Origin of the sequence: Clostridioides sp. ES-S-0006-03 (assembly GCF_020662275.1) — a bacterium.
Classification (GTDB): domain Bacteria; phylum Bacillota; class Clostridia; order Peptostreptococcales; family Peptostreptococcaceae; genus Clostridioides.
Map to the genome: position 1 here is coordinate 1 of NZ_JADGMM010000011.1, position 115,343 is coordinate 115,343.

The 115,343-nt window shown below is 29.3% G+C and carries 100 protein-coding genes, 1 rRNA gene, 2 pseudogenes and 2 riboswitches (1 of these 105 running past the window's edge); of the genes and pseudogenes, 80 read left to right on the forward strand and 23 right to left on the reverse strand.

From position 1 onward, the window contains the following. From rrf to IR151_RS14335, 11 genes are all read left to right on the forward strand, one after another. A 5S ribosomal RNA gene (gene rrf, locus IR151_RS14285) occupies nt 1–116 on the forward strand; the annotation flags it as partial. Nucleotides 117–509: 393 nt separating this feature from the next. Continuing rightward, entirely contained in the window at nt 510–1,580 is a 1,071-nt protein-coding gene (locus tag IR151_RS14290) for an ABC transporter ATP-binding protein (RefSeq protein WP_227435543.1), read from the forward strand. After that, nucleotides 1,564–2,433: a carbohydrate ABC transporter permease gene (locus IR151_RS14295; RefSeq protein ID WP_227435546.1), complete on the forward strand. Its 870-nt coding sequence runs from the start codon at nt 1,564–1,566 to the stop codon at nt 2,431–2,433. Before IR151_RS14290 ends, IR151_RS14295 begins: the two co-directional genes overlap by 17 nt. 43 nt (nt 2,434–2,476) lie before the next feature. Further along, a complete protein-coding gene (locus tag IR151_RS14300) occupies nt 2,477–3,337 on the forward strand; it encodes a carbohydrate ABC transporter permease (RefSeq protein WP_227435548.1) in 861 nt (286 codons plus the stop codon). Nucleotides 3,338–3,367: 30 nt separating this feature from the next. Next, nucleotides 3,368–4,663, forward strand: coding sequence for an ABC transporter substrate-binding protein (locus IR151_RS14305; protein WP_227435550.1), 1,296 nt, complete (start codon nt 3,368–3,370; stop codon nt 4,661–4,663). A 103-nt stretch (nt 4,664–4,766) separates the two neighbouring features. Then, nucleotides 4,767–6,029, forward strand: a complete 1,263-nt coding sequence (locus tag IR151_RS14310) for an alkaline phosphatase family protein (RefSeq protein WP_227435553.1) — start codon at nt 4,767–4,769, stop codon at nt 6,027–6,029. Nucleotides 6,030–6,216: 187 nt separating this feature from the next. Next, a complete protein-coding gene (gene uvrB / locus IR151_RS14315; protein WP_227435556.1) occupies nt 6,217–8,187 on the forward strand; it encodes an excinuclease ABC subunit UvrB in 1,971 nt (656 codons plus the stop codon). An 18-nt stretch (nt 8,188–8,205) separates the two neighbouring features. Continuing rightward, entirely contained in the window at nt 8,206–11,031 is a 2,826-nt protein-coding gene (uvrA, locus tag IR151_RS14320) for an excinuclease ABC subunit UvrA (protein WP_227435565.1), read from the forward strand. A gap of 263 nt (nt 11,032–11,294) precedes the next feature. Beyond that, nucleotides 11,295–13,112: an excinuclease ABC subunit UvrC gene (gene uvrC / locus IR151_RS14325; protein ID WP_227435569.1), complete on the forward strand. Its 1,818-nt coding sequence runs from the start codon at nt 11,295–11,297 to the stop codon at nt 13,110–13,112. Continuing rightward, complete coding sequence (gene hprK / locus IR151_RS14330; protein ID WP_227435572.1) at nt 13,112–14,041, forward strand: HPr(Ser) kinase/phosphatase; 930 nt, start codon at nt 13,112–13,114, stop codon at nt 14,039–14,041. The genes uvrC and hprK overlap by 1 nt, the downstream gene beginning before the upstream one ends. A 151-nt stretch (nt 14,042–14,192) precedes the next feature. Continuing rightward, nucleotides 14,193–15,983: a MutS-related protein gene (locus IR151_RS14335; RefSeq protein ID WP_227435574.1), complete on the forward strand. Its 1,791-nt coding sequence runs from the start codon at nt 14,193–14,195 to the stop codon at nt 15,981–15,983. A 122-nt stretch (nt 15,984–16,105) separates the two neighbouring features. On the opposite strand, the gene IR151_RS14340 is transcribed toward IR151_RS14335, so the two are convergent. The 4 genes from IR151_RS14340 to cls form a co-directional block, all read right to left on the reverse strand. Continuing rightward, nucleotides 16,106–17,887 carry an NADH-dependent [FeFe] hydrogenase, group A6 gene (locus IR151_RS14340; protein WP_227435576.1) on the reverse strand — a complete coding sequence of 594 codons (1,782 nt, stop codon included), beginning with the start codon at nt 17,885–17,887 and terminating at the stop codon, nt 16,106–16,108. A gap of 22 nt (nt 17,888–17,909) precedes the next feature. Next, complete coding sequence (locus tag IR151_RS14345) at nt 17,910–19,796, reverse strand: NADH-quinone oxidoreductase subunit NuoF (RefSeq protein ID WP_227435578.1); 1,887 nt, start codon at nt 19,794–19,796, stop codon at nt 17,910–17,912. Nucleotides 19,797–19,812: 16 nt separating this feature from the next. Next, nucleotides 19,813–20,310 (reverse strand): complex I 24 kDa subunit family protein, encoded by a 498-nt coding sequence (locus IR151_RS14350; RefSeq protein WP_227435580.1) that lies wholly within the window; start codon nt 20,308–20,310, stop codon nt 19,813–19,815. Nucleotides 20,311–20,625: 315 nt separating this feature from the next. Next, nucleotides 20,626–22,107, reverse strand: coding sequence for a cardiolipin synthase (cls, locus tag IR151_RS14355; protein WP_227435582.1), 1,482 nt, complete (start codon nt 22,105–22,107; stop codon nt 20,626–20,628). A 317-nt stretch (nt 22,108–22,424) separates the two neighbouring features. Between cls and IR151_RS14360 the strand changes: the two genes are divergently transcribed. The 13 genes from IR151_RS14360 (at nt 22,425) to IR151_RS14415 (ending at nt 37,744) form a co-directional block, all read left to right on the forward strand. Beyond that, the gene (locus tag IR151_RS14360) at nt 22,425–23,195 is read left to right on the forward strand and encodes a formate/nitrite transporter family protein (RefSeq protein WP_227435585.1); all 771 of its coding nucleotides are present in this window, start codon (nt 22,425–22,427) and stop codon (nt 23,193–23,195) included. Nucleotides 23,196–23,468: 273 nt separating this feature from the next. Beyond that, nucleotides 23,469–24,383, forward strand: a complete 915-nt coding sequence (murB, locus tag IR151_RS14365; RefSeq protein WP_227435587.1) for a UDP-N-acetylmuramate dehydrogenase — start codon at nt 23,469–23,471, stop codon at nt 24,381–24,383. 3 nt (nt 24,384–24,386) lie between these two features. After that, nucleotides 24,387–25,100, forward strand: coding sequence for a PHP domain-containing protein (locus IR151_RS14370; RefSeq protein WP_227435589.1), 714 nt, complete (start codon nt 24,387–24,389; stop codon nt 25,098–25,100). 52 nt (nt 25,101–25,152) lie between these two features. Beyond that, on the forward strand, nt 25,153–26,010 hold the full coding sequence (gene rapZ, locus IR151_RS14375; protein ID WP_227435598.1) for an RNase adapter RapZ: 858 nt from the start codon (nt 25,153–25,155) through the stop codon (nt 26,008–26,010). Between the two features lie 11 nt (nt 26,011–26,021). Further along, a complete protein-coding gene (locus tag IR151_RS14380) occupies nt 26,022–27,128 on the forward strand; it encodes a gluconeogenesis factor YvcK family protein (RefSeq protein ID WP_227435600.1) in 1,107 nt (368 codons plus the stop codon). 68 nt (nt 27,129–27,196) lie between these two features. Next, entirely contained in the window at nt 27,197–27,622 is a 426-nt protein-coding gene (locus IR151_RS14385; protein ID WP_003416968.1) for an NUDIX hydrolase, read from the forward strand. Between the two features lie 16 nt (nt 27,623–27,638). After that, on the forward strand, nt 27,639–28,589 hold the full coding sequence (gene whiA / locus IR151_RS14390) for a DNA-binding protein WhiA (RefSeq protein WP_227435601.1): 951 nt from the start codon (nt 27,639–27,641) through the stop codon (nt 28,587–28,589). A gap of 153 nt (nt 28,590–28,742) precedes the next feature. Further along, nucleotides 28,743–32,312 carry a DNA polymerase III subunit alpha gene (locus tag IR151_RS14395; RefSeq protein WP_227435603.1) on the forward strand — a complete coding sequence of 1,190 codons (3,570 nt, stop codon included), beginning with the start codon at nt 28,743–28,745 and terminating at the stop codon, nt 32,310–32,312. Nucleotides 32,313–32,520: 208 nt separating this feature from the next. Beyond that, nucleotides 32,521–33,480: a 6-phosphofructokinase gene (gene pfkA, locus IR151_RS14400; RefSeq protein WP_227435605.1), complete on the forward strand. Its 960-nt coding sequence runs from the start codon at nt 32,521–32,523 to the stop codon at nt 33,478–33,480. Nucleotides 33,481–33,531: 51 nt separating this feature from the next. Continuing rightward, entirely contained in the window at nt 33,532–35,292 is a 1,761-nt protein-coding gene (gene pyk / locus IR151_RS14405; protein WP_227435607.1) for a pyruvate kinase, read from the forward strand. Between the two features lie 174 nt (nt 35,293–35,466). Continuing rightward, nucleotides 35,467–36,825: a 23S rRNA (uracil(1939)-C(5))-methyltransferase RlmD gene (gene rlmD / locus IR151_RS14410; protein WP_227435610.1), complete on the forward strand. Its 1,359-nt coding sequence runs from the start codon at nt 35,467–35,469 to the stop codon at nt 36,823–36,825. A 444-nt stretch (nt 36,826–37,269) separates the two neighbouring features. After that, nucleotides 37,270–37,407 (forward strand): DUF6809 family protein, encoded by a 138-nt coding sequence (locus tag IR151_RS20515; protein WP_413927234.1) that lies wholly within the window; start codon nt 37,270–37,272, stop codon nt 37,405–37,407. Then, nucleotides 37,400–37,744 carry a TnpV protein gene (locus IR151_RS14415; protein WP_227435613.1) on the forward strand — a complete coding sequence of 115 codons (345 nt, stop codon included), beginning with the start codon at nt 37,400–37,402 and terminating at the stop codon, nt 37,742–37,744. The genes IR151_RS20515 and IR151_RS14415 overlap by 8 nt, the downstream gene beginning before the upstream one ends. A gap of 118 nt (nt 37,745–37,862) precedes the next feature. Here the strand turns inward: IR151_RS14415 and IR151_RS14420 are convergent, their stop codons facing one another. The 3 genes from IR151_RS14420 to IR151_RS14430 form a co-directional block, all read right to left on the reverse strand. Beyond that, nucleotides 37,863–38,777 (reverse strand): hypothetical protein, encoded by a 915-nt coding sequence (locus tag IR151_RS14420; RefSeq protein WP_227435614.1) that lies wholly within the window; start codon nt 38,775–38,777, stop codon nt 37,863–37,865. After that, entirely contained in the window at nt 38,770–39,294 is a 525-nt protein-coding gene (locus tag IR151_RS14425) for a GNAT family N-acetyltransferase (RefSeq protein ID WP_227435616.1), read from the reverse strand. The genes IR151_RS14420 and IR151_RS14425 overlap by 8 nt, the downstream gene beginning before the upstream one ends. Before the next feature lie 114 nt (nt 39,295–39,408). Further along, nucleotides 39,409–40,017, reverse strand: a complete 609-nt coding sequence (locus IR151_RS14430) for a DUF6076 domain-containing protein (protein ID WP_413927367.1) — start codon at nt 40,015–40,017, stop codon at nt 39,409–39,411. Here IR151_RS14430 and IR151_RS14435 point away from each other — a divergent pair. The 3 genes and pseudogenes from IR151_RS14435 to IR151_RS14445 all read left to right on the forward strand — a co-directional run bounded on the left by IR151_RS14435 (nt 39,997) and on the right by IR151_RS14445 (nt 41,576). Beyond that, a complete protein-coding gene (locus IR151_RS14435; protein ID WP_227435618.1) occupies nt 39,997–40,242 on the forward strand; it encodes a DUF4368 domain-containing protein in 246 nt (81 codons plus the stop codon). The two genes, IR151_RS14430 and IR151_RS14435, sit on opposite strands and share 21 nt — an antisense overlap. 210 nt (nt 40,243–40,452) lie before the next feature. After that, nucleotides 40,453–40,593, forward strand: coding sequence for a TetR family transcriptional regulator (locus tag IR151_RS14440; RefSeq protein WP_227435620.1), 141 nt, complete (start codon nt 40,453–40,455; stop codon nt 40,591–40,593). A 705-nt stretch (nt 40,594–41,298) separates the two neighbouring features. Continuing rightward, nucleotides 41,299–41,576: pseudogene (locus tag IR151_RS14445) on the forward strand (RNHCP domain-containing protein). A gap of 200 nt (nt 41,577–41,776) precedes the next feature. Here IR151_RS14445 and IR151_RS14450 read toward each other — a convergent pair. Continuing rightward, a complete protein-coding gene (locus IR151_RS14450) occupies nt 41,777–42,733 on the reverse strand; it encodes a diguanylate cyclase domain-containing protein (protein WP_227435629.1) in 957 nt (318 codons plus the stop codon). Between the two features lie 717 nt (nt 42,734–43,450). Between IR151_RS14450 and IR151_RS14455 the strand changes: the two genes are divergently transcribed. The 5 genes from IR151_RS14455 (at nt 43,451) to IR151_RS14475 (ending at nt 47,275) form a co-directional block, all read left to right on the forward strand. Then, nucleotides 43,451–44,446, forward strand: coding sequence for an ATP-binding cassette domain-containing protein (locus IR151_RS14455; protein ID WP_227435631.1), 996 nt, complete (start codon nt 43,451–43,453; stop codon nt 44,444–44,446). Continuing rightward, nucleotides 44,433–45,287 carry an ABC transporter permease gene (locus IR151_RS14460; RefSeq protein WP_227435633.1) on the forward strand — a complete coding sequence of 285 codons (855 nt, stop codon included), beginning with the start codon at nt 44,433–44,435 and terminating at the stop codon, nt 45,285–45,287. Before IR151_RS14455 ends, IR151_RS14460 begins: the two co-directional genes overlap by 14 nt. Continuing rightward, nucleotides 45,271–46,077: an ABC-2 family transporter protein gene (locus tag IR151_RS14465; protein WP_227435635.1), complete on the forward strand. Its 807-nt coding sequence runs from the start codon at nt 45,271–45,273 to the stop codon at nt 46,075–46,077. The genes IR151_RS14460 and IR151_RS14465 overlap by 17 nt, the downstream gene beginning before the upstream one ends. A gap of 28 nt (nt 46,078–46,105) precedes the next feature. After that, nucleotides 46,106–46,645 carry a CDP-alcohol phosphatidyltransferase family protein gene (locus tag IR151_RS14470; RefSeq protein WP_227435638.1) on the forward strand — a complete coding sequence of 180 codons (540 nt, stop codon included), beginning with the start codon at nt 46,106–46,108 and terminating at the stop codon, nt 46,643–46,645. Nucleotides 46,646–46,810: 165 nt separating this feature from the next. Further along, nucleotides 46,811–47,275, forward strand: coding sequence for a hypothetical protein (locus IR151_RS14475; RefSeq protein ID WP_227435640.1), 465 nt, complete (start codon nt 46,811–46,813; stop codon nt 47,273–47,275). A gap of 155 nt (nt 47,276–47,430) precedes the next feature. On the opposite strand, the gene IR151_RS14480 is transcribed toward IR151_RS14475, so the two are convergent. Then, nucleotides 47,431–48,570 (reverse strand): macrolide family glycosyltransferase, encoded by a 1,140-nt coding sequence (locus IR151_RS14480; RefSeq protein ID WP_227435642.1) that lies wholly within the window; start codon nt 48,568–48,570, stop codon nt 47,431–47,433. Nucleotides 48,571–48,696: 126 nt separating this feature from the next. Beyond that, nucleotides 48,697–48,912: a TetR/AcrR family transcriptional regulator gene (locus IR151_RS14485; RefSeq protein ID WP_227435644.1), complete on the reverse strand. Its 216-nt coding sequence runs from the start codon at nt 48,910–48,912 to the stop codon at nt 48,697–48,699. 354 nt (nt 48,913–49,266) lie between these two features. Between IR151_RS14485 and IR151_RS14490 the strand changes: the two genes are divergently transcribed. From IR151_RS14490 to IR151_RS14500, 3 genes are all read left to right on the forward strand, one after another. Further along, nucleotides 49,267–49,917, forward strand: coding sequence for a PadR family transcriptional regulator (locus tag IR151_RS14490; RefSeq protein WP_227435647.1), 651 nt, complete (start codon nt 49,267–49,269; stop codon nt 49,915–49,917). Between the two features lies 1 nt (nt 49,918). Further along, complete coding sequence (locus IR151_RS14495) at nt 49,919–50,869, forward strand: SDR family NAD(P)-dependent oxidoreductase (protein WP_227435656.1); 951 nt, start codon at nt 49,919–49,921, stop codon at nt 50,867–50,869. A gap of 263 nt (nt 50,870–51,132) precedes the next feature. Then, nucleotides 51,133–51,846 carry a response regulator transcription factor gene (locus IR151_RS14500; protein WP_227435659.1) on the forward strand — a complete coding sequence of 238 codons (714 nt, stop codon included), beginning with the start codon at nt 51,133–51,135 and terminating at the stop codon, nt 51,844–51,846. 75 nt (nt 51,847–51,921) lie between these two features. On the opposite strand, the gene IR151_RS14505 is transcribed toward IR151_RS14500, so the two are convergent. Both IR151_RS14505 and mgtA read right to left on the reverse strand, forming a co-directional pair. Continuing rightward, entirely contained in the window at nt 51,922–53,451 is a 1,530-nt protein-coding gene (locus IR151_RS14505; protein ID WP_227435661.1) for an ABC-F family ATP-binding cassette domain-containing protein, read from the reverse strand. Nucleotides 53,452–54,104: 653 nt separating this feature from the next. Continuing rightward, nucleotides 54,105–56,795 (reverse strand): magnesium-translocating P-type ATPase, encoded by a 2,691-nt coding sequence (gene mgtA / locus IR151_RS14510; RefSeq protein ID WP_227435664.1) that lies wholly within the window; start codon nt 56,793–56,795, stop codon nt 54,105–54,107. A gap of 360 nt (nt 56,796–57,155) precedes the next feature. Then, nucleotides 57,156–57,314: riboswitch (M-box (ykoK) riboswitch) on the reverse strand. 410 nt (nt 57,315–57,724) lie between these two features. Between mgtA and IR151_RS14515 the strand changes: the two genes are divergently transcribed. From IR151_RS14515 to IR151_RS14525, 3 genes are all read left to right on the forward strand, one after another. After that, nucleotides 57,725–60,604 carry an EAL domain-containing protein gene (locus IR151_RS14515; RefSeq protein WP_227435666.1) on the forward strand — a complete coding sequence of 960 codons (2,880 nt, stop codon included), beginning with the start codon at nt 57,725–57,727 and terminating at the stop codon, nt 60,602–60,604. 379 nt (nt 60,605–60,983) lie between these two features. Continuing rightward, nucleotides 60,984–61,430, forward strand: coding sequence for an Lrp/AsnC family transcriptional regulator (locus IR151_RS14520; RefSeq protein WP_413927173.1), 447 nt, complete (start codon nt 60,984–60,986; stop codon nt 61,428–61,430). Nucleotides 61,431–61,501: 71 nt separating this feature from the next. Further along, nucleotides 61,502–62,086 (forward strand): DJ-1/PfpI family protein, encoded by a 585-nt coding sequence (locus IR151_RS14525; RefSeq protein WP_227435668.1) that lies wholly within the window; start codon nt 61,502–61,504, stop codon nt 62,084–62,086. Between the two features lie 4 nt (nt 62,087–62,090). On the opposite strand, the gene IR151_RS14530 is transcribed toward IR151_RS14525, so the two are convergent. Beyond that, nucleotides 62,091–62,414 carry a winged helix-turn-helix transcriptional regulator gene (locus IR151_RS14530; protein WP_227435669.1) on the reverse strand — a complete coding sequence of 108 codons (324 nt, stop codon included), beginning with the start codon at nt 62,412–62,414 and terminating at the stop codon, nt 62,091–62,093. Nucleotides 62,415–62,568: 154 nt separating this feature from the next. Between IR151_RS14530 and IR151_RS14535 the strand changes: the two genes are divergently transcribed. Further along, entirely contained in the window at nt 62,569–63,087 is a 519-nt protein-coding gene (locus IR151_RS14535; protein ID WP_227435671.1) for a nitroreductase family protein, read from the forward strand. Between the two features lie 223 nt (nt 63,088–63,310). On the opposite strand, the gene IR151_RS14540 is transcribed toward IR151_RS14535, so the two are convergent. Continuing rightward, nucleotides 63,311–63,979 (reverse strand): phenylalanine--tRNA ligase beta subunit-related protein, encoded by a 669-nt coding sequence (locus IR151_RS14540; RefSeq protein ID WP_227435673.1) that lies wholly within the window; start codon nt 63,977–63,979, stop codon nt 63,311–63,313. Nucleotides 63,980–64,093: 114 nt separating this feature from the next. On the opposite strand from IR151_RS14540, the gene IR151_RS14545 reads away from it, so the two are divergent. From IR151_RS14545 to clpP (IR151_RS14575), 7 genes are all read left to right on the forward strand, one after another. Further along, nucleotides 64,094–65,500, forward strand: a complete 1,407-nt coding sequence (locus IR151_RS14545; RefSeq protein WP_227435676.1) for a PLP-dependent aminotransferase family protein — start codon at nt 64,094–64,096, stop codon at nt 65,498–65,500. A gap of 168 nt (nt 65,501–65,668) precedes the next feature. Then, complete coding sequence (locus IR151_RS14550; protein ID WP_227435679.1) at nt 65,669–66,412, forward strand: ABC transporter ATP-binding protein; 744 nt, start codon at nt 65,669–65,671, stop codon at nt 66,410–66,412. Next, on the forward strand, nt 66,405–67,262 hold the full coding sequence (locus IR151_RS14555) for an ABC transporter permease (protein ID WP_227435682.1): 858 nt from the start codon (nt 66,405–66,407) through the stop codon (nt 67,260–67,262). The genes IR151_RS14550 and IR151_RS14555 overlap by 8 nt, the downstream gene beginning before the upstream one ends. Before the next feature lie 57 nt (nt 67,263–67,319). Then, nucleotides 67,320–67,757, forward strand: coding sequence for a LytTR family DNA-binding domain-containing protein (locus IR151_RS14560; protein WP_227435684.1), 438 nt, complete (start codon nt 67,320–67,322; stop codon nt 67,755–67,757). Between the two features lie 15 nt (nt 67,758–67,772). Next, a complete protein-coding gene (locus tag IR151_RS14565) occupies nt 67,773–68,216 on the forward strand; it encodes a DUF3021 family protein (RefSeq protein ID WP_227435686.1) in 444 nt (147 codons plus the stop codon). 128 nt (nt 68,217–68,344) lie between these two features. Next, complete coding sequence (locus tag IR151_RS14570) at nt 68,345–68,833, forward strand: helix-turn-helix domain-containing protein (protein WP_227435689.1); 489 nt, start codon at nt 68,345–68,347, stop codon at nt 68,831–68,833. Continuing rightward, nucleotides 68,830–69,414 (forward strand): ATP-dependent Clp endopeptidase proteolytic subunit ClpP, encoded by a 585-nt coding sequence (clpP, locus tag IR151_RS14575; protein WP_227435691.1) that lies wholly within the window; start codon nt 68,830–68,832, stop codon nt 69,412–69,414. Before IR151_RS14570 ends, clpP (IR151_RS14575) begins: the two co-directional genes overlap by 4 nt. Before the next feature lie 377 nt (nt 69,415–69,791). Here the strand turns inward: clpP (IR151_RS14575) and IR151_RS14580 are convergent, their stop codons facing one another. Next, nucleotides 69,792–70,283 carry a DUF2284 domain-containing protein gene (locus tag IR151_RS14580; protein ID WP_227435693.1) on the reverse strand — a complete coding sequence of 164 codons (492 nt, stop codon included), beginning with the start codon at nt 70,281–70,283 and terminating at the stop codon, nt 69,792–69,794. 279 nt (nt 70,284–70,562) lie between these two features. On the opposite strand from IR151_RS14580, the gene IR151_RS14585 reads away from it, so the two are divergent. The 5 genes from IR151_RS14585 to IR151_RS14605 all read left to right on the forward strand — a co-directional run bounded on the left by IR151_RS14585 (nt 70,563) and on the right by IR151_RS14605 (nt 75,635). Then, nucleotides 70,563–71,639: a glycosyltransferase gene (locus IR151_RS14585; RefSeq protein ID WP_227435695.1), complete on the forward strand. Its 1,077-nt coding sequence runs from the start codon at nt 70,563–70,565 to the stop codon at nt 71,637–71,639. A gap of 78 nt (nt 71,640–71,717) precedes the next feature. Further along, a complete protein-coding gene (locus IR151_RS14590; RefSeq protein ID WP_227435697.1) occupies nt 71,718–73,328 on the forward strand; it encodes an exosporium glycoprotein BclB-related protein in 1,611 nt (536 codons plus the stop codon). A gap of 145 nt (nt 73,329–73,473) precedes the next feature. Beyond that, complete coding sequence (locus IR151_RS14595; RefSeq protein WP_227435699.1) at nt 73,474–74,235, forward strand: epoxyqueuosine reductase; 762 nt, start codon at nt 73,474–73,476, stop codon at nt 74,233–74,235. Between the two features lie 262 nt (nt 74,236–74,497). Beyond that, a complete protein-coding gene (locus IR151_RS14600) occupies nt 74,498–74,776 on the forward strand; it encodes a CD3324 family protein (RefSeq protein ID WP_227435701.1) in 279 nt (92 codons plus the stop codon). A 295-nt stretch (nt 74,777–75,071) separates the two neighbouring features. Beyond that, nucleotides 75,072–75,635 (forward strand): DUF1062 domain-containing protein, encoded by a 564-nt coding sequence (locus IR151_RS14605; protein WP_227435703.1) that lies wholly within the window; start codon nt 75,072–75,074, stop codon nt 75,633–75,635. A 280-nt stretch (nt 75,636–75,915) separates the two neighbouring features. Here IR151_RS14605 and IR151_RS14610 read toward each other — a convergent pair whose 3' ends face one another. Beyond that, complete coding sequence (locus IR151_RS14610; protein ID WP_227435704.1) at nt 75,916–76,545, reverse strand: DUF3786 domain-containing protein; 630 nt, start codon at nt 76,543–76,545, stop codon at nt 75,916–75,918. 318 nt (nt 76,546–76,863) lie between these two features. On the opposite strand from IR151_RS14610, the gene IR151_RS14615 reads away from it, so the two are divergent. The 8 genes from IR151_RS14615 to IR151_RS14650 all read left to right on the forward strand — a co-directional run bounded on the left by IR151_RS14615 (nt 76,864) and on the right by IR151_RS14650 (nt 84,741). Continuing rightward, on the forward strand, nt 76,864–77,523 hold the full coding sequence (locus IR151_RS14615) for a response regulator transcription factor (RefSeq protein ID WP_227435708.1): 660 nt from the start codon (nt 76,864–76,866) through the stop codon (nt 77,521–77,523). A gap of 204 nt (nt 77,524–77,727) precedes the next feature. Then, nucleotides 77,728–78,786, forward strand: coding sequence for a lysylphosphatidylglycerol synthase transmembrane domain-containing protein (locus IR151_RS14620; RefSeq protein ID WP_227435711.1), 1,059 nt, complete (start codon nt 77,728–77,730; stop codon nt 78,784–78,786). 244 nt (nt 78,787–79,030) lie between these two features. Next, nucleotides 79,031–81,175 carry a formate dehydrogenase subunit alpha gene (fdhF, locus tag IR151_RS14625; protein WP_227435714.1) on the forward strand — a complete coding sequence of 715 codons (2,145 nt, stop codon included), beginning with the start codon at nt 79,031–79,033 and terminating at the stop codon, nt 81,173–81,175. 47 nt (nt 81,176–81,222) lie between these two features. Further along, complete coding sequence (gene fdhD, locus IR151_RS14630) at nt 81,223–82,056, forward strand: formate dehydrogenase accessory sulfurtransferase FdhD (RefSeq protein ID WP_227435717.1); 834 nt, start codon at nt 81,223–81,225, stop codon at nt 82,054–82,056. 11 nt (nt 82,057–82,067) lie between these two features. After that, a complete protein-coding gene (locus tag IR151_RS14635; RefSeq protein WP_227435728.1) occupies nt 82,068–82,241 on the forward strand; it encodes a hypothetical protein in 174 nt (57 codons plus the stop codon). 36 nt (nt 82,242–82,277) lie between these two features. Continuing rightward, nucleotides 82,278–82,829, forward strand: coding sequence for a 4Fe-4S dicluster domain-containing protein (locus IR151_RS14640; protein WP_227435731.1), 552 nt, complete (start codon nt 82,278–82,280; stop codon nt 82,827–82,829). A 20-nt stretch (nt 82,830–82,849) separates the two neighbouring features. Then, nucleotides 82,850–84,226, forward strand: a complete 1,377-nt coding sequence (locus IR151_RS14645; protein ID WP_227435734.1) for a [FeFe] hydrogenase, group A — start codon at nt 82,850–82,852, stop codon at nt 84,224–84,226. Beyond that, nucleotides 84,226–84,741: a 4Fe-4S dicluster domain-containing protein gene (locus tag IR151_RS14650; RefSeq protein WP_227435736.1), complete on the forward strand. Its 516-nt coding sequence runs from the start codon at nt 84,226–84,228 to the stop codon at nt 84,739–84,741. The genes IR151_RS14645 and IR151_RS14650 overlap by 1 nt, the downstream gene beginning before the upstream one ends. 83 nt (nt 84,742–84,824) lie before the next feature. On the opposite strand, the gene IR151_RS14655 is transcribed toward IR151_RS14650, so the two are convergent. After that, nucleotides 84,825–86,108 carry a conjugated bile salt MFS transporter gene (locus IR151_RS14655; RefSeq protein WP_227435738.1) on the reverse strand — a complete coding sequence of 428 codons (1,284 nt, stop codon included), beginning with the start codon at nt 86,106–86,108 and terminating at the stop codon, nt 84,825–84,827. A gap of 253 nt (nt 86,109–86,361) precedes the next feature. On the opposite strand from IR151_RS14655, the gene IR151_RS14660 reads away from it, so the two are divergent. The 8 genes from IR151_RS14660 (at nt 86,362) to clpX (ending at nt 95,443) form a co-directional block, all read left to right on the forward strand. Continuing rightward, on the forward strand, nt 86,362–86,724 hold the full coding sequence (locus IR151_RS14660) for a DUF3783 domain-containing protein (protein WP_227435740.1): 363 nt from the start codon (nt 86,362–86,364) through the stop codon (nt 86,722–86,724). Between the two features lie 107 nt (nt 86,725–86,831). Beyond that, nucleotides 86,832–87,770, forward strand: coding sequence for a phosphoglycerate dehydrogenase (locus IR151_RS14665; RefSeq protein WP_227435742.1), 939 nt, complete (start codon nt 86,832–86,834; stop codon nt 87,768–87,770). 186 nt (nt 87,771–87,956) lie between these two features. Continuing rightward, a complete protein-coding gene (gene ligA, locus IR151_RS14670; protein ID WP_227435743.1) occupies nt 87,957–89,981 on the forward strand; it encodes an NAD-dependent DNA ligase LigA in 2,025 nt (674 codons plus the stop codon). Between the two features lie 158 nt (nt 89,982–90,139). Then, the gene (gene rph, locus IR151_RS14675; protein WP_227435745.1) at nt 90,140–91,489 is read left to right on the forward strand and encodes a ribonuclease PH; all 1,350 of its coding nucleotides are present in this window, start codon (nt 90,140–90,142) and stop codon (nt 91,487–91,489) included. Next, nucleotides 91,489–91,959, forward strand: a complete 471-nt coding sequence (locus IR151_RS14680; RefSeq protein ID WP_227435747.1) for a metallophosphoesterase family protein — start codon at nt 91,489–91,491, stop codon at nt 91,957–91,959. Before rph ends, IR151_RS14680 begins: the two co-directional genes overlap by 1 nt. 193 nt (nt 91,960–92,152) lie before the next feature. After that, nucleotides 92,153–93,439, forward strand: a complete 1,287-nt coding sequence (gene tig / locus IR151_RS14685; RefSeq protein ID WP_227435749.1) for a trigger factor — start codon at nt 92,153–92,155, stop codon at nt 93,437–93,439. A 150-nt stretch (nt 93,440–93,589) separates the two neighbouring features. Continuing rightward, entirely contained in the window at nt 93,590–94,174 is a 585-nt protein-coding gene (gene clpP, locus IR151_RS14690; RefSeq protein WP_227435751.1) for an ATP-dependent Clp endopeptidase proteolytic subunit ClpP, read from the forward strand. Nucleotides 94,175–94,192: 18 nt separating this feature from the next. Next, nucleotides 94,193–95,443 (forward strand): ATP-dependent Clp protease ATP-binding subunit ClpX, encoded by a 1,251-nt coding sequence (gene clpX, locus IR151_RS14695; protein WP_227435752.1) that lies wholly within the window; start codon nt 94,193–94,195, stop codon nt 95,441–95,443. A 60-nt stretch (nt 95,444–95,503) separates the two neighbouring features. On the opposite strand, the gene IR151_RS14700 is transcribed toward clpX, so the two are convergent. Together IR151_RS14700 and IR151_RS14705 are read right to left on the reverse strand one after the other, a co-directional pair. Further along, on the reverse strand, nt 95,504–96,034 hold the full coding sequence (locus tag IR151_RS14700; protein WP_227435754.1) for a chromate transporter: 531 nt from the start codon (nt 96,032–96,034) through the stop codon (nt 95,504–95,506). Beyond that, nucleotides 96,022–96,534, reverse strand: coding sequence for a chromate transporter (locus tag IR151_RS14705; protein WP_227435756.1), 513 nt, complete (start codon nt 96,532–96,534; stop codon nt 96,022–96,024). Before IR151_RS14705 ends, IR151_RS14700 begins: the two co-directional genes overlap by 13 nt. Before the next feature lie 171 nt (nt 96,535–96,705). Between IR151_RS14705 and lon the strand changes: the two genes are divergently transcribed. Both lon and yihA read left to right on the forward strand, forming a co-directional pair. Beyond that, nucleotides 96,706–99,069 (forward strand): endopeptidase La, encoded by a 2,364-nt coding sequence (gene lon, locus IR151_RS14710; protein WP_227435758.1) that lies wholly within the window; start codon nt 96,706–96,708, stop codon nt 99,067–99,069. Continuing rightward, nucleotides 99,059–99,670, forward strand: a complete 612-nt coding sequence (yihA, locus tag IR151_RS14715) for a ribosome biogenesis GTP-binding protein YihA/YsxC (RefSeq protein ID WP_227435760.1) — start codon at nt 99,059–99,061, stop codon at nt 99,668–99,670. The genes lon and yihA overlap by 11 nt, the downstream gene beginning before the upstream one ends. A 186-nt stretch (nt 99,671–99,856) precedes the next feature. On the opposite strand, the gene IR151_RS14720 is transcribed toward yihA, so the two are convergent. Next, nucleotides 99,857–101,227, reverse strand: coding sequence for an MFS transporter (locus tag IR151_RS14720; RefSeq protein ID WP_227435769.1), 1,371 nt, complete (start codon nt 101,225–101,227; stop codon nt 99,857–99,859). 186 nt (nt 101,228–101,413) lie between these two features. Further along, nucleotides 101,414–101,529, reverse strand: a riboswitch (FMN riboswitch). Nucleotides 101,530–101,805: 276 nt separating this feature from the next. Between IR151_RS14720 and IR151_RS14725 the strand changes: the two genes are divergently transcribed. The 4 genes from IR151_RS14725 (at nt 101,806) to IR151_RS14740 (ending at nt 106,044) form a co-directional block, all read left to right on the forward strand. Further along, on the forward strand, nt 101,806–102,885 hold the full coding sequence (locus tag IR151_RS14725) for an ATP-binding protein (RefSeq protein WP_227435772.1): 1,080 nt from the start codon (nt 101,806–101,808) through the stop codon (nt 102,883–102,885). A 174-nt stretch (nt 102,886–103,059) separates the two neighbouring features. Beyond that, the gene (locus IR151_RS14730; protein WP_227435774.1) at nt 103,060–103,947 is read left to right on the forward strand and encodes an AraC family transcriptional regulator; all 888 of its coding nucleotides are present in this window, start codon (nt 103,060–103,062) and stop codon (nt 103,945–103,947) included. Next, nucleotides 103,944–104,360, forward strand: a complete 417-nt coding sequence (locus IR151_RS14735; protein ID WP_227435777.1) for an SRPBCC family protein — start codon at nt 103,944–103,946, stop codon at nt 104,358–104,360. The genes IR151_RS14730 and IR151_RS14735 overlap by 4 nt, the downstream gene beginning before the upstream one ends. 310 nt (nt 104,361–104,670) lie before the next feature. Then, nucleotides 104,671–106,044 carry a metallophosphoesterase gene (locus IR151_RS14740; RefSeq protein ID WP_227435779.1) on the forward strand — a complete coding sequence of 458 codons (1,374 nt, stop codon included), beginning with the start codon at nt 104,671–104,673 and terminating at the stop codon, nt 106,042–106,044. A 233-nt stretch (nt 106,045–106,277) separates the two neighbouring features. Here IR151_RS14740 and IR151_RS14745 read toward each other — a convergent pair whose 3' ends face one another. The 3 genes from IR151_RS14745 to IR151_RS14755 are packed head-to-tail and all read right to left on the reverse strand — an operon-like array spanning nt 106,278 to nt 108,152. Further along, the gene (locus IR151_RS14745) at nt 106,278–106,922 is read right to left on the reverse strand and encodes an ABC-2 transporter permease (protein WP_227435780.1); all 645 of its coding nucleotides are present in this window, start codon (nt 106,920–106,922) and stop codon (nt 106,278–106,280) included. Continuing rightward, nucleotides 106,919–107,776, reverse strand: coding sequence for an ABC transporter ATP-binding protein (locus IR151_RS14750; RefSeq protein WP_227435782.1), 858 nt, complete (start codon nt 107,774–107,776; stop codon nt 106,919–106,921). Before IR151_RS14750 ends, IR151_RS14745 begins: the two co-directional genes overlap by 4 nt. Then, nucleotides 107,769–108,152 carry a GntR family transcriptional regulator gene (locus IR151_RS14755; RefSeq protein ID WP_227435791.1) on the reverse strand — a complete coding sequence of 128 codons (384 nt, stop codon included), beginning with the start codon at nt 108,150–108,152 and terminating at the stop codon, nt 107,769–107,771. Before IR151_RS14755 ends, IR151_RS14750 begins: the two co-directional genes overlap by 8 nt. Before the next feature lie 965 nt (nt 108,153–109,117). Here IR151_RS14755 and tnpB point away from each other — a divergent pair. From tnpB to IR151_RS14790, 7 genes and pseudogenes are all read left to right on the forward strand, one after another. Next, nucleotides 109,118–110,227 (forward strand): annotated as a pseudogene (gene tnpB / locus IR151_RS14760) (IS200/IS605 family element RNA-guided endonuclease TnpB). A 206-nt stretch (nt 110,228–110,433) separates the two neighbouring features. Then, the gene (locus IR151_RS14765) at nt 110,434–111,114 is read left to right on the forward strand and encodes a DUF881 domain-containing protein (protein ID WP_227435794.1); all 681 of its coding nucleotides are present in this window, start codon (nt 110,434–110,436) and stop codon (nt 111,112–111,114) included. Next, a complete protein-coding gene (locus tag IR151_RS14770; RefSeq protein ID WP_227435796.1) occupies nt 111,107–112,486 on the forward strand; it encodes a GspE/PulE family protein in 1,380 nt (459 codons plus the stop codon). The genes IR151_RS14765 and IR151_RS14770 overlap by 8 nt, the downstream gene beginning before the upstream one ends. A gap of 151 nt (nt 112,487–112,637) precedes the next feature. Then, nucleotides 112,638–113,723: a type II secretion system F family protein gene (locus tag IR151_RS14775; RefSeq protein ID WP_227435798.1), complete on the forward strand. Its 1,086-nt coding sequence runs from the start codon at nt 112,638–112,640 to the stop codon at nt 113,721–113,723. A 52-nt stretch (nt 113,724–113,775) separates the two neighbouring features. Further along, entirely contained in the window at nt 113,776–114,126 is a 351-nt protein-coding gene (locus IR151_RS14780; protein WP_227435800.1) for a type II secretion system protein, read from the forward strand. Between the two features lie 261 nt (nt 114,127–114,387). Next, nucleotides 114,388–115,260, forward strand: coding sequence for a pilus assembly protein PilM (locus IR151_RS14785; protein WP_227435807.1), 873 nt, complete (start codon nt 114,388–114,390; stop codon nt 115,258–115,260). Continuing rightward, a protein-coding gene (locus IR151_RS14790) for a hypothetical protein (RefSeq protein ID WP_227435809.1) crosses the window boundary here: on the forward strand, nt 115,261–115,343 show its 5' end (the start). It continues 361 nt past the right edge of the window; the window shows 83 of its 444 coding nt (coding positions 1–83); its start codon is at nt 115,261–115,263; its stop codon lies off the right edge, out of view.

Sequence of the window (115,343 nt, forward strand, 5' to 3'; positions counted from 1 at the left end):
GTGGTTACAATAGCAGAGAGGATACACCTGTTCCCATTCCGAACACAGAAGTTAAGCTCTCTAGCGCTGATGGTACTTGGTGGGAAACTGCCTGGGAGAGTAGGACGTAGCCACGTAATTTTTTTTGAGTAAATTTATAAAAAATAAAAAATTTTTATTTTTTGTGTTTAGACATGGCAAATTTGGGACATAATATAATTGTAAAACTTAATAGCAAAAATAAATTACTCAATCTCCCCCACTTAAAGGCCTCTATCCCCCATAGAGGTCTTTTTTATTATGTCTAATTTGCTATATCAGTTATTTTATTTATTTTAATTCTATCTTATTAGTCAGTATATTTATTTAAGTTTAGTATAATTTAACAGAAAATATATGTGATTTAACATCTATTTTAATAAATTTACTATATGTTCACTTTGTCTTAATATGTCCTTTACAAATAAAGAGTATTATTAATTTATAAGTAAATCGTATAACTAAACAAAGTATTTTGAGGAGGATAAAAAATGGCAGATATAAGACTAGAAAATGTCACAAAATCTTATGATAAAAAGAACACTGTTATAGAGAACTTGAACCTTACTATAGAAGATGGTTCTTTTACGGTATTGGTAGGCCCAAGTGGCTGTGGAAAATCTACTACACTAAGAATGATTGCTGGGCTTGAAGATATAACTTCAGGTAATTTAAAAATTGAAGAAAATGATGTAACAAGAACTGATGCAAGTAAGAGAGATATAGCTATGGTATTTCAGAATTATGCATTATATCCACATATGACTGTAAAAGAAAATATAGAATTTGGTTTAAAGAATAAAAAAGTTCCAAAAGAAAAAAGAGAAGAACTTATAACAGAGGTTATTGATATAGTTGGATTACAAGAATATTTAAATGTAAAGCCAGGAAATTTGTCTGGAGGACAAAGACAGAGAGTAGCATTAGCTAGAGCAATGGTTAAAAATCCAAAGGTATTTTTAATGGATGAACCATTATCAAATTTAGATGCAAAACTGAGAAATCAAATGAGGACAGAATTAATACAGTTACATCAAAAATTAAAATCTACATTTGTTTATGTAACTCATGACCAAGTCGAAGCAATGTCAATGGCGGATAAAATAGTTATAATGAACAAAGGAAAGATAATGCAAATAGGTTCTCCAAAAAAAATATATCAAGACCCTAAAAATTTGTTTGTGGCACAATTTATCGGAAATCCTTGTATGAACATATTAAATATGAAGGATAATATCAAACTTGGATTTAGGCCTGAAAAAGCTGTATTAGAAAGTATAAATATAGATATAAAAAATGATGATACTTTTAATTTGCTTGGAAAGGTTATAACTAAAGAGGTATTAGGAAACGAAACTATATACTGTTTATCTGTTCTTGACAGTGAAGTAAGGGTTAAAACAGAAAACGATATATTTGATATAGGGAAAACTTTGAAAGTAAATGTATTAGAAAAGGATTTATATTATTTTAATAAAGATGGGCAAAGAATAGATGATATAAAAGAATGTAAGAATATGTATTCTAAAATCAAAGGAGATATTTATGAAAAAGCAATTTAATAAAGCATATTTATACATAACACCTGCAATTATAGGAACTTTACTGTTTATAGTATATCCAATAATTAAGACAATATCGCTGAGTTTCAAATCAGGAAGTCTTCTTAGTTCAACTTTCGAAAATGTAGGATTAAATAATTACACAGAGCTTTTAAAAAATCCAGAGTTTATACAAACTATAACGAATACTGCAATTTATACTTTTTTTATGGTAATTATATCTATATCACTAGCTATAGTACTTGCTGTTTGGTTAAATAAAAACTCTATAATACACAATTTGACACAAAGTATAATCTTTACACCACATGTAATTTCACTAGTATCTGTAGCTGTATTGTGGCTTTGGATTATGGAGCCACAATATGGCTTTTTAAACTGGATACTGTCAACATTGCATTTACCAACATCAAAATGGCTTTCAAGTGAAAGTTCAGCTTTAATGTCATTGATTCTAATAGGAATATGGAAAACTCTTGGATACAATATTTTAATCGTGTTATCAGGTCTTAAATCGATACCAAACTATATATATGAGGCTTCTAAACTAGACAATGCAAACAAGATAACAAATTTCTTTAAGGTAACATTGCCATTATTATCGCCAACAATATTTTTTCTCATGATAACAACAACAACAGCATCATTTCAAGTATTTGACGAAATAAGCATAATGACACAAGGTGGTCCATTAGGTTCAACTAACATGTTATCTTATTATATATATGAGTCTGGATTTATATATTACGATATAGGGCAAGCAAGTGCAGCAAGTATGTTTTTATTAGCCATAGTTATGATTGCTACATATGCTAATTTCAGACTATTATCAAAAAAAGTTCATTATCAATAAATAAAAAATATATATTATAAGGCGTGTTAAAAAGGAGGACAAAATGGACATTATAAGACCTATTAAAAAAGATAAAGCTGATATAAAGAAAATAGTATCAAAATCAATAGAAGTATTAATTCTACTACTTTTATCTGCAATATTTATATTCCCTTTTATATGGATGCTGTCAACATCTTTTAAAAACCCACAAGAAATGATGCAACTACCACCTACAATAATACCAAACGATATAGTACTAGGAAATTATACTACAGCATGGAATTCAGGACCATTTTTTAGATATTTATTAAATAGTATCTTTGTGACAGGTAGTATTTTAATCATACAGTTTTTAGTGATGGTTCCTGCAGCTTATGCATTTTCTAAGATTAAATTTAGAGGTGAGAAGGTATTGTTTGGACTATTACTCATAGGACTTATGATTCCTCCACAAGTAACTTTTTTACCTGTATATATGATGATGAGTAAATTTGGATTTATAAATACATATGTGCCACTTATAATTCCATTTATGACATCTTCATTTGGTATATTTCTGCTTAGACAAAATTTTATGCAGATATCAGATGAGATTATTGAAGCAGCTAAATTAGACAATACTTCGGACTTAAAAATAATGTTTAAAATAATGGTTCCTATGGCAAAACCAGCAGTAATAACATTTATATTATTTAATTTTATATATCATTGGAATAACTATTTCTGGCCTTTAGTAATGACAAATACAGATGCAATAAGAACTTTACCAATCGGAGTAGCTCTTCTTAAATCTTCAGAAGGAATTACTGCATGGAATGTAATAATGGCAGGAAATATAATTTTAATTTTACCAATAATTCTTGTTTATATATTTGCAAATAAAAAAGTAAAAGAAGCTTTTATGTATTCAGGAATAAAATAAAAAGTCAAAAACTAAATTTGGAGGATGGAAATGAAGCTTAAAAGAAAATTAGCAACAGGATTAGCAATAACATTATTATTAGGTTCTTTAGTTGGGTGTTCAAATTCAAATACATCTAAAGGAGAAAAGACAGATAGCAATATTACAAAGATAGATTTCTGGGCACCTTTGGGTGGAACTAATGGTGAAACTGCACAAAAAATGGTTGACCAGTTTAATAGTGAACATAAAGACATACAAGTAAATATGCTAAAACAAAAAGATTACTATGAAAATGCAACAAAATTACAAGCTGCATTAACTTCTAAAGACCAACCAGATGTAACATTATTAGAAATAACTCAAACAGGTACATTTGCATCAGCAGGGGCTTTAGTAGATATGAGTAAATACTTTGATAAGGCATACCAAGAAAGATTTTTTTCTGGTCTTCTAACAAATTCATATTATGAAAATAAGTTTGTTGGTATGCCATTTAATAGAAGTACACCAATACTATACATAAATAAGGATATGGCAGTTAAAGCAGGCCTTGACCCTTCAGGACCAAAGTCATGGGAAGAACTTAAAACATATGCTAGTAAAATGACAAACAAATCAGAAGATACTTATGGATTTGAAACTCCAATAGATATTTGGTTCTATGAAGCTATGGTAATGCAAAGTGGAGGAGAAATAACTGATGGAAAAAAAGTAGCATTCAATAATGAAGCAGGTCAAGCACCAGTTAAATTCTGGCAAGATATGATGAAATCTGGAATAATGAAAATGCCACCTGGTGAAGATTATAATGCTTGGGATGTAGCAAAGCAAGATTTTGTAAATGGTAAAGTTGGTATGATATTTACATCAACAGCAGATTTAGCAGGTCTTATGCAACAAACAGACGGTAAGTTTGAAATATCAACAGCATTTTTACCAAAAAATCAAAAATATGCAACGCCTACAGGGGGAGCAAACTTAGTTATGCTTGAAGGTGGAACAGACAAAGAAAAAGATGCAAGTGCAGAATTTATGGAATGGATGACTCAAACAGATAAAATAGTTCAATTTAGTTCATCAACAGGATATCTGCCAACAACTGAAGATGCAACTAAATCAGAAAAATTACAAACATTGTATAAAGAAAAGCCACAATATAAAGTTGCAACTGACCAATTACAATATGCTGTTGCCCTTCCAATGTTAAATGGATATAAAGAAGCAACTGATAAGTTAATGGATGAGATTAAAAAAGGTCTTACTGATTTAAATGTGGCGCCAAAAGATGCAGTAAGCAAAGGAACTTCTGCAATGCAAGCAGTAATAGACAAGACTAATAAATAATTATAGACAGGTATGAAATGTTGATGAAATATCACCTGTAACATATATAGATTATAGATTGATTGAATGTATCCAATAATATATGAATGAAGAGGTAATGTAAATGACAAAAGTTATAGTATTATCAGTAGATTCTTTATTTGAAAAAGATTTAGAATTTGTAAAGAATCTACCAAATTTTAAATCTATCTTAGAAAATTGTTCTATGGTGAAAAATATAAATTGTGTATATCCAACTTTAACATATCCTTGTCATACAAGTATGGTTACAGGAGTATATCCTAAAAAACATGGAATATATCATAATGAAAAATTTGACCCCAATAAAGAAAATAAAGATTGGTATTGGTATTCAAAAGATATAAAAGTAAAGACAATTATAGATGTAGCAAAGGACAATAATCTGACTACTTCTAGTATCTTATGGCCTGTAATGGGTGCAAATCCAAATATAGATTATAATATTGCAGAGATATGGGCTCCTAATAGAGAAGATGACCCAAGAGAAATTTTTGAAAAAAGTTCAAGTAAGGTTATAATGGATAGTATTTATGATAGACATTGTCACTATATTGATTGGAAATTAGAGCCTAATATGGATTTGTTTGGAGTAAATTGTGCTATAGATGTAATAAAAGAATATAATCCAGATTTAATGTTAATACATCTAGCAACTTTGGACCATACACGACATAACCATGGTTTGTTTAATGAAAAAGTAAATGAAGCCTTGAAAATGAATGATAAATGGTTAGGAGATATAATTCAAGCTACAAAGGATGCAGGTACATATGAAGATACAAATTTTATAATACTTGGAGACCATGGTCATCTTAGAGTTGATAAAGTTGTAAATCCAAATGTTTTACTTAAATCACATGGATTTATAACAGTAGAAAATGGAGTAGTTAAGAATTTTGATGCCTATGTAAATTCGTCAGGTATATCAGCACAGATAATAGTAAATAACCAAAATAGATTAGAAGAGTTGAGAGTATTGCTTGAAGAGTTTAAAGAAGAATTATTTATAGAGAATATATTTACCAGAGAAGAAGCATCCAATCTTGGACTTGAAGGCGACTTTGAAATGGTAATTGAAGGAATTGAAGGAATTTCATTTGGAAATGATTTAGAAGGAAATATTATAAAGGATTCTGATATAAAAGATTACAAGTTTGCTGTTGCTACACATGGTCATTTACCTACTAAGGGGAATAGACCTCCGTTTATAGCTTTTGGACCTAAAATAAAAACAGGCGTAGTAGAGGAAGAAGGCGACTTAAGAGCTCATGCAGCAACTATATTAAGACTATTCGATTTGAAGCTAGACGGAGTTGAAAAAGAAGCATTTGATTTCATTATATAAACTGGATAAAGTATTTATTTTCCATTACTTATAGACTTCTATTATAAAGATAGAAGTCTTTTTTTATATTTTAGATTTAAGTAAAATTTAAATGGGTAAAATATTTAAAATAACTGAAACAATTCTAGAAAGGTATGATATAATAATACATGTTAGGAACTAATGTTCGAAAAGAAGGAGTGATACTATGGATTTTAAAATAAAGTCAGACTTCAAACCAACAGGTGACCAACCAGAAGCTATTAAATCAATAGTGGATTCTATAAATAGAAATGAAAAATTTTCGACATTGTTAGGTGTAACAGGTTCAGGAAAAACATTCACAATGGCAAATATAATACAACAAGTTAAAAAACCTACCCTAATAATGGCTCATAATAAAACACTAGCAGCACAACTTTATAGTGAGTTTAAAGAATTTTTCCCAGACAATGCAGTTGAATATTTTGTAAGTTACTATGATTACTATCAACCAGAGGCATATGTAGCTCACAGTGACACTTATATAGAAAAAGATGCAAGTATAAATGACGAAATAGATAAACTTCGACATTCTGCTACAGCATCTATTTTAGAAAGAAGAGATACTATAATAATATCTTCAGTATCTTGTATATATGGTTTGGGGGACCCAAAAGATTATAAAGAACTTATGTTATCTATAAGACCTGGTATGCAGAAGGATAGAGATGATGTAATAAAAAGGTTAATAGAGATACAATATGAAAGAAATGATATAAATTTTACAAGAGGGACTTTTAGAGTTAGAGGAGATATATTAGAAATATTTCCAGCTAGCAATGATGAAAAAGCAATAAGAATAGAGTTCTTTGGTGATGAAATAGATAGAATAACAGAAATTGATTATGTAACAGGAAAGATTGTTGGGACAAGAAATCATGTTGTTATCTTCCCCGCATCTCACTATGTAACAACACCAGAAAGAATTGAAAATGCAATTGTTCAAATTGAAGATGAACTTCAACAACAAATTGAGACTTTTAAAGAAAATGATAGGCTTTTAGAAGCACAACGGATTGAGCAAAGAACGAAGTATGACATAGAAATGTTAAAGGAGATAGGGTTTTGTCAGGGGATAGAAAACTACTCAAGGCATATTACTGGAAGAGACGAAGGAGAAAGACCATATACATTAATGGATTTCTTTCCAGATGATTATTTGATAATTGTAGATGAGGCACATGTTACTATTCCGCAAGTAAGAGGAATGTACGCAGGAGATAGATCAAGAAAAACATCTCTTATAGAAAATGGATTTAGATTACCTTCTGCACTTGATAATAGACCGTTAAATTTTCAAGAATTTGAAGGAAACATAAATCAAATATTGTTTGTAAGTGCTACACCAGGTCCTTATGAAATTCGACATTCTGAGACTATAGCTGAACAGATAATAAGACCAACAGGTCTTTTAGACCCAATTGTAGAAGTAAGACCTATAAATAATCAGATAGATAATTTAGTAGGGGAAATAACTAAAACAATAGAAAAAAATGAAAGAGTGCTTATAACCACTTTAACTAAAAAAATGAGTGAAGATTTAACTAATTACCTTAAAGAAATAGGAATAAAAGTTAAATATCTACATTCAGATATAGTTACATTAGAAAGAACAGAGATAATAAGAGACTTAAGACTGGGAAAATTTGATGTACTTGTAGGAATAAATTTACTTAGAGAAGGTCTAGATATACCAGAAGTTTCACTTATAGCAATTTTAGATGCAGACAAAGAAGGTTTCTTACGTTCCGAAACAGCATTAATACAAACTATTGGACGTGCAGCTAGAAATGAAAATGGAAGAGTTATTATGTATGCTGATAGGATAACTGATTCAATGCAAAATGCTATTGATGAGACAAAAAGAAGAAGAGCTATACAGAATTTATATAATGAAGAACACAACATAACTCCTAAGACTATACAAAAAAGTGTAAGAGATAGTATAGAAGCAACTAAGGTTGCAGAGGAAGAAGTTGTCTATGGAATAACTGATACAGATGATAAAGAAGAGATAAAAGATAATATAGAAAAATTAAAATCAGAGATGATGGAAGCTGCTCAAAACTTACAATTTGAGAGAGCGGCAGAATTAAGAGATAAGGTAAAACAGTTGGAAGAAAAATTGGAAAAATAGAAAGGTAAAAACAAGGTTATGGAAGATAAAATTATAATAAGAGGAGCAAAAGAGCATAATTTAAAAAATGTAGATTTAGAGTTACCAAGAGATAAGTTTATAGTTTTTACAGGATTGTCTGGTTCTGGAAAGTCATCTTTGGCATTTGATACGATATATGCAGAAGGCCAAAGAAGATATGTAGAGAGTTTGTCTGCTTATGCTAGACAGTTTTTAGGGCAAATGGAAAAGCCAAATGTAGAATATATTGAAGGTCTATCACCAGCTATTTCAATAGATCAGAAGACTACTTCAAAGAATCCACGTTCTACAGTTGGAACAGTAACAGAAATATATGACTATTTGAGATTGTTATTTGCAAGAGTAGGCGATGTATATTGTCCTACATGTGGTGAAAAAATAAGTCAAATGACTATTCAAGAAATAGTTGATAAAATGCTAGATTTTCCAGATAGAACTAAGTTGCAAATACTTTCGCCAATTGTTAGAGGTCAAAAAGGTACACATAAAAAGGTCTTAGATAATATTAAAAAAGAAGGATTTGTAAGAGTTAGAGTTGATGGGGAAAACTATGAAGTAAGTGATGATATTGTTTTAACTAAAAACCAAAAACACAGTATAGAAGTAGTAGTGGATAGAATAGTAGTCAAAGATGGAATAGAATCTAGACTTGCAGATTCAATTGAAACTGCGGTTAAACTATCAGATGGTCTTGTAATAGCTCAAATAATAGATGGAGAAGAGATTCTTTTCTCAACTAAATTTGCATGTCCAGAACATGGAATTGGGATAGAAGAATTATCTCCAAGAATGTTTTCATTTAATGCTCCTTTTGGAGCTTGTGATGTTTGTAATGGTCTTGGGGAAAGTAAAGAAGTTGACCCAGAACTAGTTGTACCAAATAAAGATTTATCAATAAAACAAGGTGCAGTGGCTGCTTGGGGTTCAACAGGTGTCAACGACGATACTTATTATAGCAAAATGATAAAAAGTTTAGCAGAGCATTTTAAGGTATCTCTGACAACTCCATTTAAAGATTTACCAGAAGATTTTGTTCAAGAGTTACTTTATGGTAAGGATAATATAATGGTAGAGTTTGTTTATGAATCAAAATTTGGAGGAACTAGAAATTATAAATCATATTTTGAAGGAGTAGTAGTAAACTTAGAGAGAAGATACAAAGAAACTAACTCAGAGTATATGAGAGACAAAATTGAAGAATATATGGCAGAAAGACCTTGTCCAAAATGTAAGGGATTGAGACTTAAAAAAGAGGTTTTATCTGTTTTAGTTGATGGAAAAAATATAATGGAAGTAACAAACTTATCTGTTAACGAATTGATAGATTTTATGGAAAATGTAACTCTTACAGAAAAGCAAAGATTTATAGCTCATGAAATTATAAAAGAGATAAAGGGAAGAGCTAAGTTTTTAAGAGATGTTGGTCTTGATTATTTGAATTTATCAAGAAAAGCTGGAACTCTTTCAGGAGGAGAAGCGCAACGTATAAGATTAGCAACTCAAATCGGTTCAGCATTAGTTGGAGTGTTATATGTGCTTGATGAGCCAAGTATAGGTCTTCATCAAAGAGATAATGACAGACTTATAGGCACTCTTAGGCATCTAACAGATTTAGGAAATACTTTAATTGTCGTAGAACATGATGAAGATACAATGAGAGAAGCTGATTATGTTATAGACATTGGACCTGGTGCAGGTATACATGGTGGTGAGATAGTTGCACAAGGAACTTTAGATGAAATAATAGAAAATGAAAACTCAATAACAGGTCAGTACTTAAGTGGAAAAAAACAAATATTAGTTCCTGAGACTACTAGAGAAGGAAATGGAAGTTTTATAGAAGTAATCAAAGCATCAGAAAATAACCTAAAAAATATTGATGTAAAATTGCCATTAGGTAAGTTTACATGTATAACAGGTGTTTCAGGTTCTGGGAAAAGTACACTAATAAATGACATACTTTATAAAGGTGTTGCAAGTAAAGTGAATAGACTAAAACAAAGAGCTGGTAAGCACAAAGAAATAAAAGGAATTGAAAATATAGATAAGGTTATAAATATTGACCAAAGTCCAATTGGAAGAACACCTCGTTCAAATCCAGCTACTTATACAGGGGTATTTGATTTTATAAGGGATATTTTTGCTGCTACTAATGAAGCTAAAGCAAGAGGATATAAAAAGGGAAGATTTAGTTTTAATGTAAAAGGTGGTAGATGTGAAGCTTGTAAAGGTGATGGAATAATAAAAATAGAGATGCACTTTCTACCAGATGTATATGTTCCTTGTGAGGTTTGTAAGGGTGAAAGATACAATAGGGAAACATTACAAGTAAAATACAAAGATAAAACTATATCTGATATACTAGATATGAATGTAGAAGAAGCTGTTGAGTTTTTTGAAAATATACCAAACATAAAAAGAAAGCTGGATACATTGATGGATGTAGGTCTTTCATACATTAAATTAGGACAGCCTTCAACTCAATTGTCTGGAGGAGAAGCACAACGTATAAAATTAGCATCAGAACTTAGTAAAAGACCAACAGGAAAGACTTTATATATATTAGATGAACCTACTACAGGACTTCATATGGCAGATGTAGATAAGCTAATTCACGTATTACAAAGATTAGCAGATACAGGAAATACAATTATAGTTATAGAACATAATCTAGATGTTATAAAGACTTGTGATTATGTAATAGACCTAGGCCCAGAGGGTGGAGATAAAGGTGGAACTATAGTTGCAACTGGAACACCAGAAGAAGTATCTAAAGTTGAAGGGTCTTATACAGGTCAATTCTTAAGTAAATATTTCTCTTAGGTTATATAAACTGTGTAAAATTTTAACTGTAAATATATAAAAATAAGTTGCAAATATTAGAAGTAAATAAATTAAAAATAAATTGTAGATAATTACCAAACATAAAGTCCATATTGTTCTTCGTATTTGAGATTGCTTTTAAATCAATTATAGAAGATGATATGGACTTTAACTTGTGTACAATGCTGGAAATTGAATAACTTTTTAATTTTCACATTTTAGGGTATAATTTTAATATAAAACTTAATGTTTTGGAGGGCGATATGTTTGATATACAAGACCACTTAAAAAAATTACCTTCTGAGCCTGGTGTATATTTAATGAAGGATAAATACGACCATATAATATATGTGGGAAAAGCCATATCTCTAAAAAATAGAGTAAGGCAGTATTTTCAATCTTCAAAAAACCATACATCTAAAGTAAAATCTATGGTTAAGAATATATATAAATTTGAATACATTATAACAGATTCAGAGTTGGAAGCATTAATACTTGAATGTAATTTAATAAAAAGATATAGACCAAAGTATAATGTGTTACTTAGAGATGATAAAACTTACCCATATATTAAGGTGACTACAAATGAAGATTATCCAAGGATTTTAAAGGTTAGAAGGGTTCTTAAAGATAAAGCAAAGTATTTTGGACCATATACTAATATAACTGCGGTAAATGATACTTTAGACCTTATAAACAGTACCTATCCAATAAGAAGTTGTAAAATTGACATAGAAAAAGCGATAAAAAATAAAACAAGACCTTGTTTAAACTTACACATAAATAAGTGCTTAGGACCTTGTACAGGAAATGTATCCAAAGAAGAATATGGAAAGATGATAGAAGAAATTATAATGTGTCTATCGGGGAAAGAAGAAAAGTTGATGGAGCTCTTAAAAGAAAAGATGAATGAGAGTTCTATGAATTTTAGATTTGAAGAAGCAGCTATATATAGAGATAAAATAAAGAGTCTTGAAGAAATGATACAAAAACAAAAAATAGATGCTACTGTAACCGATTTAAATCAGGATGTAGTTGCGATGGCAAGAGCTCATAATGAAGCCTGTGTACAAGTATTTTTTATTAGAAATGGTAAGATTGTTGGGAGAGAACACTTTATACTAGAAGGGGTAATGGATAGCCCAAGAGCTTCTATATTGAGTTCATTTGTAAAACAATTTTACAATGAGCAAGAATATATACCTAAAGAACTAATTATAGAAGATGAGATAGAAGACAGTTGTATATTAGAAGAATGGCTATCGTCTAAAAAAGGGCAAAAAGTAACAATAAGAGTACCACAAAAAGGAGAGAAAAAAAGCCTAGTTGAAATGGTGAGAAAAAATGCAGTAGAGTACCTTGAAAAATTTTCTGATATGAACAAAAGGAAATATGAAAAAAGTATTGGAGCATTAGAAGAATTAAAACGATTGTTAAACTTAGAAAAATTGCCAATAAGAATAGAGTCTTTTGATATATCAAATATACAAGGAGTAGATTCAATTGGTTCTATGGTAGTCTATACAAATGCTAAAAAAGATAAAAAAGAGTATAGAAGATATAAAATAAAAACAGTCATTGGACCTAATGATTATGATTCCATGGCTGAAATTGTAGATAGAAGATTGAAACATGGAAATTTACCTGATCTTATATTGTTGGATGGAGGAAAGGGACAGGTTAGCGCTGTAAAAAAAGTATTAGAACTTAATGATGTAGACATACCACTTTGGGGAATGTACAAAGACGATAAGCATAGGACTAAAGGGTTAATATGTAAAGAAAAAGAAATCGAGTTGGATAAGACAACTAGTTTATATAGATTTATTGCTAGTATACAAGAAGAAGTTCATAATTATGCAATAACATATCATAGAAGTCTAAGAAATAAAGCTTTGACAAAATCTATCTTAGATGATATACAAGGGATAGGTGAAAAAAGAAAAAAAGCACTGATGAGTCATTTTAAAGATGTAGAAGCCATAAAAGAAGCTACTTTTGAAGAACTTTTAGAAGTAGAAGGAATGAATAAAAGCATTGCAGAGAATGTTTATAATTTTTTTAGGAAGGAAGAAAATTGATGGAAACTAGCAATAAAGTATCAATAAGAGAAATAATAAAAGATTTAAAACTTAAAGTAGTATACATGCCTGATGATGTAGATTATTATGTATACTCTCAAGATATAAATAGACCAGGTTTACAATTTGCAGGATATTTTGATTACTTTGCATATGAGAGAATACAAATAGTTGGAAAAACAGAATATAATTTCTTTGGATTGATGGATAATGAAATTCGAGAAGAGGTACTAAATAGATTTTTCTCATATGAAATACCAGCTTTAATAATTTCTAGAGATTTAGAAATAAAACCAGATGTGATTGAAAAGGCTAAAAAGTATAAGAGAATACTTTTAAGTACAAACAGAAACACAACTAGACTTATAAATAGATTATCAAACTACTTAGATAATAAGTTAGCACCACATACAACGATTCATGGAGTTTTAGTTGATATTTATGGTATAGGTGTTTTGATAAAGGGAGAGAGTAGTATAGGAAAGTCAGAAACAGCATTAGAACTAATTCAGAGAGGTAATAGATTAGTTGCAGATGATGCTGTAGAAATAAGAAAATTAGATGAAAGTATGTTGATGGGTCAGTCTCCTGAATTAATAAGACATTTCCTAGAGATAAGAGGAATAGGTATAATAGACGTCAGAAGTCTATATGGTGTAGGAGCTATCAAAAATTCTAAAATGATAGATTTAGTAGTACATTTAGAAGCTTGGGATGAAAATAAGTATTATGATAGGCTTGGATTAGATAAAGAATATGAAGAAATACTTGGTGTTAATGTAGAGAAGTTAGTTGTTCCTGTAAAGCCTGGAAGAAATACTGCTATGATACTAGAAGTAGCAGCAATGAATTTTAGACAAAGAGGAATGGGGTATGATGCAGCTCAAGAATTTACTAAGAAACTATCAAAACTTATTGATACTAAGTAATAGAGAGTGCATATAAAATAAAATTGTATAGAATAGTTATAAAATATATATTATATAATTGGAGTTTAAATTAGCTTTTAAGGTTATTAGTTTAAATTTAATACTATATTTAAATTTATTATATGATAAGGAAGTTGGAGTCTTTATGGGAATGAACTATTTTAGTAAGCTTTTAGAAAGTACTACTGAAAAAGAACTGCTCTTAAATAAAAAATCAAATAATATAAGTACAGCTAGATTAATATCTTTTTTAATATTGATAGCGGGATTTGCTATTGGATTTTACAATAAAAATATAGTAGGTATTTTTGTTGGAATTGTAGCATTGATTCTATTTATTTCACTTTTAGTTATTCATAATAAAATAAAAGAGGAAGAATCGTATTTTAAGAGTAAGTGTGAAGTGCTGGATAAGTATGTTAAGAGATTTGGTGATGAGTGGAAAGAATTCAAAATAGATGGAAAAGAATATATACAAGAAGAAAATTCACAAGCAAAAGATTTAGACTTATTTGGAAGAGCATCACTATATCAGTATATTTGTATAGCTAATACATCCTATGGAAAGAAGTCTTTAGCTAAGTCCTTATGGAATGAAAATCCAAACGATAATATAATCCTAGAAAGACAAACAGCAGTAAAAGAGCTATTATCAAAACAGGATTTTTCTATCCATATTCAGACCTTGAGTAATATAATTGGTAAGGAACAAAAAACCAACTCTGATGGAAGTATAGAGTCATTTATAGAGTATGGAGAAGATAAAAAAGTATATATACCTAAGTGGATGCATGTTTTTACTTGGGGTTTGCCTACTGCAACAATACTATCTTTTATATTTTTTATATTAGGGTTTTTGCCTATGCTACCTGTTTTTTTACTTTTTGTACTTCAGCTAGGATTTGGTGGGTTTGGGAATACAAAGCTTATGCAGACTTTATCCCCATTATTCTCATTTAGTAGAAGTATACAAGTATATGAAAAGATGTTTGAAGTTTTAGAGAAAGAGACATTTGAAAGCCCATATTTAAAAGAATTACAAGCAAAACTTTCTAAAGGTAATGGTGTTTCAAAAGGTATTAAACAGCTGAACTCAATAGGTAATGCAGTAAACTTAAGATATAATCAAATAGTTTATATACTTGCTTGTGGTGTTCTTATGTGGAATTATCACTGTGCAGAATCTCTAGAAAGATGGAAAAGTGTCTATGGAAATCAAATTAGAGGATGGCTTGAATCTATTGGAGAGTTTGAAGCTTTGATAAGTTTAACTATTATTGGTCAAGTAAAAGAAAATACATGTTTTCCAATAATAAAAAGCGAAAGTATTCCAAAGTTAGAAGTTGAAGAAGTATACCATCCATTAATAGCAGAGAAAAGTGTTGTAGCAAATTCAATAAAATTAAATTCTCAAACCTGTATCATTACAGGTTCAAATATGTCAGGGAAGACGACATTTTTAAGAAGTATTGGTGTAAATTTAGTATTGGCGTATGCAGGTGCTCCAGTATGTGCTAAAAATTTTGATGCCACATGTATGTATATATTTACATCTATGAGAATACAAGATGATGTAAGCCAAGGTATATCAACTTTTTATGCTGAAATTCTCAGAATAAAATCAATGATTCAATATAGTATAAAAGAATTACCGATGTTAGTTTTAGTTGATGAGATTTTTAAAGGAACTAACTCTGCTGATAGAATTATTGGAGCAAGTGAGGCAGTAAAGAAACTATCAAAGCCATGGATTATAAGTATGGTTACAACACATGATTTTGAGTTATGTGACCTTTCAAGTGGTGGAGATGTAGAGATTGTAAACTACCATTTTTCAGAGTACTATGTTGATGATAAAATCTATTTTGACTATGCCATAAAAGATGGAAGATGTAAGACTACAAATGCAAAACAGCTTATGAAAATGGCAGGGATACTTTAAGAAAGATAAGCGTAGAAATGTAGCTTATTATGATTAAAATAGAAAGGATTGTATAAAGTACTTAAAAGCACTTTATACAATCCTTTTATTTGAGAATATTTTAGTTTTCAATTTGTTAAAATTTATTTAGCTTCTTCACAAGCACATTCTTTTGGACATTCTTCATAAATACAACTCTTATCAAAGTAATGAGTATGAAGGTATTTATGAGCTACATCGCTATTTGGATCTCCAAAGAAGTCTTTATAAATAGCTTGTAAGTCAGGATTTTCATGAGACTTACGAATAGCCTTATTTCTATCTATCTCATACAATGCATTAGCACGTCTATCAATTATATCAGTATTACCATGATGGTAAGGTTGACCAGCTCCTCCAACACATCCACCAGGGCATGCCATAACTTCTATGATATGGTATTTACATTCTCCACTTCTAACTTTATCCATCATTTTTCTAGCATTTTTAAGTGTATTTACAATACATACATTGACTGTAGTTCCATCAACATCTATACTTGCTTCTCTGATTCCCTTAAGCCCTCTAACATTAGTAAAGTTTACATTATCTAAAGTTTTGTTAGTTATCTTTTCATATGAAGTACGTAGAGCAGCTTCTAAAACTCCACCACTTGCTCCAAATATAGACGCAGCACCAGTAGATTTTCCTAATGGATTATCAAAATCCTGGTCTTGAAGATTAGGTAAATCAATAGCAGCTTCTTTTATCATCTTAGCTAGCTCTCTAGTAGTTATAGAAAGGTCAACATCTAATATTCCAGATTCACTTAATTCTTCTCTTGAAGCTTCATACTTCTTAGCTACACAAGGCATTACAGATACAACATAAAGGTCATCTGGATTAATTCCTAGTATTTTAGGTGCATAGTAATTCTTAGCTATAGAACCAAACATACCTTGAGGAGATTTACAGCTAGATGCTAGATTTAATTGGTCTGGATAATTGTGTTCTAAGAAGTTTACCCATGCAGGGCAACAGCTTGTTAATATAGGTAGATTTTCACCTTTTTGAATTCTTTCTATAAATTCAGTAGCTTCTTCCATTATAGTGAAGTCTGCACCAAAGTTTGTATCGAATACATGCTCAAACCCAAGTGCTTTTAAAGCAGCAACCATTTTTCCTGTAGATATTGAACCTGGTTCTAATCCAAACTCTTCACCAATAGCAACTCTTACAGCAGGGGCAACTTGCACTACTATAGTTTTTTCTTTTTTATTTAAAACATCCCATAGTTTAGGAACATTATCTACTTCTGTTAACGCTCCAGTTGGACAGACAGAAATACATTGGCCACAGAATGTACACTCTGTTTCAACCATATCAGCATTAAAAAATGTACTAACTAAAGTATTAAATCCACGATTAACTCCAGATAATGCTCCAACTGTTTGGATATCATTACATACAGTTTCACATCTTCTGCATAATATACATTTAGAATGGTCTTTAACTAAAGATTTAGTAGAGGTATCTTTACCTGCAAAAGACTTAGAACCTTGATATCTTATCTTTCTTACTCCTAAATCAGCAGCTATAGTTTGTAATTCACAGTCTCCATTTTTTTCACATATAAAGCAATCTTGTGGATGGTCTGATAATAGTAACTCAACAATAGTTCTACGAGCATTTAATGCTTTAGCACTATTAGTTTGAACTCTCATACCTTCCTTTATAACTGTTCCACAAGCTGGAACTAAACCTCTCTCTGTCTCAACCATACAAACACGACAAGAAGCACAAGTATCAAGCTTATCTATCTCATTCATATGTAAATGACAAAGGTTATGTATTTTTATATTTATTAGTTTTGCAGCATCTAAGATAGAAGTTCCACTAGGTGCTGAAACATGTTTGCCATTGATAGTTAAATTAACTAAACTCATTGTTATTCCTCCTCCAAATAAGTTATTTCTTGATTATAGCATTAAATGTACAATTATCTATACAAGCACCACATTTTAGACACTTAGAAGTATCTATTGTATGTTGTTCTTTAACAGAACCTGTTATACAACCAGCAGGACACACTCTAGAACATTTTGTACAACCCTTACAAGCATCTGTTATGAAGTAAGAAAGTAAGTTTTGACATTTGCCAGCAGGACATTTCTTATCTACAACATGTGCTATATACTCATCTTTGAAATATTGAAGAGTACTTAAAACAGGGTTTGGAGCAGCTTTACCAAGACCACATAATGAAGCAGTTTGTATAGTTTCAGCAAGGTTTTCTAGGTCGTCTAAATCTTGTAGAGTACCATTACCTTCTGTAATTTTAGTTAATATTTCTAATAATCTCGTAGTACCTATACGACAAGGTGTACATTTACCACAAGATTCTTCAACAGTAAACTCAAGGAAGAATTTGGCTATATCTACCATACAGTCAGATTCATCAAGAACAAGCATACCACCAGAACCCATCATTGAGCCTATAGAGCTTAATGAACCAAAATCTATAGGTATATCTAAATGTTCAGTTGGTATACATCCACCAGACGGTCCACCTGTTTGAACTGCCTTGAAGTTTTTGCCTTCAGGAATTCCTCCACCAATTTCAAATACAATATCTCTTAAAGTAGTACCCATTGCAACTTCAACAAGACCTACATTTTCTACTTTTCCACCAAGAGCAAAAACTTTAGTACCACTAGAATCATCAGTACCTAAGTTAGCAAACCAGTCTCCACCCTTAAGTATGATTGCTGGAATATTAGCAAAAGTTTCAACATTGTTTAAGCAAGTAGGAGATTTCCATAATCCACTTTTAGAAGAACTATAAGTCTTCATTCTAGGTTCACCACGTCTACCTTCAATTGAATGCATTAAAGCTGTACCTTCACCACAAACGAAAGCTCCTGCACCGTATTTTAATTCTAATTTGAAGTTAAATCCAGTACCTAAGATATTTTCACCAAGTAAGCCATGTGCTTCAGCTTGAGCTATAGCTACTTTTAGTCTTTCTATAGATTTTGGATATTCAGCTCTTATATATATGTACCCTGTATCAGAACCTATAGCATATCCACATATTGCCATAGCTTCTAGTACACTATGAGGGTCTCCTTCAAGTACAGATCTATCCATGAATGCACCAGGGTCTCCTTCATCAGCATTACAGACAACGAATTTTTTATCAGTTGGGCCAGCAGGATTCTTTGAAGCAGCTTCCCATTTAGAACCTGTAGGGAATCCAGCTCCTCCTCTACCACGAAGACCAGAAGTCTTTACTTCTGCAATAACTTCTTGAGGAGTAAGAGTCGTTAAACATTTACCTAGAGCTAAATAACCATCATTAGCAATATAATCCTCTAAACTATCTGGGTCTATAAGCCCACAATTCTTTAGAGCTATACGTAATTGTTTTTTGTAGAAAGACATTTCTTCTTGTGCTTCTACTTTTTTATTTAAAGATTCTTCTTCATATAATAATTCCTCAACAACTGTATTTCTAATTAAGTGATTTTGAACTATCTTTTCAGCATCAGATGGTTCAACTTTCACGTAGAAAACGTTATCAGGATAAACTTTTACGATAGGACCTTGAGCACAGAAACCAAAACAACCTGTTAAACGAACATCAACCTTGTCTTGTATTCCTGATTTTTTTATTTCATTTTCTAACTCACTAACTATTTCCATACTGTTTGAAGATGTACATCCAGTATCACAACAAACAAGTAATTCTCTTCTTAATACATTTTCCTTAGAATAATTTTTTCTTAGGCTAAGACTAGGTTTTAGCTCATCAGCTAAAACTTTTAATTCATCAAATGAATTTACTTTACGCATTATTTATTCACCCCTCTTAACAATTCAATTCTAATTCTCTATAAGTATCCAATATTTCGCTTACTTGATCTGGTTTTACTTTACCATAAACTTTACCATTTACAGTAACAACTGGAGCTAAACCACATGCCCCCAAACATCTTAAACCTTCTAAAGAAAATTTAAAATCACTAGTAGTTTCTCCAACTTTTATACCAAGCTGTTTTTCAAAAGCACTTAATATCTTATCAGCACCTTTTACAAAACATACAGTACCTAGACAGACACTTATTTTATACTTACCTACAGGTTCTGTAGTGAAATAAGAATAGAATGTAACAACCCCATATACCTTTGCAGGAGCTACTCCAAGTCTTTTAGCAACATGAAGTTGTACTTCTTTTGGAAGATATCCAAATATACCTTGAGCTTCATGTAGAACTTGTATCAAAGCACCTTCCTTTGTTGCAAGAGAGTCAATAAATATATCTAATTCGTCAAATAACTGCTTGTTGTGTGAAATAAAATCGCACATAACAAATCCCCCTTTTCTTTTTAAAGTTATTATTTTTCATAAAATAATTAACCATGAGTTGACACCAATATTATGTTGGTGAACAAAACCAAAACAATAAAGAAAGAATAATATACAACAATTTCTTTATTCATAAAAACAATGCAAAAAAGTTACCTATTAAAAAAAAACTATACTAGTCTATTATAATATAAAATAATTCAGAATAGTTAAAAAAAATAAAAAAAATGGACTGAATCCAATAAAAAAAAAATAATATATATAAAAAACTTTAAAAAATAAACCAAAAGGTAAAATTTTTATAAAATAAAAGATTTATAAAACTGATGATAATAGTCTAGAAATTGATTCCTTGATTTTTATATAAGTAGACCTAGAATTATATACATCTAATGTTATTTCTTTTGAATCTAAAATATCATTTTCAAATATAACTCTTTGCTCTAGTGCTTTTTTTGAAGAGTACATAAATGCATTTACTTCAAAATTAAGCTCAAAGCTTCTTATATCCATATTAGCTGTTCCTATAGAACATATAGAGTCATCTATAACTATTGTCTTAGCATGTAAAAATGCATTTTCACCATAAGTGTAGATTTTAGCTCCAAATTTTAAAAGTTCTCCAGCATATGAATATGATGCCCAGTATACAAAAGGATGGTCAGGTTTAGAAGGAATCATAATTCTTACATCAACACCAGATAAACAAGCTATTTTTAAAGTATCTATAAATGTTGAGTCAAGTATTAAATAAGGACTCTGTATGTATATATACTTTCTAGCTTTCTGAATCATTTTAAGGTAACCATATTTAATTTCATCAAGTTCTAATATATCTGGACCACTTGATACTATCTGAATCCCAATATTTTCAGAAGGACAATCAGAAGGTGTTTCACTTTCTACGAAGTACTTTTCTAAATCTAAATCTTCTTTAGTTGTATATCTCCAATCAAGGATAAACCTCATATTTAGGTCAATTACACAATCACCAGTAAGTTTAGTATGTGTATCTCTCCATAGACCAAATTTTGGATTTCTACCTAGATATTCGTCTCCAACATTGTATCCACCTACAAATCCTACTTTTCCATCAATGACAACTATTTTTCGGTGGTTTCTGTAGTTTAAGTTAAAGTTTACAATTTTTAAGAATGATGGAAAGAAACTTCCAACTTTAACACCACTTTCTTTTAATCTAGAAAGTGTACTATTTTTTAGTGTTCTACCACCAACGGCGTCAAATAAAAGTCTTACTTCTACACCTTCTTTGGCTTTATCTACTAGAATGTCAATTATTTCAGTTCCGATTTTGTCATCTTTGAAAATGTAAAACTGTATGTTTATATATTTCTTTGCTTTCTTAAGTTCTTCAAGAAGAGTGTTAAAAAATTGACTAGACTCAGCGTAAATCCACACATCGTTATTATTGGTATAATGAGCATTATTTGAATTAGCTAATGCATAAATCATATCCTTATGTTGATGTATCTCTGAATTAATTTCAGATGTAGATTGTAATTTAACTTGAGTATCTAGTATATTGCTTTTGATTATCTTATCATCCTTTTCTTTTAATCTAAACATATTGTTTTTTGAAATATTTCTGCCAAAAGCTATATAAAGTATAAATCCAAGAGCTGGTATTAATACTAATATAAGAAGCCATGTTAGAGTTGTATTTATATTTCTCTTTTCTCTAAAAATGAGATTTAGTATAACCATGAAATTAATTATATATATTGTAGTAACTGCTATTTCATATATTGACATTTCGAAAAATGATATATCAAACATAAAATTTCCTCCTTTAAATATTTATTAAAATAAGTAATTATATATAATAACACAAACATATATCTATTATATATAATACCTCAACAATAAAAAAGTAAAATAAATATTCGAAAGGTAAATTTTTCAAATTCAATATAAATTATTTCGAAATTAACAAAGTTGGTATATAATAAATAATATAATTATATGAGACAAGTATATATAAACATATAGTATATTTTTTATATTAATAAAATTTATTATATATCATATTGTTATTATATAATTATTGCCATAAAAAGACAAGGAAAAGTATAATTTTTAAGGGGGAAGGATTTATGAGTAAAGGATTCTTGACACCTGGGGAAACTGCACAAGCAACTATAAGTGCAGGCATTAAAAAAGCGAATATTTCAACACAAAATGCAATTTTATTAGGTTTACTTGGAGGAGCATTTATAGGTTTTGGGGCATTGGGTAGTATAATAATTAGTCAGACTTTTGGTAAGATAGACCCAGGAATAGCTAGTTTTTTAAGTGCTATGGTCTTTCCAGTAGGTCTTATGCTTGTAGTGGTAGCAGGGGCAGAATTATTCACTGGAAATACCTTAATGTTTATTCCACTTATGGATAAAAAAATAACATTAGGGAAAATGCTAAGAAACTGGGGATTAGTTTATTTTGCAAATCTAGTAGGTTCACTACTTTTAGTGGCACTTTTATATTATTCTTCTACATTAACAGGGGATGTAGCTACAAAAGCCATAGCTGTAGCAGAAGCTAAAGTTAATTCAACGATAGTTTCAATGTTTTTAAAAGCAATACTTTGTAACATTTTAGTAGTTTTAGCTGTATGGATGGCTACAGCATCTCAAGACATAGTATCTAAGTTAGCCTCATGTTGGACAGTAATAATGTTATTTGTGTTATGTGGATTCCAACATAGTGTTGCAAATATGTTTTTTATACCAATGGGAATGGCATTAGGAGCAGATATTACTATGGTTCAATTAATAACTAATTTGGTATTTGTAACGCTTGGAAATGTAGTTGGAGGTTCTATAATAGTTGGAGGAATTTATTATCTTTGCTATGTGAAAAATAGTTAGATAAATAATACGAATTAAATAGCCTTTTAAAGCATTGATATCAGCGATATTGATGCTTTTTTTAAATTATTTATGTTCTTTTATATGTTGTTATTTTTTTTTTTTTACTTTATTATATATTTATTGAATATAGTTTGGAATTAAAAAACTTAAAAATATGAAATCTGTATGATAAGCAAAATCATATATTATTGAATATAGTTAATACTATATATTAATATAATTTAGATAATAATGACAACTGAAGTTTAGTATAATTTGGGAGGAAATACAATGAATAATCAAGATATATATGAAAATTTATTAAATATATTAAGCAAAGATGATATAAAAATAGATGAACCTATGAAAAAACATATCTCATTTAGAGTTGGAGGGCCAGCCGATATATTGGTTAGACCTAGAACTGAAGAGCAGTTAAAAAATGTACTTCAATTAGTGAAAAAAGAGTCTATTCCATATTTAATAATTGGAAATGGCTCAAATATTCTAATTAAAGATGGTGGAATAAGAGGCATAGTAATAGAACTTGCAGACAACTTTAATTCTTATGAGATAAAGGGCACTAAAATAATTGCTCAGTCAGGAGCTTTATTATCTGTTTTAGGTAAAGCTCTTCAAAAACAAGAATTAAAAGGATTTGAGTTTGCCTCAGGTATACCTGGAACATTGGGTGGAGCATTAGCCATGAATGCAGGAGCATATGGTGGTGAAATGAAAGATATAGTAAAATCGGTAAGATTAATAGATATGGAAGGAAATATCTTTGAACTGTCAAATGAACAGATGGAATTTGGGTATAGAAAAAGTATAATAACGAAAAATGGGTATATAGCTTTATCAGCAGAAATAGATTTACAAAAAGGAAATTATGATGAAATAAAAAGTTTAATGGATGATTTAACAACAAGAAGAACAACTAAGCAACCATTAAATTTTGCTAGTGCAGGAAGTACATTTAAAAGACCAACAGGATATTTTGCAGGTAAGTTAATAGAAGAAACTGGACTAAGAGGACTTACTTTAAGAGGTGCTCAAGTATCTGAGAAGCATTGTGGATTTGTGATTAATTTAGGAGAAGCAAGTGCTAAAGATATTTTAGATTTAATATATGTTATAAAAAGTGCTGTATATGCCAAGTTTGGGGTTATGTTGGAAGAAGAAGTCAAAATACTTGGAGAGGATTAACAAATGAAAATATTGGCTGATTATCATACACATACATTATATAGTCATGGTAAGGGAACTATTGAAGATAATGTAAAGGTGGCCATTGCTAAAGGGATAAAGACAATCGGAATATCAGACCATAGTTATAAACATATTGCATATGGTGTAAAGAGGAAAGATATTCATAAAATGAGAGAAGAAATAAATTCTTTGAATGATAAATATAGTGATATAAATATACTTTTGGGTATGGAGTGTAACATATTAGATGATAAAGGTAATATAGACATGGATGAAAAATTTATAAAAGAACTTGACTATATCATGGCTGGATACCATTTTGGTTCTACTCCTACATCATTTGGAAGTTTATTAAATCATTGTAATAACTATATTTTTAAAACTGAAAAAGCAAAAGAGTATAATACAAAAGCTGTAATAAATGCTATGAATAATAATGATATTTTTGTAATTACACATCCTGGTGATAAAGGTGATGTATATATAGAAGAAATAGCAAAGGTAGCAAAAAAGACAGATACAAGGCTTGAAATAAATAGTAGTCATTCTTTTTTAAATGTAAAACAAATAAACGAAATAAAAGAAATAGGAAATAAATTTATAATAGGGTCAGATGCACATTGCCCAGAAAGAGTGGGTGATTTTAAACGAGCTATAAAAGCTGTATATGATTCAAATATGGATATATCATTAGTAGAAAATATTATAGTGTAATAATCGAAAGATAAAAGTGTAATAAACAGAAGATAAAAAGGAGGAGTTAGCAATGAAATTTGTTATAGTTACAGGTCTTTCAGGGTCTGGAAAAAGTGAAACAATGAGAGCTTTAGAGGATATGGGATTTTATTGTGTAGATAATCTACCTCCTGCTTTGATAACTAAATTTGCAGAATTATGTTATCAACCAAATTCAAGTATTGATAAAGTTGCTCTAGGTATAGATATAAGAGGAAGAAAGTTTTTTGAAGCTCTTCATGAAAGTTTAAACTACTTAGAAAAAGAAAATTATGAATATGAAATGGTGTATTTAGATTGTAATGATGATGTATTGTTAAAGAGATATAAAATGACAAGAAGAAATCACCCATTGGCGAAAGACATGCAAATTCCAGAAGGTATAAAAATGGAAAGAAAAATAATGGAGCCTTTAAAGGGATTTTCTACATGCATAATTGACACAACTAATATGAAACCAAAAGACCTTAAAGAAGAAATAAAGAAAATATATTCTTCTGGTGAAGATAATCCTAATTTAACTATATCTGTAGTATCTTTTGGATTTAAACATGGTATACTTGCGGATGCAGATTTAGTATTTGATGTAAGATTTCTTCCTAATCCATATTATGTTGAAGAATTGAGATCTAAAACTGGTGACGATAAAGAAGTTAGAGATTATGTCATGAATTCTAAAATTAGTGAGGAATTTTATGTGAAACTTTTGGATATGATTCATTTCTTAGTACCTCAATATATAGAAGAAGGAAAACAACATCTAGTAATTGGTGTTGGATGCACAGGTGGAAGACATAGGTCAGTTACTATAACAAATCTTATAGCGGAGGATTTATCTAATAAAGGATATAGAGTTGTAAAAAAACACAGAGACTCTATGTTACGATAATGGAGGCAAACATGGCTAAATTACTTATTATTGTAGGAATTTTAGGTTGGATTGCATTAATTGTATCGTTATTTATATATAAGAAAGCAAAAAATGAAAAAGTAAGGTTATTTCAGAGGTCTGTTATTGAAAATAGAGACCCCAATGTAGTAGTAATAGGTGGAGGAACTGGTCAATCAGTGTTTCTGAGGGGGCTTAAACACTCTACGCAGAATATAACTGCGATTGTTACTGTTGCTGATGATGGTGGAGGTTCAGGAGTATTAAGAGAAGACTTAGGAATGCTTCCACCAGGAGATATAAGAAATTGCCTGTTAGCACTTGCAAATATAGAACCAACTATGAATGAAGTTATGCAATATAGGTTTACAGAAGGACTTTTAAAAGGTCAAAGTTTTGGGAATCTATTTTTAGCTGCTATGAATGGATTATATGGAAACTTTGAAAAAGCTGTGTATAAATTAAGTGAGATTTTTGCTATAACAGGTAGGGTTTTGCCAGTAACACTAGAAGATGTAAACTTAGTTGCCAAATTAAAAAATGGTGAAATAGTAAATGGCGAATCTAGTATACCTGAAGAATCAAAAAATCAAAAAAGTTCTATTGATGAGATTTTTTTAAATCCTAAAGATGTTAAACCATTAGGAGATGTTATTGCATCTATTTATGATGCTGATATTATAATTATGGGTCCTGGAAGTTTATATACTAGTATAATACCAAACTTACTTGTAGATGGTGTTGTAGACGCCATTAAAGCCTCTCTAGCACCAAAAGTGTATATATCAAATATAATGACTCAACCAGGGGAAACAGAAGGATATAATGTATTAGAACATATTAATGCGATAATAAAGCATACTGACAATAATTTGATAGATTATGTGATAGCAAATAACGAAATATTGCCAGAAGGAATGCTTGATTTATATAAACAAGATGGAGCAGAACAGGTTTTACTAGATAAAAAACAAAAAGATAAGTTAAAAGAGATGGGTATAAAAACCGTAGAAAAAAATTTGATTGAAATAAAAAATAATTATATAAGACATGATGCAAAATATATATCTAACATAGTTATTGAGTTAGCCCTAAATCATAATTACAACAAAAGTTAGTAAAAAAGGATTTTAAAAAAAAGTGTAGAAATCCTTATCATTATGTTAGTTTTAAGGAGTGAACATCGATGAGAGAAGAGGTTAGTGCTGGTGGTGTAGTCCTGTTTGGCAATACGATTCTTTTACTAAGGAAGTTCAATGGAGATTGGGTGCTACCCAAAGGAAAAGTAGAAGAAGGGGAAAATAACCAAGAGGCAGCATTACGTGAAGTAAGCGAAGAAACTGGAGTAAAAGCAGATATATTGAAATATTTAGGTGAAATACACTATACATTCAAAGAAAACTGGGATGAAAATAGAGCAGTTCATAAAACAGTTTTTTGGTACTTAATGCAAGCAAAAAATATGGATACTATTCCACAAAAAGAGGAAGGCTTTATTGATGCTAAATTTATCCATCTAGATAGAGTGGTAGACCTAGCTAGGTATGATGATGAAAAGGAAATAATAAAGGTTGCCTTGCAGGAAATAAAAAAAAGGTTAAAGAAAAATTAGTTAATGGGTGATATATATGTCTTTTTCAACTGAAACCAAAAATGAACTAGCGAGAATTGTATCTGAGAATGAATGTTGTAATATAGCTGAACTGTCAGCTCTAGTTAAATCAGGGGGAAGTATACAAATTGTTGGATATAAAAAACTAAATTTAAAAATAACAACAGAATTAAACTCAATAGCCCGTAAAGTCTTTAAGTTATTAAAAAAGAATTTCAGCATAAATACTACAATTTCTGTAAATAAAAATCAAATGTTAAAGAGAAATAATAGTTATGTATTAATGGTAACAAGTGAAATGGGTTCAGAAATGTTATTAAAAAAATTAGGTGTATTGGAAGAAAAAGAGGGATTTTTTACTATAAATAGAGTTCCAGAAAGTTTGGTTAAACATGAGGGATGTAAAAGAGCTTTTATAAGAGGAGCTTTTCTTGGTGGAGGTTCTATAAGTGATCCAGAAAAAAACTATCATATGGAATTTGTAACTAACAATGAGGATTTTGCAGATTCATTAAAAGAACTTATAAATTCTTTAGGCTTTAATAGTAAAATTGTGGCTAGAAAAAATAATTATGTTGTTTATCTTAAAGAGAGTGAACAAATATCCGATTTATTAAGTATTATAGGAGGACACCACGCTCTTTTAAGTCTCCAAAATACTAAAATAGTAAAAGAAATGAGAAATAATGTAAACAGAATAGTAAATTGCGAGACAGCTAACCTTTCTAAAACAGTAAATGCAGCCGTAAGACAAGTAGAAAATATTAGACTAATACAAGAAACTATAGGGATTAGTAGCTTACCAGAAAATTTACAAGAAATAGCCAAGATTAGAATTGAGTATGAAGATATGACTCTCAAGGAGCTTGGAGAGATGTTAGACCCGCCAATAGGAAAATCTGGTGTCAATCATAGACTTAGAAAAATAGAAGAAATCGCAACAGACTTGAAAAAAAAATCATTATAATAAATTTGAGGGGACAATCTCAAAATAAGAATTAATTTCAACATATAGGGTTATAGGTGGAAGTTAATTCCTATTTTGAGATAAAAGTCTCTGTTTTTGTTTTAAGACATGTATTTGTGGTAAAATTAAATTTATAAAACAGGAGGTGATTTAATGGAAAAAGATTTTGCTCATCTTCATGTACATACCGAGTATAGTTTACTTGATGGATTTTCGAGGGTGAAAAAACTTATAAAAAGAGCTAAAGAATTAAATATGAGTTCAATTGCTATTACTGACCATGGCTGTATGTTTGGTGTTATAGATTTTTATAAAACAGCTATAAAAGAAGGAATAAAACCAATTATAGGGTGTGAAGTTTATACAGCTGCACGTGGATTAAGAGATAAAGACCCTAATTATGATAAATATCAAGGACATTTAGTTTTGTTAGCTAAGAATATGGAAGGCTATAAAAATTTGATAAAAATAGTCTCAACTTCATATGTAGAAGGCTTCTACTATAAGCCTAGAGTCGATATGGAAGAACTTAGAAAGCATTGTGAAGGGATTGTAGCACTTTCTGCATGTCTTGCAGGAGATGTTGCACGTGCTTTGATGAATAGAAATTATGAAAAAGCAAAAAAGTTTGCCATTGATTACAAAGATATATTTGGTGAAGAAAATTTCTTTTTAGAAATTCAAGACCATAATTTACCAGAACAGAGAGAAGTGAATTCTGGATTAGTGAAATTATCAAAAGAGACTGGTATTCCACTAGTTGCTACTAATGATGTTCACTATGTAAATAAAGAAGATTCAAAAATACATGATGTTCTTATGTGTATTCAAATGGGTAAAACAGTAAATGACCCAAATAGAATGAGATTTGGAAGTGATGAGTTTTATCTGAAATCAAGAGAAGAAATGGAAGAGTTATTCCCATATGCACTAGAGGCTATTGATAATACTGTAAAAATAGCTGATATGTGTAATGTAGAGTTTGATTTTAACACTATACATCTTCCTAAATATGATGTTCCAGATGGATATACGCCAGAAACTTATTTAAGAGAATTGTGTTTTAATGGATTAAAAGAAAGATATGATAATCCTGATAGTGAGATACTAGATAGATTAAACTATGAATTAGATGTAATTGAAAAAATGGGTTATGTGGAATACTTTTTAATAGTTTGGGACTTTATAAATTTCTCTAAAGAAAATAATATTATAGTAGGACCAGGTAGAGGTAGTGCGGCAGGTTCAATAGTAGCATATACACTTAAGATAACTGATATAGACCCAATAAAATATTCTCTCCTATTTGAACGTTTTCTAAATCCAGAACGTATATCTATGCCAGATATAGATATAGATTTTTGCTATGAAAGAAGAGAAGAAGTTATAGACTATGTAAAGCGAAAATATGGTGATGACCATGTTGCACAAATAATAACTTTTGGAACAATGGGTGCAAAAGCCGCAATAAGAGATGTTGGAAGAGTATTAGATATAGGCTACAATAAGGTTGATAAGATAGCTAAAGAAATACCATTTGCTTTAGGAATGACTATAGATAAGGCATTAGATACAAATCCAAACCTTAAGGATTTATATGACCAAGACCCTGAAACAAAAGAGATAATCAATATATCAAAGCAAATAGAGGGAATGTTAAGACATGCTTCCACTCATGCAGCAGGAGTTGTTATATCCAAAAATCCTGTAGATGAGTATGTACCTCTGTACAAGCATCAAGATGCAATCACAACTCAATTTACTATGACAACACTTGAAGAACTTGGTCTTTTAAAGATGGACTTTCTTGGATTAAGAACACTTACAGTTATAAGAGATGCACTTGATTTAATAGAAAAGAATAGAACAATAAAAAATTACACTGAAAATATAGATTTTTCAAAGATGGACTATGATGATCCAAAGGTATATGAAATGCTTTCATCTGGAAATACTTTAGGAGTGTTTCAGTTGGAAAGTGCTGGTATGAGAAGTTTTATGAAACAACTGAAACCAGATAATTTTGAAGATATTGTAGCGGGAATATCCCTATTTAGACCAGGTCCAATGGACTCTATACCTGCGTATATAAAAAATAAAAGTAATCCAAAAGATGTAACATACTTACATGAGAAATTAAAACCAATAATGGAAGTTACATATGGATGTTTGGTATATCAAGAACAAGTTATGCAAGTTGTTAGAGATTTAGGTGGATATAGTTATGGTCGTAGTGACTTGGTTAGAAGAGCCATGAGTAAGAAAAAAATGGATGTAATGGAAGAAGAAAGACAATATTTTATTCATGGGAAATTTGATGAAGATGGCAACATAGAAATTGCAGGGTGTGTTAGAAATGGTGTAGAAGAGGAAATAGCCAATAAAATATTTGATGACATGATAGATTTTGCTCGTTATGCATTTAATAAATCACATGCAGCTGCATATGGAGTTTTAGCATATGAGACAGCTTATTTAAAAACATATTATCCTGTTGAGTTTATGGCAGCTTTAATAACTAGTGTTATGGGAAATACTGATAAGGTAGTTGAATATATAAGAGAATGTAAAGCATTAGATATAGATGTGTTGCCACCAGACATAAATAAAAGTTTTTCAAAATTCTCGGTTGAAGGTGACAACATAAGATTTGGTCTGGCTGCTGTAAAAAATGTTGGTGTAAATATAATAAATAATATAATTGATGAGAGAGAGTCTAAGGGATTATTTATAGACTTAGTTGATTTAGTTAAGAGATTAGACCAAAAAGATACAAATAAAAGAGTAATAGAAAGCTTAATAAAATGTGGAGCTTTTGATAATATAAGTGAAAATAGAGCTAGTCTGATGGCTGGTTATGAAACTTTATTAGAAAGTGTTTCTATGGACAGAAAGAAAAATGTTCAAGGTCAAATTTCATTATTTGATGCTTTTGGAGATAGTGAAGAAGATAGTGACTTTCAACAAATATATAATTTACCTAAAAGACCAGAATATGAAGAAAGAGAGAAACTTAATCTTGAAAAAGAAGTTCTGGGAATGTATGTAAGTGGGCATCCTTTATCGCAATTTGAAAAAGAATTACAAGAAAAAACATCTATAGATAATGGAAAGTTAAATTCATTAAAAGAGGATGAAGAGTCATATATACAAATGAATGAAACTGATGCAATAATGGGTGGAATGATTGTAAATAAAACGATAAAAACCACAAAAAGAAATGAAATTATGGCATTTATTGAGTTAGAAGATTTATATGGTGCTATAGAAATAATAGTTTTTCCTCAGTTATTACAAAAATATAATGTTATTTTAAACGAAGATAATATAATTTATGTAAAAGGAACATTAAGTATAAAAGAAGGCGAAAATGCAAAACTTATAGCTAGAGAAATAAAAGATATAAAAGACAATACTGACTTTGAAGCTAAAAAATATAATTCAGTAAGAACTAAAAATGTACAAAATGTGAAGTTAGAAAGTGGAAAAAAACTGTATTTAAAAATAGATAGTATGTCTGACACAGATACAACTTACAATATTATAGAAATAGCAAAGCAATATCCAGGCAATGACAGTATATACTTATATCCTATGGATGAAAATATAAATGGTAAGCGCAAAGCATATAAAATGACAGGAGTATCCACCTTTATATGTGATGAATTTATAAACAATTTAGAAAGATTACTTCCTAAGGATAACATAAAGATAAAAGCTTAATTTTTTGGATAAAAATCTAAATATATTATAATAATATGAAAAATATTGTCCGTTTTGTGATATAATATCACAAAATGGACATTTAAGGACATTTAATTTTTTTAGTCTTGATGGGATTGAAAAATGATATAGGGACGAAAAAAGTCCATTAAGATATGATAAGAATGATTATAATAAAAATTTGACATAAAATCCAAGGAGGTAAAAAATGAAAACTATAGGATTACTAACAAGTGGAGGAGATGCTCCAGGAATGAATGCTGCAATTAGAGCGGTTGTAAGGTCAGCAATATATTATGGATGCAAAGTATATGGAATCAATAGAGGATATAAGGGATTGTTGGAAGAAGATTTAACTGAAATGAACTTATCTTCTGTTGGGGATATTATACACAGAGGAGGAACTATATTAAAATCTTCTAGATGTGAAGAATTCAAAACAGAAGAAGGTAGATTAAAGGCAGTAAAAATTCTTAAAAAGTATAAAATTGACTGCTTAGTAGTAATTGGAGGAGACGGTTCATTTACAGGAGCTCAAAAACTTAGTGACTTAGGATTTCCAGCTATAGGTATACCAGGAACTATAGATAATGACTTAGCATATACAGATTATACTATAGGATTTGACACTGCAATGAATACTATTATAGATGCTATAGGTAAAATAAGAGATACATCATCATCTCATGAAAGAGTTAATATAGTAGAAGTTATGGGAAGACACTGTGGAGATTTAGCCTTATATGCAGGTCTTGCAGGAGGAGCTGAAACTATAATAGTACCAGAAGTAGAGGTTAAAGTAGATGAAGTTGCTTTAAGATTAAAGACTACTCAAAAAAGAGGTAAGAGACATAGTATAATCGTGTTGGCAGAAGGAGTTGGAAGTGCTAGCGATTTAGAGAAGGAACTTAAAAAAGAATCAGGAGCAGATTTAAGAGTAACTGTATTAGGTCATGTTCAAAGAGGAGGAAGCCCAACTGTATTTGATAGAATACTAGCAAGCAGACTTGGTGTAAGAGCTGTAGAATTACTACTAGATGGAAAGTCAGCTAGAGTTGTCGGAATAAAAGAAAACAAAATAATTGACTTAGAAATAAGTGAAGCTTTATCTCAAAAGAAGGTTTTTGATAAAGAAGCTTATGAAATGGCAAAAATATTATCTATATAAATCTTAGTATTTAAAATAAATCTGTGAAATAATATTTCAGGAGGAGCAAATATGTTAAATAATGTAAAGAAAACAAAAATTGTTTGTACACTAGGGCCAGCATCACAAAGTGAAGAAGTTTTAACTCAACTTATGCAAAATGGTCTAAATGTGTGCAGATTTAACTTTTCCCATGGTTCACATGAAGAACACAAGGAAAGAATAGATATGGCAAAAAAAGTTAGAGAAAAACTAAATAAACCAGTTGCTATATTATTAGACACTAAAGGTCCAGAAATTAGAACAGGTAATTTTGCAGACCCAGAGGTATCTTTAGAAGAAGGACAAAAATTTACTATAACTATGAAAGATGTTGTAGGAACTAAAGAAATATGTACAGTAAGTTATAAGGGTCTTGCGGAAGATGTTAAAGTAGGAGATTCTATACTAATAGATGATGGCTTAGTTGGTTTAAGAGTAAAAGAAATAAATGGCGAAGATATAGTATGTATCGTTGAAAATTCTGGAATAGTAAAAAATCATAAAGGGGTAAATGTGCCTGGTGTAAAAATAAATTTACCAGCAATAACTCCTAAAGATATAAGCGACATAGAATTTGGAATAAGCCAAGGTATAGACTATATAGCTGCCTCATTTGTAAGGAAAGCATCTGATGTACTAGCAATAAGAGAAATTTTAGAAAATAACAATGCAACTGATATACAAATTATATCTAAGATAGAAAATCAAGAAGGTGTAGAAAACTTAGATGAAATATTAAAAGTTTCTGATGGTATAATGGTAGCTAGAGGTGATTTAGGTGTTGAAATACCTACTGAAGAAATGCCAATAGTTCAGAAAATGATGATAAAAAAATGCAATGAATTAGCAAAACCAGTTGTAACTGCTACACAAATGCTTGATTCTATGATAAGAAATCCAAGACCAACAAGAGCAGAAGTTACAGACGTAGCTAATGCTATATATGATGGAACAGATGCAATAATGTTATCTGGAGAAACTGCTGCTGGGAAATATCCTGTAGAAGCTGTAAAAATGATGGCTACAATAGCAAAAAGAACAGAAGAAACTTTGGATTATGATAGATTGTTAAAGGAAAATGGTACTAATAATGTTACAGTAACAGATGCAATAAGCCATGCTACTTGTACAACAGCTGTAGATTTAGATGCATCATCTATAATAACATCTACTTCTTCAGGTTATACTGCTAGAATGGTGTCTAAATTTAGACCAAAATCTCCAATAATAGCTACTACAAATAATGAAAAAACTATGAATAAACTAGCTCTTACATGGGGAGTTTATCCAGTTAAATCTTCTGTTGCAGGAAATACAGATGAAGTTATAGAAAAAGCAATAGAAGCAGCTAGACAAGCAGATTATATAGATAATGGAGAACTAGTGGTTATAACTGCTGGAGTACCAGTAGGAGTAAGCGGAACTACTAACTTAATAAAGGTTCATGTAATAAGTGAAGAAATTGTTCAAGGTATAGGTGTAGGTAATCAAACAGTAGAAGGTAAAGTTCGTATAATAAAAAATGGAGATACTTGTGTAGACTTCAATAAAGGAGATATATTAGTTTCTACAGCTACTGATGCTGAAATGAACAATTATATAGAGAAAGCAGGAGCTGTAGTAACTGAAAATGGTGGAATGACATCACATACAGCTATCGTAGGAATAAATTTAGATATCCCAGTTATTGTGTCTGCAAATGATATAACTAATCTAGTAAAAGATGGAGAAGTTGTAACAGTGGATGCATCAAGAGGTGTAATATATAGAGGTTCAACTAGAGTTTTATAAGAAAATAATAAATTTATTTTGTCAAGGGGCTTTATAAGCTCCTTTTTTTTTGGTAAAATAAAATATTGTAGCTTAGTAAAAAATATAGTTTAGTTAATAGCAAGATTTTAATATATATTTAAAGAAAAGAATTTGTAAGAATTTAAATTTAATATAGTGATTGGAGGGTGATTTATGCTTTCAAAAAACGAGATGTATATTGTAGATATAGTAGACATTGGACAGGCTGGAGTAGGCGTTGGAAAGTACAATGGTATTACAGTTTTTGTAGAGGGCGGATTAATACAAGATAAAGTTAAAGTTAAAATTAATAAGGTCAAGAAAAATTATGCTGTAGGAGACATTGTTGAAATAATAGAGAAGTCTCCATTTAGAGTAAAAAGAGTGTGTAGTGACAATTTTAAGGATTGTGGAGGGTGCCAAATACAAGATTTAGACTATAATAAACAACTTGAAATGAAAACAAATGAAGTTAAACAAGTGCTTACAAGAATAGGTAAGTTGGATGATGTGGTAGTTCATGATACTATAGGCATGGAGAAGCCATATAGATATAGAAATAAAGCTCAATTTCCAATACAAAAGAACAATGGAGTTCCTATTATTGGTTTTTACAAAAAGAAGACTCACGATGTAATATCGACAGAAAAATGTGTAATACAACATGAACTAAATGATAAAATTGTTAAGATAATAAAAACATATATAAGAGCTTATAAGGTAAGCATATATGATGAAAAGGCTCAGACTGGAGTAATTAGACATTTGGTGACAAAAATTGGATTTACAACTAAAGAAGTAATGGTTGTATTAGTCGCAAATGGAAACAGACTTCCATATCTTAAAGAATTAGCTTCAGTATTAAAGGAAAATATACCTGGATTTAAGACTTTAGTTGTAAATATAAATGAAAAAAATACAAATGCCATTCTTGGAAAAGAGAATATAGTTGTGTATGGAGATGGTAAAATAAATGATTATATAGGAGATTTAGTATTTGAGATTTCTCCATTGTCATTTTTCCAAGTAAATCCTATACAAACTAAGGTATTATATGATAAAGCTCTTGAATATGCAGATTTAAAGGATACTGATACTGTTTTTGATATTTATTGTGGTATAGGTACAATCTCTTTATTTTTAGCGCAAAAGGCTAAAAAAGTTTATGGAATAGAAATTATAGAAGATGCTATAAAAGATGCTAAGGTAAATGCTAGATTAAACAATATACATAATGCTGAATTCTATGTGGGTAAGGCAGAAGAGGTTGTTCCTAAGATGTATAGTGAGGGTAAGACTGCTAATGTTGTAGTTGTAGACCCACCTAGAAAGGGTTGTGACGAAAAGGTTTTAGATACAATTGTTTCAATGAATCCTGAGAGAATTGTTTATGTTTCTTGTAATCCTTCTACTTTAGCAAGGGATTTAGATTATCTAAATATGCATGGATTTAAATGTATTGAGGTACAACCTGTAGATATGTTCCCTCATTCTACACATGTGGAAACTGTAGCTAAGATAATCAAGCAATAGTAATGTATATATTAAGATTTAAATAATAAAACAGGAAAGGCTCTTTAGGCTCTCTGTGATAAGGATGTTTACAAACCAAGTAACAGCAAGGCATACAGCCAAACGGTTCCAAGTAAATTGTAAGCATCCATTTCACACAAAACCAAAAAGCCATTGAAACTATCTTTACAGACGGTTCCAATGGCTTTTTGCTGTACTATTGCCGGATAAATCACTTTAAATCGTTAAATCTTTGTCTGGGATTCCGGTCTGGACGCGCAAGCATTTATCGCTTACCATAATAGGTGAAGTAGGCGAGATAATGCAACAGACAATTGAATTGCTTTATAATGGGGATATTTGCCCAGGCGAGCGGACGAGGATTCGACTTGGCGGATATAAAGCCGCAAGAGAGATTGCCATGAAGGCTCACGATGCCCTTGAGGATAAGCTCTATGCGAACCAATGAAAGCGGAGCTCGATGAGTTTCTTTCCAAAGATTCCGATGCGACTTCCATGTATGCTACACAGTCTTTTATTGATGGCTTCAAGCTGGGGGCAAAGCTGATGTTAGAGATTTTGGAGGTGGGCGATGATGATTGACTTGGAATATATTGGTATTAATGGGTTGCTTTATCCGAACATTGAAACTGGAATGGAAAACATAGAAAACGATTTAAGTAAATATGGTTTATTTCGATTACGGTATCTACATAAGTATAAGTTTGGGATGTATCGGGAATTGTTTTTGACAGGCAAACTGGCAGAACATTGTAAGCAGATTGATAAGACCGCCTTTGACCGTTCCGAGCGGATACAGGCAGACTGGCTCACAGCCCACCCAATGACCCTTGAGGATACGATGGAGCGCATTAGGCTACGGACACAGGCACAGACGATAGCCGATGAAATTGTGTTTGCAGAACTGATTTACACTTAAAAACAGCCGCTGCACTAACCGTAAAAAGTTGGTGTGGCGGCTTGTTTGTGTAGATTATCTCGATACTCTCGAAAAGCAGCCAACGAGAGTGGCACACAGCAAATTGCTCATAATATGATTATAGCATCATAATTCGCTCAATTCCAATACCGCTAATAAGCAATCTCTCTCGCTTATTGCATAACATCTGTTGCGTCCAATCAACAAACCCACCGTCACCAATTTCAAGGGTTTCACCGTCTTTTTCCATATAAATCTTAAAATTGATTCCTTTGTAATAATTATTATCCTCATGGTCTAAATCAAAATCAAACGGTGTATCAGGTAGCTCGGTTTGTATCAGTTCTGACATTCTCTGAAAAAATCCATCGGTATCGGTATAGCCACCACGCTTTCTAAGAGTGACCGACATTTTTGCATGATACTTTTCGAGTAACAGTAGCTTATAATACTCAAGCTGCTTTAAAAGTATTTCTTTCTCACTCAAATAAGAGCCAGTGTCTTTAGCTGTCGATACAATGCAAAATATCCCGAAGTGAGCAAAATGATTTTTGCTTAAAAGAGGTTGAGTTCTCGTCGTTCTTGCAGTTGTGCAAAAGTGCGCGGCAGTAGAATTATCAAGTGCTTTATTTTTTATTTTATCCGCAATTATGGTTGCGAGCATATTTGTTGGGTCAGCAAGTACTTCTGTTCCACGAAGTGCACTGACTATATTGTTTTGATCCACACAGCCAAATGTAGAGCAGTTACCAAACGGTGCAACGGGAGAAAGCATAACGCTTTTAATACCAACACTTTTTGCAAGCTCTAATAGCATAATTTCATACTTGTGATAATCTATGGCATCGCAACCGCTCGGAACGCAAAAACGGTTTAGCGCATAGCTTTTCAGCATATTTGGAGGAGATATATTTTTTTGCTTCATTATCTCAAGCAGCAATGTATTCAGGTCAGATTGTGACAACGAAGCCATTTTCTCCGTTAATTCTGGATTACCAATCTTATTTAATATTCGGTTTGTTATCTCATTCACTTTTTTCACCACATTTCGTATCAATCATATATTCTTCAAGGTATAATTTGCGTCCATCCGGCGTTATTACTTCTTTCTCGCTGGATAGCACACCCCCAAAATAGAGCGGTATTTTTTTGCTTGCAATATTTCGTTTGTCAACAGGATAGAGCAGCTTTTTAATACCCATATTTTCGGCATACTCGATCAGTCCACCAATAGCTTCTCTGCCATAATAATTACCATGAGCTGATATTTTTGTCCAGATGCCAAGTTCAGGAATTTCACCTTTTAATTTGTGCAAACCGCATGTTCCTAAAAACTCACCCGTATCCGAAAGTGTAATCACATACACAAAATCAGTGCCATCAATGCGTTGTTTCGTGAAATTTTCAATAACACTTTCAGTTTCGCTTATTTTATTCGCAGGACAAGGAAACATGTATGTTGTTACCTCATTTGAGAAGTTAGCGAAAATGTCGTGTTTATGCTTTTTTTCAACAGGCAAAAGTACTAACCGTTTCGTTTGAATGTTCATAAGTTTGACCTCGTCTAATATAAATTGAACCCATCCCGCCGCTACCACCAAATCGCAGGAGGGTATCTTTCTAATTCAGTATACCAAAAATATCGTCTAAAAGAAATACAAAAGTCATTGCAATTCAAGCCTTTTAGCAAATTCCGTTTCTGAAATTCCCCCCGCCACATACTGCCGCCTTGCTTCTTTCGCCGTTTCCGCCCAAAAAGTGAACGCTTTTCGTGCCGCACCAATCTTATCGTCGGCGGGCATTTCTTTGGCTTCATCCCGCATCATCTTAGCGTAATGCGCCTTGTAAATCCGCTCATAATCGAGCAGCGGTGCATCCTCCGCCAGCTTTTTCAGATACTCCGCTTTGTTGCCGATTGCCTTACATGTGAGTCCGTTTTCTGCCGTTCGGTCACAGTAAAAGGTTTCGTGCTTGGATTTGAGAACGAAATATCGGCCGCAGTTGCGGCACTTTCGCACACGCAAACCCTGCTTGAGTAATTCTGTAAATTCAAAATACAGAAATTCATTGAGGCTTTGTAGAATGGTGAAGCTCACAATATTTGCGCCCTTGGGGTTCAGCTTGTCGATTGCGGCAAGCTGTTCTTTTTTGTCTGCAAGCTCCATTTTGTCTATGGCTTCAAAATCAGCTTTGCCGTTTTTGGTAGGCGCAATCGCCGTGCCGGTCAGTAGGTAATAAAGCATATAGTCTTGATGCAATGCGGTAAATGCCATAAATCGTCCGCAAAGGCAGAAATCGACGCCGAGCAGGATAAGCTGCTCAACGCCGACCGCTTTCTTAAAATCGTGGAAAAGTACACTGATATTCGGGAGCTGACGTCCGAACTCGTGCGAGAGTTTATCGAAAAAATCGTTGTTTATGAGCGCAGCGAGCCACGGAAGAAGAAAAATTACACCCAGCAGGTTGAGGTCTATTTCAACTTTGTCGGCAGAGTTTAGAACAGAGAAAAGCTGTAGGATACTCGCTGTGTATCCTACGGCCAATCTCAAGGATGGAAAACATCCTTATCGGGCAGAGCCATTAGGGAGCCTTTTTTTCTATTTCATAATTCAATAATGAACAAAATTAAAATTCTGTTTTTTAATAATGAACATACATTGTAATTATTATTATCTGCAAGTATGATATTTCTAGGAGGATTACTAAAGATGCAAATAAAAAAAGAAGAAATAGAAAAGAAAATTGCAGAAGTTGCAACAAACGAATTTTTAAAAAAAGGTTATGAAAATTCTTCTATGAGAACTATAGCGAAAAAAGCTCATACGTCTATTGGAAATATGTATCATTAAGTAAACTGTTTTTTGACCGATTAACAGGTAATAAAAAGATTACGATGCTTGAAGGTGCAGGGCATTTTCCAATAGAAGAAAATGGATTGAATCAAATAAGTAGTACTTGTATTATATTTTTGGAACAATGTTATGAAATAACAAATTTATAGAATTATCTTTATGTACTGCCATAAGGAAAAATATAAAAAATACTTATTATAAAAAATTAATATTAAGTGAATATTAGATTTGAAAAGACTCCTAAATGCTATAGAATAAAGGAATGAGACAAACCTAAATATATGAGTATGTTAAACTACACTTGAATATAAAAATATTTTATAGTAAAGTATCAGTAATAATATTAGTGAATGAGTGTCTTGCTCAGCATTTATAGATAACTAACATATGACAACAAATAATAATATTATTACATATTACTTTGTTAAATTGTGGTGTAGTGGGCTTTAATTTGCTATACCTTTATTAATTTTACATAGAGTTATTTTGAATATAATTATGTTGAAATAGAAAAGATTAAATTTTCCAGTCTACAGGAGTTTTCTATTTTTGTGTAGGTAAATATGTATACCACATAAAAAGGTAGATATAAGTATCTGTGGGCTTTTTTTGTAGAAAATACAAGATATGGAGGATTTAAAAATGAATTATACAAATAGAAAGTGAACTTGTTATCAGGATAACACCTGTCTAGATAATTTTATTTGCAAAAAGTGTGGTTGCTTTGTAGTTCTAGAAGGCTCTGGTACACAACATAGAAATCACTGTACTCATTGCCTACACAGTTTCATGTGGATATTATTCCTAGTAACTGTGCCACAGATTGTGATGGTAATATGGAACACATTGGAGTATGGGTGAGAAAAAATGGTGAATGGGCAACTATTTGGCAGAGAAGGAAAAGAAATTCAAAAACATTACAAAAACAAATAAAATCATTAAAAAATATTCTAAAAATAAATAAGATATTTCAAACCTGAGTGCAGTTGTTTTGCCATATTTATTCATTTGTTGATGGATTGAAAGGCTGCTTATTTATTGAAGTTCTAGTTATCAGATAGTCAGATGAACAGATACAGAGCCGATAAACTTGTTGGCGATAGCAGTATATCGGCTCTGTGTCTGTGTACTTTTTATGTTCCTTTAGCATTCATATTACAAATACATCAAATAATACTGCTTAAAACCAACTAAATTTTCCTTTGTTGTTTCTTTTTGTATAATATAGAGCATAATCAGATTGTTTATATAAAGATTGAAACGTATCTAAGTTGCTTTCTAGTCTTGATATGCCTATAGAGCAAGAATTGATATCAGAACATAACTTTGCAACTTTTTTTGCTTTATTTTCAACATCTTCCTTAGACTGATTGATATATTCAAATACAGCAAATTCATCTCCTCCAAGTCTTCCAATAATAGCATTATTGGTAAACACTTTAGTCAAAACATTAGCAAATTGTATTAATATTTCATCTCCTCTAATATGACCAAATATATCATTTATTTGCTTAAAATTATCTAAATCAAAAATATAAAAATACCCACATGAAGTAGTTTCTAGCATTTCTTTTATATGTACTTCAAAAAAATGACGATTATATAATCCAGTCATAAGGTCTTTTTCTGATTTCAACTTAAATTCATTAGCCATAGCTAGAGCTTCTTTTGCTTTTTCAGTTATTGTTTTAGGATAGTATTCATCTTTTACCTGATCAAAGTTTGGAATAGAATGGTGTATATGGAGCAGTGTGATTTTACCATCTATAACTTTATATACCATAGTAAATCGAGTATCCATTTCTACATAGATGTCTCTTTCTAAGTACTCTTCTTCTATTACCCATAGAGTTCCATATACTATAAAAGTTTCATTTGTAACTTTAGTACATGAGTACCACTCATCTATAATTTTAAAATTTATTTCTTCTGATTCTATTTGGTCTTTTTCAAGATTTATAATGAAGTTCTCTAATGATGTATAGAATTCATGTTTTCCTGTTCCAAACAATGTAAAATTATCATCTAATAAAGACATGATAAATTGTAAGCCATCCTCGTCTGGATTTAAAATATAAATGTGCCAGATTTTCTTTGATAAATCACATAATTGTTCTTGTATTGTATTATTTTCCATAGAGTAACCCCTTAAGATTTGTAGTTTATAATTCTTTTAGTTAGTACTATTTATTTGGATGCTTGTGACAATATTATAATATAGAATTAAAAAAATTGCATCTGATTTGTACAATAGTGTACTTTATAAGAAGAAGCATAGGGTAATCATCTCTAATGTAAATAATGTATTTTTAAATTTTGATTAAAGCAATTAATGAAATTTAATTTCAATTGTAAAGAAATAAAATAAATTTAAATATATGAGCATCTTAAATTATACTTGAATATAAAAAAATTTTATGGTAAAATATCAGCAATAATATTAGTAAAGGAGTGTCTTGCTTGATGTCGGAGTTATATATAATGGTAACCAACAAGTAAATAGTTGGAGACGCATAGGTATTCTGTTTAATCAGAATTTTTAAGTGTATTTTTGATACATTTAATTGTTGTGTCTTGTTCTGCCTTTATAGATAACTAACATATGACAACAAATAATAATATTATTATATATTACTTTGTTAAATTGTGGTGTAGTGGGCTTTAATCTGCTACACCTTTATTAATTTTCCATAGTGTTATTTTAAATATAATTATGTTGAAATAGAAAAGATTAAATTTTCTAGTCCACAGGAGTTTTCTGTTTTTGTGTAGGTAAATAATACCACATAAAAAGGCAGATATGAATACCTGTGGACTTTTTTTGTAGAAAATACAAGATATGGAGGCAATAAAAATGAGTATTATTGAACTTAATGAACTGACTAAATCTTATAGGAGGTTTGAGAAAGAACCAGGATTTATGGGAAGTATAAAATCTTTATTTAATAGAAAATATACAGAAAAAACAGCTATATCATCCCTTAATTTAAAAATAGAGGAAGGAGAATTTGTTGGATTAATAGGTAAAAATGGAGCTGGAAAAACAACTCTTGTCAAGATGATGACTGGAATTATTGCTCCATCTTCTGGAAAAATCTCTGTCATGGGTTATTATCCAAATAAGTTAGAAAATAACTTTAAAAAACAATATGCTGTTGTTATGGGGCAAAAAAGTCAGCTATTTTTTGAATTGACGCCAGCAGATACATTTCTTTTATTTAAAGAGTTATATGATATATCTGATGAAGAGTATAAAAAGAATTTGGATTATTTTATAGAGTTGTTTGAAGTATCTGATTATATAAATGTTCAAGTTAGAACACTTTCTTTAGGAGAAAGAATGAAAATGGAGCTTATTGTAGCACTTCTTCATAATCCTAAAATTTTATTTTTAGATGAACCAACAATAGGTCTAGATGCAGTGGCACAAAAACAAATTAGGTATTTTCTGAAAGAAGTAAATAAGAAAAAAGGTACTACAATAATGCTTACCTCTCATTATATGGAGGATATAAAGAGCCTTTGTAGTCGAAGTATTGTCATAGAAAATAGTCATAAAATATATGATGGCTCTACAGATGAATTATTTAATCATTTTCAAAAATATAAGAAAATAACAGTTAGCTTCACTGATGAAACTAAAATTTTATTTCCAAAAGACTATAAGATTATTGAGCAAACAAAACATAAAACATCAGTAATTGTACCAAAAGAAAAAGGTAATGAAACTGTTAAATGGATTTTTGATAAGTATGATGTTGAGGATGTAACAATTGAAGAAGAAGATATAGGGAATGTTGTAGAACGAATATACAAAGAAGGATGTGAAGAGTATTATGAACAACTATAATGAAGCATATTCAAGACAATCATTGTTTTATAGATTTAAACAAAATATAAGAAAGTACTATGAAATAGCTAAAATTAATTTCAAAGTACAACTTATTTGGAGGTTTGATGTAGTAGTTAACATGATGTTTACTATTATAAAAATTTTATTTGCTTATATTTTGTGGAAGGCAATTTTTGGTGAAAATGACATAGTTTCTGGCTTTACATTTAATTCAATGTTGTCTTATTATATAATAAGTTCATTTTTATCAGGTATTGATATGTCAAGAAGTACAAGTGAGGAGATATGCAATCGTGTAAAGTTGGGTACATTTTCAAAATACATGATTATTCCGATTGGTGCACAAAATTATTTTTTTGCTAAAAATTTTGGAATGACCTTTTTTTACTTAGTATTTAATATGATTTCTGCTTTTGTATGGATTTTTATATTTAAAATAGATTTTGCTTTTACATCAAATCCAATACAAATTTTAATTTCAATTTTGATGATTTTCTTAGGGCTTATTTTTATGATGCAGCTTCATTTCTTTATTGGAATTTTATCATTTAAATTTCTAGAGATTGGTTTTTTTAGAATGATAATCGATAATATAACTGAATTTGTTACAGGAACAATGATACCGCTTGTTCTTTTGCCAGAAGTTGTAGTAAATGTTATGAAATTGTTTCCATTTTATTACACAACCTATTTACCATCTATGTTATTAATAGGTAGAAATAGTAATGATGCAGTACAAGGACTGATTATTATAGCATTATGGGTTTTATTCTTCTTTATAGTAAATAAAATTGTCTATAAGAAGATGAGAACACTATTTGATGGAGTGGGGATATAATGAAAAAAAATTTAAAATAATATTTATGTTACTAAAAATGAAATTATCGAAAATGATGGTGTTTAGATTTGATTTTTTTGGAGCATTTTTTGTAGATAGTTCATTATTTATATTACAATTGTTAATGTTTAATGGCATTTACTCTCATGTAGATTCAATAGGAGGTTGGCAGCGTGGAGAGATGATAATATTTATAGGAACTTTTTCATTAATAAATGCTATAAATATGACCATTTTCTGTTTTGGAATTTATGATATTCCACGCAAAATTCAAGAAGGAGAATTAGATTATTATATTACAAAGCCAATAGACCCATTGTTTAGATTGACATTTGAGAATGTTAATATCGGTTCATCACCTTTAATTTTGGCAAGTATACTTATAGTTGTATATGGAGTATCTGGATTAAATTCAGAAATAACTTTTGCTATGGTACTGGCATATACATGTATGGTGTTATTGATGACATTGCTTTTTTATGATGTGTGTATTATATTTCGGACAATTCCATTTTTTGTTATATCATCCTCTGCTATAATGAGATTGGAAGATAATTTACTACCAATGAATATGAAAATTCCAGGTATAATTTATGAAGGTATTTTTAAGCTACTATTTTATTTGATTTTACCATATGGAATTATGTCAACAATCCCAACTCAAATTTTGTCTGGGACATTAACAATAAAAGGATTAATCTACTCAATTAGTATTGTATTTGTATTTACAGTATTTATGTGGAGGTTTTGGAAATTAGGACTGAAACATTATAAAAGTGCAAGTAGTTAATAAATTTTCAGTTTAGAGGTGACAAGGAATGAAAAATATAGCAAATATTATTACTATACTTAGAATCATTTTATCAATAGCTTTGCTCAAAATAGATATGTTTTCTTCTTTATTTTTTACAGTCTATATTATGTGTGGAGTAAGTGATTTTCTTGATGGATATATAGCTAGAAAAATGAATATAGAAAGTAAGCTTGGCTCAAGGCTTGATAGTATGGCTGATATATGTTTAGTAATATCAATGTTTATTATTATGCTTCCAGTGATAAATATTTCAAAATATATAGTATTATGGATATTAATAATTGTCCTTGTTCGAATTACATCAATAATTATAGTGATTCGTAAATACAACACATTTGCTATATTACATACATATGGAAATAAATTATCTGGTTTTATGTTATTCTGTTTACCTTTAGTTTATAATATTATGAATACAAATTTACTTGCAAGTATAGTTTGTGTTGTAGCAAGTATCTCAGCCACTGAAGAAGTAATAATACATATATTATCTAAAGAGTTAAAAATAGATATTAGTAGTATTATAGAAGTACTTATTTCATAAACCTGTTTCATATGATACTAGACAATAGAAACTAAAATTTATGTAAGTATTGATTAAAAGATGAAAAATAATTAGATTAAAGATTAAGGTATTATACTTATCATATATGATATTATAATAGCAAGATATATTAAAACTCTATTTAAATAATTATATATAATTTTTATGGGATTATATACGATTGTAGATACTATATTTGTATCTAGATTTGTAGATACAAATGCTTTATCTGCAATTAATCTTGTCTGTCCTATTATTAATATTATTGTTGGACTTGGAACCAGGCTTGCTACTGGAGGAAGTGCTATTGTAGCTTGCAAGATGGGGAATGGATATGGATGGAGCAAAGAAAATTTTTACTTTGATTATATTATCTGTAGCTATAATTGGAATACTAATTACCAGTATAGGTTTACATCATCTATGTTTACAGCATTATCTAATGGAAAGATATCTGCAATATTATCTTTTTTACGTACATTTGGTTTTATAACTATAGGTTTATTGACATTACCAAATATCTTGAATATAGATGGAATATGGTTAGCAGTGCCAATTGCTGAGTTTTTAACCTTATTTTTAACAGTTAGTTTTATATATAGATATAAGAATAAGTATAACTATATATAAATACAATAATAAATATAATTAATATATATCTTTTTCGACTGTACATCATTTAGCCCATAAGTAACGATTTTTCATTTATTTATGGGCTTTTATTGTATTCTTTCCTTTGGATTCATTCCTTAACTGACAAGTTTGTTCCTAACAACAGTACGATTTTAATGTTCTTTTACCATTTTGTTATCCATATACTGAATAATCAAATCAGCACCAAATTCATTACCACCTGCATTTCTAATTTCTTTTTGCATAAGCAATATACTTTGAGCTATAGTCGAATCATTAAGAACAGCTAAGGTAGAATTTTTAAGAATGTCACTTGTAATGTGTTTGTGAGAAATCTTTTTTCCTAAGTTTAAGCGTTCAATTTGCTGTGCGTTAGTTGGTTGGTCACTTATAAACGGAATAACCACCATAGGAACGCCAAAATAAAGAGACTCCATAACACTATTTAAGCCACCATGAGTTATAAAAACACTTGCTTTTTCTAATATTTCAAGCTGTGGTACAAAAGGGAAAATATAAAAATTATTTGGTATCTTACCTAAATCTGATATATTTATTGAATTACCAACAGATATAATGACAGTTACATTTTCATCTTTAAAAGCATTGATACATTTTTTGTAAAATGACATTGCTTTATTTACAATTGTACCTAGAGAAATATAGACCAAATTATTTTTTGATTTTGGCAATATAAATTCATTTTTTTTATTACGTTGATAAATAGAGGTACCCAGAAACTTAAATTTATTTTCTGAAAAATCTTCTGCATATGGTTGGAATTTTTTTACAGTATATACAAGATTAAGTTCTGGAGGATTTTCAGTAATCTCTTTTAACCAAGAATCAGTCTTTAATTTAATTCCCTTTGACACTTTTTTAGTCCATCTACGACATACCCATTCAAAACGAAATACACTTAACACGCCACCCGAATTAATAAATTCTTTCATCAAAACTTTATTAGTAGCTGGTGCAGTAATAATCCTAATAACAGGTTTATTGAATCTCTCTGCTATATGTTTTCCTAGAAAGAAAAAATGCTCATAAATAATTAAATCGAATTCATGTGCTACCTTTATAGAGGCTTGATAGACATTTTTTATTTGAATAGAAAGTTTTTCGTTATCTTCATAATAAAGGAAATCAGCTCCCACTTCTAAGACTTTATCTTTCCATTCTTCAGTTAGTAAGTATGTTACAGAATTACCTCTATTCACTAATTTTTCCACTAACCCAAGGGTAGGGTATACGTGTCCAGAAAAAGGTAAATTTATAAATAAAATTTTCATAATCAAACCTCCTTAAAATGTTTTTATTATATATTCACTTTGTAAATATAAGAGGTGGAACTTTTAACGTTCTACCTAAAAATTCAGAAATAACTGTATGCTGTTTATTTTTATTGGACCTTATTATTAACTAATTTGTAAAATAGTGAAATGCTCTAATGATTTGTAAAATAGCTCTTGCTTAGAGCTAAAATAATGATAAAACATTCCAACTTCTCCATTAACCTTATTTAATATCATGCTAACAGAGATGATTTCATACCCATACTTTAAAAATAATTGAATAGCAGAATCTAGTATTTCTTCTCTTTTTCCTCCTTCTAAAGCAGATTTTCTTGCCATAAAATTAGCATCTTATTCAAATAAACAGAATATTGTTCTGTTTATATTTTATAATACGATTTAGATAAAGTCAATTATAAACAGAATATTGTTCTTATAATATAAAATATTAAAGCTTACACATGTGGAAGTATGATACAAATCTTTAATTATTTATCTTAAAATATTCTAGGTGTTATCATTAAGACTATTACTGTTTTCTTATTAAAGCTATAAAATCTATATAAAATTAATTTTCTAGAGTTCTTAAAAGATTATTACTGCGATTTTAAAGGTGTTACTTTGACTTTTTTAGTGATTGATTTTATCTATTAGAAATGTTACTATTAGTAATATAAAAGGAGAGTAAATAAAATGGACAAAATTATTTTAGGATTACTTATGCTTAAGAAGCTGACAATTTATGAACTGAGAAGTGTCATAGAAATGAATTTCACTTCGATGTGTAGCAACAGTATGGGAAGTATTCAAGCGGCAATAAAAAAGTTGCTTGAAAAGAAGATGATAGTGTATGAAGAGTTTGTTGAAAATAGTGTCAATAAGAAATTTTATTCATTAACGGATGCAGGAAAAGCATGTTTTTTAGAATGGGTAGAGACGTCTATGGTTGCAGGTAAAGTGAAGGATATGGAATTAAGTAAATTATTTTTTATGGGATTTGTTCCAACGCAAAAAAGATTGTCACTAATTCAATCTTATATTGTTGACCTCAAAAAGGAAAGAGAGCAGTTGGAGAATATCAAAATACAAGACATCAATGTTGCAAAATTACAGTATATTACCTATCTAGAAGAAAACCAAGAACAGTTTAATCACTTTTTACAAGATACTGAACATTCCAACATACAAAGAGATATTCAAGATATAATTGATTTTGAGTTATTGACCTTAAAGTTTGGAATTGACAGGACAAATTTTGAAATAGCATGGTTTGAAAATTTAAAGAAGAAATTAATTAATGAGTGGCCAAACAATAGTCAGAATCAAGGAAAAGGGGGTAGCTAACATGAAAGGAACTGTAATAATAACTGGAGCTAATTCAGGGATAGGAAAGGCAGCAGCATTTAAGTTTGCATCAGAGGGTTATAGGATTATAATGGCATGTCGTAATATTCAGATTAGTGAACCCGTGTGTCACGAAATTATAGCTAAAACTAAAAATATTAATGTGGATTTGCTTCAACTAGATATTTCATCGAGACAATCAATTTATAGTTTTTGTGAGACCTATAAAAAAAAATACAATGTATTGGATATCTTAATCCATAATGCTGGACATTTTAAACATGGAGAAAAAAATTTTCAACGAAGTATTGATGGTATAGAATTAACATTTGCTACCAATCTATTTGGGCCAGTTCTTATGACCAATTTATTATTGGATATGCTTGCTAAATCAAAAAATCCTAAAATTCTAAATGTATGTAGTACAAATATAAAGCATTTTTTTGATGAAAGAAGAAAAATTAATTTTGGAGTTTTAAGTGGTGAAACTGTAGAAGATAAAGAATATAATTCTTATAAAATTTATGGAGATTCTAAAATAGCTTTACTTATGGTTACAAGTATGATGAAACAAGAATACAAGCCTTATAATATAAGTGTAAATGCAATTATGGTTCCAGCAACAAAAATGAGTAAAGAAACAATTAAGAAATTTAATTCGTATTGGAAAGTACTTGCATTTTTACAAAACATTATTATACCAAAATCAGAAATTATTGGAGAGGCTTACTTTTCGATTTGCACCTCTAATGTTTATACAGGTATGACTGGAAAACTAATAAATCACCAAGGAAAGATTGTTGAAATGGCTAATGACTCAATATCATTTATAAAAAGCATTACAAGCACAGATGTTTATCCACCTTATGTCAATAACAAAGAGACAATAGAGAAAGTATGGACTATATGTAAACAATATGTTGAAAATGCTAAATGTAATTTGCTAGCATAACACATATAATTCATAAGGTTATTATAGCAACAACATAATCTTATTAATATTTCTAAAAGGATGGAATATTCTTGATAATTCTGTTCAAATTTTATTTAATTGTTTGAATTAATATGAGAAAGATTACAATTAGCTATAATTTAATTTATAATTGATATGTACTTGATTTTGTTTAATTATTTGAATATACTTTAAGCAGAACGCATAGAGTTAGAGGGTTAGTAGATAAAAGACAATAACTCTTTATTAGGAGTGATTTTACTATGGAAACATACTTTGATAAGAAAATATTACTTGTTGATGATGAAAAAGATATAATAAATTTAATTGAGGAAGTATTGATAAAGGATGGCTTTAAAAATATTGTTAAAGCTTATAATGGCTTAGATGCGATTTCTTTGTGTAAGATAGAATGTCCAGATGTTGTTATTCTCGACATAATGTTACCTGATGTAGATGGCATAGAAGTGTGCAAAAAAATTAGAGAGTTTTCATATTGTTCAATTCTCTTTCTTTCATCAAAAGATGATGATATTGACAAAATACTTGGTCTTAGTAGTGGAGGAGATGATTATATAACAAAGCCATTTAGTCCAAGAGAAGTTGTTTTTAGAGTCAAAGCTCAGTTGCGTAGACAACAATATCAAAGTGTTGTATCATCAGAAAATTCAATAATTAGGTTAGGTAATATTACAGTTGATACAGAAGGATGCCGTGTGTATAAAGATGAAAATGAAATTGAGTTAACAGGTAGAGAATATCAACTTTTAAGTTATATGGCTCAAAATTTAAATAAAATTATAGGAAAAGAAAGTCTTTATGAACAGGTATGGGGTGTATATAGTAGTATATGCGACAATACAATTATGGTACATATAAGACATCTAAGAGAAAAGATTGAAGATAATCCTTCAAATCCTAAAATACTTATAACAGTCAAAGGGCTTGGATATAAGCTTGTGAATAGAGTTGATTAGGATGAATTTTAGTGATTGTTTTTTAGGCACTCATTTATGAGTGCCTATTAATATGCTTATACTTTAGTAAAATATTTACGATTTCAAATTAAATACCTTGTCAATCCAACCTTTATAAAACTTTTCTTCGTGAGAAACTAAAATAATACTTCCCCTAAATTGTTTCAAAGCATTTTGTAAAGCATCTTTTGTTTCTGCATCAAAGTGGTTAGTTGGTTCATCTAAAATCAAGAAATTACAAGGTGACAACATCACACAACATAATTTAACCTTAGACTGTTCACCACCACTTAGTGTGGAAACACTTCTTGAAACATGTTCTTCTTTTACACCACACTTGGCTAAAGAGCGTCTGATTTCCTTTGTGCTTAATTTTGGATATATATCTGCCATTATTTGAAGTGGTGTTTTAATAGGATTTTCCCATTTTAAATCCTGCTCATAATAACCAATTTTTATCTGGTCTGAAAAGAGGAAGCTTCCAGAAATACAAGGGATATCTTTAACCAATGTTTTTAACAAAGTGGATTTACCAATTCCATTAAATCCAGTTATAACTACTTTTTGACCTGCATTAACAGAAAAATTTAATTTTGGTAGTAATGGATAATAGTATCCAACTTCAAGATTAGTTACTGTGAGTGCGTTTTGCACAGATATTTCAATTTCTGCAAATTGGATACATGGTTTTCCTGTAAAGTTAGGAGGAGCTATTTTTTCTATTCTATCCAATTGTTTTTGTCTTCCTCTTGCAATTTTTGAATTTACACCAGCCTTATTTTTACGTATAAATGTTTCTTCTTTTTCTATTTTCTTTTGTTGCGCTTGATATTTTCTAATATAATCCTCTCTTAAGTGTGATTTTTGTTTAAGAAATTCTGAGTATTTTCCATGATACTTTTTAATCATTCCAAATTCTATATCGAGAATACCTGTGGAAATTTTTTCTAGAAAGTCGAAATCATGGGAGACTACAATAAATGCACCTCTAAATGTATTTAGATAATTGGCAAGCCATTCAACATGCTCTTTGTCTAAAAAATTTGTTGGTTCATCTAATAATAAAACTTCATAATTAGAAAGTAGTAATTTTGCCATAATTACTTTTGCTCTTTGACCTCCACTAAGTTCCCCAATAATACGATTCATTCCTATTGAATCTAGTCCAAGACCATTTGCTACCTTATTTATTTCATTGTCTATAGAGTAGAAATCATTTGCTATTAATTGCTCTTGATAAGTTGATGCCTTAATAAGTTGTTGCTCATTTCCAGATATAGAACTTTCTTGATATAGCAAATTCATTTCTTTCTCTATTTTATAGAGGTCTTCAAATGCAGTGTGTAAATACAATGATATTGTTGTATCTCTATTAATATCTGCATATTGGTCCAAATGACCTATTTTGATATTAGGTTGCCACTTAATCTCTCCTGTATCTGGGATAACTTCTCCTAATAAAATTTTAATTAAGGTGCTTTTACCTACACCATTTTGGCCGACCACACCTATATGTTCGCCTTTAAATAAATCAAAGTCAGCTTTTTCGTACAGTGATTTATCCATAAAACATTGTGATAAATTATTTACTTTTAATAAACTCATAATTCAAACTCCTTTTTTACTATAAAAATTTTATGAAAATAAAAAAGCAGAGGAATAGCATTATAAAATGCCGACCTCTGCTTTTGGAAAAACAAAAGGCCATAGATAAGCATTGCTATCTATGGCCATAAAATCTATATATCTATCGGCAAATAGGTAAATTTAAATAAGCATAGCTAAAAAACTACACTAAACCTATATTTGCCGATGAAGATAGAAGCTTTAAGCTTCCAGATTAACCTCTACACAACGCTTCATCATATACATTTGTGTAGAGTTAAGTTTTCTAACAAGTTTAACTAATTTTATATAAATCATAATTATTCACATCCTAATCTCAATATTAATTCTAATTCATTTATATTTAAATTGTACTATTGTACTTTTGATTTTTTTATTTAATTTAATACATATATCACTAATTATAGCTTAAATCATGTTATCATAATACTTAATTATAGTCAATATAAAAGATATTTTTACACAAGAACTTTTATAATACAATAAGTTTAAGTTATATTATAAAAATAAAGGATATAAATTAATTAAAATAAAATAGAAGCTACTTACAAGATTTTAAAAAAGTAAATAGCTTCTTTTATTTGAATATATTTTAAAATATTTATATATTATATATTATATAAATATTTAAATTATAGCAATTCTCCATATTTTTTTATAAAGATTTTTTTTATCATAGTTACCAATACCATATAAGATAAGATAGTAAAAATTAACCCTATAAAATAGATATTTGGTAGTGGAATCATACCAATAGCATTTCCAAATGATGTATAAGGTATAATAGTTCCAATTGTAATTCCTATTGTTGTTAAGAGCGTTAGTCTCCATGAAGCTCTACTTTTAACAAATGGAATGTGTGGAGTTCTTATCATATGAATAACCAATGTTTGAGACCATAAAGATTCTACAAACCATCCTGTATGAAATAGAGATATAAAACCAAGTTGACTTGTAGTATCTAAGCTATGAAAACTTCCGCCAAATACTCTTGGACATATGAAAAAATACATTAATATATATGTTGTAATATCAAATATTGAACTAGTTGGACCAATCCAAGTCATAAATTTACTTATAGATGATGAGTCCCATTTTCTTGGGATTTTTAGATAATCATCATCTACATTATCCCATGGAATAGTTATACATGAGATATCATAGATTAAGTTTAGCACTAAAATTTGAATTGGTAACATTGGTAAAAATGGTAGAAATGCACTTGCTATTAATACAGAAAACATATTGCCAAAATTAGAACTTGCTGTCACCTTTATATACTTTATAATATTTGCATATGTTTTTCTTCCTTCAATAACACCTTCTTCTAATACAATAAGGTCTTTTTCAAGCAGTATAATATTTGCACATTCCTTAGCAATATCAACAGCTGTATCAACAGATATTCCAACATCAGATTCTTTCATAGCAGCAGCATCATTTATACCATCACCCATAAAACCAACCGTATGACCATTTCTACGAAGAGATGCGACTATACGAGATTTTTGCTCTGGAGAAAGTTTTGCAAATATACTTGTACATTTCACCATTTCATCAAGTTTAGTATCACTCATGTCTTCTATATCTGAACCAAGTAGGATATTTTTAACTTTAATGCCTACTTGTTTACAAATACATTTTGTTACTGCATCATTATCACCAGTTAGGACTTTTACATCAACTCCATTTTCAAGTAATGCTTTTATAGCATTAGCTGTACTTTTTTTTGGAGGGTCTAAAAATGCAAGATAACCTATTAAAACCATGTTACTTTCGTCAGAAACTGAAAAAGAATCTATAGGTGAAGGGTTGTTTTTTTGGGCAATGCCTAAAACTCTCATCCCATCATCATTATACTTAGAAACAGTTGTAAGAATTTCCTTACGTATTTCATTAGTGATTAACTGAATATCACCTTTATATTCAACATGAGTACAAATTGATAGCATTTCTTCAATAGCACCTTTTGTAATAAGCTGAGTTTTTCCTAGTTTATTTTTAACAACTACACTCATTCTTCTTCTATTGAAATCGAATGGGATTTCATCAATTTTTGTGTAGTTTTTCCAAAGTTCTTGCATACCATTTTCATTTGCATGGTTGATAATAGCTATATCCATAAGGTTCTTAAGACCTGTTTGATGGTAACTATTTAAAAATGCATGACGAAGAACTCGTCTATCTTCCTTGCCATGAATATCAAGAGAATATTCTAAGATTACTTTATCTTGAGTCAAAGTTCCTGTTTTGTCAGTGCAAAGTATATCCATAGCACCAAAGTTTTGGATAGAACTTAAGTTTTTAACAATAACCTTTTTCTTTGACATAGCAACTGCTCCTTTTGCAAGGTTTGCAGATACTAACATTGGTAACATTTCTGGTGTAAGTCCAACTGCTACTGAAAGTGCAAACAAAAATGCTTCTGTCCAATCACCTTTTGTAAAGCCATTTACAAAGAGAACAATTGGAACCATGACAAACATAAATCTTATAAGTAACCATGAAACTGAATTAACACCCTTTTCAAAACTTGTTATAGTTTTTTTATTTGTTATTTGTTGAGCAATAGAACCAAATATAGTACAATCACCTACTGCAATGACAATAGCTATAGCTGAGCCACTGATTACATTACTACCCATAAATGCAAGGTTGTCTAAATCAAGAACATTATTTGAAGTACTTTTTTTAGTATTATAAAACTTTTCTATTGGTTCACTTTCTCCTGTAATAGAAGACTGACTAACAAATAAATCTTTAGACTGTAATATACGTACATCAGCTGGAACCATATCACCAGCAGCAAGATGGATAATATCTCCAACTACAACTTCTCTTAGTGGTATTTCCACTAATTCTTTAGAATTACGCATAACTGATATAGTAGTATTTACCATTTCACTTAGAGCTTGAGCTGCTTTTCCAGAGCGAGATTCTTGAATAAATTGCAATAGGCCACTTATAGTTACCATTGTTAAGACGATAATAACTGTAGTTGCATTTTTATCATCAGGTTTTGCTAAAATAACATCTGTAATAAAGGAAATTATAGCTAAAGTAAGAAGTACAATAGTAAAGGGATTTATAAAAGATTTTATAAGTTTTTTTATAAAAGAATCACCTTTTTTTTGAGTGATTTCATTTTTGCCGTACTTATCTTGCATTTTATTAACCATTTTTTCACAATAGCCATTATAAGAATTTTCATATTCGTTTAATAAAATACAGGCGCTCATTGTAGCTGAATCAATTAAACGTTCCTTTGAAGTTGAACTAGATGAAGTTCTTGTAATAAATTTTTTATTTAATTTTTTTATCATGTCTAAATCCTCCTTAATAATTATCTGTTTTGTACAGAAAAAAGGAAGTAAAGACATAAGCCTGTGACGAAAACACATCGCTTATTTTATATTTATTAAAAACAGGTAGAAGAAATAAGACGTACAAAATAGTACATGTATTCTTCAAATAAGTGACTACTTCGCCCGACAGGGCTTATGCTACTACTACTTCCTACGTCCATTTTCTCCACCTCCTAAATTCAAAATATATAAACCTATAATAGACAAATAGGTATTAAAAAATCCCTTGTCAAAGCAAGAACAATGACAAGGGATTTAAATCCATATAAAAATAACCAAGGTATAAAAACCTAAGTATATTTATAAAACAGTACAAACTGTTTCATTCATCGTTCAAGCTTTAACTTCATAGGGCGATGAAATTGCGTTAGATTATGCCTTGGAATCGACATAAACTGTTGACCTTCTCATAGTGTCTCCACTATTTTGCGGCAGCAACCCGTATCCCTATGGTAGCCTCACCTACCGAAATATTTAATTTCTCTAAAATTGTAAGCTATAAAAAAATATTTGTCAATAGCTTGAAAAAAACTAAGTACAGTTAATATTTTCTATTACTTGCTATAAATTACATATTTTTCCCTAGCAGAATATATTCATAAAATATTGCGACTTATAAAATCAAAGGTGTAGTATTGTTGAACTTTTAATGGTATGCTAAGATATTTATATAATTATAATAAATAAAAATATATAATTACTATATAAAGTTATACTTTTAGAGTAATCACTAAAAATATATGTTTATTTATTCTTAGATAAACATATATTTTTTTAAGTATTAAGTATAATGATAAGTTTATGTATGATATAAATCTAAGTAATGTATTATTAGAATGATTATAAATAATTTGAGGGAAGGTTTTATATGAGGGGGGATAAAGTTTGTGTCAATTAAGAGACTGATTTTCATCGTATTTTTAATTAATTGTATGATATTTATGTGTTTTCCAATACAATCACTTGCAAAGACAGAAAAACGTGTTATAAAAGTAGGTTTTTTTGATTTTGAAGGATATCATGATTATGATAAAAATGGAAATAGAAATGGGTATGGATATGAATATCTTCATGAGATTGCAAAGTATACTGGCTGGACATATGAGTATGTATCTGGTACATGGGAAGAGTGTCAAACTATGTTAGAAAATGGACAGATTGATTTACTTACTTCTGCACAATATACAAAAGAACGTGCTGAGAAATTTGATTTTTCAGAGGTACCTATGGGAAGTAGTTATGCACGACTTACAGTAAAAAGTGGAAATTCAAAGTATACACCAAATGATTATAAAAATTTTAATGGAATAAAGGTTGGACTACTTTATGGAAATAGTAGAAATGAACATTTAAAGAAATTTGCAAATGAAAAAGGATTTAATTACACATTTAAATATTTTAAAAATCAGGAAGAATTGGAAAATGAACTAAAAAATGGAAAAGTAGATGCTATATTAACTAGTAGTTTGAGAAAAGTCAAAAATGAAAGCGTAATTGCGCAATTTGCTCCATCCCCATTTTATTGTATTGTAAAAAAAGGTAACACTGAACTGTTACAAGATGTAAATGAAGCTTTAGAAGATATTGAGATGGACAATCCAGCATATAAGTTTAATTTATATAGTAAGTACTATCAGTCTAGTAATAAAGATACATTTATTCTTTCCAGGGAAGAAAGCAATTACTTAAAAAGAAATAATCATATACGTGTAGTAAGTATGCCAAACTCATATCCATTATCATATTTAGATACAGGTAGACTTAAAGGTATTGTACCAGATATATTTGATTTAATTGTAAAAGAGCTTGGATTAAGTATAGATTATGTAAAAGCTAATTCATATAAAGAATCGATTGATATGGTAAAAGAGGGAAAGGCAGATGTTATATGTTTTTTTAATTCAGATTATGGGTGGTCAGAGCAGAATGGAATTAAGATTACATCTCCTTATATGACATTGAACTATAGCATTATAACTAAAAATTATAAAAATACCAAAATTGATAATATAGCTGTTGCTGAGAGCGATACATTCAATGATGAGTATATCAAAGAACACTATAAAGGTAGCAATATTCAAAGATATAAATCTGAAGAAAAAGCTATAAATGCAGTAAAAAGTGGAGATGCAGATGCAGCATTTGTAAATACATATTCTGCTGAAGACTATATACAAAAAGATTATAATAATTTAAAAGCAATTCTAGTTAATGATTATAAAACTAATATATCTTTAGGTGTTGGAAAAAATATAAATCCAACATTATATTCCATTTTGGATAAGAGAATAAATGCACTTAATAAAGATGAGTATTCAGAAATTATTGCAAAGCATACAATTTTTCAAGACTATAAAATTAGTTTATCACAGTATATTCATCAGCATCCAGTTCAAACAGTTTTAATTTCTTTTTGTTTCTTTTTAGTTATAATAGCAGTACTTTCTTATGTTATTGCAATCAACAAAAGACATTCCAATCATATTTTTGATTTGGCATTTAAAGATGTAGAGAATGGAGTTTGGAATTACAATGGATTTGAAGATCAAGCACCACGAATTCTAGAAAAGCATAGAGAAAAATTTTATACAGTAATTGCTTTTGATATATCTAAGTTTGCTATCATAAATGAAAATTATGGTAGAGATTCTGGAGATATGATTATAAAAGAAGTTGCATCAGTTTTGAATAGAGTTATTGGAGACAGGGCATTAATAGCTCATGTAAAAGCAGACCATTTCCTTTTACTCCTACCCTATGATTTAAAAGAAGATTTGGAATTAACTCTTATTGATATAAGTAAAAGTATTTCATACTTTGAAGTTAAGGGGATTGGCATTAAAGTAAAGGCAAACTTTGGAGTATATATTATCAAAGAGCAAGACATTGTTATTACAAAGGCTATTGATTATGCTGAAATTGCTAGAAGAAAAGCAAAAAGAAGTAATTCATCTATTATATATTTTGATGAATCTCTTAGAGAAAGTCTTAACAAAGAAAAAGAGATTGTTGATAGGATAGATTATGCATTAGAACATAATGAATTTCAGATTTATTATCAACCTAAGTTTGATATGAGAACAAATAACATTATTGGTGCAGAAGCACTTGTTAGGTGGAATCATAAAGAACTTGGATTTATGAATCCAGGAGAATTTATACCTATACTTGAAAAGAGTGGTGGAATTATAGATGTTGATTTTTTTGTGTTAGAAGAAGTATGTAAATTGACAAGATTTTGGATAAGTTCTGGATTTAAACCCATTTCAATCTCTGTAAATCAATCAAGAGTACATTTTCAGAAAAAAGATTATATAAATAGATTACAAAGTTTGCTTGCTAAATATGATATACCTAAAAGCATCATTGAACTTGAGATAACTGAAAGTCTATTTGAAAATGATAGTATATCAAATGATATGATAAATGAGATTAAGGAACTTGGTTTTTTAATTTCTGTTGACGATTTTGGTTCTGGATATTCTTCATTACATCTTCTTAATCAAGTTTCTGTAGATATTCTTAAAATAGATAAATCTCTCTTAGATAATTCTGAAGGAAAAGGTAAGGTAGGTAAGATTATTAGTAAAGTAGTTGAGATGGCAAATGACTTGGGATTAGAGGTGATTTGTGAGGGTGTTGAGAGGATAGAACAAGCAGAATTTTTAATGAGTATTGATTGTTACTATGCACAAGGTTATTTGTATGCAAAGCCTATGCCAAAAGATACATTTCTTAAAGAAGTAGATAAATTTAAAGGTATGTAAAAGGATACATATAATATATGTATATAGAGAAATACATATATTATTAATACTAAGTAATGATTGTAATTTTATAAATATATAAATTATAATCATTACTTTTTTTATAAAATAAAAAAGTTTGTTACTATAAAATAATAATTCGAAGAGTATTAGCTTTACACTTAGAAAAATTTAGTTGATATACAATAAAAATACTAATTTTAATTTAGTTTAAATATTTTAAGTGTGTCATGTATGTTGTATTTAATTAGTTTAAAAATTTAATGATAAATACTATATTTCATTAAATTTTATTGAAATAATTTAAATTATTTACTTATTTTAAATTATTAGATAAAATCATATTAAATAATTAAGGAGGTGAATAGACATAGACGAGATAGATTTAAAAATAATTAATTCTCTAAAAAAGAACAGTAGAGCCTCAACTTCTGAAATAAGTAGACAAGTTAATCTATCAATACCAGCAGTTTCAGAGCGTATAAAGAAAATTGAACAGTCAAATATAATTCAAAAGTATACTATTCAAATCAATCGAGAAAAAACAAAGTATAAACTTTTAGCTTTCGTATTTATCAATACAGATTTATCTAAAAGTATAGAAGAGTTTAAGAAGACTATGTTGGAGTATGACACTGTATTAGAATGTCATCACATTTCAGGAGAATATGATTATTTAATAAAAGTATTAGCAGAGGATACAAATGAACTTGAAGAATTTATATCAATAACTTTGAAAAAAATTAGAGGAATCCAGAAAGCTAATACAACCATTGTTTTATCAACAATTAAAGAGGAAATTAATACAATCAAAGATATTTTTTAGATAAGCATATACTAAAATATTGATTATATTAATACCTACTTTCTTACATATTTTTAGGAGGAAAATACAATATGAAAGTTTTAGTTTTTTTAGCAAAAGGTTTTGAAACTATGGAATTTAGTGTATTTGTAGATGTTATGGGATGGGCTAGAAATGATTATGATTACGATATAAATGTAGTAACTGGTGGATTTAAAAAGCAAGTTGTAAGCACATTTAATGTTCCAGTATTAGTTGACAAAACAATAGATGAAATATGTGTAGATGATTATGATGCATTAGCTATTCCTGGAGGATTTGAAGAGTTTGGATTTTATGACGAAGCATATGATATATCTTTTTTAGACTTAATAAGAGAGTTTGATGCAAAAGGGAAGATAATTGCTACTATTTGTGTAGCAGCTTTACCTGTTGGTAAAAGTGGTGTTTTAAAAAATCGTAAAGCTACTACATATCATTTAAAAGATGGTCAAAGACAAAAACAGTTAAGTAAATTTGATGTAAATGTAGTCAATGAGCCAATTGTTGTAGATAGAAACATTATAACTTCATATTGTCCAGAAACCGCACCACATGTAGCTTTTAAGCTTTTAGAAATGTTGACATCTAAGGAACATATGGAAGTTGTAAAATTAGCTATGGGATTTAAATTATAATAAATTAAAGATTATTTAAGTAATCAGAACCCCAATCACACATAACATCTAAAATAGGAATAATGCTTTTTCCAAAATCAGATAATGAATATTCAACTTTTGGAGGTACAACAGGATAAACAACTCTTACAATTAAGCCATCTGTTTCTAATTCACGTAATTGTTGAGTTAGCATTTTAGCAGTTGCTTTAGGTATTAATTTTTTAAGTTCATTAAACCTTAATGTGGTATCTTTAAGATGCCAAAGAATAAGTGTCTTGTATTTACCACCAATCAATGCAAGGGTTGCTTCTATAGGACAACTGTAATTACTTGAACATTTTTTCATTTTTTTAGACCTCTCAATATATTTTGAAGTACCCTTTTTGGTACTATGTTACAAAAAAGTACATTATTGTAATATATAATTATAGTGATAAGATTATAGCATAGGTTAAATAAATCATCAACTTAGCCTAATAAAATGATAGGGGGGGAAATAAATGAATTTTGTTGAAATCGCAAAAAAAAGATATTCTTGTCGTAATTATCAGGATAAAAAGGTTGAAAAAGAAAAGCTTGAGAAAATTTTAGAAGTTGCTAGAGTAGCTCCAACAGGGGGTAATCGTCAGCCTCAAAGATTAATTGTAATACAAGAAAAAGAAGGTCTTAATAAAGTTTCTAAGGCTGCGAATATATATGATGCACCATTAGCAATTATCGTATGTGGGGATAAGGATAAAGTTTGGACAAGACCTTTTGATGGTAAACAACTTACAGATATTGATACAAGTATAGTTACTGATCACATGATGTTACAAGCAACTGAACTTGGATTAGCGAGTGTATGGGTATGCTATTTCAATCCAGATGTAATTAGAGAAGAATTTAATTTGTCAGATAATCTTGAGCCAGTAAATATATTACTAATAGGATACGAAGTTGGAACACCAGAAAGTCCAAATAGACATGATAAAACTCGTCTTCCTTTAAATGAAATTGTTTCTTATGAAACTCTTTAGATATAAAAGTAAACTATCTATATGAGATATATAATGAGTTATTTTTTAAAATAAAGTTTTATAAAAAGTTTATACTTATATAAAATTAATTTTAGTGAAGTATATATCTAGTTGAACAATGATGTATACTTCACTATTTTAATTACTTAGAATACCCACTAATACTTTGAATATCTGCTAAGCTTAAATTTTCATTATATTAACTAAAATACATCGATATTAATTAAAATACATCAATTAAATCAATTTTCGAGTCTGGAAAACCACTTAAAATATAATCCTTTATATCACTTAGGTGGTTATAAATTTGTTTTTTATAAATTCCATCAGGACCATATACAAAGTATAGAATATTTTTAGTTTTTTTTGTAATTTGTGTACGATTATCTGGTCCATTAAGAATACTAGATAGTATACCAAGGTTATCTGATAAAAATAAATCGTCTTTTGTTAGAGTTTGCTTTCTTTCTCCTATACCATAAAAATGTTCATTTTCATTTGCTAAATCTATTTTTAAAGGCAATTCTATCTTATCAAGGTCATGTCCTGCTGTTAGAAGAAGATTTTTTAATTCTGCTAAAAACATTGCTTGAATAGGCAGATTTACATTTGGAATACCTTTTGATTTTAGTAAAAGGGATTCTAATTGAAGTAATACAGGATAAGTTTTTTTAAATTTTTTATAATACTTTATGTAGTTGGAAAGAGGCTCTGTTTTAATTTTTTCTTTGCGATTGTATTCAGGATTTTGTGCAATAATATTTTCAATTTCAGAGTTTTTAAGAAGTAAAAAATTTTCTTCATTAGGTGTTGAATATGTCATATTTACAATCATAACTCCAAATTTAATATTGGGATAAATTTCCTTTGTGTTACTTGATATTTCTAACATAATTTAGACTCCTTTTAATTTTTTGTTTTATGGTATAATCTTAGCAAGTAAAAAATGGATTTTGTAGTTCCATTTTTATAGTAATTTTATAGAACCACTTTTGGAGGTATTAAAATGTGGATTACAATTAATAGAAATAGTGGCATATCATTGTCAAGACAAATTTATTGTGAGATAAAAGACATGATTTTAAGCGGGAGCTTAAATTTTGAACAAAAACTACCTTCATCTAGAACTTTGGCAAAAGAACTTTCTGTATCACGAAATACAGTGTTAGATGCATATAATCAATTAATTGCAGAGGGATATTTGGAAACAAGGCATGGCTATGGCACAACTATAGCCAAAGTAATATTAGACCATCAAATTGACTTTAAGTTAGACTATACTTCTGAAATTAGAGATAGTTTACATGAGTATAAACAAAATAATTATATAGATTTCTGTTCTGGAATTCCAGAATTAAAGCTATTTCCACGCAAAGAATTATCAAAGTTATATAAACAAATACTACATGATTTGTCACACTTAGATTTTAGATATAATAGTACTGCAGGGGTGTGGAAATTAAGAGAAGAAATATCACAATATTTATTTCGTATTAGAGGAATTAGATGTAGTCCACGAAATATTATGATTGTTTCTGGTTCAACACAAGGGCTATCTTTAATATCACAAGTTTTATATAAAAATAATCAAAAAGTTATTGTGGAGGATCCTATCCACAAAGGATTGTTAAAGGTAATTTCTACTGTGGGATATTCAGTTGTTGGGATTCAAGTGGATGATAAAGGTATAAATACTAACCTAATAAAATCTATAAAGGATGTTTCTTTTATATATACAACACCTTCACATCAATATCCATTAGGTGGTATTTTACCAATTCAAAGAAGACTAGAACTTATTAAATATGCAGTAGAGAATAATTGCTATATAGTTGAAGACGATTATGACAGTGAATTTAGATATGAAGGTCAACCAATTAGTTCCCTCTATGAACTTAATCCAAATAAAGTAATTTATATAGGTTCGTTTAGTAAAATACTATCTCCAGCCATTCGTATGGGATTTATGTTGTTACCAGATGATATAATAGATGACTATAAATCCTTAAAAATGTATTCTGATGTTCATACAGAATCTATATCTCAGTATGTTCTAGCTGAATTTATTAAAAATGGAGATTTGGAAAAACATATATTTAAAATGAAGAAGCTATATAATAGAAAGCGTAAATATCTTATTGATATTTTGAATATTGAATTTACAAATGAATTTAAAATAAAGGGGCAAGTAGCTGGGCTTCACATAGTTGTTCATTTTTATAATGTTATTTTTACTGAAAAACTAATCAATCAAATTTATAAAGCAAATATCAGGGTTTATCCTATACAGCAATATGCAATTGAGAATAAAGCAGAATATGACCATGAAGTTGTCCTAGGATATGCTCATCTTAATTTTGATGAAATTGAACAGGGAGTAAGAATGCTTAGAAAAATAATACATACAAATTAAGATGTATTAGGAAAGGTTTTTTACAATATCTTATTTTTAGGTATGTATTTTACTTTAGTTTTTTTACAACTCACATATTCATTTATACTACATACTTCCAGTTGTATTGTGTGGACAAATTACTTATTGTATTCTGAAATCATCAATTAAGGAAGGTAGATGAAATGTATGAATAAGATAATAGAAGTAATTAATTTGCAAAAAAGCTATGATACTTTTAAAGCTGTGAAAGGGATTGATTTTTATGTAGAGGAAGGGAATTTGTTTGCATTACTGGGAGCTAATGGTGCTGGAAAATCTACAACAATTGATATTCTTTGTACGTTATTGAGTTATGATAGCGGAGAAGTGATTATAGATGGGCATAAATTAGGTGTAGAGGATAATAAAATTAAAGAAAAAATTGGAGTAGTATTTCAAGAAAGTATACTAGATTCACTTTTGACAGTAAGAGAGAATCTTACAATTCGTGCAAAATTTTATATCAAGAATAAAGATAAAGTAAGACAAATTGTACATAAAGCTGCTTTATCTGTAGGAGCTATGGAATTTATAGATAGACCATATGGTAAATTGTCTGGAGGTCAAAAGCGTAGGGCTGATATAGCAAGAGCTCTTTTAAATACTCCTAAAATACTGTTTCTAGATGAGCCTACAACAGGGCTTGACCCAGAATCTAGAAAATGTGTATGGGATACTATATTAAAATTACAAAAACAATATGGTTTTTCTATAGTTCTTACAACCCATTATATGGAGGAGGCTTCAAAAGCTGATTATATTGTAATGCTTGACTATGGTGTTATAACAGCAAAAGGTTCACCTCATGAACTAAAATATAAATACAAAGCAAATAATTTAGATGATGTATTTTTGAATATAGTTAGAAATAGAGGTGAAAAAAATGTTTAATATAGCACAAAGAAATATAATGATTTTTTTAAGAAATAAAAGAGGAGTATTTTCATCTTTTTTAGGTGCAATAATTGTAATCGGCATCTATGTTATTTTTTTAGGAGAAAATTTAAAGGAAGGTTATCCAAATATTAAAGATATAGACATATTAATGAATAGTTGGGCAATGGCAGGAATTATTTCTGTTGTTTCTGTAACTACAACAATGGGTTCTTTTGGAGTTACAGTATTGGATAAGGAGTTAAAAAGAAACAAAGATTTTTATTGTTCACCTGTTAAAACAAGAGAGCTGGTAGGAGGATATATTTTAAGTTCATATTTAATTGGTGTAATTATGAGTATATTTACATTTATACTTGCAGAGATATATATTGTATCAAGTGGGGGACAATTTTTACCTATGCTTTCTATTATAAAGGTTATTGGTGTAATTTTATTAACCGTTTTATCATCTAGTGCAATGATATTTTTTATTGTAAATTTGTTAAATAGCATAGATACATTTTCAACTGCTTCTACGATTATAGGTACTCTTATTGGATTCTTGACAGGAATTTATATACCTATTGGAAGCTTACCTCAAGCAGTGCAAACCCTTATAAAGTTATTTCCAATTTCACATGGGACTGTATTGCTTAGACAAATTATTACGGAGTCTCCATCAAAAGTAACATTTGTGGATTCAACAAATGCATTAACTGAATTTAATGAGCATATGGGAGTAACATTTGGTGGTATTGGAAGTTTGTCTGAAAATTCAATTCATATTATGTTTCTAGTTATTTCTGCAATAGTATTTTATTTTGTTACTATACTTATGGTATCAAGAAAAAAAGCTAGAAATTAATAGTAGGAAAATATACTATAGTCTTTTTATAGAAATCAAAAGAAAGGATGTGTTAGAGTGAAGGTAATAATTGAAACTCCCTTAGACGGAGAAGAGGATGAAATTATAATAAGATGCAGAAATATTGATGATGAAATACTTAAATTGATTTTTAACATCAAGATGCAAAGAGAGTCTCTTATAGCATATAAAAATGAACAACTCTATCGTATCAATCCTTTAGATGTCTATTACTTCGAATCTGTAGATAACCACACTTATCTTTATTGTAAAAATGATGTTTATGAGTTTAAGAAGAAGCTTTATCAGATTGAGGAAATTTTTTTTAATAGTGACTTTCTTAGAATATCTAAGTCTGTAATATTAAATCTTACAAAAATAGACTCAATTGTACCAGCGTTTAATGGTAGATTTGAAGTAATACTAGATAATGGTGAAAAGACAATTATTTCACGCCAATATGTACCAATGTTGAAGAAAAAACTAAAGATATAAAGGAGTTGATTGAATATGAATTTAATAAATACACTAAAGTATGTAGTTCGTTATTTTTGTATGATAACTACAGGAGTTTTAATATCTGTTTTTACTTCTTGTTTAATATTTAGCCCTGATGAGACATTTAGTATAAATATTTTCCAACAGATTTTATTAATTGCATTGGTCACATCTCTATCCACATTAATTTTTTATTCAAAACGAGAACTAGGTAGAAAAGAGTTACTAATTCGACAAGTAATTCATATAATTTTTCTATTTGTTTTCGTTCTGTGGTTTTCATTTAAAAGTAATTGGATTGATAGTGGTCATATTTTTCAAACTCTGTTTATAGCACTATCTATATTTATTATCTATCTTTGTATAACACTTGCTACTTGTAAAAGAGATAAGGAAGAATCTATTTTATTAAATAAAGGTTTGAAAGAATATAGGAAAAATAAAATTAGTAAATAATAGCTAAGACAATTCAACAAATTATAAATTTATTATTAATTGAGTTTTTATATCAGTCATTAATTTAAGATAGCAATTTATATTAAGAAGAAAATTCTTGTATGAGTTATAATACTTAAAAGGAGATGATGAGGTTGAAAACAAATACAGATGTAATTATGGAAATCATTGATTATATAGAAGAACATCTTACAGAAAATCTAAATCTAGATAAAATGGCTGATGTTGCTAGTTATTCAAAATATCACTTACACAGAATGTTTACAAACATTGTGGGATGTACTATGTATCAATATATTAAAAGAAGGAGACTTACTGAAGCAGCTAGACAACTTGTATTTACAGATAAATACATTATAGATATAGCTCTTACAGTTGGATATGCTACACACCAGTCTTTCACATTAGCATTTAAAACTTTATATAAAGAATCTCCACAAGTATATAGAAGTAAAGATGAATTTTATCCTATTCAACAAAGATTTGTTTTAAATCCAAATCATCAAATCCAAAATGTAGATTGTATTTCTTATACAAGTATTAGTTATGAACGAAGAAGAGATGAAATCAATTCTTATCTCAACTTTAATATTAATTGTGAGGTGAAAGTAGCATGAGTTTAGTACCACATGTAATTGAACAGACAGGTCAAGGTGAAAGGTCTTATGATATATATTCAAAACTATTAAAAGATAGAATTATATTTATAGGCGAAGAAATTAATGATGCTATTGCAAGTTTAGTAGTAGCTCAATTACTATTCTTAGAATCAGAAGACCCAGATGCAGATATAACTATATATATAAATAGCCCAGGAGGGGCTGTAACATCAGGGTTTGCTATATACGATACTATGAACTATGTAAGATGTGATGTATCAACTATTTGTATTGGTATGGCTGCAAGTATGAGCGCTTTTTTACTTTCTGGAGGTACAAAAGGAAAAAGATATGCCTTACCTAATGCAGAAATTATGATACATCAACCTATGGGTGGAGCTAAAGGGCAAGCAACAGATGTAAAAATAGCAGTAGATAATATGTTGAGAACAAAGGAAAAATTAGATAGAATTCTTTCTGAGAATACTGGAAAATCAATAGAAGATATTAGAGTAGATACAGATAGAGATAATTTTATGACTGCAAAGGAAGCTAAAGAATATGGATTGATTGATCATATAATGGAGAAGTGTGAGTAGAGTATTATTTTAAAAGCTTAATTTATAGTATATAACTAATGTCAAAATAATCATGTTTAAATGAACATGATTATTTTTTTGTTTAAAAAAAGAAGTTTTTTAAAATGTCAAGTAAATAAGTAATAAATAGTAATTTTACGTATCAGTTTAGAGATTTTCTAGAGATATTAACCAATGTGGTTGCAATGATATGATAACTTATAGACCACACTGGTTAATTTGCATAAGGGGTTAATTTAGATGTAAATCCTATGAACTTATGATAAAAGATAAAGAAGATTATAAATATAAGTTTATAATATATAATTGCATACTATTATGCAGATAATAAATACAAAAAATTGATATAAAAAGTTCAGTAGAAAATATTAATTTTTTTAATCAACTAATAATAAGCCAAAGTGGTTTTGAATTTCTCCTTTTTCTCGTAAAGTATTTATTTCAAGTCCATTTGACCTTACTGTAGCAAAAACATCAATACCACATGCTTCCATTGATGGAGCAGTCTTGTTAGGAAAACTACAAGTATCAGGATTACATTTAGCACACTTTGTACAAGGGCCACTTCCAAAAGCAATTGATTTATAATATCCATCTAAAAAAAGTTCTCTTGCTATTTCAACAGCTAAAGGAGTAACAATACTCATTTTATGACATCGAAATAAAATAGCTTTTTTGTAACAATCTATTATTGCTTGCGTCTGTTGATAGGTTGGAGTATTGGGTGGACAACAATGACTATGACCATATGTATTACAACCAAACTGACACTTATAAATTGTCCATGCTGCTGTGACAATCGTTTTAGGGTCTATTGAAACTGCAATGTCAGCTCCACTAGATTTTAATATTTCAAAGTATTTTTTCATAATTTACCTCCTATCAAAAATAGTTTTATTTTTTATCTTGTATGAATGGTTAAATTTTACGTATTCTTATACTTATGGTAACGCAAAAATAAATATCAATCAAATCGATATATTTAAATTATGAATTAAATAAAAATGAACTATAAACATATATGATAAATAAACTTACCTACTAATTTTTTGTCGTTAAAAATTTTCCATATTTCAATAACAAAATAAGAGTAAATACCATATATTACTTATGTCTGTAATATATAAAAGACAAAGGAGTTGTACATTATGATTACAATAAGTTTGTGCATGATTGTTAAAAATGAAGAAGAAGTTATAGGCAGATGTTTAGAGTGTGTAAAGGATTTAGTAGATGAAATTATAGTTGTAGATACTGGTTCCACAGATTCCACAAAAGAAATAGTTTCAAAATATACAGACATGGTGTACGATTTCGAATGGATAGATGACTTCTCTGCTGCGAGAAATTTTTCATTTTCTAAAGCTTCTAAAGACTATATAATGTGGCTTGATGCAGATGACATAATTTTAGAAGAGGATAGAAAAGAACTATCAAAAGTTAAAGAAAATTTAGATACTTCTATTGATATGGTCATGGCAAAATACAATGTATCATTTGATGAAAACGGAAAACCAACTTTATCATATTATAGAGAACGCTTATTTAAGAGAAGTTCTAATTATAAATGGGTTGACCCTATTCATGAAGTAATACCTCTTGTTGGAGAAATATTTTATTCTGACATTGCAATATCACATAAAAAACTTCATAGACAGGACCCTTTAAGAAATCTCAGAATTTTTGAAAAAATGATTTCAGAAGGTAGGATATTGGAGCCAAGACATCAGTTTTATTACTCAAGAGAATTGTATTATAATGCAAGATATAAAGATGCTATAGAAGGTTTTACTAAGTTTTTAGACTCTTCAAAAGGGTGGATTGAGGATTGTATAAGTGCTTGCAGAGATTTAGCCACATGTTATTACTTAATTAATGATGAAAAAAGTGCCTTATATTCTTTATTTAGAAGCTTTGAATTTGATGAGCCAAGAGCAGAAGTTTGCTGTGATATAGGAAAGCACTTGTTTGATAGACAAAGATATAAAGAAGCTATTTTTTGGTATAAGGTAGCATTAACTAGAGATAAAAATGACATTAATGGAGGATTTAAGTCAAATGATTGTTATGGATACTTACCATATATACAATTAAGTGTATGCTATGACAAACTAGGAGAAATGGATAAAGCGATATCTTATCATGAAAAAGCAAAAGAAATCAAACCTAACGATAGTGCTATTTTGTACAATGAAAATTATTTTAGTAAATATAAAAGTTATTGATAAGTCACAATAATACTAATTTTGACATATTATATAGAGAGCATGAAAGCTCAAATATATTAGGAGGTGCTTTAAGTAATGAGTAGAAATAAATATTTTGGCCCATTTGATGGTAATAACCATGATAACAACTATGATGATTGCAATAGCAGTTGTGATAGTTGTAATAGTTGTGACTGTCATCATGGTTGCCCACCATCATGTATAGGTCCAACAGGTCCAATGGGTCCAAGAGGTAGAACAGGTCCAACAGGCCCAACAGGTCCAACTGGACCAATGGGTCCAACAGGAGCAACAGGAAACACAGGAGTAACAGGAAACACAGGAGCAACAGGGTTAATAGGTCCAACAGGTCCAACAGGGTCAGTAGGTCCAACAGGAGCGACAGGAGCAACAGGATTTGGAGTAACAGGCCCAACAGGTCCAACGGGAGCAACAGGAAATACAGGAGCAGATGGAGTAACAGGCCCAACAGGTCCAACAGGAGTAACAGGAGCAAATGGAATAACAGGTCCAACAGGGATAACAGGAGCAACAGGATTTGGAGTAACAGGCCCAACAGGTCCAACAGGAGCAACAGGAGTAGGAATAACAGGAGCAACAGGTTTAATAGGTCCAACAGGAGCAACAGGAACACCTGGAGCAACAGGTCCAACAGGAGCAACAGGAGCAACAGGAGCAAATGGATTGACAGGTCCAACAGGAGCAACAGGAAATACAGGGGCAGCTGGAGCAACAGGTCCAACAGGTCCAACAGGAGCAACAGGAGATACAGGAGCAAATGGATTAGTAGGTCCAACAGGTCCAACAGGAGCAGCAGGAGCAGCAGGAGCAACAGGTCCAACAGGTCCAACAGGAGCAACAGGGGTAGGAATAACAGGAGTGACAGGAGCAACAGGAGCAACAGGCCCAACAGGAGCAGATGGATTAGTAGGTCCAACAGGAGCAACAGGAAACACAGGAGCAGATGGAGTACCAGGTCCAACAGGTCCAACAGGAGCAACAGGAAATACAGGAGCAGATGGAGCAACAGGCCCAACAGGAGCAACAGGAAATACAGGAGCAGATGGAGCAACAGGACCAACAGGAGCAACAGGAAATACAGGAGCAGCTGGAGCAACAGGAGTAACAGGTCCAACAGGAGCAACAGGTCCAACAGGAATACCAGGAGCTAGTGCTATAATACCTTTTGCATCAGGTATACCACTAGCACTTACAACTATAGCTGGTGGATTAGTGGGCACACCAGGATTTGTAGGTTTTGGAAGTTCAGCTCCAGGCCTAAGTATAGTTGGTGGAGTAATAGACCTTACAAATGCAGCAGGAACATTGACTAACTTTGCATTTTCAATGCCAAGAGCTGGAACAATAACATCTATTTCAGCATATTTTAGTACAACAGCAGCGCTTTCACTTATTGGTTCAACAGTCACAATTACAGCTACACTTTATGAATCAACTGCACCAAACAACTCATTTACAGCTGTACCAGGAGCAACAGTTACACTGGCTCCACCACTTACAGGTATATTATCACTTGGTTCAGTTTCTAATGGAATTGTAACAGGATTAAATATATCAGTAACAGCACAAACTAGATTCTTACTAGTATTTACAGCGACAGCGTCAGGACTTTCATTAGTTAATACTGTAGCAGGATATGCAAGTGCAGGAATTTCGATTAACTAAATTATATAATTAAAAAAAGGCTTCTAGTATCTGATTGATATTAGAAGCTTTTTTATATTAATTGATGAGCAGAATATAGCATACTATTATATAATATAAAATAATAGTATTAAATTAGAAAGAGATACTTTTTTGGGGGGATATTATGAAAAATAGAATTGAAAAATTAATGAATAACTTTGTAAAAGATTATTATAATTCAAATGATGTGACTCAAAAGTGGCAAGAGCTTTTATTTGCCTATGCTTCTGCTGAAGATGAAATGTTTTATCAGTTAAAAAATATTGTAGGAACATCTCATGCTATGCCAAAAGATTTTTTAAAAGATGGTAAGACTATAATTACATATTTTATACCCTTTGATAAAAACATAAATAATAGTAATATTGGAGGGCTCGAATGTTCAGAAAGTTGGGCAAGAGCTTATATAGAAACTAATAAATTGATTTCCGATTTAAATAATTTTTTATGTGAAGAGCTAGGCAACATGGGATTTGACTCCTATGCTATTCCTGGGTCATATAATTTTGATAATGATAAATTGATTAGTGATTGGTCACAAAGACATGTAGCATTCATAGCAGGTCTTGGAACTTTTGGTCTAAACAATATGCTTATTACAGAAAAAGGATGTTGTGGAAGGATAGGAAGTATAATCACAAGCTTAAAGTTAGAACCAACTAAAAGACCAGAAAAGGAATACTGCTTGTATAAACATAATAATAGTTGTAAAAAGTGTGTAAGTAAATGTGTGAAAGAAGCTTTAAAAGAAGATGGGTTTGATAGAAATAAGTGTTATGAAATGTGTATGATAAATGAGAAAAAATATTCTTATATAGGTGGATGTGATATCTGTGGAAAATGTATAGTTGGAGTTCCATGTTCAGTAATAAACCCATCAATGTAAAAGTTTTTTTTAATTAACAATTCTAATTTGATATATAATAAACTACAAATATAAATAAAAAATAAAGAAATTATGTTGATTGACAACTATTTGTGCTATTGATAGACTTATATGTATCGCTGTGATATAAGGAGGGGTGAGACTTTATGCTTGATTTAATCTTTATTTTTGCATAGCAAGGGCTATTGCAACTATAAAATTTAATATACAGATAGCCCTTTGCTATTCCTAATAAAAAATTACTGTTTAATAGGAGAGCAAAATGAGCTATAAAAAAGCAATACATATATTACCAGAAGAATTACTTGAATTGATACAAGAATATGTGGATGGAGAATGTATTTATATTCCCAGAAAATCAAACAATAAAAGAGAATGGGGAAGTAATACATCTACTCGTGAAGATTTAACAATTAGAAATATGCAAATTTATGAAGATTATCAAGTTGGTCATGATTTGCAGTATTTATCAGAAAAATATTATCTGTCTTTGAAGAGTATTCAAAGAATTATATTACAAGAAAAAAGAAAAGATATTTAAGTGTAAGCCAGTATAGTTCTATAACTATACTGGCTTATTTTCTTTTGTTAAAAATGTTTAAGGTATAGTTTTTTTTTAGTGGATGCTATAATTTAATTAATTTCAGAAGCTTATATAATAAGAAAATTCAGCAGTAGTGTCTATATTAAGAGGAAATAATTTATTATATAAGTGTGTAATTGAAATTTAAATTTATTAAAAATTAGGAGGTACTGTTTTGAAAAAAATGCTTGATTATATTCCACCTTTTCACGACTTTCTATTTTAGCAATATTATAGAAAGGAAAATGTATTTATGCAAAAAATTACTTGGGAGATTGAGTATAAATCCCAATTGCCAGTAATTAGGTACTGTAAAAAATGTGGGAAAAAGACTGAATACATCTGTTCAGATTTATTTAGAGTGAATGCCCAACATAAGTATTTAGATATTTGGTTAATATATAAATGCTCAAATTGTGATTCAACATGGAATTCAACCATATATTCTCGTATTAATCCAAAAAACTTAAATCCAGAGATATTAGAACAATTTTATACGAATGATTATAATCTTGTTAAACAATATGCTATGAATGTTGAGTTTTTACATAGAAATGGGGCGAAAGTTGGCATCCCAGAATATAAAATAGTAGGTCAAGATATTTGTATTGATGACTCTACACAAATTCGTATTGCAAGTAAGTATCCATGTCAATTAAAGGTATCCACGTTATTACGTGAGAAGCTTGGCATATCTAGAAAGGTCTTTGAAGACATGTTAGACTGTGGGATGATAAAAAGTATATCTGGAGTTGACCTAAGGAGAAGTAAGTTAAATTATGAGATTGTGTTACAAATTGGAAAGAGTAAACAATAATATTTAAATCGGTTAGACCAGCCAGTTTAACATGTTTTATGTAACATCATTTTAAATAAGTATAGCAGCTTTAAAAAATACAAAGAAGCTATACTTATTTGTGTATAATAACATTATCTTTTTTCTAGATTTTCTAATATCTCATAGTAGTGTGTTGTAGCTAGTGCACTTGGTTTACCTTATCTGATAAATATTGATTTTCTACGTTCATTTCTTAACTCCATTTCATATTAGATTCTGACTAAATTTATCAAGAATTCTACTACAATAGTATCAATGTTTATAATTGATTTACTTTATTCAAAATTGCATCTATAGCTGTGTCAGGAACAACTGCTAAGTCTTCTGCATTAAAATAATAAATTATATTAGAGTCAAATAATATATTTGAATTTGGTGGAAATTCATCATCTCCAAACCAAAGTATAAATATCATAGAAGTATTACCTATGTATGTAAACTTATAAGCTAGGTCACCCATCTTTACTTTTTCAGCTCCAATATTCTCCATGACCAGTTTATATTTATCTATTTTAGATGTAAAGATTTCTGAAAGTCTTGCTAGAGTTCTATTTAGAAAGTTAGGATAATAGACATTGCCTCCAGGAACTTCTTTAAAAGTTATATATTTATTTGTAAGAGGTATACCTTTAGAATTACACAAATACCTAAGCATTAGAATCTTAAGTTCGAAATTTTTACAGAGACTTCCATTACTATTCCAAACTTCTCCACTCGGATAATCAACTATATACTGTCTACCAAAAAAATCAATAGTAAATTTGCTTGAATCACTATTAAAGTCAATATTACTTAAATTACTAATTGTATGAGGGTCCAATTCTTTGAGTTTTTTTCGTGCATAATCAAATGGAACATTATAATTACTTGTTTTGATATTTTTATCCATAATATTTTCCTCCGATTTAAAGACCTATGTATATATTTATAAAAAGTTTTCTTATTATTGATTTTATTATATATCCAGAATATTACAATATTAAATTAATAAATAAATTTTGCTATTTAAAGGAATCTATGTAAAATAAATATTAAGTGTTTAAAATATAAATTTTTTATGTTTGAAGTGTTAAAATGATTCTACTATAAAATATTAATTAATTGCTTTAAGTTATAATATAATAGTATGAGATTTTATATAAATTTATAAAGATATAACTAAATATATAAATTAAGGTGTCATTAAATATGTAATGGAGGTGTTAGTATGTCTAAGATACTAGTAGTAGATGATGAATTAGATATGTTAAAGTTAATTGAAAATATATTAAAAAGAGATGGGCATGAAGTAAAGGTAATTAGTGATGTAGAAAACATTCTTGATATTGATTATAATCCTTTTAATCTAATAATATTAGATGTAATGATGCCCAAAATGGATGGTTTTGAAGTATGTAAAATTATAAGAAATAAGGTTGATTGTCCAATATTGTTTTTGACAGCTAAAAATATGGAAAGTGATGTTATGTATGGTCTTGGTATAGGGGCAGATGATTATATTACAAAGCCTTTTGGTGTAGGTGAGTTAAGAGCCAGAATAAATGCTCATTTGAGAAGAGAAAATAGAGAGAAAAAAAATTCATTAACTATATCAAATGTTCAATTTAATTTTTTGGGAAAAGAAATTTCTGTTGATAATAATAAGATAAATTTTACTAAGAGTGAGTACCTAATATGTGAATTTCTAGCAAAAAATAAGGGACAAGTCTTTTCAAAAGAAAGAATATATGAGCATATATATGGATTTGATGGAGAAAGTGATATAAGTGTTATTACAGAACACATAAAAAATATACGAAGCAAGTTGAAATCTTATGATATTTATACAATAGAGACTGTATGGGGGATAGGATATAAGTGGATATAATAAAGTATTACTCAGTGCAAATACATTATATATCTACAAAATGTTTGTAAAATATTAATCTATATATTAAAATTTAATTTATAGATTAATATTTTTTGTAAATTACAAAATTGTAAGGTATTTTGTTATAAAATATTAATATTAGTAGTGTATACTAATAATATGGTGTTTAATATAAATCTTGAGCAAAGGATGGTTTTTCTAATGGATAAACTAAAAAATATTAGAAAGAGTCTACTACAGTATACATTTTTATTTTTATTAATAGGTATAACAATTTACTTGGTATTTAAAACATTAGATATTAAGATGTTATCAAATGTTATAACTATGGTAGATAAAAAGTTTTTATTTGTAGGGGCTTTGGCAATAATGTCTCACATAATGCTTGAAGGATTAGTAATGAAGATAATTATAGAAAGTACTCACAAAGTCAATATTAGATTTATTGGTTTCAAGCTAGCCATTATGGGATTTTATTATAATCTAATAACTCCATTTGCTTCAGGAAGCCAACCAGTACAAATATATGTACTTAAAAAATGCAAAATGCCACTTAGCAAAGCAAGTGCAGTTGTTACAAATAAGTCTATTATTTTTCAAATAGTAGTTACTGTTTATTGCACAATATTAGTATTAATGAATCTAGCTATGCTAGAAAAACAAATGAAAGTAATCATGCCCTTAGTGTTTCTAGGAATAGCAATTAATTCATTTGTTTTAATTATGATAATTTTAGTTATTTTAAATCCTCAAAAAATAAAATATTTTATGAGAGTTTCAGTAAAATATTTATCAAAATTTAAGTTTTTAAGATTCCTAGAGAGTAAAGTAGACTCTATAGAAAATTTTATAGATGATTATAGTAAAGCAATAAGTTTTTTTGCTAAAAATAAAAAAGTATTGATTTTAACTATTATAGTGACTTTTATTCAATTAAGTGCTTACTTTAGTGTCTCATTTTGGATATATAAAGCATTTAATTTACAAGGTTATAGTTATATTTATATATTAACACTACAAGCTTTTTTATATATGGCAATATCTCCAATACCAACACCTGGTAATGTAGGAGCTAATGAATTAGCATTTTTCACTATATTTAAATCAGTATTCCCTCAACCTCTAATGGGTTATGCAGTATTTTTATATGGTGGATTTATGTACTATTTGATTCTGATTGGAAGTGGTATCTTTACTGTAATTACTCACTATAGAATGAAAAATAGAATTGGTAGAAATGCCATTTTAAGTGAAAATTAGATAAATCTAAATAAGCATATAGTAAAAAATATGTCATAAGAACTATAATATTTTAATTAGGCGATTAAAATATAAGGATTGTTATGACATATTTTTTTTGAAATTTAAAAGGAATTGTGAGAAAATTGTTGAATTTAATAGATAATATTGCAAAATATTTGTAAATTTTGCATATTATAAAAGTACTTTATTATCTTTAAGGTAAATTTTACTCATCAGGGGATAAATCTAAGGGGGGAAATGTATGGAGAAGAAAATTTTAACAGTTTGTCCATACTGTGGAGCTGGATGCCAATTATATCTAGTAGTAAAAGATAACAAGATATTAAAAGCAGAGCCAGCTGATGGTAGAACAAATCAAGGAAGTTTATGTTTAAAAGGTCGTTATGGATGGGATTTTCTAAATGACCCTAAAATTTTAACACCTAGACTAAAAAAACCAATGATAAGAAAACAAGGTGTGTTAGAAGAGGTTGAATGGGATGAAGCTATAAGTTATACAGCTTCAAGATTAAACGAAATTAAAGAAAAATATGGTCCTGATTCTATTATGGGAACAGGCTCTGCAAGAGGGCCTGGTAATGAAGCAAATTATATAATGCAAAAATTTATGAGAGCTACAATAGGAACTAATAATGTTGACCATTGTGCTCGTGTCTGACATGCACCATCTGTAGCCGGTCTGGCTTACTCATTAGGTAGTGGTGCAATGTCTAATTCTATACCAGAAATAGAAAAAGCAGATGTTTTATTCATATTTGGATATAATGGAGCAGATTCACATCCAATAGTTGCAAATAGAATAATTAAAGCTAAGAAAAATGGAGCTAAGTTAATTGTTACTGACCCTAGATTAACTGAGTCTGCAAGAATTGCTGATATACATCTACCTATAAAGGGTGGAACAAATATGGTTTTAGTAAATGCTTTTGGAAACGTTTTAATAGAAGAAGGTCTTTACAATAAAGACTTTGTTCAAAACCATACACAAGGATTTGATGAGTACAAAGAAATTGTTAAACCATATACAGCTAAATATGCTGAGAAGCTGACAGGAATTCCAGAAGAACTTATAAGAAGAGCTATGAGAGAATATGCAAAAGGTAAGAAGGCAATGATACTTTATGGAATGGGTGTCTGCCAATTTGGTCAAGCTGTTGATGTAGTTAAAGGGCTTGCATCAATTGCTCTACTTACAGGTAATTTTGGTAGAGAAAGCGTTGGAATAGGACCTGTACGTGGACAAAATAATGTTCAAGGAGCTTGTGATATGGGGGCTCTTCCTAATGTATATCCTGGTTATCAAAATGTAACTGATGATAAGATAAGAGAAAAATTTGAAAATGCTTGGGGAGTAAAGTTATCTCCTAATAATGGATATAGTTTAACTCAAGTTCCAAATTTAGTGTTAAAAGAGAAGAAGCTTAAAGCTTATTATATATTTGGGGAAGACCCAGTACAAAGTGACCCAGATGCATCAGAAGTTAGAGAAGCTTTAGATGAGTTAGAGTTTGTTGTTGTTCAAGATATATTTATGAATAAGACAGCACTTCATGCTGATGTTATACTTCCAGCTACTTCTTGGGGCGAACATGATGGAGTATATACATGTGCAGATAGAGGATTCCAATTGATGAGAAAAGCTATAGAGCCACAAGGAGATGTAAAACCAGACTGGCAAATTATAAGTGAAATTTCTACAGCAATGGGATATCCTATGAACTACAAAAATACTAGAGAAATATGGGATGAACTTAGAGCATTATGTCCAAATTTCTTAGGTGCTACTTATGAAAAAATAGAGGCCCAAGGTTCTGTTCAATGGCCTTGTAAGAGTGAAAGTATGGAAGACAAAGGAACTATGTATCTATATGAAGGACAAAAATTCTCTACTCCTAATGGAAGAGGTAATTTATTTGCTGCAGAATGGAGACCTCCTATGGAAGTTGAAGATGATGAGTATCCATTTAGTTTATGTACTGTGAGAGAAGTTGGTCACTATTCAGTAAGAACTATGACTGGTAACTGTAGAACACTTAGCTCATTAGAAGATGAGCCTGGTCGTGTTCAAATAAATTGTAATGATGCAGATAGATTAGGAATTGAAGATGATGAACTAGTTAGAATTAGTTCAAGAAGAGGAAGTGTAATAACAAGAGCAACAGTAACTGACAGAGTTAAAGAAGGAGCAACATATATGACTTATCAGTGGTGGGTTGGAGCTTGTAATGAGCTTACAATAGCAAACTTAGACCCTATATCTAAAACACCAGAATACAAATATTGTGCTGTTAAACTTGAAAAACTTGATGACCAAGAGTTAGCAGAGAAATGTGTAAGAGAAGAATATCAAAGTCTTAAAGATAAAATGACTGCCACAAATGTTTAGTAGTTATTAGATTAAAGATTTATAAAAAGCGGAAGGGCAAATATCTTATGGAGAATATATACTCAAAAACTAAGTCCCAAGAAAATAGTAAAGGTGAAGTTTTTGAAAACAGTTATAGTTTAGTAGATTATGAATACATGAATTCTTTTAAATTAGAAATAAGCAAAATAAATGAACATGATTTATCAAATGAATATGAAGAAATAATTGCAGAATATCCACTTAGCTTTATTTTAAATGATAAATACATAAATACATTTTTATGTACACCATATAATTTAAAAGAGCTTGTAGTTGGTTTTTTGAGAACAAAGGGATATATAGAAAATAAAAAAGACATATTAGATATAGAAATAAATGATAAGGAACGTGTTACAAAAGTAACTATTCAAGAGAGACATAAGGATGAAGAGGAACAAATTATATTTTTAAACTCACTAGACTATATAAGTTGTGCTCCTGTAGAGAGTAATATAAAAATAAATTATGATGCGATTTACAGTATAATGGATAAAAACTTAAATTCGTCAGAATTATTTAAAAATACAGGTGGAGTACATAGTGTATCCATATTTGATAATGATAAAAAAATAGTGACCTGTGAAGATGTAGCAAGGCATAACGCAATGGATAAAGCAATAGGGTTTTGTGTTTTAAATGAAATATCACTAAAAGATAAAACTGTAGTTGTAAGTGGGAGAATATCTTTAGAGATGATACTAAAGGCAGCTATGACTCAAATTCCTATTGTAATATCAAAATCAGCACCAACTAATTTATCAATAGAGCTTTCTAAAAAATTAAATATAACTCTTATTGGATTTGTAAGAGGAAGACGAATGAATATCTATGCAAATTCACAGAGAGTTATCAAAAAGTGAGACTGAAGCGTATGTATGCTAATAAAGAAGAAAAAAAATATTCAAGATGTGAAGTGTGTGGAGTAGTAATTGATGATACTGACAAAGTATATGCCAATAAATATAATTTGTGTAAAAAATGCAAGCGAAATATAAGTATTGAAAAAACACTAAAATATATAAATATATATAATAAAAATAACTAGGGACTTAGAAATATACAAATTGAAAGGTGGGATAATATGAATAATAAAATAGGCTCTTTTGTAATAGCAGACCCAAGTAAATGTACAGGTTGCAGATCTTGTGAAGTAGCTTGTTTTACAATGCATAACCAACATAATAATGTAGGATATACGGTTGGGACAGTTGACATACCAGTTATACCTAGACTCTATTTAGTAAAAGGTGATACTTTCTGTATGCCAATACAATGTAGACATTGCGAAGATGCTCCTTGTCTAAATTCATGTCCACAAAAAGCTATAAACAAAGAGAACAATGTCATGTTTGTTAATGAAGAAAAGTGTATAGGGTGTAAAACTTGTCTCCTAGCATGTCCTTTTGGAGCTATAGATTTACTTCCACAATATAAAGATGGTAAAGAAGTAGAACAAGTAATTTTGGAAGAAAATAAAAAAATAGCGTATAAGTGCGATTTATGTAAAGACAATGAAAAAATAGCTTGTATAAGCGCATGTCCTCAAGATGCATTAAAACTTGTTACTCCAATAGATGACAAAAAAGCTAAGAATAGACAAGCTGCACTTAGTTTATTGTTGACAAATAAATAAAGGATAAAGGGGTGACGTTTATGATAATAAATATAGATAAAGATTTATGTACTGGATGCAGAGAATGTTCAAAGGTATGTCCAGTAAATGCTATTGAGGGGGAAGAAGGAAAACCACAAGAGATAAACCCAGATAGATGTGTTATGTGTGGTCAATGTGTTCAAACTTGTAAATCGTATGCTTCAGTTATAGATGAAGGATTTGAGTTTTTGAAAGATAAAAAACAAGAACGAAAAATACCAGAATCAATAAATGAACCTATATTCGCAGCACATAATGTATGCGATGTAGATAGGGTAAAAAAAGCTTTAAGTGACCCAGATGTATTTACTATGGTTCAATGTGCACCAGCAGTTAGAGTAGCTTTGGGAGAGGATTTTGGATACTATCTAGGATATTTAGGTGCTGGAAAAATGGCAGCAGCGCTTAGAGCATTAAAATTTGATAGAGTTTATGATACTAATTTCGCAGCTGATTTAACTATAATGGAAGAAGGTAGTGAGTTAATTAAGAGGGTTACAGAAGGTGGAACTCTTCCAATGTTTACATCTTGTTGTCCAGCTTGGGTTAAATTTATGGAAAAAAATTATCCTAAGTTAACTAATCACTTATCTTCTTGTAAATCACCTCAACAGATGGGTGGCGTAATATTTAAGACATATGGCGCAGAAATAAATAATGTGGATGCATCTAAAATATTTAGTGTTTCTATAATGCCATGCACATGTAAAAAGTATGAATGTGATAGAGAAGAGATGGATTCTAGTGGATATAGAGATGTAGATGTAGTGTTAACTACTAGAGAACTAGCTTACCTAATAAAAGACATGGGAATTGATTTTAAAAATTTAAGAGAAGAAAAGTTTGACAGCCCTTTAGGTAGTTACAGTGGAGCTGGAACTATATTTGGTGTTACTGGTGGAGTTATGGAAGCAGCTATAAGAACAGGTTATGAGCTTATAACTGGAGAAAGCATACCTAATGTAGAAGTAAAACAAGTACGAGGAGAAAGTGGTTTTAGAAAATCAACTATTAAGGTAGGAGATTTAGACTTAAGAGTTGGTGTAGTAAGTGGACTGCAAAATGTAATACCAGTACTTGAAGATTTAGAAAAAGGAAAGTTGGATATAGATTTTATAGAGGTTATGACTTGTCCTGTTGGATGTGTAAGTGGTGGAGGTCAGCCAAAAATTTTACTAGAAGAATATAAAGAATTAGCCTATGAAAATAGAACAAAAGCAACATATGTGCATGATGAACACTTGGCAATTAGAAAATCTCATGAAAATTCTGACATTAAAAAATTATATGATGAATATCTAGTGGAGCCATTAGGAGAAAAATCTCATCATTTATTACACACTACATACTGTATAGGAAAGGAAGTGGCTAAGTAATGAATTATTTTGTTATAGCAGACCCTGATAAGTGCATAGGATGTAGAACTTGTATGATAGGATGTGTGGTTGCACATTCAGATGAAGATATTTTTTACAAAAGTCCAGACGAGATAAACTTTAATCCAAAACTTTCTGTCATAAAAACAAAGGAAGTTAGTGCTCCAATACAATGTAGACATTGTGAGGATGCTCCTTGTGCAAAGGCCTGTCCAAATGGTGGTATAGTTAGGGTGGGTAATACAATAAAAATAAATGAAGAAAATTGTATAGGATGTAAGACTTGTATGCTGGCATGTCCTATAGGAGCAATAGATATAGTTACACTAAAAGATATAGACAAAGGAAAGCTTTGCTTTAGAGAAAGAATGACAGCAAACAAATGTGATTTTTGCATAGATTCACCAGAAGGACCAGCATGTGTAAATGTATGTCCAACAAAAGCATTTACTATAGTTAAAGATGAGGATATAGATAATACTGTTAAAAATAAAAGAAAGTTAGCTATATTATAATATAATTAATAAAAAGATGGAGTTCTAGTTGTTATTAGAGTCTCCATCTTTTTTGTATAATTTTTATAGGGATTAAGAATTAATTATTGTGCCAATTTATCTAACCTTTTCTTATTTAACTTTGTCATTCCCATAGAAGCTGTGATAAGTAAAGCATAGGCGACTATAACTGATAAAATTATAATAGACCAAGAGAATTTATAGCCAAAATTATCAACGAGTAATCCAAATAATGTTGAACCAAGTGCAAATCCAATTGCAAAAATTAACTGAACAATTCCAAAAATACTGCCAAACTCCTTTTGACCAAAAAAAGCACCAGTTAAATAAGCAGGTCCTATCATATAAGCAAATACAGAAAGACCCTTTAAAATAGCAAATACAAATGCAAGATTAGAAGATTTATCGACAAATAGTAATGATAAAGTAGCTATAAGTACAAATATAAAAGATATAATCAGTGGTTTTATTTGACCAAATTTATCAAACAATAATCCTCCAAATAAATTACCAATAAGAGCAAATAATGCAAAAGTGGAACCTACTGTTCCTATTAAAATTGGATTTATATAATTTCTAAGGTAGGTCGGATATTGTACAGATAATGATGAAACATATATACCTACAAAAGCAAATCCAATTGTCATAATCCAAAAATATTTATTCTTTTTAGCCTCTTTTAACGTATAACCCCATACTGAAGGGGATATTTTATTAGGTGTTTCATCATTTTTTATTTTAGAGTTTATTTTCTCATTAGTATCTTTAGGCATTTTAAGCATAAATAATGTCACAGGTATACCAACTATTAGTGCTACAATTCCAAATGTTAGATAAGAACGGCTATATCCTTGAGATGCTAATGAACGAACTACAAGTTGTTGTAGAAATATACTACCAATAGAGCCACCAGCAAAAGCAAAGCCCATAGCTTTTCCTTTACTTTTTTCATCAAACCAAGCACTTATTAAAATTGGTATTCCTATCGCAGATATAATTGTAGCTCCAATTTGTACGATGCATGATACTGTATAAAATTGCCATAGTTCAGTACATATAGAAAATGTAGCAAAACCAATGCTAGAAATTATACAGCCTAATAAATATAATATCTTAACATTGACCTTGGAAAATAATTTACCTATAAATGGTGAAGCAATTGCTGAAGCAATAGTACCAAAAGTAAATATTAGAGAAAAAGATGCTAATCTAAAACCTTCTCCTTCTACAACATAACTTATAAACTGAGGCTGTATACTTGCTACAATACTAAATGGTATAGCTTGTATCAACATGCAACCAAGTACTATAATCCAAGCAGATGAAAAGTTTTTAATGCTAAAATTTTTGTTTAGTAGTGTCTTCATGGTATGATATCTCTCCTTTAGATTATAATTTGTAAATATTAATCTAATTATTCTAAATTTATATATTAGTTTTGGATAGATGAATTAGTTGTATGTAATTTGGGGTATTAATATAAAAATTATCTGTAAAAATTGATTATTTTAAATAGATAGGGTAAATTAAAATATATAGATAAATGAAAGGATGGATAAAATGTCATTTGAAAAAATAAATAATAATAATCTAGATAAAATACACAGCAGGAAATGTATTATGTTTGTAAATTTTAATCAAAAAGAATTATCATTAATTAAAAATGTTAGTAATTTTGCTGGAATAAGAGACCATATCATTTTAAGTGATAAAAATGGTGAAAACATAGTAAGAGATATTTTGGATGGGAATATATCAAGTGAATGTGATAATGGAATTAAAAGTAAGTCTGTAATATTTAATAATATTTCCAGCACACAAGTAAATGCATTTTTAGAAGGATTGAAAAAAGTAAGAATAAATAGACCTTTTACAGCAATGGTAACAGAGACATCTATTGATTGGACATTAAATAATTTAATAGAAAATTTAGTTCAAGAACGCAATGCTATGTCTTCAGGAAAAACAATTGAGCATAAGTAAATTAGTTTTTAGAACCATCTTCTAATAAATTTAACTAATATGTGTTAAGTATCATATTATACTGTAAGATATAAAAATCTTAATATAAGTGGATGGAGGAAAGTAAAATGAAAGTATTATTTACAATAAATTATGGAGAAGAAAAATTTAAAAAAATAAATGAATTAGGATATGATGTTATACATTATTCTGAAGATAGTATAGAAAATAATGAAGATGTAAACACTGCAGATGTGCTAGTTACATATAATCCTTTTGACAGACTAGATATTTCCAAAATGGAAAATTTAAAATATATACAAACAACAAGTGTAGGTATAGACCAAATACCAAAAGAAGATGTGTTAAAAAGAGATATCAAAATAGCTAACAATAGAGGCGGGTATAGTATACCTATTGGTGAAAGCATTGTTATGTATATTTTAGAAATTTATAAAAATAGTGCAAAATTTTTTAAACAACAGAAAAATAAAGAATGGAAAATGGATTTTTCTGTATCAGAATTATATGGTCAAAGGGTTGGATTTCTTGGAACAGGAACTATATCATCAGAAGCAGCTAAAAGGTTAAAGGCCTTTGGTGTAGAAATATGGGGAGTCAATACTGATGGAAGTAATAAAAAATACTTTGACAAGTGTTTTTCTACTGAAGATATGGATGTTGTATTTAAGGAATGTGACATAATAGTCGTAGCAATGCCTTCTACAAAGAGTACAGACGGAATAGTAAATAAAGATATGTTTAATCTTATGAAAGAAGGTTCTGTATTTATTAATGTAGGTAGAGGAAACACCATTAATCAGAAAGATTTAGAAGATTGTGTAGAGAAGTTTAGAGGTGTAGCGTTAGATGTATTTGAAAGTGAGCCTTTAAGTAAAGATAATAAACTATGGGAGCTTGAAAATGTTATAGTAACTCCTCATAACTCTTGGGTGTCTGACAAAAATAAAGAGAGAACATTTAATATGGTCTATAATAATTTAAAACATTATATAATAGAAAATAAACCTGTAGATAATGTTGTAGATATATCAAAAGGTTATTAAATATATAAAAATTCTAATGAAAATAAAAAACTCTTATTGGTATTGTTAGAGATACTATAAGAGTTTTTTTTGTAATAAATTTAAAGTCAAAAAAGTGATATACTAAAAAATATATAAATAGGAAATAATTAATTATAGGGAAATTTTAAAATGATTCAATTTAAAAAATATGAAGAGGTGCTAAGAGTGAGCGTTAAAAATGAAATTAATAAACTTATAGAACAAATAAACTATCATAATGAAAGGTATTATAACCAAGATAGCCCAGAGATATCGGACTACGAATATGACAAGCTAATGAAAGAACTAATATCTTTGGAAGAACAAAATCCAGAACTAAAGAGAGTTGATTCTCCAACAAATAGAGTAGGAGGTAAGCCATTAGATAAATTTAATCAAATTGTACATAAAACTCCTATGCTGAGTTTATCAAATGCTTTTTCAGAACAAGATTTGAGAGATTTTGATAAGAGAGTTCAGGATTATGTGGGAGACAATGTTGAATATGTTGTTGAATTTAAAATAGATGGGCTTTCAGTAGGTTTTACCTATGATAATGGAGCGTTTGAAAAAGGAGCAACTAGAGGTGATGGGATTGTGGGAGAAGATATTTCTCAAAATTTAATGACGGTCAAAAGCATACCTCTTAAAATAGATGAAAAAAAAGAGTTAATAGTTAGAGGAGAAGTCTATATATCAAAAGATAACTTTAGAAAAGTGAATGAACAACAAGAAGAACAGGAACAACCACTATTTGCTAATCCAAGAAATCTTGCAGCAGGTTCATTAAGACAATTAGACTCAAAATTAACTGCAAAGAGACCACTAGATATATTTGTATTCAATATGGAAAATATAGAAGATTATGACTTAAAAAGTCACAGCGAATCCTTAGAATATTTAGAAAAGCTAGGCTTTTCAGTAAGTCAAAATTATAAAGTTTGTAAAAATATAGATGAAGTTATCGAACATATTGAACATTGGACAGAAAATAGAGGTAATTTAGAATACGAGATAGATGGAATGGTAATAAAAGTAAATAATATAAAACAAAGGGAAGAGATGGGATATACGGCAAAGAGCCCAAGATGGGCAATTGCATATAAATTTCCAGCAGAAAAGAAAAAAACTAAAATAGTAGATATAATAGTAGAAGTTGGAAGAACTGGTACAATAACACCATCAGCAGTACTTGAACCAGTTAGACTTGCTGGTACTACTGTAAGTAGAGCAACACTTCATAATGAAGACTATATAAAAGAGAAGGACATAAAAATAAATGATACAGTATTGGTTCAAAAAGCAGGAGATATAATACCTCAAGTTTTAGAAGTTATAAAAGAAGCTCGTACTGGGGAGGAAGTAGATTTTAAAATGCCAGAAAAATGCCCTGTTTGTTCAGAACCAACAGTAAGATTAGAAGGAGAAGCTGCTGTAAAGTGTATAAATATGTCTTGTCCAGCTCAAATAAGAAGGGGAATTATACATTTTGTATCAAGAGACGCGATGAATATAGATGGTTTAGGAGAATCTATAATTACATTGTTGCTAAATGAAAAAATAATTCAAGATGTGTCTGATTTATATTATATAAAACAGGAAGATGTAGTTGATTTAGAAAGAATGGGTGAAAAATCTGCTGATAATTTAATAAATTCAATAGAAAAGTCAAAAGAAAATGATTTATGGAGACTTATAAATGGTTTAGGAATTAAATTTATAGGCGTTAAGGCAGCTAAGATACTTGCTTCAAAATTTAAAGATTTAGATGATGTGATTTCTGCAACAATTGAGCAATTAGAAGATTTAGAGGAATTTGGGAGTATAATGGCAAATAGTGTTGTTGAGTTTTTTAAGGAAGATAAAAATATAAATGTCATAGAAAAACTAAAAAGTGTAGGAGTAAATACAAAATCATTAGAAAATACAGGTGAAACAGTAGAAAGAATATTTGAAGGAATGAAAATAGTATTGACTGGTACACTTCCCACATTAAAAAGAAATGATGCAAAAGATATGATAGAAAAAAGAGGTGGAAAAGCTACATCTAGTGTAAGTAAATCGACAACTTTTGTTTTAGCTGGAGAAGAAGCTGGCTCTAAACTTACAAAAGCAAATGATTTAGGAATTAAAGTTATAGATGAAGAGAGATTTTTAGAATTATTAACTTTATTATCGAAAGATGAAGTAAAAGCTGTATTAGAGGGCTAAAAAGTCACTTAATTTAGTAGAAAACTACTATAATTAATGATAGAATAGTTCAGTAAGCTATCGAATTATGAAAAATGACATTATATGAGATTAATAAAATTAAAACTTATAAAAATAAATTTATAAAATATATTAAGGATTAGGAAAGGATATAAAAAATGACCAGAAGTTATGATAGAACTAATGAACAGATAAGACCTGTAAAGATTACTAGAAATTATACAAAGTACGCAGAAGGTTCTGTTCTTATAGAAATGGGAGAGACAAAGGTTATATGTACTGCATCAGTGGAAGAAAAAGTACCTCCTTTTTTGAGAAATAGTGGTACTGGGTGGATAAATGCTGAATATTCAATGTTACCAAGGGCAACTCAACAGAGAAAAATAAGGGACGCATCTAGAGGAAAAATCGACGGAAGAACTCAAGAGATACAAAGGTTAATAGGAAGAGCGATAAGGTCTGTTATAGACTTAAATAAATTAGGAGAAAGAACTATTTGGGTAGATTGTGATGTGATTCAAGCTGATGGTGGAACTAGAACTGCATCTATAACTGGGGCGTTTGTAGCAGTTGCAGAAGCAATCTATAAATTATATAAAGCAAAAACATTAAAAGAAATGCCAATAACAAATTTTGTATCTGCAATTAGTGTCGGAATAGTAAATGAAACTCATATGCTAGATTTATGTTACGAAGAAGATTCTAAAGCACAGGTAGATATGAATATAATAATGACTGATAAGTGTGAGTTTGTAGAAGTACAGGGGACTGGTGAAGAGAAACCTTTTTCAAGAAAAGATTTAAATTTATTGTTAGAGTTAGGAGAAAAAGGGAATAAAGAACTAATAAGGCATCAAAGGGATGTTTTAGGTGAAATAGCAGATGAGATATTAGGTATGGATTATGGCAATGAAGTTGTTATTGCTACTAATAATGCTCATAAGTTAGAAGAAATAGGTGCAATCTTAAAGGACTTTGAATATACTGTATATTCTCTAAAAGATGTTGATTTAGCAGGTATAGAAATAATAGAGGATGGAAAAACATTTGAGCATAATGCATTGATAAAAGCTAGAACAATAGCTAGAAAAACTAAACTTATAGCTATAGCAGATGATTCTGGTTTAGAGGTAGATGCATTAGGCAAAAAACCAGGTGTTTATTCAGCTAGATATGCAGGAGAGCATGCTACAGATGAAGAAAATAGAGAAAAGCTATTAAAAGCCATGCAAAATGTGCCAATGAGTAAAAGAAATGCAAGATTTGTCTCTGCAATAGCAGTAGTTTTTCCAGATGGAAAAGAATTTGTAGTAAGAGGAATTTGTGAAGGAATGATAGGCTTTGAAGAAAAGGGCAAAAATGGTTTTGGATATGATAGCTTGTTTATAGTAAAGGGATATAATAAAACTTTTGGTGAAATACCTAGTGTTATAAAAAATTCAATCAGCCACAGAGCAAATGGACTAAAGATTATGAAACAAGAGTTTATGAAAAGGGTAGTGAAGTAATGAGAATAGGCATAATAAGTGATACACATATGATGATTAAAAATATGGAAAAGACAATACCATATTTAGAAGAATGTGACTTAATAATTCATGCAGGAGACAACTTTACAGACTCAAGATATCTTCATAATATGACTAAAGTGGGAATTATTGCAGTTAAAGGAAATTGTGATTTTGATGCTATAGAAGAAGAACTTGTCTTTGAAGTAGCAAATAAGACTATATTTTTATGCCATGGTGATAAGTATGGTGTAAAATATGGAACACAAATGTTAGAAAATAAAGCTACTGAAGTTAATGCTGACATAGTTATATTCGGTCATACTCATACTCCATTTAGAGAAATTAAAAATGGTGTGCTTTACATAAATCCTGGAAGTACTTCACTTCCAAGAGGAGTATCGTATAAGAGTTTTGTAATTATGGAGATAGAAGAAGATGATATAAATATAGAGGAAATACGCATATAAAGGTGTATTTATCTAAAAAAATAGCAAAAAACACTCAAAAAATTAAATTTTATCAAATAAGTACAACGATATTAATGGAACACTTGTAAATAAAAAAACTTATGTGATATAATTAAGTGGTTGAATTATAAATAGAATGAATTATGATACCATTATCGGGTATTACATAAATATCACTAGGAGGATTAGAAGGATGAAAGCAGAACTAATTAAAAAAGAGGGTAATAAAGTTACTTTAAAAATAACAGTAGATAACAATAAATTTGAAGCAGCAGTAAATAAGGCTTATAATAAAAGCAAAAGCAAATATAATATACCTGGATTCAGAAAAGGTAAAGCTCCAAGAATTGTTATAGAAACTCAATATGGAAAAGGTATCTTCTATAATGATGCTATAGAAGTGTTATTCCCAGAAGTTTATCCAGAAGCTATCAAGGAATTAGATATAGATCCAATAGACAATCCAGATTTAGATATAGAAGAAATAAGCAAAGACAATGGATTAGTTATGGTTCTTAATGTTGAAGTTAAACCAGAGTTTGAATTAGGAAACTATAAGGGTATAGAAGTAGCTAAGGTTGAGAATACTGTAAGTGATGAAAATGTTGAAGCTAAATTACAAGAAATGGTTGAAAAAAATGCTAGATTAGTAAGTGTTGAAGACAAAGCTTTAGAAGATGGAGATACAGCTATAATAGACTTTGAAGGTTTTGACAATGGTGTAGCTTTTGATGGTGGTAAAGGTGAAAATTATAACTTAGTTATAGGTTCAAACACATTTATACCAGGATTTGAAGAGCAATTAGTAGGTAAAAAAGCTGGTGAAGAAGTTGAAGTTAATGTTACTTTCCCAGAAGAATACCACTCAGAAGATTTAGCTGGAAAGCCAGTTGTATTTAATGTAAAAGTAAATGATGTAAAAGTAAAAGAATTATCTGTATTAGATGATGAATTTGCTAAAGATACTAGTGAATTTGATACTTTAGATGAATTAAAAGCAGATGTAAGAGCTAAATTAGAAGAAGAAGCTAAAAATAAAGCAGATGCAGAAATTAGAAATTCAGTAGTAGAAAAAGTTGCTGAAAATACAGAAATAGAAATACCAGAAGTTATGGTAGAACATCAAATAGATAATATGTTAAACGAACTTAACTACCAATTACAATATCAAGGATTTGGATTACAACAATTACTAGAGATGACTGGTAGAACTATGGAAGAATTAAGAGAAGAAAGAAAAGAAGATGCTAAAAAATTAGTTAAATCTTCTCTAGTATTGGAAGCAATAACTAAAGCTGAAGGAATTGAAGCAACAGAAGAAGAATTTAAAGCTGAATTAGAAAAAATGGCTTCTGCTTACAATATGGAAGTAGAAAAAATAGAAACTACTTTAAGAGATGCTGATAAGGAAGATATAAAAGGACAAATAAAAATAAGAAAGACAATAGACTTATTAGTTGAAAGTGCGACAATAGCTTAATAAAATAACCGCTATAACTAATATAGTTGACGTTATAGAATGTTTAGTATATAATGTTGTGCAAATATAATTTAGTTAAATGCGTAAAATAATTTACAGTAGCTTAAAAAAGCTACTGTAAATTATATAGAATAAAGGGGGTATGAAACCATGGCATTAGTACCTGTAGTTGTTGAACAAACAGGAAGAGGAGAAAGATCTTATGACATCTTCTCTAGACTATTAAAGGACAGAATAATCTTCTTAGGAGATCAAGTTAATGATGCCACAGCAGGGCTTATAGTAGCACAGCTATTATTCTTAGAAGCTGAAGACCCAGACAAAGATATACATTTATATATAAATTCTCCAGGAGGAAGTATAACTTCTGGAATGGCTATATATGATACTATGCAATACATCAAACCAGATGTAAGTACTATATGTATAGGTATGGCTGCTTCTATGGGAGCATTCTTGTTGGCAGCAGGAGCAAAAGGAAAAAGACTAGCACTACCAAATAGTGAGATAATGATACATCAACCACTAGGTGGAGCTCAAGGTCAAGCAACAGATATAGAAATTCACGCAAAGAGAATTTTAAAAATAAAAGAAACTTTAAATGAAATATTATCTGAAAGAACTGGTCAGCCATTAGAGAAAATCAAAATGGATACTGAACGTGATAACTTCATGAGTGCATCAGAAGCTAAGGAATATGGCTTAATAGATGAAGTATTTACAAAGAGACCGTAGATAGAGAGAGGTGTTAATATGTCTAAATACGAAGAGAAACGACAATTAAAGTGTTCATTCTGCGGTAAAAATCAAGATCAAGTAAGAAGATTAATTGCAGGTCCAAATGTATACATTTGTGATGAGTGTGTTGAACTTTGTGACGAAATTATTCAAGAAGAAATAGAAGATACTATAGATGAAGATACTACATCTTTACCAAAACCAAAAGAAATGATGAATATCTTAAATGATTATGTAATAGGTCAAGAAAAAGCTAAAAAAGCTTTATCAGTTGCAGTTTACAATCATTACAAGAGAATATATAGTAAAAAGTCTAGTAGCAAGGATATAGAAATCCAAAAGAGTAATATACTTTTATTAGGGCCTACAGGTTCTGGTAAGACATTATTAGCACAGACTTTAGCTAGAACTTTAAATGTACCTTTTGCAATGGCAGATGCTACATCACTAACTGAGGCTGGATATGTTGGAGAAGATGTTGAAAATATACTTTTAAAACTTATTCAAGCTGCTGATTTTGATATAGAAAAAGCTGAAAGAGGTATAATATATATAGATGAGATAGATAAGATTGCAAGAAAATCTGAAAATCCATCTATAACTAGAGATGTTAGTGGAGAGGGTGTTCAACAAGCTCTTTTAAAAATATTAGAAGGTACTGTTGCAAATGTCCCACCACAAGGAGGAAGAAAACATCCTCATCAAGAATTTTTAAAGATAGATACTACAAATGTATTATTTATATTAGGTGGAGCTTTTGATGGGCTAGAAAAGATAATCCAAAAACGTGGTGGAGATAAGACACTAGGATTTGGAGCTAAGATAGAAAGTAAAAAAGAATTAGATTTAGGGAAGTTATATGAAAAAGTACTTCCAGAGGATTTATTAAAGTATGGTATAATACCTGAATTTATAGGAAGAATACCAGTTTTAGCTACTTTAGAATTGCTGGATGAAGATGCACTAATGCAAATACTACAACAACCTAAAAATGCTCTAGTAAAACAATATAAGAAATTATTAGAGTTAGATGATGTTGAACTAGAATTTGAAGATGATGCTCTTCGTGCAATAGCTAAAAAGGCTATAGAAAGAAATACAGGAGCTAGAGGACTTAGAAGTATAGTTGAAAGTGTAATGATGGAAACTATGTTTGAAGTACCATCTAGAGATAATATAAAGAAGGTTATAGTAACAGAGAAATCTGTGAACGAAGACTCAGTAAATCCTATCATAGTACTTAAGGATCAAGAGGAAAGTGCATAAGATGATGAAAAGGAGCTTTAAAAGGCTCCTTTTTTTATGCTAATATGAAATTAGGTATTATTATGATAAAAATGTGAGTAGAATACCTATAATACCAAAGACGAATACAATTGCAATAGAGCCAATTTTTCCCTTATATAGAAGATAGAATGATGCTGCAAATGCGATTATTCCATATAAGTCCCAATTAACTTCTTTTGCAGATGAAAAAGCGGCTGACAGTATAAAACCTAGAGTAATTGGTCTAAGTACCATTAATAAATTCTCTACCTTTTTATTATTTTTGAACTTAGCAAATAACTTTGATATAATGGTTAAACCTACTAATGCAAATACTGTAACACCGATAGTTGCAGATAAAGAACCAAAAAAACCAGCAGTCTTAAATCCAACAAATGTAGCACTATTTATTGCTACAGGACCTGGCGTAGATTGTGATATAGCAAGTAAATCTAAGAACTCTTGATTAGTTATAAGGTGGTATTTAGATATAAATTCTTGTTGAATAAATGGTAGCATAGCATAACCACCACCAAAACTAAAGGCTCCTATTTTAAGGAATATTAAGAAGAGTAGTGTTATTTCTGACATAGACTATATACACCTCCTCCAATTATTAAATAAATAGGACTTATATTGAATACACCAACAGATAAAACTGCTATAATTAATAGTAGTATGTTAGTTTTAGACTTTGGCAGTTTCTTAAACATGCTTGTAAAAGAATACAATATAAGAGCTATTACTACAGGCGCAACTCCTTTAAAAAATCCATCTAGAATTTTAGATGAGGAATTTTTAAAGTATAAATATGACAATACTAAGACTATACAAAATGACGGTAGAGCAGAGCCTAGGGTACATATAAGAACTCCTGGTATACCATAAAGCTTATATCCTAATAATACAGATATATTAATTGCTAGTACTCCAGGATAACTTTGAGCTATGGATAGATAATCGATAAATTCTTCCTGCTCTAAAAGTTTTTGTTTGTTTACAAGTTCATCTTGTATAAGAGGAACCATAGCGTATCCACCACCAAATGTAAACGCACCAATTTTTAAAAAGGTTAAAAACAATTTCAACATAATAGAAACCTCCAAATGATAAATAACATCTAAGTATACTAACATTAATATTATATCATAATAAAATAATAATATAATATGCCAAGAAGTTATTGTTAATGTTGAAAATTAACATGTGCAAATATATAATATAAAATGCAAAATAATTAAACTAGAAAAGGAGTAATGTTGATGGAACAAAATTATACTAAAATAGATCATGAATTACCATTAATCCCTTTGAGGGGATTAGCAATATTTCCATATATGATATTAAATTTTGATATAGGAAGAGAAATATCTCTTAAAGCTTTAGACCAAGCTATGATGGATGAAGAACTTATATTTTTAACATCTCAAAAAGAAGCAGATGTTGATGAACCAGGTGAAGAGGATTTTTATCATGTAGGAACAATTTGTAAAGTTAAACAAATGATAAAATTACCAGGAGATACAGTTCGTGTTTTGGTTGAGGGTGTATCAAGAGGTAGAGTTAAAAAAATAGAGCAAGAAGAAGGATACTTTAGAGCAGTAATAGAAGAAATTGTTTTTGATAGTGATAATTTAGATAGTGAAACAGAAGTTGAAATTGAAGCATTTGTAAGAAATGTATTTGATGCTTTTGAAGAGTATATAAATATTGGAAATAGAGTATCACCAGAAATATTGATATCTTTAGCTGATATAGAAGATGTAGATAGATTTATAGATACAATAGCTGCAAATATTTATCTAAAATCAAGTCAGAAACAAGAAATATTAGAAGAATTTGATATTAAGAAAAGACTTGAACTTATATATTCTATATTACTAGAAGAGATAGATATATTAAAAATAGAAAAAAAGATAACTTTAAGAGTTAAAAAACAAATGAATAAAGTTCAAAAAGAATACTATCTTAGAGAGCAATTAAAAGCTATACAAAAGGAATTAGGTGAGGAAGAAGATATAAATTCTGAAGCAGATGAGTATAGAGAAAAGCTTAAAAAAATAAAAGCACCTAAAACTACTAAAGAGAAAATAGAAAAAGAAATTGATAAATTTTCAAAGATATCTTCAATGTCTCCAGATGTATCTGTAAGTAGAAATTATTTGGATACTATATTTTCATTACCATGGAATAAAGAAACAAAGGATAAACTAGATATAGTTAAAGCACAAGCTATACTAGATGAGGACCATTACGGGCTGGAGAAGGTTAAAGAAAGAATATTAGAGTATTTAGCCATAAGAACTCTTGCTAAATCACTTAAAGGTCCTATAATATGTCTAGTTGGACCTCCAGGGACAGGGAAAACATCTATAGTCAAATCAATAGCAAGAGCATTAAATAGAAAATTTGTAAGAATATCTTTAGGTGGCGTTAGAGATGAAGCCGAAATAAGAGGACACAGAAGGACTTATGTAGGTTCTATTCCAGGAAGAATAATTAATGGAGTCAAAGAAGCTCAGACTAAAAATCCTGTGTTTTTATTTGATGAGATAGATAAAATGGCAGCAGATTATAAAGGTGACCCAGCTTCAGCTATGCTGGAAGTATTGGACCCAGAGCAAAATAAGGATTTTGTGGACCACTATTTAGAAATACCTTTTGATTTATCAAAGATACTATTTGTTACAACAGCAAACAGTTTAAGCAATATTCCAAGACCATTATTGGATAGAATGGAAGTAATAGAAGTATCTGGATATATAGAAGAAGAAAAGTTAAATATAGCAAAACAATACTTACTTCCAAAACAAATTAAAGAGCATGCTTTAAAAGAGAATTTTGTAAAAATGGATGATGAAACTTTAAGAAGCATAATAAATCATTATACAAGAGAAGCTGGAGTAAGAACATTAGAAAGAACTATTGGTAAAGTTTGTAGAAAAATTGCCAAAAAATATGTTGAGGACCCAACACTTGAAGAAGTTGTTGTAAATAAGTCTGACTTAGAAAAATATCTTGGAAAAGATATGTTTAAATACCAACTTGCAGAGCTTAATCCTCAAATAGGGCTTGTAAATGGACTTGCATGGACAGCAGTTGGTGGAGTTACCCTTGAAGTAGAGGTAAATGTGCTTAAAGGAAAGGGTGAAATTGTATTAACTGGAAAACTAGGAGATGTTATGAAAGAATCTGCTAAGACAGGTATTTCTTATATAAGATCAATAGTGGACAAGTTTGATATAGACCCTGATTTTTATAAAACTAATGATATTCATATACACATTCCAGAAGGTGCTGTTCCAAAAGATGGACCATCAGCTGGTATAACTATGGCACTTGCAGTGATTTCAGCACTTACTAAGAGACCTGTACCAGGTAATATAGCTATGACAGGAGAAATAACTTTAAGAGGTAGAGTGTTAGCTGTAGGAGGAGTTAAGGAAAAACTATTAGCAGCTCATAGAGCTGGCATAACAAAAGTTCTAATTCCTAAAGAGTGTGAAGCTGATTTAGATGAGATACCAGAAAATGTAAAAGAAAAGATGGAGTTTGTGCTTGTAGAGCATATGGATGAAGTATTAGAACAAGCTTTATTAAAGAGTGGTGAAAAAAATGAAAATTAGAAGTTCAGAGATAACTATGAGTGCTGTGAATAAATCACAGTATCCAGCAGAAGGTATCCCAGAGATAGCTCTGGCTGGTAGGTCAAATGTTGGAAAATCATCAATAATAAATACATTACTTAATAGAAGAAACTTTGCTAGAACTAGTCAAACACCAGGAAAAACTAGAACTATAAATTTTTATCTTATAAATAACGAATTTTATTTTGTAGACCTTCCAGGATATGGGTATGCTAAAATAGCCAAATCTGAAAAAGAAAAATGGGGAGGTATAATGGAACGATATCTAGAAAGTAGACAAGAATTATGTTCTATATTCCTACTTGTAGATATTAGACATGAACCTACAGCAGACGATAAACTTATGTACGAATGGATAAAACATTTTGGATATAACTGTGTAGTTATTGCAACTAAGGCAGACAAAATATCTAGAGGACAATATCAAAAGCATATAAGTATTATAAGAAAGAAATTGCAAATGGAGAGTAGTGAAAAAGTAATTCCTGTTTCTTCGCTAAAAAAGACTGGTGTTGAAGAACTTTGGGAAGAAATTGTAAGTCAATACAATCAACATGGATATGAAATAACAGTAGATTAATTTTAAGTGTTTATATATATTAAAATGAAATAAAGGATGCCTCAAAATGTTTTTAAGGGAAATTTTGTGGCATCCTTGTTGTTTATAAGCAATAAATATCGGTAATTATTGTTAGAAATTAATAAAATTAATAAAATTAGTTTGTTTAAAGATTTACTGACTTATATAATTAGTAATGAATTTTGACTAAGAAGTAGATTTTTCTGTCTTTCTCATAAAGCAAACGGTAAGTATGAGTCCTATAAAGCATACTGATGCTGCAATCCAGTAAGATTGATTACTAGCCGCAACATAAGCTAGTGTATGACTTGTAGACTTTTGATGATATGTAAGTCTTTGTGCAAAGAAACTACTGAAAAAGGCTGTTCCAAGAGCAAATGACAAATTACGAACAGTTGCAAGAAAACTTCCCCCATATCCTTGTTTTTGAGGAGGAACGTCTGCCAAGATACTACTATTGTTTGGTGAACTAAAAGAACCTAATCCAAAGCCAAAAATAATTAAGCATAGAATCAAAAGATATAATGGAGAATCAGCTTTTAAAAGTGCCATTCCAACCAGAGCAATAGTCATAAATGAAAAAGATACAGTCAGAATATTTTTTGCACCATGTTTGTCAGAAAGAGAACCGGAAATAGGTGCTATAAGTACCATAATAAGTGGATGAACAGTCATGACAGAACCAGCCATCATAGGAGATAAATTTTTTAGTTGCTCTAGATAAAAAGGAAGTAGAAAAGATACTGCCATTTGAGGAAAATAACAAGCTATTCCAATAATATTGCCTATAGTGAAATTTCTATTTTTAAACAAAGGTAAATCAATAAAACTTTGTTCAAATTTTACTTCTCTTAATACCAACATTAAAAATGCTATAATTGCTATTATTCCTAGATACCATTTTGTATTTCCTTCTCCATTCATTGCAAGTAAGATAAGTGTGGTACAAGATGCAAATAATAGAAGTCCTGGAATATCGAAACTTTTGTTTTGTTCATCTAAAATAGGTTTTGGTAGAAATTTTATTCCAAGAAAGACTGCTATAATACCAATAGGTATATTGATTATGAAGATAGAAGGCCATCCAAAGTGCTCTAAAAGTATTCCACCAATTACAGGACCACTCATATTCCCTATCCCAACTACTGCTCCAGTAATTCCTATAGCCTTTCCCTTCTCATTTGCTGGAAATGCATTAGAAACTATACCAAGTCCAGTTGCCATTAAAATACTTGCTCCAATTGCTTGAAATATTCTTGATAAAATCAATGTTGTTAGGTTATTAGATATACTACATAGAAAGGAACCTATTGTAAATACAAAAAATCCTAACGTATATAGATAATTTGAACCCACCTTATCGCCAAGTTTCCCAAAAAACAACATAGTAGCTGTTACAACCAACATATAAGCTGTAACTACCCATTGGATTTGCGACATATTAATTTTAAAGTCGGCAGCAATTGTAGGATTTGCGATATTTAGTATACTTCCATCAAGAGTAGACATAAATACACCAATACAGATGATAATTAATACTATCCATTTTTGTTTCACTGATAACACCCCAATCTTTTACATAGTAGATTTTGTTTTATAAGTACAGTATAGTTACAAAATAAACAACAAAAAAGCACCTATGTCTTAGGTACCTTAGAATATGTTTATTTTCATGAATAAATGCGGTAGTTGAAGGATTTGTATAGATTACTCATGTAAAATTACATAAAGGTACTCGTATACTATTTTCTTCTACCATCCAGATTTTACTGTCGGCTTTGGAATTTGACCAAATTCTGCCATAAGGCTCGCGGGCTTTTACCGCCGATAGGGAATTTCACCCATTTCTGAAGAAAAACAGATGTATTTTTTAATTTTATTTTAACATAAAATAACAATCGAGACAATTAGATTTAAGCAACACAGACAGTTACACCACAATATAGAAGGTTTTATTATACTTTTGGACAAAATCTAAATTAGAGTAAAATAATAGATTGAAATTAAGTAAAATAAGTTATTGTCATTGCTGAATGATAAGTTTTATATTTAGTAAAAGCATAAAGCTGTAACAAAACTCGTATAATATTAATATCTTAATTAAGAGGTATGGTAAATTATGAGGAGGCGCTAATATGGAAGGAAAGATAAAAAAGGCATTTCCAGGTGGAAACACATCACAAGGCTCATATTCTTTTTTTGACTATATAATTCCGGAAAATGTAAAAAGAGTTTTTTGTTTAAAGGGTGGACCTGGAGTAGGAAAATCCTCACTAATGAAAAAAATTTATAAAGAGTTTTTGCATAGAGGATATGATATTGAATTATATCATTGCCCTTCTGACCCAAGTTCGTTGGATGGTGTAGTTATAAAGAAACTAGGCGTGGTACTTATGGATGCAACTGCTCCACATACTGTAGACCCTAAACTCCCAGGTGCTTTGGACGAAATAATTAATTTAGGAGATTACTGGAATACAGAGGAGTTAGAAAAAAATAGACAAGAAATTTCAAACTATGATAAAGATATTAGTAATGCTTTTAAAAGAGCATTTAAATTTTTAAAATCAGCAGAGCCAATTTTTAGAGATATCGAGGAAAAATATTCTGACTGTATGGACTATGGAAAAGTAAATTTAGTTACAGAAGAATTCATAAAAAGATTATTTGATGGAGTAGATAGTACAGGAAAGTTAAAGAAAGAAAAGCATTTATTTGGCTCAGGGATAACTCCTGTAGGATGCTTAGATTATACAGAACATATTTTAAAGGATGTAGAGAAGGTTTATTATTTATCAGGGGAAATAGGCTCTGGGAAAACTACACTTTTGAGTAAAGTGTACAAAAAAGCAATTGAGAAAGGTTTGAATGTAGAAGTTTATCACTATCCGCTTATTCCTGAAAAAATTGAAACTATATTATTAACTGATTTAGATATAGGAATAACTATAAGCAGTATTTTTAAAGATGAAGATACAATTGATTTGAATCAATTTTTAAATAGAGAAAAATTACTTAAATACGAAGAAGATATTAAATTTGATGAGAAAGTTTTAGATGACTTAATTTGTTGGTCAATTTTAAATCTTAAGAGAGCTAAATCAAAACATGATATTATAGAAAGTTACTATAGTCCGAATATGAGATTTGATGAAGTAGGAAAATTGAGAGATGAATTAGTTAAGAGAATCTCAAAATATGAGGAAAATATATAAAGTATGTCTGTTTAAAATTAATATTAACTAGTATATATAATCAACAGCAGACTGCTATGGCTTTAAAGCTATGGCAGTCTGCTGTTTTTTGCTATAATTTAAACAGATAAATCTTTGCACAAAAAGACAAGAAAATTTAGAGAATTTATTATAAAATATGGGGGTACATATGAAATGAAATGGCTAGATGGATTACAACAATCTATTGATTATATTGAAGAAAATATTTTAGAAAAGTTAGATTATGAATATTTAGCAAGGTATACAAATATGTCAGTGTTTTATTATCAACGAATGTTTAGTGTATTAGTAGGTATATCTGTTGGTGAATATATTAGGAATAGAAGATTAACACTAGCTGGGCTTGAATTAACTACTTCAAATAGTAAAATTATAGACATAGCTTTTAAATATGGTTACGAAACAGCAGAAAGCTTTACTAAAGCCTTTGTTAGATTTCATGGAATAACGCCATCTATTGCTAGAAAAGGAAATTCAAGCCTAAAATCATTTAGCAAGATAACATTAAAAATATCTTTAGATGGAGGAAATACTTTAGATTACAAAATTGTCGATGAGGGAGAATTTTCAGTAATTGCTTTAAAAAAACAATTTTCGAAAGATGAAGATGTATTTAGAAAACAAATACCAAGGTTTTGGCAAGACTTGTTTAAGAGTAGTTTGTATAGAGAACTAATTTCTTATGTAAAAGAAAACACTATTACAAAAGGTGGGATTTTAGGAATAGATGAAATGGCAGTTTCACAAAACAAACAATTATTTAATTATTATGCAGCTGTTGAGACAGATGAAAAACCTAAAAATGATAAATTTACCTTATTTAAAATACCTTCTCATAAGTGGGCTATTTTTAAGTGTACAGGTGCCATGCCAAATTCTATTCAAAACTTATGGGTAAAAATATATAGTGAGTTTTTCCAATGCTCTAGCTATGAACCAGTTGCTGATTTCAATTTTGAACTTTACCTTGAAGGAGATAGTAATAAAGATAATTATGTTAGTGAAATTTGGGTTCCAATAAAAAATAGGAGGAGTTTATGAAAAAATGTAGAGTATCTGAGATAACAGCTTATTTTAATGCAGATGTGGAAACAGTTTGGAATATAGTTACAGACAATCGTGATTATAAATGGAGAAGTGATATAAGTAAAATTGAAGTATTTGATGATGGAAGTACTTTTATTGAGTACAATAAGGATGGAAACAGTACAAAATTTACTGTTACAGAAAAAACTAAAAATAAGCTTTATAAATTTAACATGGAAAATAAATTTTTCTATGGTAATTGGCAAGGTGAATTTTCTGAAGAGAATGAAAAAACTAAAATAGTGTTTATAGAAAATATATATGTTAAAAATCCTATTATAAAAGTTTTATCTTATCTCTTTATGAATTTAAAAAAAATACAAATACAATATGTTGAAGACTTAAAAAGAAAATTAAATGAGATGTAAAAGATTAATATCTTATCTATAGATAGATTTATTATAATCTTATAGAGTTATTTTATTGTGAAAATTGAGGGAATTATATAATTGACTTTGATGATAATGTCTAAAGGTGTATTAAAAAAGTTACTATTATGAGTGACTTTTTTTTATGTAAACAAGAGCATATTCTGGTATATAAGTAAGCTTTTATGTAATATATAGATGACTTTTATATATTAGTGTAGTATTATTGATACTAGATTTTTATTATAAATTAAATATAATAGAGGATTAAATTAAGATTTATACTTAAAAAAATAAAATTGGAGGATTTATGAAGAATAAAATAATTATAGGTATTACTTTTTTATCTATACTACTAATGTATGGATGCACTTCAAAACAAACAACAGAAATAAATGTATTAGCAACTACCGATTTACATGGAAACCTACCTTATGAGTTAACTTCTTATATAAAAGAAGAACGAGAAAAAGATAAAAATATAACTCTAGTAGATGCAGGAGATTTCTTTGATAGTGGACCAATTGGTTCAACTATGGAAAAATATTTTGATGATAGACGAACTGACATTGATAATAAAACAGAAAAGTATGTAGAAGCTCCTATTGCAAAAGAAATGAAAGAAATAGGTTATGATTCTGTAGTTCTTGGAAATCATGAATTTGTATCTAACTCTAAATTTTATTTAGATAATATGATATCTGATTTTAATAAACAGGATATTAATGTATTATCAGCCAATACGTATAAGAAAGATGGGAGTAGTTACACAAAGCCATATATAATAAAAAATATTAATACTCCTAAAGGTAATGTTAAATTAGGTATTCTAGGTCTTACAATAAAAGAAGTTGGAGAAAATGTGGATTCTAATTCTTTAGAGTTAAAAGACCAAGGAGGTTATAATGGTGAACTATATATGAATGACTTAGTAGATGGTGCAAAAAAATGGGTTGATGTAATGAAAAAAGATAAAGTAGATATTATAGTTTCTGTAGTACATTCAGGTGAGAAACCTAAAAAACCTAAAAATCCAGGAAATAGAATACAAGATTTGGCTCAAAACGTTGATGGTATTGATGCAATAGTAGCTGGACATACACATGTTCAAATTAAACAACATGACTATAAAAATAATTTAGGAGAAAAAGTTATAGTTACGCAACCAGGAAAACATGGAGAATGTGTTTCTAAAATTAACTTTAAACTAGAAAAAAATAATGATAAATGGAATGTTGTTGATAAATCTAGTGAGTTATCCACGTTTGAAAAAAATCAAGAAATGGATAGAGTTGGTGAATTTTTTGGAAGTATTTTTAGTCTAGATGGCAAAACTAAAGAAATTAGCTTAGGAAAAGTGCTTCCTTTTAAATGGGATAAACTATATGTATTTAAACCATATACACCTGTTGAAACAATATATAAAACTGTAGGATATAAATGGAGAAATATCATACCAACAGATAGTGAGGATATGGTGCAAATGGTATTTATGAGTAATAAAAAACCTATTTGTTATATATATGGTGATTCTAATAAGACAGGATTAAGTTTAAAGATTGATAAGTCTGAATATAAAGATAGTATTATAACGGTTTTACCTAATGATAATGATAATTTTAAAGTTCAAAAAGATGAAAAAACTTTCAAAGTGAATCTTGAGCATATAAAAAAGAATATATAAATAACTAATAGAAATACTATGTTTACATAAAATATGTAATCTTCTGTACATTGTAAGAATCCAATTAGAAATTTTATTATGATTGAATTCTTACAATGTACAGAAGATTTACTTTTACATATATGTATATAAATCTTTGGTTTTTTATATAATTATATTGGATAAATATTTAATATATCTTATAAAAAATAAACAAAGTATAAAATATGTATTTTTGAAGTTTAATCATTACATTATCGTCTACTTTTATATAATAAGAAAGATATTTTATAAGATACTACTAAAATAATAAAACTAGAAATAAGCTCCAAAATAGAAAATATGCCTTGGTTGCCTATTATAAAATCTATTACGAATGATATTTTATCAATCAATGAAGTCATTAAGACTAATGTTAATACAATGATATATGGAATTAATGACCAAAATCTTGCTTTTAGATATCCCATCTTAAAAAAGATAGGTATTTGAACTCCCACTATAGCAGAAAAAATTAAAAAAGAAGTACTTATTCCTAGTATAATTTCTTGAATATCAATAGGTTCACTTTTTAAAAATAATACTATTATTGAAAGTACAGTAATTAGAAATACTGTAAATACAAAGTTAAGTAAAATGAAAATATAGCGACCAAAAACTATATCTTTTAATTTAATCGAAAGAGTAGCATATAAGCGACTTAAGTTATTTTTTTCTTCTATAGCAAAAATGTTAGAAATCATAAGGGCAACAAACCAAGAACAAGTAATATAAAGTGTTAATGTTGATGAGCCCATATATGAAAAAAGCATTATAACAGCTAACAAAACTAAATTCATATTAAAATAGGATTTCATTGTAAAAATATCTAGTTTAGTAAATTTAATTGAATCGGTCATCTTATTACACCTCTCTTGCTAACTTTTATAACTATATCATCAATAGTAGCAGTATCTATGATACAGCTATTGTATTTAACAGTATCATTTGTATGAATTAATCCATCAAATCCAATATCTGTTTCACGCAGACCAATAATATCTTTTTTAAGTGTATCTGTTAAATCTCTTGGTATTCCTTTAATTAATCTAAACTTTTCTAATAAATCTTGCAAACTTCCAGTATAAAATAATTCTCCATTATTTATAAAAGTGATATAATCAGCAATTTTTTCTAAATCAGTAGTAATATGAGTAGAGAATAATACACTTCTATCTCCATCTTTTATGTAGTCTTGTAGAATTTCCAAAAGTTCATCACGAGTTACTACATCAAGCCCACTTGTGGGTTCATCAAGTATAAGCAACTTAGCATTATGAGAAAATGCACATGATAACATAAGTTTCATTTGCATACCTCTAGACAATTCACTTATTTTTTTATTTAGAGGTAGATTAAATCTGGTTATCATACTTTTAAAAATATCGTGATTCCAATCCTTATAAAAAATAGATATAGCTTTTTCAGTATCTTTTATTGACCAATTATCTGCATAAAATATATTATCAAATACAGCACCAATATTCTGCTTAATAAGATTTTCATTTTTAGCATTGTCCATATCAAAAACTAAAATCTCTCCTTCATCTTTTTCTAACATATTTAGAATTAATTGTATAGTTGTTGTCTTACCTGCACCGTTTGGGCCGATTAATCCCATTATATATCCCATTGGTAAAGTAAAACTTATATTTTTTAGATTAAAATCATTAAAGTTTTTACTAACATCCTTTAGTTCCAAATAATTATTCACTTTTTTCCACCTCCAATAATAATCTCAAAAGACTTATAATTTCTTTATCTGTCATAGACGCTCTTTGTGCCGCTTGTATTGCATTATTGAGATTTGATTCTACTTCTCGTATTAACTGTTCACGAATAAGTTCAGAGCTACTTGACATAACGAAAAATCCCTTACCTTGACGGCTCATAATAAAACCTTCTTGCTCAAGTTCATTATATGCTCTAGTAGTAGTCAAAACGCTAATCTTTAAATCTCTTGCTAACTGTCTAAGTGAAGGTAGCATTTCATTTTCTTTTAATTCTCCTGAAAGAATTTGTTCTTTAATCTGTTCTTTAATTTGTTCATAAATAGGTAAGCTAGAACCATTTGAAATAATTATATTCAAAAAAACACCTCTTTAACTGTATTGTTATATACAAGTACAGTATAAACAGTTGGATGTTTTTTGTCAATATAAAAAATTACAATATACATTTGCAATAATAATCTATATGTATTTATTCTGAAACGTTTTTAAATTGAAGTATTTAATCAGAAAGATAGTGTTTAAGCAAAAATATTGTCAATATACACTTTTAAGATTAGTTTATATCTATTTATCTAGGCATTATTCTTTAATATATATTAAAGGTATAAGTTATATAATTAAATTTGATACTTTTACTACTTATAGCAAAATCTCATATACCTATACATTCAATGTTAGTAGGGTGGGGACACAAGTATAATGTATGATATTATATACTAAAAGATGAATTTTAACGTATAACTTTGATTAAAAAATAGTTACGCACACTCATGACTTTAGTCATGAGTTAGTAGCTAAAATAGTCAGCATATAGGAAAACTTATATGTAGAGATAGGATAGAACCAATTCAATACTAATTGAATTGCTGGAAACCCCTAAAGCTAACCAAGCTAAAACATAAGGATAAAACTAAGTGTGAAAGTTACGAAAGTAGAAAAAATTGGTTAGATGGTATAAGGTTAAACTCTAAATACTTTAAAATGGGCAATCAGCAGGTAAGCTCCGAATAGGAGAGACTTCAACGACTATTCCTCTTGAGGGAAGTACACTACAAGCTATTGGTAGTGGAGGTGGGTAGACATTAACGGATAATGCCGAAGGATAGGATATAGTCTGTACTTGCATGAAAGTGTAAGAAGTTCATAAGAGAACTGCATAGGTAGTAGCGAACTTGTGTGAACGACAACCTCAAAAATGATAAAAGTTAAGACTTACAGTTCTTACATATGTTATTTAGAAATAAATATAAAAACCTTCAAAATGCTTGTTTTAAATAATTATATTTGTTAAAGTTATAATCAGAAAAAACAAGTAAAGTGAGGTGATAGTAGTGGAAAAATCTTATAAGTTTAGAATGTATCCAAATAAAAAACAGCAAGAGTTAATTAACAAAACTTTTGGATGTTGTAGATTTGTATATAATAAATATCTTTCTAAAAAAATAGAAGTTTATGAAAATGATAAAGAAACTTTTGCTTATAAGCAGTGCAGTTCTGATTTAACCAATTTAAAAAAAGAATTAGATTGGCTTAAAGAACCTGACAAATTTTCACTACAGAACACCTTAAAAGATTTAGAAAACGCATATAAAAAATTCTTTAAAGAAAATACAGGATTTCCTAAATTTAAATCAAAGAAAACTAATAGATTTTCATATAGAACGAACTTTGCAAATGAAAATATTATGTACTTTAGTCAATATATAAAATTACCTAAACTTGGCATGGTCAAAGTAAGGGATAAACAAGTACCTCAAGGGAGAATACTTAATGCTACTGTATCTAGAGAGCCAAGTGGTAAATATTATGTATCATTATGTTGTACTGATATAGATATTGAAGCATTTGAAAATACTAATAATCAGGTAGGTTTAGATTTAGGAATTAAAGAATTTTGTATCTCAAGTTGTGGACAATTTGTAGAAAATCCTAAGTATCTTCTAAAGTCATTAAATAAACTTGCTAAATTACAAAGAGAATTATCGAGAAAAACAATTGGTAGTTTAAATAGAAATAAAGCAAGATTAAAAGTTGCAAGACTTCAATAACATATAGCTAATCAGAGAAAGGATTTTCTACAAAAACTATCTACCAAATTAATACAAGAGAATGATATTATTTGCATAGAAGATTTACAGGTAAAGAATATGACTAGAAATCGCAAACTATCTCGCTTAATTTCTGATGTGTCATGGTCAGAATTTGTTCGTCAATTAGAATACAAGGCTAATTGGTATGATAGACAAATTGTAAAGGTAGGTAAGTTCTTTGCAAGTTCACAAATATGCAATAAATGTGGGTACAAAAACGAGGCAATAAAGAATTTAAATATAAGAGAATGGATTTGTCCTTGTTGTAATGTAACTCACGATAGAGATATAAATGCAAGTATAAATATACTAAAAGAAGGATTAAGACTAATAACAGTTTAAAATAGATAACTTATGTAAGAACCGTAGGAACTACGGGGATAGCCTGTGGAGAATTGGTAAGACATATGTTAGTATGCAAAATTCTATGAAGCAGGAACCCTGTGACTTTAGTCATGGGAGGTTCAGATAATAAGCATATGTAAATGTTTAATATTTAATTAAAGAAAATTATCATATAAAAATAAATTTGTAAGGAGTAATACAGTATGAAAAAACAATATGTGTTTATAATACTAGCAAGTACTATTTTAGGTATGCTTGTTGGAACCATATTTAGAGATTATAGCAATGAAGAAACAGTTTATACAAGTAAGGATAAGTCAATAAGAAAAGAAATAAGAATAACAAGAAAATCTATAAAAGAACTGGCAAAAGAGAAAGATAAATTAGATAAAGAAATTAATTCAATGAAGAAAAATCAAAAGAATTCTGATGAAATCTCTAAAATAGAAAGTCTTAGGGAGAGTCTTTCATATTCAGATGTAAATGGTAGCGGAATAGTATTAAGTATAGATGCCATAGATGAAAAAACAGGAAACATTGCCAATAGCATAGACTACAATAAAATCCTTGTGAAAGTCATAAATGAATTAAAAGCAAATGGAGGAAAATACATAGAAATAAATGGTCAAAGAATTAATCAGTACTCAGAAGTTGTACTTGCAGGTAGCCATATAAATATAAATGGAGTTCCAGTGGCACAACCCTATGAAATAAAATGTATTGGTGATAAAGATAAACTATCTAGTTACGTAGATAAAGGTAGTAAATATTTAGATAGTATACAAAGTACTTATCCAATGAAAGTTAGTATAAAAGCTGAAGAAAATATCTCTATGAAAAAACTAAAAATACCTAATAAATTAAAGTATATAAAGGGTGAGTAAGATTATATTAGAGGAAAGCAGTTTACCAATGTTAATACCAGAAAAACTTGCAAAAAAATATAATGTATTTCCAGTGGAATTTCAAGATGACAATCTAGTAGTAGAAATAGAAGATGAAGACATATATGCACTACAAGACTTGAGACTAGCAACAGGGAAAGAAATTATATTAAAAAAAGAAAGAAGAGAACTTATAAGTGAGAAGATAGAAAAATATTACAATAGCTTTGAACTTGATGAAAATTATGCAAAAAAATTATTTGAAAATCTTATAGAGAAAGCTATAAAAGAGAATGCAAGTGATATACATATAGAACCATTTAAAGAGCATTTGATAGTTAGAATGAGAGTTGATGGAGAGTTAAAAGAAATATCAAAATTTTTAATAGATGTTTATCCAGCATTAGCTACAGTTGTTAAATTAAAAGCTTCAATGGACATAACAGAAAAAAGACTTCCTCAAGATGGAAGAGTAGACATAAAGCTAGATGATAGTTTAATTGACATTAGAGTTTCATCAATCCCAACTGTATATGGTGAAAAAATTGTTTTGAGAATCCTTAATAGAGATACTTTTTTAAAAGATAAATCAGAACTTGGATTTTCAGAAGAAGCGATAAATTCTATAAATCATATAATAAGTAAAAGAGCTGGAATATTATTAGTAACAGGGCCTACAGGGAGTGGAAAGACTACTACAGTATATTCCTTATTAAATGATTTAAGAGGGATAAACAAAAATATAATGACTATAGAAAATCCAGTAGAATACAAGATGGATGGAATAAGTCAAATACAAGTAAATTCAAAAGTAGGATTGAGTTTTGATGTAGGTCTTAAAGCTATATTAAGACAAGACCCAGATATAATAATGGTTGGAGAAATCAGAGATGCAGAAACAGCTAAGATAGCAGTAAGAGCCGCTATAACAGGCCATTTAGTTATAAGCACTTTGCATACTAATGATGCAGTATCTTCTATAGCTAGACTATTGGAAATGCAAATCCCACCATATCTTTTAAATGCATCTCTTATAGGTGTAATATCTCAAAAACTAGTTAGAAAGGTTTGTAATCATTGTAGTCATGAGATTATGATAAAAGATGATTTTAGTGGAGATGTAAATACTAAAGTAGCTGTAGGCTGTGAAAAATGCAATGACAAAGGTTATTTTGGTAGAACAGCAATTTATGAAATTCTAGAAATCAATGATGATATAAAAACATGTATAAGGGATATGAAGGATTCTAGTATTGTTAAAGAAGTAGCACAAAAAAATGGAATGATAACATTTGAAGATAGCTGCCAAAGGCTAATAAATGAAAAAATAACAACATTAGAAGAATGTTTAGTAGTAAACGAAATAATTTAATTAAACAGTGTAATCAAACTTCATACAATCGATTTTAATAAAAATTCTCGATTGTAAATCATATCTAGATAAAATAAAATTAACATATTAAATTAGAAAATATCGAGATTATTTAATTGTAATTAATATAATTTGGAAGGAATTATAATACATGAAATTATCTAAAAATATATTTTATAATTTAGACAAGATTCATTTACTCTTAAACAAGATTCGTGATAAAGAGCTTAGAATAATTTGCAAAGAAATAGGTATTTTACTAGAATCTGGATGTGAAATTACAAAGATATTTCAAGTTATTGAAGGACAATCTAGTAAAAAAGTAAAAAGTTTGTTTAATACAGTATCAAATCATATTCAAAATGGGAACTCCATAGCAGAATCATTTCAAATCACAGGAACATTTTCTAAATTTTTTATAAGTATGATAAAAGCGGGTGAAACCAGCGGAAACTTAGATATAATAATGAGCGATTTATCTAATTATTACGATAAAGAATATAAATTAAAAACAAAAATAATAACTATTTTAATCTATCCAATAATACTTATCATATTATCTGTAATATCAATAGTATTTATCTTTATATTTGTGATACCAAATTTTCAGGTGGTTTTTGCCAGTAATGGAATTGAACCACCTTTCATAACTAAGGTTTTAATAGGAATTTCTATAATAGTTACAAATCATCTAGGTTATTTAATATTTAGTCTTATATTGATTTCAATAGGAACTATTTATTTTTTTATAATGAATAATAAACTAAAGAAATTAATTAATTTATTTAAGTTCAAAATACCTTTTTTAAAAGGAGTTAATCAATTAATAGCTACAACTAGATTTTCAAGGGCATTATCTATTTTACTTAGTAGTGGGATACAAATAGTGGATGCAATAGAGATGTCAGCAAGTGTCATAGATAATGAATTCATTTATGAAAGACTAAAGATTTCTAATAATTATATAAAAAAAGGAAATAGTATAGGTAAGTCTTTGAATCTAGCAAATATATTTCCTAAGTTATTTGTTTCAATGGCAAATACAGGTGAAGAAAGTGGAAAACTCGATAAGAGTCTAGATGTAATAAACAGATTTTATGAAAATGAATTAAATAATAAAATAGAGCAGATAATGAAATTTGTAGAGCCTGTAATAATTGTATTCATGGGATTGATTGTTGGAGTTTTTGTTTTATCAATGGTTATTCCAATGTTTGATGCAATTACTAGTTTCTAATATAAAAATAAATTTTACTAAATAAAACTTTTAAAAAGGAGCGAAAATTTAATTGATAAATAAAAAACGAAAAGGATTTACACTTGTTGAGATGATTGTAGTAGTAACAATTTTAGGCGTTATATCTAGTATAGCATTAGTTAAATATGGTAAGGTCCAAGAAAGTGCTAAGATAAATGCTGATTATACAAACGCAGCTAATATAGTAACCGCAGCGAGTATGGCTATTAATGATGATGAAAATATAGTTGAATCTCTAAGTGTAGAATCACTTAAAGAAAAAGGTTATCTAAGTACAGTTCCAGTTCCTCAAAGTACATCAGGTAAGTTTGAACTTGTTATAAGTGATAATGGTACAGATATAAGTGTAAATGTAAACTCAAAACAATTTTATCCGAGATAATATTTGTTTTTATACGTTTTTAGTGTCAAATTATAAAGATATTTTTAGTATTAAATTATAATGAATTGTAGATATATTAAGTTTAATTCAAAACATAATTAAATGATTTAAATAGGTATTGATTATTTAAAGTTAATATATGCATAAATAAAAGATTAAGTATTTATATAATTAAAATATGGCTATATAAATACTGTATAGGCTTTGTAAAAATCAAATATACTGTGTAAAATTTAAAAGCTATTATCACCTAAGGAGGAGATGGTTATAATTAAAAAATTTTTAACTTTAGAAATAAATGACGATTATATAAGGGTTGTACTTTTAAGAAAAAACTATAAAAAAATATTTATAGATAAATCTATTATAAAAGAAGTTAGCTTTAATATTAAAAGTGATATTGATGAGATTGAAAAAACTGGATATGTAGAAAATGTAGTAAAATTAGTAAAAGATGAAATAAATAATATAAAAAAATCATACAAAAATTTGTACTTTAATATTCAAACTCAAGACATAGTTATTAGAAATATTGAGATATTGAATACTAAGAAAAAAAGAGACATATTAAACATGATAGAATTTGAGATAACACAATATATTCCAATAAATATAAATAACTATTCAATAAAATATAAAATTATAAACTCTAGTAAGGATAAGTTAAATATACAAGTAATTCTTTTTCCTAAAAATATTATCAAAGTAATTAAAATCATTTCAGAAAGTCTAAATATGAACCCAAAAGCGATAAACATAAATTTTGATATACTACAAAAACTTATAAGTTTAAATTTAATAGATAATTTTATAGAAGATGGAGTGTTTATAGAATGCAAAAAAAATCAATTTATTATAAACATAACAAAAAATAAAAAAATAGAAGAAACATATCTATTATCAAAAGAAATAAAATCCTATGACTCAGTAAAAAAATTAATAAGTAGATTTAAATATGTTTATTATTATGGTATAGAAAATTGTTTTATAGAGGAGTATTTTAAAGATACAGAAAAAATTGCTGAAGTAAATCCATTGAGATTAAAAAATAAAGTAAGGGTGGAAAATAATTTTGATAAGGGTTTAAGAGATACTAGTATAACTTATATAAGCAGTATAGGGATGATTATTTAAATGAAAGCTTATAAAACAATAAATTTTTTAAATGGATTTAAAGAAATTAAGCGATATAATAAAATCTATAAAATAACGATAAT

Excerpts from the sequence above, each read along its gene's own strand:
- IR151_RS14290 (WP_227435543.1), top strand. The coding sequence starts at position 510 with ATGGCAGATATAAGACTAGAAAATGTCACAAAATCTTATGATAAAAAG.
- IR151_RS14295 (WP_227435546.1), top strand. The coding sequence starts at position 1,564 with ATGAAAAAGCAATTTAATAAAGCATATTTATACATAACACCTGCAATT.
- IR151_RS14300 (WP_227435548.1), top strand. The coding sequence starts at position 2,477 with ATGGACATTATAAGACCTATTAAAAAAGATAAAGCTGATATAAAGAAA.
- IR151_RS14305 (WP_227435550.1), top strand. The coding sequence starts at position 3,368 with ATGAAGCTTAAAAGAAAATTAGCAACAGGATTAGCAATAACATTATTA.
- IR151_RS14310 (WP_227435553.1), top strand. The coding sequence starts at position 4,767 with ATGACAAAAGTTATAGTATTATCAGTAGATTCTTTATTTGAAAAAGAT.
- uvrB (WP_227435556.1), top strand. The coding sequence starts at position 6,217 with ATGGATTTTAAAATAAAGTCAGACTTCAAACCAACAGGTGACCAACCA.
- uvrA (WP_227435565.1), top strand. The coding sequence starts at position 8,206 with ATGGAAGATAAAATTATAATAAGAGGAGCAAAAGAGCATAATTTAAAA.
- uvrC (WP_227435569.1), top strand. The coding sequence starts at position 11,295 with ATGTTTGATATACAAGACCACTTAAAAAAATTACCTTCTGAGCCTGGT.
- hprK (WP_227435572.1), top strand. The coding sequence starts at position 13,112 with ATGGAAACTAGCAATAAAGTATCAATAAGAGAAATAATAAAAGATTTA.
- IR151_RS14335 (WP_227435574.1), top strand. The coding sequence starts at position 14,193 with ATGAACTATTTTAGTAAGCTTTTAGAAAGTACTACTGAAAAAGAACTG.
- IR151_RS14340 (WP_227435576.1), bottom strand. The coding sequence starts at position 17,887 with ATGAGTTTAGTTAATTTAACTATCAATGGCAAACATGTTTCAGCACCT.
- IR151_RS14345 (WP_227435578.1), bottom strand. The coding sequence starts at position 19,796 with ATGCGTAAAGTAAATTCATTTGATGAATTAAAAGTTTTAGCTGATGAG.
- IR151_RS14350 (WP_227435580.1), bottom strand. The coding sequence starts at position 20,310 with ATGTGCGATTTTATTTCACACAACAAGCAGTTATTTGACGAATTAGAT.
- cls (WP_227435582.1), bottom strand. The coding sequence starts at position 22,107 with ATGTTTGATATATCATTTTTCGAAATGTCAATATATGAAATAGCAGTT.
- IR151_RS14360 (WP_227435585.1), top strand. The coding sequence starts at position 22,425 with ATGAGTAAAGGATTCTTGACACCTGGGGAAACTGCACAAGCAACTATA.
- murB (WP_227435587.1), top strand. The coding sequence starts at position 23,469 with ATGAATAATCAAGATATATATGAAAATTTATTAAATATATTAAGCAAA.
- IR151_RS14370 (WP_227435589.1), top strand. The coding sequence starts at position 24,387 with ATGAAAATATTGGCTGATTATCATACACATACATTATATAGTCATGGT.
- rapZ (WP_227435598.1), top strand. The coding sequence starts at position 25,153 with ATGAAATTTGTTATAGTTACAGGTCTTTCAGGGTCTGGAAAAAGTGAA.
- IR151_RS14380 (WP_227435600.1), top strand. The coding sequence starts at position 26,022 with ATGGCTAAATTACTTATTATTGTAGGAATTTTAGGTTGGATTGCATTA.
- IR151_RS14385 (WP_003416968.1), top strand. The coding sequence starts at position 27,197 with ATGAGAGAAGAGGTTAGTGCTGGTGGTGTAGTCCTGTTTGGCAATACG.
- whiA (WP_227435601.1), top strand. The coding sequence starts at position 27,639 with ATGTCTTTTTCAACTGAAACCAAAAATGAACTAGCGAGAATTGTATCT.
- IR151_RS14395 (WP_227435603.1), top strand. The coding sequence starts at position 28,743 with ATGGAAAAAGATTTTGCTCATCTTCATGTACATACCGAGTATAGTTTA.
- pfkA (WP_227435605.1), top strand. The coding sequence starts at position 32,521 with ATGAAAACTATAGGATTACTAACAAGTGGAGGAGATGCTCCAGGAATG.
- pyk (WP_227435607.1), top strand. The coding sequence starts at position 33,532 with ATGTTAAATAATGTAAAGAAAACAAAAATTGTTTGTACACTAGGGCCA.
- rlmD (WP_227435610.1), top strand. The coding sequence starts at position 35,467 with ATGCTTTCAAAAAACGAGATGTATATTGTAGATATAGTAGACATTGGA.
- IR151_RS20515 (WP_413927234.1), top strand. The coding sequence starts at position 37,270 with ATGAAAGCGGAGCTCGATGAGTTTCTTTCCAAAGATTCCGATGCGACT.
- IR151_RS14415 (WP_227435613.1), top strand. The coding sequence starts at position 37,400 with ATGATTGACTTGGAATATATTGGTATTAATGGGTTGCTTTATCCGAAC.
- IR151_RS14425 (WP_227435616.1), bottom strand. The coding sequence starts at position 39,294 with ATGAACATTCAAACGAAACGGTTAGTACTTTTGCCTGTTGAAAAAAAG.
- IR151_RS14435 (WP_227435618.1), top strand. The coding sequence starts at position 39,997 with ATGCAATGCGGTAAATGCCATAAATCGTCCGCAAAGGCAGAAATCGAC.
- IR151_RS14430 (WP_413927367.1), bottom strand. The coding sequence starts at position 40,017 with ATGGCATTTACCGCATTGCATCAAGACTATATGCTTTATTACCTACTG.
- IR151_RS14440 (WP_227435620.1), top strand. The coding sequence starts at position 40,453 with ATGCAAATAAAAAAAGAAGAAATAGAAAAGAAAATTGCAGAAGTTGCA.
- IR151_RS14450 (WP_227435629.1), bottom strand. The coding sequence starts at position 42,733 with ATGGAAAATAATACAATACAAGAACAATTATGTGATTTATCAAAGAAA.
- IR151_RS14455 (WP_227435631.1), top strand. The coding sequence starts at position 43,451 with ATGAGTATTATTGAACTTAATGAACTGACTAAATCTTATAGGAGGTTT.
- IR151_RS14460 (WP_227435633.1), top strand. The coding sequence starts at position 44,433 with ATGAACAACTATAATGAAGCATATTCAAGACAATCATTGTTTTATAGA.
- IR151_RS14465 (WP_227435635.1), top strand. The coding sequence starts at position 45,271 with ATGGAGTGGGGATATAATGAAAAAAAATTTAAAATAATATTTATGTTA.
- IR151_RS14470 (WP_227435638.1), top strand. The coding sequence starts at position 46,106 with ATGAAAAATATAGCAAATATTATTACTATACTTAGAATCATTTTATCA.
- IR151_RS14475 (WP_227435640.1), top strand. The coding sequence starts at position 46,811 with ATGGGATTATATACGATTGTAGATACTATATTTGTATCTAGATTTGTA.
- IR151_RS14480 (WP_227435642.1), bottom strand. The coding sequence starts at position 48,570 with ATGAAAATTTTATTTATAAATTTACCTTTTTCTGGACACGTATACCCT.
- IR151_RS14485 (WP_227435644.1), bottom strand. The coding sequence starts at position 48,912 with ATGGCAAGAAAATCTGCTTTAGAAGGAGGAAAAAGAGAAGAAATACTA.
- IR151_RS14490 (WP_227435647.1), top strand. The coding sequence starts at position 49,267 with ATGGACAAAATTATTTTAGGATTACTTATGCTTAAGAAGCTGACAATT.
- IR151_RS14495 (WP_227435656.1), top strand. The coding sequence starts at position 49,919 with ATGAAAGGAACTGTAATAATAACTGGAGCTAATTCAGGGATAGGAAAG.
- IR151_RS14500 (WP_227435659.1), top strand. The coding sequence starts at position 51,133 with ATGGAAACATACTTTGATAAGAAAATATTACTTGTTGATGATGAAAAA.
- IR151_RS14505 (WP_227435661.1), bottom strand. The coding sequence starts at position 53,451 with ATGAGTTTATTAAAAGTAAATAATTTATCACAATGTTTTATGGATAAA.
- mgtA (WP_227435664.1), bottom strand. The coding sequence starts at position 56,795 with ATGATAAAAAAATTAAATAAAAAATTTATTACAAGAACTTCATCTAGT.
- IR151_RS14525 (WP_227435668.1), top strand. The coding sequence starts at position 61,502 with ATGAAAGTTTTAGTTTTTTTAGCAAAAGGTTTTGAAACTATGGAATTT.
- IR151_RS14530 (WP_227435669.1), bottom strand. The coding sequence starts at position 62,414 with ATGAAAAAATGTTCAAGTAATTACAGTTGTCCTATAGAAGCAACCCTT.
- IR151_RS14535 (WP_227435671.1), top strand. The coding sequence starts at position 62,569 with ATGAATTTTGTTGAAATCGCAAAAAAAAGATATTCTTGTCGTAATTAT.
- IR151_RS14540 (WP_227435673.1), bottom strand. The coding sequence starts at position 63,979 with ATGTTAGAAATATCAAGTAACACAAAGGAAATTTATCCCAATATTAAA.
- IR151_RS14545 (WP_227435676.1), top strand. The coding sequence starts at position 64,094 with ATGTGGATTACAATTAATAGAAATAGTGGCATATCATTGTCAAGACAA.
- IR151_RS14550 (WP_227435679.1), top strand. The coding sequence starts at position 65,669 with ATGAATAAGATAATAGAAGTAATTAATTTGCAAAAAAGCTATGATACT.
- IR151_RS14555 (WP_227435682.1), top strand. The coding sequence starts at position 66,405 with ATGTTTAATATAGCACAAAGAAATATAATGATTTTTTTAAGAAATAAA.
- IR151_RS14565 (WP_227435686.1), top strand. The coding sequence starts at position 67,773 with ATGAATTTAATAAATACACTAAAGTATGTAGTTCGTTATTTTTGTATG.
- IR151_RS14570 (WP_227435689.1), top strand. The coding sequence starts at position 68,345 with ATGAGGTTGAAAACAAATACAGATGTAATTATGGAAATCATTGATTAT.
- clpP (WP_227435691.1), top strand. The coding sequence starts at position 68,830 with ATGAGTTTAGTACCACATGTAATTGAACAGACAGGTCAAGGTGAAAGG.
- IR151_RS14580 (WP_227435693.1), bottom strand. The coding sequence starts at position 70,283 with ATGAAAAAATACTTTGAAATATTAAAATCTAGTGGAGCTGACATTGCA.
- IR151_RS14585 (WP_227435695.1), top strand. The coding sequence starts at position 70,563 with ATGATTACAATAAGTTTGTGCATGATTGTTAAAAATGAAGAAGAAGTT.
- IR151_RS14590 (WP_227435697.1), top strand. The coding sequence starts at position 71,718 with ATGAGTAGAAATAAATATTTTGGCCCATTTGATGGTAATAACCATGAT.
- IR151_RS14595 (WP_227435699.1), top strand. The coding sequence starts at position 73,474 with ATGAAAAATAGAATTGAAAAATTAATGAATAACTTTGTAAAAGATTAT.
- IR151_RS14600 (WP_227435701.1), top strand. The coding sequence starts at position 74,498 with ATGAGCTATAAAAAAGCAATACATATATTACCAGAAGAATTACTTGAA.
- IR151_RS14605 (WP_227435703.1), top strand. The coding sequence starts at position 75,072 with ATGCAAAAAATTACTTGGGAGATTGAGTATAAATCCCAATTGCCAGTA.
- IR151_RS14610 (WP_227435704.1), bottom strand. The coding sequence starts at position 76,545 with ATGGATAAAAATATCAAAACAAGTAATTATAATGTTCCATTTGATTAT.
- IR151_RS14615 (WP_227435708.1), top strand. The coding sequence starts at position 76,864 with ATGTCTAAGATACTAGTAGTAGATGATGAATTAGATATGTTAAAGTTA.
- IR151_RS14620 (WP_227435711.1), top strand. The coding sequence starts at position 77,728 with ATGGATAAACTAAAAAATATTAGAAAGAGTCTACTACAGTATACATTT.
- fdhD (WP_227435717.1), top strand. The coding sequence starts at position 81,223 with ATGGAGAATATATACTCAAAAACTAAGTCCCAAGAAAATAGTAAAGGT.
- IR151_RS14635 (WP_227435728.1), top strand. The coding sequence starts at position 82,068 with ATGTATGCTAATAAAGAAGAAAAAAAATATTCAAGATGTGAAGTGTGT.
- IR151_RS14640 (WP_227435731.1), top strand. The coding sequence starts at position 82,278 with ATGAATAATAAAATAGGCTCTTTTGTAATAGCAGACCCAAGTAAATGT.
- IR151_RS14645 (WP_227435734.1), top strand. The coding sequence starts at position 82,850 with ATGATAATAAATATAGATAAAGATTTATGTACTGGATGCAGAGAATGT.
- IR151_RS14650 (WP_227435736.1), top strand. The coding sequence starts at position 84,226 with ATGAATTATTTTGTTATAGCAGACCCTGATAAGTGCATAGGATGTAGA.
- IR151_RS14655 (WP_227435738.1), bottom strand. The coding sequence starts at position 86,108 with ATGAAGACACTACTAAACAAAAATTTTAGCATTAAAAACTTTTCATCT.
- IR151_RS14660 (WP_227435740.1), top strand. The coding sequence starts at position 86,362 with ATGTTTGTAAATTTTAATCAAAAAGAATTATCATTAATTAAAAATGTT.
- IR151_RS14665 (WP_227435742.1), top strand. The coding sequence starts at position 86,832 with ATGAAAGTATTATTTACAATAAATTATGGAGAAGAAAAATTTAAAAAA.
- rph (WP_227435745.1), top strand. The coding sequence starts at position 90,140 with ATGACCAGAAGTTATGATAGAACTAATGAACAGATAAGACCTGTAAAG.
- IR151_RS14680 (WP_227435747.1), top strand. The coding sequence starts at position 91,489 with ATGAGAATAGGCATAATAAGTGATACACATATGATGATTAAAAATATG.
- tig (WP_227435749.1), top strand. The coding sequence starts at position 92,153 with ATGAAAGCAGAACTAATTAAAAAAGAGGGTAATAAAGTTACTTTAAAA.
- clpP (WP_227435751.1), top strand. The coding sequence starts at position 93,590 with ATGGCATTAGTACCTGTAGTTGTTGAACAAACAGGAAGAGGAGAAAGA.
- clpX (WP_227435752.1), top strand. The coding sequence starts at position 94,193 with ATGTCTAAATACGAAGAGAAACGACAATTAAAGTGTTCATTCTGCGGT.
- IR151_RS14700 (WP_227435754.1), bottom strand. The coding sequence starts at position 96,034 with ATGTCAGAAATAACACTACTCTTCTTAATATTCCTTAAAATAGGAGCC.
- IR151_RS14705 (WP_227435756.1), bottom strand. The coding sequence starts at position 96,534 with ATGTTGAAATTGTTTTTAACCTTTTTAAAAATTGGTGCGTTTACATTT.
- lon (WP_227435758.1), top strand. The coding sequence starts at position 96,706 with ATGGAACAAAATTATACTAAAATAGATCATGAATTACCATTAATCCCT.
- yihA (WP_227435760.1), top strand. The coding sequence starts at position 99,059 with ATGAAAATTAGAAGTTCAGAGATAACTATGAGTGCTGTGAATAAATCA.
- IR151_RS14725 (WP_227435772.1), top strand. The coding sequence starts at position 101,806 with ATGGAAGGAAAGATAAAAAAGGCATTTCCAGGTGGAAACACATCACAA.
- IR151_RS14730 (WP_227435774.1), top strand. The coding sequence starts at position 103,060 with ATGAAATGGCTAGATGGATTACAACAATCTATTGATTATATTGAAGAA.
- IR151_RS14735 (WP_227435777.1), top strand. The coding sequence starts at position 103,944 with ATGAAAAAATGTAGAGTATCTGAGATAACAGCTTATTTTAATGCAGAT.
- IR151_RS14740 (WP_227435779.1), top strand. The coding sequence starts at position 104,671 with ATGAAGAATAAAATAATTATAGGTATTACTTTTTTATCTATACTACTA.
- IR151_RS14745 (WP_227435780.1), bottom strand. The coding sequence starts at position 106,922 with ATGACCGATTCAATTAAATTTACTAAACTAGATATTTTTACAATGAAA.
- IR151_RS14765 (WP_227435794.1), top strand. The coding sequence starts at position 110,434 with ATGAAAAAACAATATGTGTTTATAATACTAGCAAGTACTATTTTAGGT.
- IR151_RS14775 (WP_227435798.1), top strand. The coding sequence starts at position 112,638 with ATGAAATTATCTAAAAATATATTTTATAATTTAGACAAGATTCATTTA.
- IR151_RS14785 (WP_227435807.1), top strand. The coding sequence starts at position 114,388 with ATGGTTATAATTAAAAAATTTTTAACTTTAGAAATAAATGACGATTAT.